85 protein-coding genes and 2 pseudogenes are annotated in these 101,954 nt (G+C 62.1%); 49 read left to right on the top strand and 38 right to left on the bottom strand.

All coding sequences use genetic code 11. The features are described 5' to 3' along the window. Window positions 1-410: pseudogene (locus tag ACEK02_RS10365) on the top strand (glutamine synthetase); the annotation flags it as partial. A 162-nt stretch (window positions 411-572) separates the two neighbouring features. On the opposite strand, the gene argC (ACEK02_RS10370) reads toward ACEK02_RS10365, so the two are convergent. From argC (ACEK02_RS10370) to ACEK02_RS10395, 6 genes are all read right to left on the bottom strand, one after another. Beyond that, a complete protein-coding gene (gene argC / locus ACEK02_RS10370; RefSeq protein WP_371421627.1) occupies window positions 573-1,631 on the bottom strand; it encodes an N-acetyl-gamma-glutamyl-phosphate reductase in 1,059 nt (352 codons plus the stop codon). A gap of 59 nt (window positions 1,632-1,690) precedes the next feature. Then, window positions 1,691-2,665: an N-acetyl-gamma-glutamyl-phosphate reductase gene (argC, locus tag ACEK02_RS10375; protein ID WP_371421628.1), complete on the bottom strand. Its 975-nt coding sequence runs from the start codon at window positions 2,663-2,665 to the stop codon at window positions 1,691-1,693. Continuing rightward, window positions 2,665-3,348 (bottom strand): FMN-binding negative transcriptional regulator, encoded by a 684-nt coding sequence (locus tag ACEK02_RS10380; protein WP_371421629.1) that lies wholly within the window; start codon window positions 3,346-3,348, stop codon window positions 2,665-2,667. The genes argC (ACEK02_RS10375) and ACEK02_RS10380 overlap by 1 nt, the downstream gene beginning before the upstream one ends. 217 nt (window positions 3,349-3,565) lie before the next feature. Next, complete coding sequence (locus tag ACEK02_RS10385) at window positions 3,566-4,555, bottom strand: MBL fold metallo-hydrolase (protein WP_371421630.1); 990 nt, start codon at window positions 4,553-4,555, stop codon at window positions 3,566-3,568. 139 nt (window positions 4,556-4,694) lie between these two features. Beyond that, window positions 4,695-5,684, bottom strand: coding sequence for an MBL fold metallo-hydrolase (locus tag ACEK02_RS10390; protein WP_371421631.1), 990 nt, complete (start codon window positions 5,682-5,684; stop codon window positions 4,695-4,697). A gap of 163 nt (window positions 5,685-5,847) precedes the next feature. After that, window positions 5,848-6,378, bottom strand: coding sequence for a DedA family protein (locus ACEK02_RS10395; protein WP_371421632.1), 531 nt, complete (start codon window positions 6,376-6,378; stop codon window positions 5,848-5,850). A gap of 291 nt (window positions 6,379-6,669) precedes the next feature. Here ACEK02_RS10395 and ACEK02_RS10400 point away from each other — a divergent pair, with 291 nt between their 5' ends. The 5 genes from ACEK02_RS10400 to ACEK02_RS10420 all read left to right on the top strand — a co-directional run bounded on the left by ACEK02_RS10400 (window position 6,670) and on the right by ACEK02_RS10420 (window position 11,107). Further along, window positions 6,670-7,029: a hypothetical protein gene (locus ACEK02_RS10400; RefSeq protein WP_371421707.1), complete on the top strand. Its 360-nt coding sequence runs from the start codon at window positions 6,670-6,672 to the stop codon at window positions 7,027-7,029. A gap of 104 nt (window positions 7,030-7,133) precedes the next feature. Beyond that, window positions 7,134-9,182 (top strand): DNA topoisomerase IV subunit B, encoded by a 2,049-nt coding sequence (gene parE, locus ACEK02_RS10405; protein WP_371421633.1) that lies wholly within the window; start codon window positions 7,134-7,136, stop codon window positions 9,180-9,182. A 78-nt stretch (window positions 9,183-9,260) separates the two neighbouring features. After that, window positions 9,261-9,452, top strand: a complete 192-nt coding sequence (locus ACEK02_RS10410) for a hypothetical protein (RefSeq protein WP_371421634.1) — start codon at window positions 9,261-9,263, stop codon at window positions 9,450-9,452. A 95-nt stretch (window positions 9,453-9,547) separates the two neighbouring features. Continuing rightward, window positions 9,548-10,318, top strand: a complete 771-nt coding sequence (locus ACEK02_RS10415; protein WP_371421635.1) for an SDR family NAD(P)-dependent oxidoreductase — start codon at window positions 9,548-9,550, stop codon at window positions 10,316-10,318. An 18-nt stretch (window positions 10,319-10,336) separates the two neighbouring features. Then, window positions 10,337-11,107, top strand: coding sequence for an SDR family NAD(P)-dependent oxidoreductase (locus ACEK02_RS10420; protein WP_371421636.1), 771 nt, complete (start codon window positions 10,337-10,339; stop codon window positions 11,105-11,107). A 6-nt stretch (window positions 11,108-11,113) separates the two neighbouring features. On the opposite strand, the gene ACEK02_RS10425 is transcribed toward ACEK02_RS10420, so the two are convergent. The 3 genes from ACEK02_RS10425 to ACEK02_RS10435 all read right to left on the bottom strand — a co-directional run bounded on the left by ACEK02_RS10425 (window position 11,114) and on the right by ACEK02_RS10435 (window position 14,317). Further along, window positions 11,114-12,346, bottom strand: coding sequence for an FAD-dependent oxidoreductase (locus ACEK02_RS10425; protein ID WP_371421637.1), 1,233 nt, complete (start codon window positions 12,344-12,346; stop codon window positions 11,114-11,116). A gap of 73 nt (window positions 12,347-12,419) precedes the next feature. Beyond that, window positions 12,420-12,815: a nuclear transport factor 2 family protein gene (locus ACEK02_RS10430; protein WP_371421638.1), complete on the bottom strand. Its 396-nt coding sequence runs from the start codon at window positions 12,813-12,815 to the stop codon at window positions 12,420-12,422. A 2-nt stretch (window positions 12,816-12,817) separates the two neighbouring features. Next, window positions 12,818-14,317: a caspase domain-containing protein gene (locus ACEK02_RS10435; protein ID WP_371421639.1), complete on the bottom strand. Its 1,500-nt coding sequence runs from the start codon at window positions 14,315-14,317 to the stop codon at window positions 12,818-12,820. A 229-nt stretch (window positions 14,318-14,546) separates the two neighbouring features. On the opposite strand from ACEK02_RS10435, the gene ACEK02_RS10440 reads away from it, so the two are divergent. From ACEK02_RS10440 to ACEK02_RS10460, 5 genes are all read left to right on the top strand, one after another. Further along, complete coding sequence (locus ACEK02_RS10440) at window positions 14,547-14,855, top strand: hypothetical protein (protein ID WP_371421640.1); 309 nt, start codon at window positions 14,547-14,549, stop codon at window positions 14,853-14,855. A gap of 370 nt (window positions 14,856-15,225) precedes the next feature. Beyond that, the gene (locus ACEK02_RS10445; RefSeq protein ID WP_371421641.1) at window positions 15,226-15,840 is read left to right on the top strand and encodes a TetR/AcrR family transcriptional regulator; all 615 of its coding nucleotides are present in this window, start codon (window positions 15,226-15,228) and stop codon (window positions 15,838-15,840) included. A gap of 117 nt (window positions 15,841-15,957) precedes the next feature. Beyond that, window positions 15,958-17,334: an MFS transporter gene (locus ACEK02_RS10450; protein ID WP_371421642.1), complete on the top strand. Its 1,377-nt coding sequence runs from the start codon at window positions 15,958-15,960 to the stop codon at window positions 17,332-17,334. A gap of 347 nt (window positions 17,335-17,681) precedes the next feature. Next, the gene (locus ACEK02_RS10455) at window positions 17,682-19,199 is read left to right on the top strand and encodes a DEAD/DEAH box helicase (RefSeq protein ID WP_371421708.1); all 1,518 of its coding nucleotides are present in this window, start codon (window positions 17,682-17,684) and stop codon (window positions 19,197-19,199) included. 123 nt (window positions 19,200-19,322) lie between these two features. Next, window positions 19,323-20,390: a GGDEF domain-containing protein gene (locus ACEK02_RS10460; protein ID WP_371421643.1), complete on the top strand. Its 1,068-nt coding sequence runs from the start codon at window positions 19,323-19,325 to the stop codon at window positions 20,388-20,390. Window positions 20,391-20,519: 129 nt separating this feature from the next. Here ACEK02_RS10460 and ACEK02_RS10465 read toward each other — a convergent pair whose 3' ends face one another. The 8 genes from ACEK02_RS10465 to ACEK02_RS10500 all read right to left on the bottom strand — a co-directional run bounded on the left by ACEK02_RS10465 (window position 20,520) and on the right by ACEK02_RS10500 (window position 28,307). Then, window positions 20,520-20,993, bottom strand: a complete 474-nt coding sequence (locus ACEK02_RS10465; protein ID WP_371421644.1) for a TfoX/Sxy family protein — start codon at window positions 20,991-20,993, stop codon at window positions 20,520-20,522. 198 nt (window positions 20,994-21,191) lie between these two features. Then, window positions 21,192-21,602 carry a HesB/IscA family protein gene (locus tag ACEK02_RS10470; protein ID WP_371421645.1) on the bottom strand — a complete coding sequence of 137 codons (411 nt, stop codon included), beginning with the start codon at window positions 21,600-21,602 and terminating at the stop codon, window positions 21,192-21,194. A gap of 62 nt (window positions 21,603-21,664) precedes the next feature. Further along, window positions 21,665-22,066, bottom strand: a complete 402-nt coding sequence (locus ACEK02_RS10475) for an SUF system Fe-S cluster assembly protein (protein ID WP_371421646.1) — start codon at window positions 22,064-22,066, stop codon at window positions 21,665-21,667. Next, window positions 22,063-23,310 carry a cysteine desulfurase gene (locus ACEK02_RS10480; protein WP_371421647.1) on the bottom strand — a complete coding sequence of 416 codons (1,248 nt, stop codon included), beginning with the start codon at window positions 23,308-23,310 and terminating at the stop codon, window positions 22,063-22,065. The genes ACEK02_RS10475 and ACEK02_RS10480 overlap by 4 nt, the downstream gene beginning before the upstream one ends. Then, window positions 23,307-24,626 (bottom strand): Fe-S cluster assembly protein SufD, encoded by a 1,320-nt coding sequence (sufD, locus tag ACEK02_RS10485; protein ID WP_371421648.1) that lies wholly within the window; start codon window positions 24,624-24,626, stop codon window positions 23,307-23,309. Before sufD ends, ACEK02_RS10480 begins: the two co-directional genes overlap by 4 nt. Before the next feature lie 11 nt (window positions 24,627-24,637). Next, window positions 24,638-25,396: a Fe-S cluster assembly ATPase SufC gene (sufC, locus tag ACEK02_RS10490; protein ID WP_371421649.1), complete on the bottom strand. Its 759-nt coding sequence runs from the start codon at window positions 25,394-25,396 to the stop codon at window positions 24,638-24,640. A gap of 154 nt (window positions 25,397-25,550) precedes the next feature. Then, on the bottom strand, window positions 25,551-27,032 hold the full coding sequence (gene sufB, locus ACEK02_RS10495; protein WP_371421650.1) for a Fe-S cluster assembly protein SufB: 1,482 nt from the start codon (window positions 27,030-27,032) through the stop codon (window positions 25,551-25,553). A 108-nt stretch (window positions 27,033-27,140) separates the two neighbouring features. Continuing rightward, on the bottom strand, window positions 27,141-28,307 hold the full coding sequence (locus tag ACEK02_RS10500) for a cysteine desulfurase family protein (protein ID WP_371421651.1): 1,167 nt from the start codon (window positions 28,305-28,307) through the stop codon (window positions 27,141-27,143). 316 nt (window positions 28,308-28,623) lie between these two features. On the opposite strand from ACEK02_RS10500, the gene ACEK02_RS10505 reads away from it, so the two are divergent. Then, the gene (locus tag ACEK02_RS10505) at window positions 28,624-29,271 is read left to right on the top strand and encodes an alpha/beta hydrolase (RefSeq protein ID WP_068736626.1); all 648 of its coding nucleotides are present in this window, start codon (window positions 28,624-28,626) and stop codon (window positions 29,269-29,271) included. A 95-nt stretch (window positions 29,272-29,366) separates the two neighbouring features. On the opposite strand, the gene ACEK02_RS10510 is transcribed toward ACEK02_RS10505, so the two are convergent. Together ACEK02_RS10510 and ACEK02_RS10515 are read right to left on the bottom strand one after the other, a co-directional pair. Beyond that, the gene (locus ACEK02_RS10510) at window positions 29,367-30,884 is read right to left on the bottom strand and encodes a porin (protein WP_371421652.1); all 1,518 of its coding nucleotides are present in this window, start codon (window positions 30,882-30,884) and stop codon (window positions 29,367-29,369) included. Window positions 30,885-31,195: 311 nt separating this feature from the next. Continuing rightward, entirely contained in the window at window positions 31,196-32,305 is a 1,110-nt protein-coding gene (locus ACEK02_RS10515; protein WP_371421709.1) for an anhydro-N-acetylmuramic acid kinase, read from the bottom strand. A 158-nt stretch (window positions 32,306-32,463) separates the two neighbouring features. Here ACEK02_RS10515 and tyrS point away from each other — a divergent pair, with 158 nt between their 5' ends. The 4 genes from tyrS (at window position 32,464) to ACEK02_RS10535 (ending at window position 37,195) form a co-directional block, all read left to right on the top strand. After that, a complete protein-coding gene (gene tyrS / locus ACEK02_RS10520; RefSeq protein WP_371421653.1) occupies window positions 32,464-33,714 on the top strand; it encodes a tyrosine--tRNA ligase in 1,251 nt (416 codons plus the stop codon). Between the two features lie 85 nt (window positions 33,715-33,799). Then, complete coding sequence (locus tag ACEK02_RS10525) at window positions 33,800-35,017, top strand: MFS transporter (RefSeq protein WP_371421654.1); 1,218 nt, start codon at window positions 33,800-33,802, stop codon at window positions 35,015-35,017. A 122-nt stretch (window positions 35,018-35,139) separates the two neighbouring features. Continuing rightward, window positions 35,140-36,834, top strand: coding sequence for a methyl-accepting chemotaxis protein (locus ACEK02_RS10530; protein WP_371421655.1), 1,695 nt, complete (start codon window positions 35,140-35,142; stop codon window positions 36,832-36,834). Window positions 36,835-36,871: 37 nt separating this feature from the next. Continuing rightward, on the top strand, window positions 36,872-37,195 hold the full coding sequence (locus tag ACEK02_RS10535) for a hypothetical protein (RefSeq protein ID WP_371421656.1): 324 nt from the start codon (window positions 36,872-36,874) through the stop codon (window positions 37,193-37,195). A 45-nt stretch (window positions 37,196-37,240) separates the two neighbouring features. On the opposite strand, the gene ACEK02_RS10540 is transcribed toward ACEK02_RS10535, so the two are convergent. Continuing rightward, window positions 37,241-40,447: a DUF3971 domain-containing protein gene (locus ACEK02_RS10540; RefSeq protein WP_371421657.1), complete on the bottom strand. Its 3,207-nt coding sequence runs from the start codon at window positions 40,445-40,447 to the stop codon at window positions 37,241-37,243. Between ACEK02_RS10540 and ACEK02_RS10545 the strand changes: the two genes are divergently transcribed. The 4 genes from ACEK02_RS10545 (at window position 40,430) to ACEK02_RS10560 (ending at window position 45,834) form a co-directional block, all read left to right on the top strand. Then, entirely contained in the window at window positions 40,430-40,990 is a 561-nt protein-coding gene (locus tag ACEK02_RS10545; protein WP_371421658.1) for a hypothetical protein, read from the top strand. The two genes, ACEK02_RS10540 and ACEK02_RS10545, sit on opposite strands and share 18 nt — an antisense overlap. Window positions 40,991-41,338: 348 nt before the next feature. Then, a complete protein-coding gene (locus tag ACEK02_RS10550) occupies window positions 41,339-42,160 on the top strand; it encodes a peroxiredoxin (RefSeq protein ID WP_371421659.1) in 822 nt (273 codons plus the stop codon). Window positions 42,161-42,250: 90 nt separating this feature from the next. Then, window positions 42,251-43,609: a M23 family metallopeptidase gene (locus ACEK02_RS10555; protein ID WP_371421660.1), complete on the top strand. Its 1,359-nt coding sequence runs from the start codon at window positions 42,251-42,253 to the stop codon at window positions 43,607-43,609. 161 nt (window positions 43,610-43,770) lie between these two features. Beyond that, a complete protein-coding gene (locus tag ACEK02_RS10560) occupies window positions 43,771-45,834 on the top strand; it encodes a carbamoyltransferase C-terminal domain-containing protein (protein ID WP_371421661.1) in 2,064 nt (687 codons plus the stop codon). A 19-nt stretch (window positions 45,835-45,853) separates the two neighbouring features. Here the strand turns inward: ACEK02_RS10560 and ACEK02_RS10565 are convergent, their stop codons facing one another. After that, a complete protein-coding gene (locus ACEK02_RS10565; RefSeq protein WP_371421662.1) occupies window positions 45,854-46,834 on the bottom strand; it encodes a tripartite tricarboxylate transporter substrate binding protein in 981 nt (326 codons plus the stop codon). 199 nt (window positions 46,835-47,033) lie between these two features. Continuing rightward, a complete protein-coding gene (locus tag ACEK02_RS10570) occupies window positions 47,034-47,903 on the bottom strand; it encodes a fumarylacetoacetate hydrolase family protein (protein WP_371421663.1) in 870 nt (289 codons plus the stop codon). On the opposite strand from ACEK02_RS10570, the gene ACEK02_RS10575 reads away from it, so the two are divergent. After that, window positions 47,857-48,747, top strand: coding sequence for a helix-turn-helix domain-containing protein (locus ACEK02_RS10575; protein WP_371421664.1), 891 nt, complete (start codon window positions 47,857-47,859; stop codon window positions 48,745-48,747). The two genes, ACEK02_RS10570 and ACEK02_RS10575, sit on opposite strands and share 47 nt — an antisense overlap. An 84-nt stretch (window positions 48,748-48,831) precedes the next feature. Here the strand turns inward: ACEK02_RS10575 and ACEK02_RS10580 are convergent, their stop codons facing one another. From ACEK02_RS10580 to prfB, 3 genes are all read right to left on the bottom strand, one after another. Further along, window positions 48,832-49,215 (bottom strand): hypothetical protein, encoded by a 384-nt coding sequence (locus tag ACEK02_RS10580; protein ID WP_371421665.1) that lies wholly within the window; start codon window positions 49,213-49,215, stop codon window positions 48,832-48,834. A 163-nt stretch (window positions 49,216-49,378) separates the two neighbouring features. Beyond that, window positions 49,379-50,266, bottom strand: a complete 888-nt coding sequence (locus ACEK02_RS10585) for an NAD(P)-dependent oxidoreductase (protein ID WP_371421666.1) — start codon at window positions 50,264-50,266, stop codon at window positions 49,379-49,381. 3 nt (window positions 50,267-50,269) lie between these two features. Beyond that, a protein-coding gene (gene prfB / locus ACEK02_RS10590; protein ID WP_371421667.1) for a peptide chain release factor 2 occupies window positions 50,270-51,401 on the bottom strand; the annotation gives its coding sequence in 2 pieces (ribosomal slippage) (window positions 50,270-51,331 and window positions 51,333-51,401; 1,131 coding nt in all). Between the two features lie 123 nt (window positions 51,402-51,524). Here prfB and ACEK02_RS10595 point away from each other — a divergent pair. Next, complete coding sequence (locus ACEK02_RS10595) at window positions 51,525-52,511, top strand: MBL fold metallo-hydrolase (RefSeq protein ID WP_371421668.1); 987 nt, start codon at window positions 51,525-51,527, stop codon at window positions 52,509-52,511. 25 nt (window positions 52,512-52,536) lie between these two features. Here ACEK02_RS10595 and ACEK02_RS10600 read toward each other — a convergent pair whose 3' ends face one another. Beyond that, window positions 52,537-55,029: a penicillin-binding protein 1A gene (locus tag ACEK02_RS10600; RefSeq protein ID WP_371421669.1), complete on the bottom strand. Its 2,493-nt coding sequence runs from the start codon at window positions 55,027-55,029 to the stop codon at window positions 52,537-52,539. A gap of 247 nt (window positions 55,030-55,276) precedes the next feature. Then, window positions 55,277-56,575 (bottom strand): N-acetylmuramoyl-L-alanine amidase, encoded by a 1,299-nt coding sequence (locus tag ACEK02_RS10605; RefSeq protein WP_371421670.1) that lies wholly within the window; start codon window positions 56,573-56,575, stop codon window positions 55,277-55,279. Between the two features lie 699 nt (window positions 56,576-57,274). Here ACEK02_RS10605 and ACEK02_RS10610 point away from each other — a divergent pair. After that, window positions 57,275-60,460, top strand: coding sequence for an Rne/Rng family ribonuclease (locus ACEK02_RS10610; RefSeq protein ID WP_371421671.1), 3,186 nt, complete (start codon window positions 57,275-57,277; stop codon window positions 60,458-60,460). Between the two features lie 76 nt (window positions 60,461-60,536). Here the strand turns inward: ACEK02_RS10610 and ACEK02_RS10615 are convergent, their stop codons facing one another. The 3 genes from ACEK02_RS10615 to ACEK02_RS10625 all read right to left on the bottom strand — a co-directional run bounded on the left by ACEK02_RS10615 (window position 60,537) and on the right by ACEK02_RS10625 (window position 63,823). Then, window positions 60,537-61,877 carry a dicarboxylate/amino acid:cation symporter gene (locus tag ACEK02_RS10615; protein WP_371421672.1) on the bottom strand — a complete coding sequence of 447 codons (1,341 nt, stop codon included), beginning with the start codon at window positions 61,875-61,877 and terminating at the stop codon, window positions 60,537-60,539. A 117-nt stretch (window positions 61,878-61,994) separates the two neighbouring features. Beyond that, window positions 61,995-62,648: a biotin transporter BioY gene (locus ACEK02_RS10620; RefSeq protein ID WP_371421673.1), complete on the bottom strand. Its 654-nt coding sequence runs from the start codon at window positions 62,646-62,648 to the stop codon at window positions 61,995-61,997. Beyond that, window positions 62,621-63,823 carry a pyridoxal phosphate-dependent aminotransferase gene (locus ACEK02_RS10625; protein ID WP_371421674.1) on the bottom strand — a complete coding sequence of 401 codons (1,203 nt, stop codon included), beginning with the start codon at window positions 63,821-63,823 and terminating at the stop codon, window positions 62,621-62,623. Before ACEK02_RS10625 ends, ACEK02_RS10620 begins: the two co-directional genes overlap by 28 nt. Before the next feature lie 111 nt (window positions 63,824-63,934). Here ACEK02_RS10625 and ACEK02_RS10630 point away from each other — a divergent pair, with 111 nt between their 5' ends. The 14 genes from ACEK02_RS10630 to upp all read left to right on the top strand — a co-directional run bounded on the left by ACEK02_RS10630 (window position 63,935) and on the right by upp (window position 79,599). Then, the gene (locus ACEK02_RS10630; protein WP_371421675.1) at window positions 63,935-65,350 is read left to right on the top strand and encodes a M48 family metalloprotease; all 1,416 of its coding nucleotides are present in this window, start codon (window positions 63,935-63,937) and stop codon (window positions 65,348-65,350) included. A gap of 403 nt (window positions 65,351-65,753) precedes the next feature. Further along, the gene (locus ACEK02_RS10635) at window positions 65,754-67,013 is read left to right on the top strand and encodes a diguanylate cyclase domain-containing protein (protein ID WP_371421676.1); all 1,260 of its coding nucleotides are present in this window, start codon (window positions 65,754-65,756) and stop codon (window positions 67,011-67,013) included. 134 nt (window positions 67,014-67,147) lie between these two features. Continuing rightward, complete coding sequence (locus ACEK02_RS10640; RefSeq protein ID WP_371421677.1) at window positions 67,148-67,918, top strand: DsbA family protein; 771 nt, start codon at window positions 67,148-67,150, stop codon at window positions 67,916-67,918. Window positions 67,919-68,115: 197 nt separating this feature from the next. Then, window positions 68,116-69,024 (top strand): cation diffusion facilitator family transporter, encoded by a 909-nt coding sequence (locus ACEK02_RS10645; RefSeq protein ID WP_371421678.1) that lies wholly within the window; start codon window positions 68,116-68,118, stop codon window positions 69,022-69,024. Between the two features lie 637 nt (window positions 69,025-69,661). Beyond that, window positions 69,662-70,399, top strand: coding sequence for a DUF1236 domain-containing protein (locus tag ACEK02_RS10650; protein ID WP_371421679.1), 738 nt, complete (start codon window positions 69,662-69,664; stop codon window positions 70,397-70,399). 293 nt (window positions 70,400-70,692) lie between these two features. Next, window positions 70,693-71,148, top strand: a complete 456-nt coding sequence (aroQ, locus tag ACEK02_RS10655; RefSeq protein WP_371421680.1) for a type II 3-dehydroquinate dehydratase — start codon at window positions 70,693-70,695, stop codon at window positions 71,146-71,148. A gap of 51 nt (window positions 71,149-71,199) precedes the next feature. Beyond that, the gene (gene accB / locus ACEK02_RS10660; RefSeq protein WP_371421681.1) at window positions 71,200-71,697 is read left to right on the top strand and encodes an acetyl-CoA carboxylase biotin carboxyl carrier protein; all 498 of its coding nucleotides are present in this window, start codon (window positions 71,200-71,202) and stop codon (window positions 71,695-71,697) included. A gap of 30 nt (window positions 71,698-71,727) precedes the next feature. Then, window positions 71,728-73,080 (top strand): acetyl-CoA carboxylase biotin carboxylase subunit, encoded by a 1,353-nt coding sequence (accC, locus tag ACEK02_RS10665; protein ID WP_371421682.1) that lies wholly within the window; start codon window positions 71,728-71,730, stop codon window positions 73,078-73,080. A gap of 116 nt (window positions 73,081-73,196) precedes the next feature. Beyond that, the gene (locus ACEK02_RS10670; protein WP_371421683.1) at window positions 73,197-74,720 is read left to right on the top strand and encodes a CHASE3 domain-containing protein; all 1,524 of its coding nucleotides are present in this window, start codon (window positions 73,197-73,199) and stop codon (window positions 74,718-74,720) included. Beyond that, complete coding sequence (locus ACEK02_RS10675) at window positions 74,717-75,157, top strand: response regulator (RefSeq protein ID WP_371421684.1); 441 nt, start codon at window positions 74,717-74,719, stop codon at window positions 75,155-75,157. The genes ACEK02_RS10670 and ACEK02_RS10675 overlap by 4 nt, the downstream gene beginning before the upstream one ends. Continuing rightward, the gene (locus tag ACEK02_RS10680; RefSeq protein WP_371421685.1) at window positions 75,154-76,248 is read left to right on the top strand and encodes a response regulator; all 1,095 of its coding nucleotides are present in this window, start codon (window positions 75,154-75,156) and stop codon (window positions 76,246-76,248) included. Before ACEK02_RS10675 ends, ACEK02_RS10680 begins: the two co-directional genes overlap by 4 nt. Before the next feature lie 170 nt (window positions 76,249-76,418). Next, window positions 76,419-77,675 carry a GTP cyclohydrolase II gene (locus ACEK02_RS10685; RefSeq protein ID WP_371421686.1) on the top strand — a complete coding sequence of 419 codons (1,257 nt, stop codon included), beginning with the start codon at window positions 76,419-76,421 and terminating at the stop codon, window positions 77,673-77,675. A 22-nt stretch (window positions 77,676-77,697) separates the two neighbouring features. Next, window positions 77,698-78,930, top strand: a complete 1,233-nt coding sequence (locus ACEK02_RS10690; protein ID WP_371421710.1) for a URC4/urg3 family protein — start codon at window positions 77,698-77,700, stop codon at window positions 78,928-78,930. A 39-nt stretch (window positions 78,931-78,969) separates the two neighbouring features. Next, window positions 78,970-79,599: a uracil phosphoribosyltransferase gene (upp, locus tag ACEK02_RS10695; RefSeq protein ID WP_371421687.1), complete on the top strand. Its 630-nt coding sequence runs from the start codon at window positions 78,970-78,972 to the stop codon at window positions 79,597-79,599. Between the two features lie 65 nt (window positions 79,600-79,664). On the opposite strand, the gene ACEK02_RS10700 is transcribed toward upp, so the two are convergent. Both ACEK02_RS10700 and ACEK02_RS10705 read right to left on the bottom strand, forming a co-directional pair. Next, a complete protein-coding gene (locus ACEK02_RS10700; protein WP_371421688.1) occupies window positions 79,665-81,110 on the bottom strand; it encodes a DASS family sodium-coupled anion symporter in 1,446 nt (481 codons plus the stop codon). 438 nt (window positions 81,111-81,548) lie between these two features. Beyond that, window positions 81,549-82,904, bottom strand: coding sequence for an NAD(P)/FAD-dependent oxidoreductase (locus ACEK02_RS10705; RefSeq protein ID WP_371421689.1), 1,356 nt, complete (start codon window positions 82,902-82,904; stop codon window positions 81,549-81,551). Between the two features lie 289 nt (window positions 82,905-83,193). Between ACEK02_RS10705 and aat the strand changes: the two genes are divergently transcribed. After that, window positions 83,194-83,880, top strand: coding sequence for a leucyl/phenylalanyl-tRNA--protein transferase (gene aat / locus ACEK02_RS10710; RefSeq protein WP_371421690.1), 687 nt, complete (start codon window positions 83,194-83,196; stop codon window positions 83,878-83,880). Between the two features lie 14 nt (window positions 83,881-83,894). Here the strand turns inward: aat and ACEK02_RS10715 are convergent, their stop codons facing one another. Continuing rightward, window positions 83,895-84,830, bottom strand: a complete 936-nt coding sequence (locus ACEK02_RS10715; RefSeq protein ID WP_371421691.1) for a DUF2155 domain-containing protein — start codon at window positions 84,828-84,830, stop codon at window positions 83,895-83,897. A 225-nt stretch (window positions 84,831-85,055) separates the two neighbouring features. Between ACEK02_RS10715 and ACEK02_RS10720 the strand changes: the two genes are divergently transcribed. The 3 genes and pseudogenes from ACEK02_RS10720 to ACEK02_RS10730 all read left to right on the top strand — a co-directional run bounded on the left by ACEK02_RS10720 (window position 85,056) and on the right by ACEK02_RS10730 (window position 87,329). Next, window positions 85,056-85,835: an SDR family NAD(P)-dependent oxidoreductase gene (locus ACEK02_RS10720; RefSeq protein WP_371421692.1), complete on the top strand. Its 780-nt coding sequence runs from the start codon at window positions 85,056-85,058 to the stop codon at window positions 85,833-85,835. A gap of 26 nt (window positions 85,836-85,861) precedes the next feature. Then, window positions 85,862-86,809 carry an alpha/beta hydrolase gene (locus tag ACEK02_RS10725; protein ID WP_371421693.1) on the top strand — a complete coding sequence of 316 codons (948 nt, stop codon included), beginning with the start codon at window positions 85,862-85,864 and terminating at the stop codon, window positions 86,807-86,809. Between the two features lie 28 nt (window positions 86,810-86,837). Continuing rightward, window positions 86,838-87,329, top strand: a pseudogene (locus ACEK02_RS10730) (GFA family protein). Here the strand turns inward: ACEK02_RS10730 and ACEK02_RS10735 are convergent. Continuing rightward, window positions 87,326-88,066, bottom strand: coding sequence for a GntR family transcriptional regulator (locus ACEK02_RS10735; protein WP_371421694.1), 741 nt, complete (start codon window positions 88,064-88,066; stop codon window positions 87,326-87,328). The pseudogene ACEK02_RS10730 and the gene ACEK02_RS10735 sit on opposite strands and share 4 nt — an antisense overlap. A 158-nt stretch (window positions 88,067-88,224) precedes the next feature. On the opposite strand from ACEK02_RS10735, the gene ACEK02_RS10740 reads away from it, so the two are divergent. From ACEK02_RS10740 to aroQ (ACEK02_RS10755), 4 genes are read left to right on the top strand one after another with little or no spacing between them, the layout of a single operon-like run. Next, on the top strand, window positions 88,225-89,244 hold the full coding sequence (locus tag ACEK02_RS10740) for a TRAP transporter substrate-binding protein (protein ID WP_371421695.1): 1,020 nt from the start codon (window positions 88,225-88,227) through the stop codon (window positions 89,242-89,244). Between the two features lie 60 nt (window positions 89,245-89,304). Then, window positions 89,305-89,880, top strand: coding sequence for a TRAP transporter small permease (locus ACEK02_RS10745; protein WP_371421696.1), 576 nt, complete (start codon window positions 89,305-89,307; stop codon window positions 89,878-89,880). Continuing rightward, window positions 89,877-91,157, top strand: coding sequence for a TRAP transporter large permease subunit (locus ACEK02_RS10750; protein WP_371421697.1), 1,281 nt, complete (start codon window positions 89,877-89,879; stop codon window positions 91,155-91,157). Before ACEK02_RS10745 ends, ACEK02_RS10750 begins: the two co-directional genes overlap by 4 nt. A gap of 17 nt (window positions 91,158-91,174) precedes the next feature. Beyond that, window positions 91,175-91,612 carry a type II 3-dehydroquinate dehydratase gene (aroQ, locus tag ACEK02_RS10755; RefSeq protein ID WP_371421698.1) on the top strand — a complete coding sequence of 146 codons (438 nt, stop codon included), beginning with the start codon at window positions 91,175-91,177 and terminating at the stop codon, window positions 91,610-91,612. A 31-nt stretch (window positions 91,613-91,643) separates the two neighbouring features. Here aroQ (ACEK02_RS10755) and aspA read toward each other — a convergent pair whose 3' ends face one another. Then, window positions 91,644-93,059, bottom strand: coding sequence for an aspartate ammonia-lyase (gene aspA, locus ACEK02_RS10760; protein ID WP_371421699.1), 1,416 nt, complete (start codon window positions 93,057-93,059; stop codon window positions 91,644-91,646). Between the two features lie 178 nt (window positions 93,060-93,237). After that, window positions 93,238-94,176, bottom strand: coding sequence for a GlxA family transcriptional regulator (locus ACEK02_RS10765; protein WP_371421700.1), 939 nt, complete (start codon window positions 94,174-94,176; stop codon window positions 93,238-93,240). A gap of 101 nt (window positions 94,177-94,277) precedes the next feature. On the opposite strand from ACEK02_RS10765, the gene ACEK02_RS10770 reads away from it, so the two are divergent. Next, entirely contained in the window at window positions 94,278-94,982 is a 705-nt protein-coding gene (locus ACEK02_RS10770) for a DJ-1/PfpI family protein (protein WP_371421701.1), read from the top strand. A gap of 4 nt (window positions 94,983-94,986) precedes the next feature. On the opposite strand, the gene ACEK02_RS10775 is transcribed toward ACEK02_RS10770, so the two are convergent. After that, on the bottom strand, window positions 94,987-95,397 hold the full coding sequence (locus ACEK02_RS10775) for an NADH:ubiquinone oxidoreductase subunit NDUFA12 (protein WP_371421702.1): 411 nt from the start codon (window positions 95,395-95,397) through the stop codon (window positions 94,987-94,989). 286 nt (window positions 95,398-95,683) lie between these two features. On the opposite strand from ACEK02_RS10775, the gene ACEK02_RS10780 reads away from it, so the two are divergent. Both ACEK02_RS10780 and ACEK02_RS10785 read left to right on the top strand, forming a co-directional pair. Then, on the top strand, window positions 95,684-96,208 hold the full coding sequence (locus tag ACEK02_RS10780; RefSeq protein ID WP_371421703.1) for a BA14K family protein: 525 nt from the start codon (window positions 95,684-95,686) through the stop codon (window positions 96,206-96,208). A gap of 195 nt (window positions 96,209-96,403) precedes the next feature. Continuing rightward, window positions 96,404-97,600 (top strand): GAF domain-containing sensor histidine kinase, encoded by a 1,197-nt coding sequence (locus tag ACEK02_RS10785; protein ID WP_371421704.1) that lies wholly within the window; start codon window positions 96,404-96,406, stop codon window positions 97,598-97,600. Window positions 97,601-97,648: 48 nt separating this feature from the next. Here the strand turns inward: ACEK02_RS10785 and ACEK02_RS10790 are convergent, their stop codons facing one another. Then, window positions 97,649-98,548: a DMT family transporter gene (locus ACEK02_RS10790; RefSeq protein ID WP_371421705.1), complete on the bottom strand. Its 900-nt coding sequence runs from the start codon at window positions 98,546-98,548 to the stop codon at window positions 97,649-97,651. A gap of 774 nt (window positions 98,549-99,322) precedes the next feature. Between ACEK02_RS10790 and ACEK02_RS10795 the strand changes: the two genes are divergently transcribed. After that, on the top strand, window positions 99,323-101,954 hold a 2,632-nt coding region (locus tag ACEK02_RS10795; protein ID WP_371421706.1), incomplete at its 3' end, for a vitamin B12-dependent ribonucleotide reductase.

Consider the following 101,954-nt stretch of genomic DNA (forward strand, 5'->3'; position numbering starts at 1 on the left):
GCATCGACATCGAATTCCACTGCAAGCCGCTCGGCGACACCGACTGGAACGGCTCGGGCATGCACGCCAACTTCTCGACCGAATATATGCGCACGGTCGGCGGCAAGGCCTATTTCGAAGCCCTGATGGCCCAGTTCGACAAGAACCTGATGGACCACATCAACGTTTACGGCCCGGACAACGACAAGCGTCTGACCGGCAAGCACGAAACCGCGCCGTGGAACAAGTTCAGCTACGGCATCGCGGACCGCGGCGCATCGATCCGCGTCCCGCATTCGTTCGTGAAGAACGACTACAAGGGATATCTGGAAGATCGTCGTCCGAACTCGCAGGGCGACCCCTACGCCATCGCTTCGCAGATCCTGAAGACCATCTCGGAAGTCCCGACCGCCAAGTCGGCAGCCGCGTAAGCTTCTGAGCGTCAGTTAAATACGAACGGCCCGAACGCGAGTTCGGGCCGTTTTTTTTTGCGTGCGGCCCGGATTGAGCGGAGCGCAATCCGGCGATATCAATATGGCTGGGACACCGGCCCCCGGGTTACGCTGCGCTTCACCCGGGCTACGAGGACGGAGTTACGGGAACATCGCCGGCTGATCGATGCCCAGCGTCTCGGCAAAGCCCAGCACCAGATTCATGTTCTGCACCGCCTGCCCTGATGCGCCCTTGGTAAGGTTGTCGAGAGTCGAGACGATGATGGCGCGGCCCGGGATACGATCCGCGGCGACGCCTATGAAGGTCATGTTGGAGCCGCGCACATGCCGCGAATGCGGCGTCTTGCCGAATGGCAGGATGTGCACGAACGGCTCCTTCTCATACTGCTTCACCAGGACGTCGTGCATGTCCTGCGCCGTCTTGCCGCGTCGGCCCCGCACATAGATCGTCGACAGGATACCGCGGTTCTGCGGCAGCAGATGCGGCGTGAAGCTCACCACCACGTCCTTGCCGGCGGCCTTGGAAAATTCCTGGTCGAGCTCTGCCATGTGCCGGTGATGACCGACGCCATAGGCGTTGAAGCCTTCCGACACTTCCGAGAACAGCATCTCTTCCTTGGCCGAACGCCCCGCTCCGGTCATGCCGGATTTGGCATCGATGACGATCTCACCGGTTTCGATGGCGCGCGCTTTCAGCAGCGGCACCAATGGAAGGATCGCGCATGATGTGTAGCAGCCGGGATTGGCGATCAGCCGCGCCTTCTTAATGTCGCGCCGATAGATCTCGACGAGGCCGTAGACGGCTTCCTTCTGCAGCTCCAGCGCGTGATGCTCATGGCCGTACCATTTGGCATAGGCGGCGGCGTCCTCGAGCCGGAAGTCGGCAGACAGATCGATCACCTTGGTCTGCGGCGCCTTGGCCAGCAGATCCTGCAGCACCTTCTGCGTGGTCGCATGCGGCAGCGCGCAGAACACCAGATCCAGACCGATGGTTGTCCAATCCACGGAGTCGATGCTCACAAGCGTCGGCAGTTCATAGGGCGCGAATTGCGGGAATACGTCGCCCATCGCCTGCCCGGCGCGCCGGTCGGCTGTCAGCAGCGCGAGTTCGACCTTGGGGTGGCGCAGCAGCAGCCGCACCAGTTCGGCACCGGTGTAACCGGACGCGCCGAGAATGCCGATCTTCTTCTTCGTACTCATCACATCATTCCTTCGAGGGTCGTCGCAAAAGCGGAGCGAGGTCGACGCCCATGCCTATTTCAATCCAGACCGAGCATCAGCCGCATGTTCTGTACCGCCGCACCGGACGCACCCTTGCCGAGATTGTCGAGCCTGGCGACGAGAACCACCTGGCGGTGCCTGTCGCTGGAGAACACGTAGAGTTCGAGCATGTTGGTCTCGTTGAGCGCCTCAGGCTCGATCCGTCCGCGCGTGATCGCCGCGTCGTCCATCGGCATCACCGACACGATGCTGCTCGCGGCGTACCATTTGGCCAGCGCGGCGTGGAAGTCGGCGGCATCAGGCTTGCCGGGCAGAGCATCGAGATGCAGTGGGATCGAGACCAGCATGCCCTGTCGGAAATTGCCGACCGACGGCACGAAGATCGGCCGCCGCGTGAGGTGCGAATAGAGTTGCGTCTCCGGCACGTGCTTGTGCTCGAAGCCGAGGCCATAGAGTTCGAAGGCCGGCGCGGTGCCGTCCTCAAAACTTTCAATCATCGATTTGCCGCCGCCGGAATAGCCGCTCACCGCATTGATGGAGACGGGGTAATCGGCGGGCACCAGTCCGGCATCGATCACCGGCCGCAGCAGCGCGATCGCGCCTGTCGGATAACAGCCCGGATTCGAGACTTTCCGGGCGGCGCGGATCTTGTCCGCCTGATCCGGCGCCAGCTCGGCAAAGCCGTAGGTCCAGTCGGGCGCAACCCGATACGCGGTCGAGGCATCGAGCACCTTAGGGCCTCTGACTCCCATGCTCTCGATCAGCGCGACAGTCTCCTTCGCCGCATCATCCGGCAGACACAGGATGACGAGATCCACTTCCTCCATCAGCGCCAGTTTTGCGGCGGGATCCTTGCGCTTCTCCGCGTCGATGTGTTTGACGGCCACGACGCTCTGACGCGCGAGACGCTCGCGAATGCCGAGCCCGGTCGTTCCTGCAGCTCCATCGACGAATACGGTGGGCGTTGCCGCGAGGCCGTCAGCCGCGCCAGCCTTTGCCTGCATGGTCCTCATCACATCGTTCCTTCGAGACTCGCCATAACATTCAATTGTGACACATCATCCGCGAACAGATGCGGACGCAATTTGCGCATCGCATTTGAAATCTCGAACGCGGCAGGCTCCGGCCGCAGCGCCAGTGCGCTCATGACAGCCAGATGATCGGCATCTGACTTGTGCTGGTTGAGCTTGGAGCTACCTTCCACCTCGTCCACTGTCATCACCACACCGACGATCGCCTTCTTCATCGCCTCAAGCCGCCCCGCCGCCATCTTATCGGAGGTCCAGGGCCTCTTCGGCGCCAGCCGTGTTTCGAACCTTGCGCTCAGCGCGTCAAGATGCGGGCCCAGTTCACCACCCGACAGGATGCGCACCGGTCCGGCGAGGTGGACCGCCTGATAGAGCCACGTCGGCACCTGATCGGGCGATACGTACCAGTCGGCCGACACATAGGCATCAGCGCCCAGGATGGCCATGGCCCATGGCGTCGCGCCGTCTGCGAGCTTGAGCAGCGGATTTTGTCGCGCAAGGTGAAAGGCCAGACGCGGCGTGCCGTCATTGCCGTAGTCGAGGCAGAAAGGCACCGCGGAGGCGATCGGCTTCCTGCCATCGAAGGCGCAGACCGTGCCGAAGCCGCGCGCGGTCGCAAACGCCAGTGCGTCGGTCCGGTCGGTCTGAAATTTGGGCGGCGTATACATGACGGGCTCCTTCCTGAGTGAAGGCCGCCGGATGGGTCGCGCTGCTGTTGGGAGAAAGACTGCCGCGGGCCAGATCCGGCGGCAGTGAGAGATCGAAACGCTTATGCGCGCATATCTCCACCTGCCGCGAGAATGCGGCGGCGGCGGGCGATGATGCTGGTCGCTGTCTTGATCATGGGCGCGGTCATAGGGCCGCGCCCGCGATCCGTCAAGATCGTCAGAGCACCGGGCTCCACGGCGCCGGCACCACGCGGTAGCCGTTGCCGTCCTTTTCGACGAAGCCGTTGGCCGGGAACGGATAGTGGAAGCCCTGCACCCGCATCCTGTCGGCGACCAGCATGTCATAGACCTTGTGCCGGGTGGTCGCCGCCTGCACCGGGTCCTGATCGAACATGATCTGCCAGTCCGGATGAGTGGCGAACAGCGCCGGATGATTGGTGACGTCCGACTGGATGAAGACCTTGTCCGAGCCGGACGACAACACATAGGACGTGTGGCCCGGCGTGTGCCCGATCGAGGCGATGGCCAGCAGCCCCGGCGCGACGTCCTTGCCCCACTCATAGGGCGTGACCTTCTTCTTCAACCCGGCCTCGAACACCCGCCGGTTGTTCTTGAACAGGCCGGTCATGCGATCGCCGGTGGCACGGCTCATCTCGCCGTCGTCCATCCAGAACTTCCACTCCACTGCCGGCACCAGCACTTCGGCATTGGGAAACGCCAGCACGCCATCCGCCGTCAGCAGGCCGTTCACGTGGTCGCCGTGGAAATGCGAGATCACGACCATGTCGATCATCTTGGGATCGAACCCCGCCGCCATCATATTGGTGGCGAACTGGCCGACACTGCCCTTCGTCGCCGCAAAGGCGCCGGGCCCGTTGCCGGTGTCGATCACCACCAGCTTGCCGCCGGTGTTGATCACCAGCGGCGCATAGAAGTTCGTGATCTGGTCTTTCGGCAGAAACGCCTTGGCCAGTGCGGCGTTGATGTCGTCTCGCTTGGCGTTGGGGATATAGGTGTCAGCCAGCGGAAAGGTTGCCGCGCCATCGGATATCGCGTTCACCTGAATGTCGCCGACCTTGTAGCGATAGAAGCTGGGCGCCTGTTTGTCGGCGAGCGGCGCTGCCGCCCTTGCCGGAGCCGAAGAAAGCAGTGGCGTCACTGCGAGCGCGGCGGCGCCGGCCAGTGCATGCCGTCGTGACAGATCCATGAGGTCTTCTCCCATCGCTTTGCGTGGTCGCTGTTGGCGCGACTCCCGTGCAGACTGGCACGGCGCGATGCCGGAGGCGACGGTTTTCGCGGGAGCGGCGGCCTGCGCAGCAGCGCAGGCCAGAATGGTCAGGCTTCGCTTAGATCACCGGGCTCCACGGCGCCGGCACCAGCCGATAACCACTACCATCCTTTTCGACATAGCCATTCGCCGGGAACGGATAGTGGAAGCCCTGAACGCGCATCTTCTCGGCCACCAGCATGTCATAGACCTTACGGCGGGTTGTTTCCGCCTGTGCCGGATCCTGATCGAACATCAGATGCCAGCCGGGATTGGCGACGAACAGGGACGGATGGTTGGTGACGTCGGACTGGATGAACAGCTTGTCGCTGCCGGACGCCAGCACGAACGACGTGTGGCCCGGCGTATGACCAACCGACTCCACGGCGAGAAGGCCCGGCGCGACGTCCTTGCCCCACTCATAGGGCGTGACCTTCTTCTTCAGCCCATCATTGAAGAGTTTCCGGTTGCTGGCGAACAGACCCTTCATGCGGTCATTGGCGGCCTTGGCCATCTCGCCATCGTCGTTCCAGTACTTCCACTCGGCGGCGGGCACCAAAATCTCGGCATTCGGAAAAGCCGGCGTGCCATCGGCGCCAAGAAGCCCGTTCACGTGGTCACCGTGGAAATGCGAGATCACCACCATGTCGACCGCCTTGGCATCGATACCGGCGGCAGCCATGTTGTTTGCGAACTGACCGACATTGCCCTTCGTAGCCGCGAACGCGCCGGGACCATTGCCGGTGTCGATAACGACCAGCTTGCCCCCGGTGTTGATGACCAGCGGCGCAAAGTGGATGGTCATCTTGTCCTTTGGCAGGAAGGCCTTGTCGAGCGCCGCGTTGACTTCATCCTTCTTGGCGTTGAGCACGAAGGTGTCAGCCAGCGGAAAGGTACTGGCGCCGTCGGAGATGACATTCACCTGCGCATCGCCGACCTTGTAGCGATAGAAGCTCGGCGCCTGCTTGTCGGCCAGCGGAGCTGCGGCTTTGGCGGAGCCTGTAGCGAGCAATGGAGATGCGGCAAGCGCGGCAGCTCCGGCAAGGGCGTGACGACGTGACAGGTCCATGGTGCAGTTCTCCGGTTGAAGCAGTGACATGCGCAAGACGGGCGGGTCGGGCGGACGTATCGAGCAGCGCTAGATGACTTCTGCGAGTTGCCACGGCATACGTGGCGCCGCCGCGACATGTCAGCCCATTCAACACCCGCGCACGGCGGTTATTCCCGCCAGACTATTTCAATTTCCAGAGCCATTCGACAGTCATCGACAGGCCGTCGCCGAACAGAAGAAGCGCGCCCGACCAGATAAAGGCCGAGGTGAAGTTGGCGACCTGGAAACGCCAATAAGGCATTTCGAAAATGCCGGCCGCCAGTGGCACAGAGGCCCGCAACGGGCCGAAGAAACGGCCGATATAGATGCTGGGTACGCCCCACCTCTTCACGAAGGCTTCGCCGCGCGGAAGCAGCTCGGGGAATTTGGACAGCGGCCAGATCTGGGCGACCTGATCCTTGTATCTGAAGCCGAACCAGTAAGAGAGCCAGTCGCCAAGCGCCGCACCGATGGCCCCGGCAATCAGCACCGGCCAGAAGCTGATGCCGCTCGCGCCAACGAGCGCGCCGATAGCCACCAGCGCCCCCCAGGCCGGCAGCAGCAAGGAGACGAAGGCGAGCGATTCCCCGAAGGCCAGCAGCAGAACGATCGGTGCCGCCCAGACCTGGTTCTGGCGCACGAATTCGATCAGCCCGTGCATCCAGCCTTCCATATGGAGAGTGTTCCTTTACGGTTCTGGCACCGACCTGATTGGCCGCGAACCGTTTTAATCTTCAAACGCCCGCGACAGGTAATCCGGCCACGCCGATCACATCAAGTCACAACATCTGAGAGCCGACAGCCGCGGTGCGGGTGCCCGCCGGTAGATTTGAACCTTTTCCCGGTTTCTGTGTCCAAGGTCACAGACCGGCTTACCCGATGGCACCTCTGTACCGCCGTTGGGGCTTCCCGCCCGCTGTCAAAATCTGGAACTCGAAGGACTCAGATGATCGGATCGCTGATGATGTGCGTGAGTGCAGTTGTATTGTTGATCGGCATGGTCGCCGGCGTTGTGATGGGCATTCGCCAGGACTTCCTTCTGAGCCCCGCACATGCGCATCTCAACCTCGTCGGCGGCGTGCTGCTGTTCCTGTTCGGGTTGTATTACCGCCTGGTACCCGCAGCCGGACACTCCCAGCTGGCCAGGATCCAAGGCGTCATGCACATCATCGGCGGCATCATGTTCCCGGTCGGCATCGGCATCACCTTGCTCGCCAACCACGCCTATGCGGCCATTCCGATCATCGGCTCACTGATCGTGCTTGCGGCCATGGCCCTGTTCGTCGTGATTGTGCTACGCACCGAGCGCTCCGGCACCGCCTGATCCCCCCGAGGTCGCAGCCACATTGCCAACCCGAACGTGGCATAGTCACAGCAACGATTCGCCGCGCTTCGCGCGGCGCAACCCAAGACAAGACTTTAAGACATATGGCCAAGGCACAGAAATCAAACGCGAAAGCCGATCTTTTCGGCGGCGCCAACGCACCAAAATCCGCTGCCGCACCAAAGGCGCCCGCCCGCTCCGCCACCGCCGAGGACGGCTATACGGCGGCCGACATCGAGGTTCTCGAAGGCCTCGAGCCGGTACGACGTCGCCCGGGCATGTATATCGGCGGTACCGACGAAAAGGCGCTGCATCACCTGTTCGCCGAAGTGATCGACAACTCGATGGACGAGGCGCTGGCTGGCCATGCGACCTTCATCGAGGTGGAACTCACCGCCGACGGTTTCCTCTCGGTGTCCGATAACGGCCGCGGCATTCCGGTCGATCCGCATCCGAAGCACCCGAAGAAATCCGCCCTCGAAGTCATCATGTGCACGCTGCATGCCGGCGGCAAATTCGACTCCAAGGTCTATGAGACCTCGGGCGGTCTGCACGGCGTCGGCGTCTCTGTGGTCAACGCCCTCTCCTCGCTGCTCGAGGTCGAGGTCGCGCGTAACCAGCAGCTCTACAAGATGACGTTCGCCCGCGGCATTCCGCAGGGCAAGCTCGAGGATCTCGGCAAAGTTCATAACCGCCGCGGGACCCGCGTACGCTTCAAGCCGGACACCGACATCTTCGGCGCCAAGGCAGCCTTCAAGCCGCAGCGCCTGTTCAAGATGGCGCGCTCCAAGGCCTATCTGTTTGGTGGCGTGAAGATCCGCTGGAAGTGCGATCCGGAATTGCTCAAGGGCCTCGAGGACACTCCGGCGGAGGACGAATTCCACTTCCCCGGCGGCCTCAAGGACTATCTCGCCGCGGCTATCCACGCCGATACGCTGGTGCATCCGGAAATCTTCTCCGGCAAGTCGGGCCGCAACGGCGCCCATGGCGCGTGCGAATGGGCGGTTGCCTGGACTGCCGACGCCGACGGCTTCATGTCGTCCTATACCAACACGGTGCCGACGCCCGACGGCGGCACCCATGAAGCCGGCATGCGCAGCGCCATGTTGCGCGGGTTGAAGGACCACGCCGAACGCGTTGGCCAGGGCAAGCGCTCCGGCACCATCACTTCGGAAGACGTCATGGTCGGTGCCGCCGTGATGCTCTCGGTGTTCGTGCGCGAGCCGGAGTTCCAAGGCCAGACCAAGGACCGTCTCGCGACCGCTGAAGCCCAGAAGATCGTCGAGCAGGCCATCAAGGATCCGTTCGACCACTGGCTGTCCGGCAATCCCGTCCAAGCCAACAAGCTGCTCGAATTCGTGCTCGAGCGCGCCGACGAGCGCCTGCGTCGCCGTGCCGAGAAGGAAACCTCGCGCAAGACCGCGGTGAAGAAGCTGCGTCTGCCCGGCAAGCTCGCCGACTGCACCAATACCGCGACCGAAGGCTCCGAACTGTTCATCGTCGAGGGTGACTCGGCAGGTGGCTCAGCCAAGCAGGCGCGCGATCGCAAGACCCAGGCCATCCTGCCGCTGCGCGGCAAGATCCTCAACGTCGCCTCGGCGACCAAGGAAAAGCTGACGGCCAACGCGCAGATCAGCGACCTCATGCAGGCGATCGGCGCCGGCACCGGCGCGCATTACCGCGAAGAAGACCTGCGCTATTCGCGCATCATCATCATGACCGATGCCGACGTCGACGGCGCCCACATCGCGTCACTGCTGATCACCTTCTTCTACCGGCAGATGCCAAAGATGATCGATGAAGGGCATCTCTATCTCGCAGTGCCGCCGCTCTATCGCCTCACCCATGGGAGCAAGACCGTCTATGCGCGCGACGACGCGCACAAGGACGCATTGCTGAAGAGCGAATTCAACGCCAATGCCAAGGTCGATGTCGGTCGATTCAAAGGCCTCGGCGAAATGATGCCGGCGCAGCTCAAGGAAACCACCATGGACCCGGCAAAGCGCACCTTGCTGCGCGTGCAGTTGCTGCCGGAAGACCGCGACGGCACTGCTGACTCCGTCGAGCGCCTGATGGGCACCAAGGCCGAAGCCCGGTTTGCGTTCATTTCGGACAAGGCAGAATTCGCCAGCGACGAATTGCTGGACGTTTAAAACTCCCGCAGGCATCGCCTCTACGCGATACCTGCGCGGACGTCGAAACTATCGGCGACGACGCGCGTAGCTATCTACATGCGTGCACCATTCCTCACCCTTGGCATTCTCACCTTCCTGATCGGCACCCTCTGGATCGGCCAGGGCACCGGCCTCGTGCATTGGCCGAGATCCAGCTTCATGATCAGCCAGATGCAGTGGACCTATTACGGCGCTGCTCTCGCCGCGCTTGGCGTCGGCCTGATGGGACTCGGCCTCATGCGGCGGTAACGCCCCTCTTCCATCTTCCCGCCAGTCTTGCGATGATCCGTTCCAGACGCGCCACAGAATGCGTCGGACATCACGAGTCGCGGGGCGGACATCTCTTGACCAGCAATCTCTTTGACCTCACCGGCAAAGTCGCCATCGTCACTGGTGGCAATACCGGCATCGGCCTCGGCATGGCACGCGGGCTGGCGAATGCCGGTGCCACCCTCGCGATCGCCGATCGCAACAGCGATAATGCCGCTCAGGCCAAAGCCGAACTTGAGAAATCCGGACATCCCGTGCTCGCGCTGACGACTGACGTCACCGACGCCAGGTCTGTCGCACAGATGGTCGCCGCGACATTGAGCGCGTTCGGCCGCATCGATATCCTCGTCAACAATGCCGGTATCAGCATCTCCGCTCCGATCGAGGAGATGGCACTGGCGGACTGGCAGAAAGTCATCAACGTCAACATGACGGCACCCTTCATCTGCGCGCAGGCTGTCTATGCGCCGATGAAAACCGCAGGCGGCGGCAAGATCATCAATATCGCCTCGGTGCTGGCCACGCTCGGCGCCGGCCAGGCCGCAAACTACGCCGCCAGCAAAGGTGGCATCCTGCAATTCACCCGCGCGCTGGCGACGGCATGGGCTACGGACAACATCCAGTCCAATGCGATTCTGCCGGGGTGGATCGATACTGATCTGACCAAACGTGCCAAGGAAATCCGGCCCGAACTACATGACCGCATTCTCGGGCGCGTACCGGCGCAACGCTGGGGCACCCCAGATGATCTTGCGGGCGCGGCCGTGTTCCTGGCCAGCGCGGCTTCGGATTTCGTGAACGGAGCTGCCCTCACCGTCGATGGCGGCTTTTCGATTCAAGGCTGATGCAATGAGGACAACACCATGACTACAGGACTGTTCGATCTCTCCGGCAAAGTGGCCATCGTCACCGGCGGCAATGGCGGCATCGGGCTCGGCATGGCGCGGGGTCTGGCGCAGGCGGGTGCGACCATCGCCGTAGTCGGCCGCAATCAGACCAAGTCCAAGGACGCCGTCGCGGAGTTGACCGAGAGCGGCGCGAGGGCCGTCGCCATTGAGGCCGATGTGACCGACAAGACCGCTGTCGACGGCATGATCGCACGCGTGCTGAAAGAACTCGGCCGCATCGATATCCTCGTCAACAATGCCGGCATCAATATCCGCAAGCCGCCACACGAAATCGCACTCGACGAATGGGACAGCGTGATCAAGACCAATCTCACCAGCGCCTTCGTCTGTTCGCAGGCGGCGCATCCGGCGATGAAAGCCGCAGGCGGCGGCAAGGTCATCAATATCGGATCGATGCTGTCGATCTTCGGCGCATCTTTCGCGCCGGCCTATGCCGCCAGCAAAGGCGGGATCGTGCAGTTCACCCGCTCCTGCGCCGTCGCATGGGCGCCGCACAACATCCAGTGCAACGCCATCCTGCCGGGCTGGATCGATACCGAACTGACACAGAATGCACGCCGTGAAGTCGACGGCCTGCATGACAAGGTCCTGGCACGAACGCCCGCCGGCCGCTGGGGCGCATCCAGAGATTTTGCGGGCATTGCCGTATTCCTGTCGTCACGCGCCTCGGATTTTGTCACCGGCACGGCAATCCCCGTGGACGGCGGCTTCTCGGTGCAGGGCTAGTCTGTTTCAGGCCTCAGGCGATTGCACGTGTTCCGGCCGCACACCGATGGCCAGGAAGCGTGCGGTCAGCCCCTGCAACGGTGGAAACGCACTGACCAGTCGCATGATCAGCGGCGGCGTCAGCGGCTCGCGGCCCTTGGCCAATGCCCGGCTGATGATGTTGTTCTGCATCACAACCTGCATGCCCTGTGTTACGCGCATCGGGAATTCGCGACGACGCCGCACCGCGCCGAGGTCGTCCTCGGTCACCGGTCCCTTCGCCAGCTTCGCCGCCAGAAGGTTGGCGGTCGCGACGGCGTCCTGCACCGCGATATTCACACCGACGCCGCCAACAGGGGACATCGCATGCGCGGCGTCGCCGATGCACAGCAGCCCCGGCCGGGTCCAGCGCTTGAGCCGATTGATCGCGACGGTCAGTAGTTTGATGTCGTCCCAGCTCTTCAGGTCTCCGATATGCGCGCTCAGCATCGGCGCCAGACGTGACGTCTCGGCACGGAAAGCCTCAAGGCCACGCGCCTTGATCTCCTCATAGTGTCCCTTCGCAATCACATAAGCACACTGCCAGTAGTCGCCGCGATCGATGGTCACCATCATCTTGCCGGGCTCAAGGCGCGCGAACACGCTCTCCGTCTCCGAACCCTTGGCGACGCGAAACCACAAGATGTCCATCGGCGCTGCGATGTCTTCAACCTCCAGCTTCGCAGCCGGCCGCACGATGGAATGCCGACCATCGCAGGCCACGGTCAGATCGGCACGGATCTGGACCGGCCCCTGCTCGGTCATGGCTTTGACGCCAATCACCTGCTCGCCCGACCAGATGAGATCGATCGCCTCGGTGTTCATCATCACCTTCAGATGCGGATAGCGCTGCCCCTTGTCGCGCAGGAAACTGAGGAAATCCCACTGCGGCATGAAGGCGATGAACGGATATTTCGCGCTGGTGCGGCTGATATCCGCAATGCGCAGCTTATGCGTTCCGAAGAAGCCATCCATTTTCTGGATACGGTCGTGCTTGATCTTGAGGAAGTCGTCGATCAGGCCGAGCTCATCCATCACCTGCAGCGTCGAAGGATGCACGGTGTCACCGCGGAAATCGCGGAAGAAATCGGCATGCTTCTCGAGGACAATCGTATCGATGCCCGCACGGCCAAGCAGATAGCCGAGCATCATCCCGGCAGGGCCGCCACCAACGATACAGCAGCGCGCAGTCAGCGAGTTCTCGTTCGCGCCTGCAGTCATTCGTTTTTCCTCAAGAACAGAATTACAACTTGAGGGAGGCTGCGGGTTTCCGTCAACGGAAAACGCAGTACCTCTAGCTTGCGGGGATCGGCGTGCTCTGGAAAGCCAGCAATTGCCAGCGATCGTCACGACGGATCCAGACGACTGTCGTTCGGCTGTTGAGCTGTCTCAACTGCCCGACGATCATGACCTCACCCGTCATACGGTCCGTCACAAGCGCAGCCTGACCAGCGATGCGGATATCCTGATCCAAGAAATTCAGCTCGTGATAGCGATAGTAATGGTTATCGAGCTTGGCGATATATTCCGCCCTCGTGTCAACTTCGGCGTTCGAATGCGTGTAGGCCAGTTCTTCGGCAAAAAGCTCTTCGAGCTCTGGCACATCCGATCTCAACATCGCCTGCCGGCGGCGTTCTTCGAGCTCTTTGATGTCGGCGATGACTTTGGCTCGCAGGGCGGTGTCGATCATGCTTATCGATTTCCAGAACGTCGAAAGCTCTTGGTTTCCGATACGCTGCCGTCGCGGAAGGTCAATTCGACAGAAACGAACTTCGTGGTCGCAGGGATCTTGATATACGGTTCGGCGCCAGATGGTGTCGCAATCGGGTCGTGCAGATCGCAGGGCGGGAATTTCAGAACCTTGTCCGGCACGGCACTGTCGATACCCACGCGGGCTTCGCGGATGGCACAGCGATATGACATCAGGTGCGTATAATACATCAACGGTGTGTTGTAGCCACCGAAGGCAAGCCAGCTTCCAGCGGTCATATCGAGGATCTTGCGCTGGTCGCGAACCAAGGCGGCTTCCGGATCGAAGCGGATCGGAAACGGGCCCTGCATCTCGCCGTTAGCGTCGATGTAACGCAGATAGATCGTCGCCGCCGCGGCATCGGCATCGAGCTGGATCGCCGGATTCGGCATCCGCTTGCGCGTGCGTGGATCGAGCGTGTCCATGAAGCCGGTCTCGCGGAAGCTGCCCGCCTCGCCCATCCGCCAGGATATGCCCAGCGTCGGATCAGCGATCGAGAACATCACGGTCCAGCCGCCATTGTGGCGCGAGAAGCTGGCGATCGGTGCGTTCACCGCATCGTTGGCGGGCGGCAGTTGCGGAACGTTGACAGGCGGCAGCGCAGCGACCTGCTGCAGCGGTTCGGCCGGCTGCGCATTGGCCGGCTTGGGCGCCGGACCATTGAGAAAGACGTCATCGACCATCTGGTCGAAATACACCGGCACCTGGCGGTGCTTCACGGTCTCCGCCATCTCACTGACGGTCCGCCGGGTGCGCTGCGCGACCTGCACCAGGTTCAGCGATGGCTCCTGCAATTCCTTGATGAAGGCGCGCGTGAAAACGGAATTCGGATCGGTGTCGTTGTTCGACAAGCGATCCAGCGCGGTCTGCCGCGGCCCTGCCGAGAAGATTGAAAATACGCCTTCCGGGAGCGTTGTCATCGGGGCGAGGCCGCCGCTGCCGGCCACTGCGCGAGTGCCAGCGCGCTCGAACGGATTGTTGCGACAGGCATCGAACACCAGAATCGACGTCCGCGCGCCGCGCATCTGCAGGCGCGTCACGATACGGTCGGCAAGGATCGCGGAGTCGCGCACCAGTTCTTCCTGGCCTTCGGTGGCCGCCGGGACGTCCGTCGGCAGCAGGAAATTCTGGCCAGCGATCTCGAAGCCGTGGCCCGCAAAAAAGAAAAAGGCCGTATCGCCTTTTTCAATCGTCGAATCGAAAGCGAGCAACGACTGGCTGAAGGCCTGCCGGGTCTGGTTCTCGGCCACCATGACACTGAAGCCGAGACCCTTGAGGGCGTCGCCCATGCTGCGGGCATCGTTTACAGCCTTCTGCAGCTTCGGCACGTTACGGTAGTCATTATTGCCGATGACCAGCGCCACGCGTTTCGCGGCAAAGGCCGGCGCCGCCGAAAGTGCTGCCGCAGCCAGCGCCGCGAGCAGGATCAAAAACCGTCGCATTGTTCTATCCCCGCCCCGCCAGCGCATTATCCGTATGGTGGCTGGACCGCGTGATTCTCTGCCTTGGTCGAGGCAGAAGGGCGGCCGGTTCAAACCGAGGTCTAGCCGCTACCACCCGTTTTGTCCTGCCTGCTCAGGCAGATCGTCTGCCCGCCGATTACAGCCCCGCTGCCACATTTTCCGCCTTAATCTCCGCTAGCCCGAGCCCAATCAGAGTCTGGAGATCATCGTGAAATCACTCGTCCTCGCAGCCGCGCTGCTGCTTCCCACCATGGCACTTGCGCAGGATGCGGCCCCCGTCACCGCGGTAAAGCCCCCGGCTGCCGCCGCCAAACCGAAGCGCGCACCGGTTGCCGTCAAGCCTGCACAGACCACCCCGGAAGTGCTGGATATCACCCAGATCATCGGGATCCGCCAAGTCGATCCAGCGACATATGAGGTCGATGCCCGTCTACAGAGCGGCAGCGAGGTGCATCTGCGCATGAATGCTTTCGTGATGCAGAATCTCGGGATGCAGCTTGGCACTTACGGCAAATAGGCACCTTGCGGTATTCCTCGCACGCGCGCCGGAATTGGTGGGCTTCCGGACGCCTCGGCGGGCGCTTTCGATCGGGCGTGATGACGTACCGCGCGGCGCGATGTCCTGTGGATAAGGGTTACGCGGCAAATCATCGACATGATTGCCCCGACATGTGCTATGTGACAATTCATGAGGTCCGGAGCCAATCCGGGGGGCAATTGCTAAAGCCGGCCCCTGCTACAGGCAACCACGTTAGGAAGCGCGTCTCAGGAACTTTGCGTTCCTCCGTAGCTTGGCGATCTGAGGACGGGATTTTTTAGACTGTAAGATTTCAGGCAGTTTTTAATCACCCGCCCGAAGCCCGCTACGACTGGATACCTGACGACCAATGGCAAAAAAGATGATTACGCCCGGGCACGAGTTGCTGCTTCGGGTCAACCAGGCTTTCCTCGATCACGGCTATGCCGGTCTGTCGATGGTCGGTCTCGCCAGAGAATGCGGCTTCACGCAGCGCGCGCTCTATTACTATTTCAGCAACAAGGAAGAAGCATTTCGTGCGAGCGTCGCCCATCGCAACGAGGTTGCGATCGCGCAGGCGCTTGAGGCCGGCCAGAAGATCCGGGAAAGCGGCGGCAGCGCACTCGATATCTTTGCGACGATCATCGACCTGAGATACGGCGAAACCCGCCGGATGCTGACCTTCTCGCCGCATACCGTCGAGCTTAATGCGGAAGCCTTTCGGCGCTGCCGCGATCTCATGATCGAGTCCGCCATTGCCTTCCAGGCCGAGTTGGAAAAGCTGATCGTCGATTTCCACTACAGCAAACTGCTGGTCCTGACCGGTCGTTTCACGGCTGCACAGATCGCGCAGGCGCTGGCCGATGGTGGACGGGCAGTCAATCAGGCACTCCCTCCGATCGCGGCGAATGACTTCTCGGCTCGCTATCGACAGACCTGCGAGATGATCCTGTATGGCTGCGCGGCAGTGCCAACGCAGATCTGAAACGCCGCGGTTCGCCGCATATTCGCCCTCTCGACTCATAGAGTTCCATCGACATATGGTCCGCGCGGGCTGCGGATGACGCGTAATGCGTCACCGCTGTGAGATGCGGGGCTTCAGATGAACGACCAGGTGCGGACGCACGGGGCGCCGGCGAGCGCAGCCGTGCCGACTATTGCGACACGCCTGGACGGCCTGCCAGTCTCGCCGCTTCACCTCGGTATCTTTGCGCTCTGTGCCTTCGGCCTGTTCGCAGACATCGCCGAAGTGGCGCTCAGCAATGCTTTTTCCGGCATCTTCCTTGCGCCGCCTTACAGTATTTCGCGCGGCGATTTATCGCTGTTGTTGGCGTCGGTATTTGCCGGCGGCGCCGTTGGGGCACCTGTTTTCGGCTGGATTGCGGATCGCTATGGTCGGCAGATCGCGCTGCAGAGCGCGCTCGCAGTTCTGGCGCTGAGTTCACTCGCCGTCGCCGCCAGTCGCGATGTCGCAACCATGACGGCCTTCCGCTTCATTTCCGGCCTCGCCATCGGCGGCTATCCGCCTCTGACATCGGCCTATCTGTCAGACCTGCTGCCACCGAAGCGCCGCGGCTCGCTGATGATGCTATGCGGCGCGCTCGCCTTTCTCGGTGCACCAGCGATCATCCTGATGATCCGCTGGCTGACGCCCATCGCGCCATGGGGCATCGAAGGCTGGCGTTGGGCTTTGATCTTCGGCAGCGCGTGCTCGACCCTGACGGGCCTACTGTTCTTCCTGGTGCCGGAATCGCCGCGCTGGCTCGCATCGGTCGGACGCGACGCCGAGGCTGATGTCTCGTGCCGTCGCTTCGAAGCGTCCGCGCGTCAGCCATCGCCGCCAGCGATCTCCGCTCCTGAAACGATTGCAACCAAATCCAGCGGCTTCCGAGCGCTCGCCCGCGACCGGATCAGCCTGCGGCGCACAGCGCTTCTTGCCGCGCTCTATGTCCTTGGACCTTGGGCCACGATCGGCTTCCCGCTGCTCAGCGCCGCAGTGATGGTGCAGAAGGGATTCCATGTCAGTGAATCCCTGCTGTTCGCTGGTCTCACAATGTTCGGCCCGTCGATCGGCATCGCGGCGGCAGCGGCTTTCGTCGATCGCATCCCGCGCCGCCTCGCTCTGATCGCCTGCGCCGTGGTGATGATCGCAACCGGACTGACTTTTGCGATCAGCACGGTCCTGACGCCGCTCATCGTCACCGGCATCGTCTTCAATCTCGCCAGCGCGGTCTATAGTGCCGTGCTCAGTCTCTATGCGGTGGAGTTGCTGCCGACACATCTGCGCGCCTCGGCCACCGCCGGCGCCTGGGGCCTCGGCCGCATTGTATCTGCACTGGTACCGATCGCACTCCTGCCGCTACTCGGCAGCCACGGCGCCATTGCGATGTTCACGGTGATCTCGGCCGCGCTCATCGTGAGCGGAACGCTGATCGGTATCGCCGGGCCGCCCGGCCGCGAACGCAAACCGGTCGACTAGATATCCCCGCGACCTCCGCGGGAAGTGCCGCGGGAGACCGTCAAAACGAGCTTTTATGGCCATTTATGCGTAAACATTAAGCGTTTTCGGCCGTTTCAGATGGGGACGGATTGACTTTGGCCGATTCCGGCCTATGTTCCGGCTCGACGCGGCCCGGTATCGAAACGCGATATCTTGAGTAAGCCGCCTGTCAGCGCCCAGCGTCTCCGTGCATGTTTGCGTGCCGCTCCGGGGATAAGCGCTGCAGTATTTTCCGAGAATCCAAGCGGCGGTTTCGACCTGAGGCGTGATTCCGAACGGTGATCATCCGGATACCGGATCAGATCATGCCCCCATACAGAGGCTCAATGTCCTTCTCCAATCTCGGCCTGTCCGACAAGGTTCTCGCCGCAGTCGCGGCCACCGGTTACACCACCCCAACCCCCATTCAGGAACAGGCGATTCCTCATGTGCTGGCGCGCAAAGACGTGCTCGGCATCGCCCAGACCGGCACTGGCAAGACCGCTGCCTTCGTTCTCCCGATGATGACCATGCTGGAAAAGGGCCGAGCCCGCGCCCGCATGCCCCGCACGCTCATTCTCGAACCAACCCGCGAACTGGCCGCACAGGTCAAGGAGCAGTTCGACAAATACGGCGTCGGCCAGAAGCTCAACGTGGCGCTGCTGATCGGCGGAGTCTCGTTCGGTGATCAGGACACCAAGCTCACCCGCGGCGTCGACGTGTTGATCGCCACCCCGGGCCGCCTGCTCGACCATACCGAGCGCGGCGGACTGCTTCTCACCGGCGTCGAATTGCTGGTGATCGACGAAGCCGACCGCATGCTGGACATGGGCTTCATCCCCGACATCGAACGCATCTGCAAGCTGGTGCCGTTTACTCGTCAGACCCTCTTTTTTACGGCGACCATGCCGCCGGAAATTCGCCGCATCACCGAGACCTTCCTGCACAACCCGGTGAAGATCGAAGTCTCCAAACCTGCCTCGACCGCGGTTACTATCACCCAGCAGCAAGTCAACGTCGGCCGCGAGCCGCACGAGAAGCGCGAAGTACTTCGCTCGTTGATCCGCGAAGCCACCGACCTCAAGAACGCAATCATCTTCTGCAACCGCAAGCGTGAAGTCGCGCTGCTCGCCAAGTCGCTGCAGAAGCATGGCTTTGCCGTCGGCGCCCTCCACGGCGACATGGAGCAGTCGGCCCGACTTGCCGCGCTCGATCAATTCCGCAAGGGCGAATTGCCGATCCTGGTGGCCTCCGATGTTGCCGCCCGCGGCCTCGATATTCCCGCCGTCAGCCACGTCTTCAATTTCGACGTCCCGCATCACTCCGACGACTACGTGCACCGCATCGGCCGTACCGGCCGCGCCGGCCGCCTCGGCACCGCCATCTCGCTGGTGGCGCCCGCCGACCAGAAGTCGATGCTGGCCATCGAGAAGCTGATTGGCCAGTCCATTCCCAAGATCGAATCCAGCGTCGCTGTCGTGGAGCCTGTCGAAGGCGAAACCGCCGAGGCGCCGCGCCAGTCGCGCAACCGCACCGGCAATCGCGAAGCCAATGCCGAACATCCGCGCGGCAGCCGCGACGGTCATCGCAAAGATCAGCCCCGTGAAGGTGGACGGGATCGCAAGCCGCGCCGTGAGCGTGGCCCGCGCGGTGAAGGTGGTCGTTCGGAAGGCGGCGAGCGCAGCCCGCAGCCGCAGGCCGCCGAAGCCGCTTTCGCTGCACCGGTGGTCGCCGCTCCTCAGGCGCAGCGCCCGCCGTCGATCGGCCGCGCCGAAGCGCCACGCCCGCGCCGCGAGGACAACGAACCGGCGGATCATTCGCACCTTCCGGCCTTTTTGTTGCGCCCCATCCGAGCACGCGCATAGGTAGTGCCCCGCCAGAAGCGTTTACGTGCCGTTCACTCTCGTCCCCTAATCTGAATGCGATATTTTTAACAAATTTGCATTTCAGAGGACGGCGCATAGCCGCTGTCCACGAGGGCACAGAACGTGACCGGCATCCTGGACGAACAAGAGCGGACTTTGGCCTTTGCCGAAGTCGCGCTGGGCCAAATCAGATCCCTGCGCCAGACGGCGATTCCGCGCAACTATGAGATCTGGTACGTCTACGCGACTGGCTACAATTCGGCGCTCAACAAGGTCATCAATGAGACGCTGGCCCGCAATGGCCGCCTGACCGAAGCCGACCTCGACCAGATTCACGACACTTATCTCTCGCAGATTCGCACCACCGATCGCATCGATCAGGTCGGCGCCCGCGTTATCGGCGAGATCGACGACGTGATGGCGCTCATCACCGATGCGTTGGGCATGACGACGAACTTCAATGCCAGTCTGGATGGTGCCAGTAAGGAATTATCGCGGGCGCACGATCCTGTTGCGGTGAAGGCCGTGATCGAGAGGCTCGTCAAATCCACCCGTGAAGTACACGACACCAACAAGGCGCTGGAAGAGCGGCTACTGTCCTCGAAGAGCGAGGTCTACACGTTGCAACAGAGCCTCGAGGCGATCCGCGCCGAGAGCCTGACCGATCCCCTCACCGCGCTCGGCAACCGCAAGTATTTCGACCGTGCGCTGATGGCGGCAATCGATACCGCGGTGAAGCGCGGCGAACCGTTGTCGCTGCTGATGCTCGACATCGATCACTTCAAGTCCTTCAATGACAATTACGGCCATCTCACCGGCGATCAGGTGCTGCGCCTTGTCGGTCAGTCGCTGAAGCAGACCATCAAGGGGCAGGATATCACCGCGCGCTATGGCGGCGAGGAATTCGCCGTGGTGCTGCCGAACACGCCGCTGCGCCAGGCGCTCACCGTCGCCGATCACATCCGCCGCGCCGTGATGTCAAAGGAACTGAAGAAAAAATCGACTGGCGAGATCCTGGGACGCGTCACGATTTCAGTCGGCGTCTCGATGCTGCAGATCGGCGACGATACGGAATCGCTCATCGGCCGTGCCGATGCTTGTCTCTATGCCGCGAAGCGCAATGGCCGCAACCGCGTCATCTGCGAACTCGATCCGGAATATTCGGCGGAGCTGCAGTTTCAGGTGGCGTGATGCCCCCGCACTCCGTCCTCATGATGAAGAGCGCGTCTCGAAACGCGAACTGACGTGCTGGCGCCTGTGGCCATCCCCAGCGAATGGCTTCACCATTCGCAAGGAGACGCCGCGCAAACGCGCGGCTCCTCAGGACGGGGACCTGCGCTTCTTTGCGACTTTATTCGCTGTCTTGCCCACGACCTTCTTGGCCGCAGTCCTCTTCGCCGCTTTCTTTTTCGCTGCGATCTTGTTCACGACCTTCGCTGTCGTCTTCTTCACCGTCCGCTTCTTGCTGGCCTTTGCCAGCGACGCACGAATCGCTGCGGCATGCGCGCCCCTTGCCCATTCGGTGACTTCATCGGGATCGTCATAGAGCCGCTCCGGCAATCGCCAGTAGGATCCAACCATCCGCAGCTTGCCGCGCATCTCATATTGGAAACATTGCGAGCCCTCGCTCTCGAAGCGAGGGATCGAGTTTTCGTCGGCGCGCAGATAGATCGCACCGCGCAACACCAGCGCGAAGTTGATGCCATCGGCCGATACGCCAAAGCCGGAAAACATCCGGCGGATCGTCACCGGGCCAAAGCCGGCGAAAAGCTCACTGAGGAAATCACGGTCCATGGACGAAGTGTAGGACGGGGCGCGCGATTGCGGAAGCGTCCAATCCGCTCGCTCTCCCTACATCATGGCCGGACTTGATCCGGCCATCCAGCTTGCTTTTTGCAAGGTTGCACAAAGATGGATGCCCGGATCAGGTCCGGGCACAACAGCGCTTCCGCTTGAAGGGTGTTGGGTCTTAAGAGCCCGACGACCGAAGTCTCAGCCGTCGATCTTCGCCGGCGTCAGTTGCACGGACTCGCCGCAGCCGCAGGCCGAGATCTGGTTCGGGTTGTTGAACACAAACTGGGCCTGCATGCGGTCGGTCTTGTAGTCCATTTCGGTGCCGAGCAGGAACAGAACGGCCTTGGGATCGACCAGGATCTTCACGCCCTTGTCCTCGACGATTTCGTCGGTCGGCTTGATGTCGTGGGCATATTCGACAGTGTAGGACTGGCCGGCGCAGCCGCCGTTCTTGATACCCACGCGCAGGCCGACGATTTCTGAATCGGCGCGCTGGGTCAGCTCCTGGATCCGCGTCGCGGCAGCATCGGTCAGCCGCATCACCTGCGGACGGGGTCGCGGCTTCGGCTTGGCAGCCGGTATGGTCGGGTTCGGTGTCATCTCAGTCATGTGTTCAGTCCTGGCGGCCATTCAAGGCCGCAAATCTCGCTTCAACGAACCAGACGCAACCATCACCACATATTCAGGACAAGACGGGCCTCGTCAGTCATCCGGTCCGGCGTCCAGGTCGGTTCCCAGACGATATCGACCTTGACCAGGCCGACGCCCGGCACGCTGGCCACGGCGTTCTCCACCATGGTCGGCAATTCTTCTGCCGCCGGGCAGTTCGGCGTCGTCAGCGTCATCTCGACCTGAACGGAGCGATCGTCCTTGATGTCGACTTTATAGATCAGGCCGAGCTCGTAGATGTCAGCCGGAATTTCCGGGTCGAACACGGTCTTCAGCGCGGCGACGATCTCGGTGCCCAGACGTTCGGTTTCGGCGGGATCGAGCGCCGAGGTGGTCTGCATGTGAGCAGGCTTCTCAGCCTCGGGGGTGGCGTCCGGCGTTTTGGCTTCTGCAATGTCACTCATGCAAACAACTCCCGTGCCTTGATCAGCGCCTGTGCGAGGTGGTCGACCTCCTCGCGGGTATTATACATTCCGAATGATGCACGGCACGTGGCCGTCACATTGAATCGCTCCAGAAGCGGCATCACGCAGTGGGTCCCAGCGCGGACAGCAACGCCCTGCCGGTCGATCACCGTCGCCACGTCATGGGCGTGTGCGCCCTTCAGTTCGAACGAAATCACCGGTCCCTTGTTCTTGGCGGTGCCGATGATGCGCAGCGAATTGATCTCGCGCAGCCGGTCCTGTGCATAGGTCAGGAGGTCGTGCTCATGCGCAGCGATCCGCTCCTTGCCGATCGAATTCACGTAATCGATGGCAGCGCCGAGGCCGATGGCTTCGACGATGGCGGGCGTGCCGGCCTCGAACTTGTGCGGCGGATCCCCATAGGTGACCCACTCCTTCGCCACTTCACGGATCATCTCGCCGCCGCCGGCATAAGGCCGCATCGCGACCAGCTGGTCATATTTGCCATACAGCACGCCGATGCCGGTCGGCCCGTACAGCTTGTGGCCGGTGAAGATGTAGAAGTCGGCGTCGATGTCCTGCACGTCGATCGGCATGTGAACAGCAGCCTGGCTGCCATCGACCACGACGGGAATGCCGCGCGCATGCGCGAGCTTCACGACGTCCTTGACCGGAACCAGCGTGCCCAGCGCATTGGACATCTGGGTGATGGCGACGATCTTGGTGCGGTCGGTCAGCAGCTTCTCGAACTCGTCGATCAGGAAGTTGCCTTCATCATCGACCGGCGCCCATTTGATGACGGCGCCCTGACGCTCGCGCAGGAAGTGCCACGGCACGATATTGGAATGGTGCTCCATGATCGAGAGCACGATCTCGTCACCCGGCTTGATGTTCTCGCCGCCCCACGCCGCCGCGACAGTGTTCAGCGCGTCGGTGGCGTTGCGGGTGAAGATGATTTCTTCCGGGCGCTTCGCATTGAGGAAATGCTGCACCTTGATGCGCGCGCCCTCATAGGCCTCCGTCGCCGCATTGGCGAGGTAATGCAGTCCGCGATGCACATTGGCATATTCGGACTTGTAGGCCTCGGTCATGCGATCGAGCACGGCATAGGGCTTCTGAGCCGACGCCGCGTTGTCGAGATAGACCAGCGGCTTGCCATAGACCTTCATCTCAAGCGCCGGAAAATCCTCGCGGACGCGAGCGACGTCATACGACCCGTTCGAGACCGCGGGATGTAATGTCATGCGCGCGTCTCCAGCCAGCGCTCCGCAGCCGATATCGCCACGTCACGCAGATCGTCATTCACGATCGACTCCAGCGCTTCACCCACGAATGCCTGGATCAGCAGCGCCTGTGCAGCCTTCTCCGGCAGGCCGCGAGCCCGCAGATAGAACAGCAAGCTGTCATCCAGGGCGCCGATGGTCGCACCATGGCCGCACTGTACGTCGTCAGCGAATATCTCGAGCTCGGGCTTGTTGTCGATCTCGGCCTCGTCGGACAGCAGCAGCGCCCGCGACATCATTTTGCCGTCGGTCTTCTGCGCGATCTGATGGACATTGATGCGGCCCTGGAACACCGAATGCGCGCGATCGTCGAGCACAGCGCGGAACAGCTCACGGCTGAGGCAATTCGGAGCCGCATGCTCGATCACGAAGGTGCAGTCGCCATGCTGCTTGTCGCGCAGCAAGTGGACGCTATTGGTCGACAGCTCCGAGTCCACGCCAGCCAGCGTGATGAAGCTCTGGTAGCGGCTGACGCCGCCGCCAGTGGTCAGACTGAAGGTGTTGAACTTGGTGCGTGCACCGACCGTGACAATGGCGGTTGCGATATTCGCGGCATCGCCGGCGTCTTCCATCACGCGCACATGCTGCAGATCGGAATCGTCACCAATCCAGATCACGACAGCGTCATGGGCCTGATAGGACTTCGCGGTCTCTGTCGCGACAAAGCTCTCGACCAGCGTCACACGCGCACGATTGCCGATGCGCACCAGCGACCGCGTGAATGCCGCCACGCCCGGGCGTGTCGCGACATGTACGATGTGCAGAGGCCGGGCCGGAGCGGCATCGTCAGCGATATCGACCAGCATGCCGTCGGTGGCGAAGGCGGCATTCAGTGCGATCATCGGATCTGCGACGCGCGAGCGCAGCAGATCAGCCCGCGTCGCACTGGTGGCGTCGTCGAGCATGGCACTGAGTGCATGCACGGTCACGCCGCCGCCCGACGTCAGATCGGAGAGGCCCGCAGCGAAGACACCGTCCACGATGACGAGCTTCTGCGTATCGCCCGTGCCGAGCGTTTCGACCATCTTGGCAGCCTGTGCCAACGCAGCCTGATCCGGTGCCGGCGCAAGCGGCGCCACATCGCGCAGCAGGTTGCGCAGGTCGGTATATTTCCATTCCTCGATGCGCCGGGTCGGCAGACCCGTGCGCGCGAAATCGTCGAACGCCTGCTGGCGCGTTTCGGCCACCGTGCCGACACCCGGCAACCGGCCGCGCGCAGCGGCGAACGTGCCGTCCAGCACTGCGCCCGTTGTCGTCTTTGCGAGAGCTACATTCATGATTGTCTCACTCAGGCCGCCGCTTCTTCGTACTGCGCGTAACCGGACTCTTCGAGTTCCAGCGCCAATTCCTTGCCGCCGCTCTTCACGACGCGGCCCTTTGACATCACATGCACATGGTCCGGCACGATGTAGTTCAGCAAGCGCTGGTAATGGGTGATCACCACCATGGCGCGATCCGGGCTGCGCAGTGCATTGACGCCGTCTGCCGCGACGCGCAACGCGTCGATGTCGAGACCAGAGTCCATTTCGTCGAGGATGCACAGGCTCGGCTGGAACAGCGCCATCTGCAGCACTTCGTTGCGCTTCTTCTCGCCGCCGGAGAAGCCGACATTGACGCCGCGCTTCAGCATATCCATCGGGATGTTCAGCGAGGCCGCGACTTCGCGGACCTTCCTGAGGAAATCCGGCACCAGATATTCGGATTCGCCGCGCGCCTTGCGCTGTGCGTTCACCGCGGTGCGCAGGAAGTTCATCGTCGTCACGCCGGGAATTTCCACGGGATACTGGAACGCCAGGAACACGCCCTTGGCCGCGCGCTCGTCGGGCTCCATTTCCAGCAGGTCTTCGCCCTTGAACAGGATCTCGCCGCCGGTCACTTCATAACCCGGCTTGCCGGCGATGACATGGCTGAGTGTGGATTTACCCGAACCGTTCGGCCCCATGATGGCATGCACTTCGCCGCCATTCACGGTCATCGTCAGCCCATGAAGAATCTCGCGATCCTCGACACGAACCTGCAGGTCTTTCACTTCAAGCAATGCGGTCATCAGTCTCTATCCTTTGATCATCATCGTCACCCTCGCCTGAACGCGCTTGGGCTCAGGCTGGAGTGCTCGCCAATCGCGACGAGCCTCTAAGGATGGTTTTAATTTTGCCGACATCCTGGAAGCGCCGCAGTGCGGCCAACCGCGATGGCGGGACTTAGCCCACCGATCCCTCAAGCGAGATCGAAATCAGCTTCTGTGCTTCGACTGCGAATTCCATCGGCAACTGCTGCAACACGTCCTTGACGAAGCCGTTCACTACGAGGCCCACGGCCTCTTCCTGCGACAGGCCACGCTGGATGCAATAGAACAGCACGTCTTCGGAGATCTTCGAAGTGGTCGCCTCGTGCTCGAACAGCGTCGAGGCATTCTTCGCCTCGATATACGGCACCGTATGCGCGCCGCACTGATCGCCGATCAGGAGCGAGTCACAGGCCGTGAAGTTGCGTGCGTTCGTTGCCTTGCGATGCGCGGTGACGAGGCCGCGATAGGTGTTCTGCGACTTGCCCGCAGCGATGCCCTTGGAGATGATCCGGCTCGTCGTGTTCTTTCCGAGATGGATCATCTTGGTGCCGCTATCGACCTGCTGATAGCCGTTCGAAATCGCGATCGAATAGAACTCGCCGCGCGAATTGTCGCCGCGCAGGATGCAGCTCGGATATTTCCAGGTGATCGCCGAACCGGTCTCGACCTGGGTCCAGGAGATCTTGGAGTTATCACCGCGGCAGTCGCCGCGTTTGGTGACGAAATTGTAGATGCCGCCCTTGCCCTCGGAATTGCCGGGGTACCAGTTCTGCACCGTCGAATACTTGATCTCGGCGTCGTCCAGCGTGACCAGCTCGACGACAGCCGCATGCAGCTGGTTCTCGTCGCGCTGCGGCGCGGTACAGCCTTCAAGATAGCTGACATACGCGCCCTTGTCGGCGATGATCAACGTGCGCTCAAACTGACCGGTATTGCGCTCATTGATACGGAAATAGGTCGACAGTTCCATCGGGCAGCGAACGCCCGGCGGCACATAGACGAACGACCCGTCCGAGAACACGGCCGAGTTTAGCGTGGCATAGAAATTATCCGAGGTCGGCACGACCGTGCCGAGATACTGCTTCACCAGATCGGGATGCTCGCGGATGGCTTCCGAGATCGGCATGAAGATGACGCCGGCCTGCTTCAGCTCTTTCTGGAATGTGGTCGCGACCGACACCGAGTCGAACACGGCGTCGACTGCAATCCTGCGCTCACCCTCGGGCCGAACGACACCTTCCAGCGCCTCGATCTCTCGGAGGGGAATGCCGAGCTTCTTGTAGGTTTCGAGAATCTCGGGATCAATCTCGTCGATCGAGCCGATGGTCTTCTTCGGCTTCGGTGCCGAATAGTAATAGAGATCCTGGAAGTCGATCTTCGGATACTCGACCCGCGCCCACTTCGGCTCTTCCATGGTCAGCCAACGGCGATACGCCTCAAGACGCCATTCCAGCATCCATGCCGGCTCGTTCTTCTTGGCGGAGATGTAGCGGACGGTGTCTTCGGAGAGACCCTTCGGGGCCTTCTCGGATTCGATGATGGTCTCGAATCCATAACGATATTGATCGACGTCGATCTGGCGAACCCGATCGACGGTCTCTTGTACGGCAGCCATTTTATCCTCCGCTCGCGGTTTCAAGGACCGCGGTGGATCAATCCAGAAACGTGAAACTCAAAGCTTGTCGGGGTTCTTTACGATGTTCCCGCGGGGAAATCACCCCTCTTAGAACCGTTCAAGCTGTGTTTCGTCGCTATGTTTAAGTAGTGTACCCGAGAGCTTTCGCCAAGCCTCCAGGCATCGATCGACATCCGCTTCGGTGGTCGACCAGCCCAGACTGAGACGCACGGCACCCCGGGTCAGTTCCGGCCCGAAACCCATGGCTTCCAGCACGTGGGACGGCTGCACCTTACCAGAGGAACAGGCCGACCCCGACGATACCGCGATACCTTCGAGATCAAATCCAATCACGGCAGTCTCGGCCCGCAAGCCGGGGGCGCCGAACAGGACCGTATTGGGCAAACGCGGCACGTCTTGGGCAAACACAAGTCCGTTGCTGGATTGCCGCAAGCCCGCCTCAAGCCGCTGACGCAGTTTTTCGACCCGTTTCATGTCATCAAGCGACGCCATTGCGGCCATCACAGCGGCGCCGAAGCCGGCGATTCCGGGCACGTTTTCGGTTCCCGCCCGGCGGCCGAGCTCCTGTCCGCCACCGCGGAGCAACGCATCGAGCCCCGCGACGCCACTAGCCAGGATCAGCGCACCGACGCCCTTGGGCCCCCCGATCTTGTGTGCAGAAATCGATAGAAGATCAGCCTGCAATTGACTGATATTAATTGATATCTTACCGAGCGCCTGCACCGCATCGACGTGCAGCAAGCCGCCGGCCTCATGCACGAGGCCGGCAAGCTCAGGAATCGGTTGAAGGGCACCAGTTTCATTATTCGCCAGCATCACGGAAACCAGCGAGGGCTCCTCATCAGCCAAAATCGCCCGCAACTCATCCGGTTTCACGACGCCCTGGCGGTCCACGCCCAGCACCTGGAGATCTCCATCGGCGAAGCGCCCGCCCGCGAGCACCGAGGCGTGCTCCACCGCGGAGACGATCAGCCGCCGTACGGGCACGCCCGGCTTCCGCACCAGCCCGGGGGTCAGCGCCAACACATTGGCTTCGGTTCCGCCCGAGGTGAACACCACGTTCCGCGAATCTGCCCCCACCGCGCCAGCGACCGCCGAACGGGCATCCTCGACCACACGACGGGCCTGACGGCCCTCGGCGTGGACCGATGACGGGTTACCGACGAGATCCCACGCAGCCGCCATCGCCGCCCGCGCCTCGGGGCGCAGCGGAGTGGTTGCATTCCAGTCGAGATAGACCCGGTCTTTGGCCAATTTTTCTTTATCCTGAAGGGCTTGGAGCTTCGATGGCGGAATCGGACCTTATCCGATGCTCATCAACATCACTCTTAGCCCAACTGGCCGCCAAAAGCGCCCATCGAAGCGCATCTCAGAACCGCCGAGGCGTTCAATATGCTTGCTTTTCGCCCCTACGCTCATGGTAGAACGCGGCCTCAACTTCACCCGGCGCCGCCCGCTCTTACCCGACGGCGCCAGATCGCCCTTCCTCGCAGGGTCGCCTCCGAGCCATTCTCGCCGAGCCCTGCGCGAAACCGGCTGATCACGCCAATAACGGGACCTAAGGATCACTATGCCCGAAGTCATTTTCACCGGTCCCGCAGGCCGCATCGAAGGCCGCTATCATCCGGCCAAGCAGAAGAACGCGCCGATCGCGATGGTGCTGCATCCGCATCCGCAATTCGCGGGCACGATGAACCACCAGATCGTCTACCAGTGCTATTACGCCTTCGTGCACCGCGGCTTCTCGGTGTTGCGCTTCAACTTCCGCGGCGTCGGTCGCAGCCAGGGCTCGTTCGACCACGGGACCGGCGAGTTGTCGGACGCAGCGGCAGCGCTCGACTGGGCACAGACCATTAATCCCGAAGCCCGCGCGTGCTGGGTCGCCGGCTTCTCGTTCGGCGCCTGGATCGGCATGCAGCTCCTGATGCGCCGCCCCGAGGTCGAAGGCTTCATCTCGATCGCGCCGCCGGCCAATCTCTATGACTTCTCGTTCCTCGCACCCTGCCCGTCGTCGGGCCTGATCGTGCACGGCGAGAAGGACGCCGTCGTGCCGCCGAAGGACGTCAATACGCTGGTCGAGAAACTGAAGACCCAGAAGGGCATCGTGATCGATCAGCACATCATTCCGGGCGCCAACCACTTCTTCGACAACAAGCTCGAGCCGCTGATGGAGTCGGTCACCGGTTATCTCGACATGCGTCTTGCCAACGTTCGCTGAGGCCTGAGGCCGCGCCGGGTCTCTTCGAGACTCCTAAACAAAAGCCCTCGGCCAGATCTGGCCGAGGGCTTTTTCGTTTCAGGTCCTGATTGGGATCAGAACGAACGCAGGATCTGGACCGAGCCGTTATAGAGGTTCTGATCCTTGATCTGGTAAGCCTGATTAGGCTTGCCGGTGGCCGTGCCCGTATAGGTGCCATCGAGATTCTGATCGAGGCGCGTATATGTGAACTCAGCCGAGAGGGTCAGATTCTTGACCGGGGTCCAGGCGGTACGGGTACCGACCTGCGCTATTCCGAAATCGAAATTGCTGGTCGTGCCGGTGATGCTGCCGGCAGTGGAGCCCGTATTGGACGAACTGCTCGTTCCCAGGCGGCCGCCAGCCGGACCAAACGCCGCTGCCAGCAACGCGTTGCCGGCATCGCCATAGGAAATATGGCTGTAGTTGCCGAACACCGAGGTGCGCCACGCCGCGTTCCAGTAGTGCTCATAGAAGGCACTCACTTCCCATGCGTCGCTCTGCTGGATCGAGCCGCCCGGCGAGTAGACGCCATCGAGCACGTAGCCAAAGCCGACCGTATTACCATCGAACTTGGCAAAACGACCGCCGCCGGAGGTTTCGAGCGATCCGCCGGTGAAGGCGTAACGTGCCGCGCCCTTGGCATAGGATGCTTCGATCTTCAGGCTATCGTTGGCGCCGGTCGGCAGGACCTTGAATTCCACCGCTCCGCTGACCGCAAAACCGTAGGCATCATCGGGATGCCCAGTGAGTTCATTTGCCCCGTAGAAGCCGGCCGTCGACGTGTGCATTGCTGCAGCAAAGTGCAACGAGCCCCACTTCTGATCGAGCCGCAGATTGCCGACGACATCGGGAATGTGATTGCCGCCCGTGGCGTTGCCGAAGAACGTATTCGAATTGTTGCCGTAGAATGCACCAGTGAACGACCCAGCGCCTGGCGCGACGATGAAGTTCGCGGTGTTGTAGAGACCTGCATTGCGATAGGGCGATGCATTCTCAAGCGCGATGGTGCCCGAGAAGCCGTTGCCGAACTCGGCCGTGTAGGCGATCTGCGGAATGCCCGTCGTATTGCTCGAACCGGCGAGGAAGCCGGATGAGATCCAGGGCTTGGTCAGCGCCCATTGCGGATCGAAGTTCGACACAGCCTTGCCGAAGGTGAAGCCGGCAAATTGAATGAACGCAAAGTCCACTTCCGTGAAGCCACCAGCGATGCTCTCGCGGTTCTGCGTGAAATCGAGCTGTATGTTTGCATAGGTACGAACCACACCATATTCCGATGCCGTGCGTGTGTCGGTCGTGATGTTGATGCGCTCGCGGGTCAGGTAATAATCCTTGGTCCAGAGATTATTGCCGCCGGCGCCGCCCTGCCAGAACGGCGCGTCGTACGGACCGCCATTGATGGTCGTATCGAGCCGGATGGCGCCGCCGATCTTGATGCAGGTGTCGGTACCCGGAATGTAGTAAAAGCCGGCACCGTAGATCGAGCAGACCTTTACATATTCGACAGCCTTGGCCTTCACCGGAAGGTCCGCCGCCTGCGCGCTGCTCGCTGCCAGCAACGCTGCCGCTGAGCCAAGTATCATTCGCTTCATCATGGTCACATCGCCTCCAGACCGATCTTATCGGCACGCCGATAGTCTCGGGCGCGCCACTCATGAGGCAGAGTTGTGGAAGATCACATTGCGAAACAATGAGCGCGGTCGATTGTCGCAGCATCATTTTCCGGCTGTGTGCTTTAGGCAACATAATTGGCAAGCTGCGGCATTTCGGTACCGAACTCATCACAGGATTCGGCGATGCCCTCACGCATTCGTGTCCGCGGCGGCAACAAGCATAGACGCCGTCGGTCGCGATCAACTTGATTCGTTGGGTGAGTCGAAAGGTCCAAGTTACGGCAAACTTCGCACTAGCTCGCGAGATAGTCCGCTTTCACGCCACCCGTCATCGGGTTCGGCACACCGGTTGTTGCCGGATAGCTCAACGGCAAGCCCAAGAGCGAACGCACTGCCAGAAATGCAAAAGCCTGCGCCTCCATCGCATCGGTGGACCAGCCCAGCACATCTACGCTCTCGACTGTCGCAGCAGGCAATCGCTGCCGCAGCATATTCAGCATCGTCGGATTGCGTGCGCCCCCGCCAGCAATCACCCAGCTAAGCGGCGGCTTGGGCAATAGCGGCGCAACGCTGGCGATGGTCGCAGCGGTGAACGCCGTTAAGGTCGCTGCGCCGTCCGCCGGCGTAACGTCTTCCAGCACCAGTGCCGCAAAGTGATTACGATCGAGCGATTTTGGCGGTGCTGCCGCAAAGAACGGATCCTGCAATCCCTTCGCGATCCACGCATCATCGACGCGACCCTGCGCCGCCAATGCGCCATCCGCATCGAACGGCTGCCCCGTCGCGCGCAACATGAAGTCATCGAGCAGCGCATTGCCCGGACCGGTGTCGCAGGCAATCAACGCGATATCCGCATCAATGTAAGTCACATTGGACACGCCGCCGATATTGACCACGGCAATGGGTCCGTCGCGATGCAGTCCCTGCGCCAAGGCGCGGTGATAGACCGGCACCAGCGGCGCTCCCTGCCCGCCCGCAGCCACGTCAGCCGCGCGCAGGTCGTGGATCACGGGCAGACCGACCATCCCGGCCAGACTAGCCGCGTCGCCAATCTGTACGGTGAGTCGATCGGCGGGACGATGCAACACGGTCTGTCCGTGAAAGCCGACGATGTCGATGCTGTCACGTGCGATGCCGTGATCAGTCAGAAACGCCTCAATGGCCTCGGCATGGGCCGATGTCACCATCCGCTCCGCCTCGGCCAGACTGCCCGGCCTGATATCCCGCCGGCTCAGTTGCACGGCCTCGGCCAGCGCCTGCCGCAACACGACACGCTCAGCCTCGCTATATGGCCGATACCCCGACGGGCCGAACGACCCGACCCGTTCGCCGTCAGTCTCGATCAGGGCGACATCGACCCCGTCCAGCGAGGTTCCGCTCATTAGGCCGATCGCGGTCAGCATATCAGGCACGCGGCAAAGCCCTCATTTTGGGGTCAAAACTTGTGTCGAAGCGTCCAATCTTATAATGCCACAGGCACTTTGGGGCGGCCAGCACGCGTTCCACCTTGCCGCCAATCCATTGAGACAGCGTAAAATTATCCCAACCGAGCCGTAAACCGATGACCACCTACAAGTCCGATTTTCTCAACGTCCTGCAGAGCCGCGGCCTGATCCATCAGGTCTCCGATGCCGAGGCGCTGGACGCCGCCTGCAGCAAGGGACCGGTCACGGCTTATGTGGGCTATGACGCCACGGCGACCAGTCTGCATATCGGCAACCTGATCTCGGTGACCATGCTGTACTGGTTTCAGCAGACCGGGCATCGCCCGATCACGCTGATGGGTGGCGGCACCTCCATGGTCGGCGACCCGTCGTTCCGGGACGACCAGCGACAATTGCTGACGGTCGAGAAGATCGCGGAGAACATCGAAGGCATCAAGAAGATCTTCGGCAAGATGCTGACCTATGGCGACGGTCCGACCGACGCATTGATGGTCAACAATGCCGATTGGCTGCTGAAGCTGAACTATGTCGAATTCCTGCGCGACGTCGGCCGCCACTTCTCGGTCAACCGCATGCTGTCCTTCGACAGCGTGAAGCTGCGCCTTGACCGCGACCAGTCGCTGTCCTTTCTTGAATTCAACTACATGATCATGCAGGGCTACGACTTCGTCGAGCTCAACCGCCGCTACGGCACGCTGCTGCAGATGGGCGGCTCCGACCAGTGGGGCAACATCATTAATGGTGTCGACCTCAGCCACCGCATGGGCGGCCCGCAGCTCTACGCGCTGACGACACCGCTACTCACCAAATCGTCCGGCGAGAAGATGGGCAAGTCGGCCTCCGGCGCCGTCTGGCTCAATGGCGATCTCTTCAGCCCCTATGACTTCTGGCAGTACTTCCGGAACACCGAAGACGCCGATGTCGGCCGTTTCCTCAAGGTCTTCACGCGCCTGCCGCTCGACGAAATCGCCAAGCTCGCGGCCTTGGGCGGTTCGGAGATCAACGAGGCGAAGAAGATCCTCGCCACCGAAGCGACGGCAGTGGTGCACGGCCGCGATGCAGCAAATGCCGCTGCTGAGACGGCACGCAAGACCTTCGAGGAGGGCGCGCTCGCCGACAGCTTGCCGACCGTCAATATTCCGCAAGCCGAACTTGAAGCAGGCGTCGGCGTCCTCGCGGCCTTCGTCAATGCCGGTTTCGTCGCGTCGAACGGCGAAGCGCGGCGGCAGATCAAGGGCGGCGGCTTGCGCGTCAACGATATTGCGGTCACCGACGAGAAGATGATGTTGACCCCCGCGCTGCTGACGGAAGGCGTCATCAAGCTCTCGCTCGGGAAAAAGCGGCACATCCTGCTCAAGCCTGCATAGCCACATTCGTCTGGCGCACTTGTTCATGCACTGCGAAACGCGCTCCATGGCGTAGCTGTCGTAAACGCCGTGAAGAAGAAGCCAGATGGATTTGAAGACGTCCCAACGCACCGGACTGACTGTTCTCGGTGTCTGTTTCACGTTGTCCGTGCTGGGACGCGGCCTGCAGGAAAGCTTCACTGTCTTTCTGCTCCCGATCTCGCAATCCTTCGGCTGGGACCGCGCCGAGGTCGTCTCGATCTATTCACTCATCGCGCTCTGCGTCGGCCTTGCGGGACCGCTGGTCGGGCGGCTGTTCGACCGCTCGGGTCCGCGTACTGTGTTCCTGACCGGCATCGCCCTGCTTGGTGGCTCGCTGCTCGCGGCAGCCTATGCAGAGAAACTCTGGCAATTTCAGCTCGCACTCGGTCTCTGCCTGGGTTTCGCAATAGCATGTATCGGCAATGTGCCGAACTCGCTGCTGCTCGGACGCTGGTTCGGCAAGCGGCTGCCGACCGCCATGTCCGTCGTGTATTCGGCAACCGGCGCAGGCGTGTTGTTGATGCTTCCTATCGCCCAGTTGCTGATCGATCACTTCGAGTGGCGTGGCGCCTATCGCATCTTCGGCTTTGGCGTCCTGGCGCTGCTGGTGCCCTTGCTGTTTCTGCCGTGGCGCAGGTTCGGCGCAGGCTCACCGCATCTCGAGAAGCCGCAGACCAGCGAGACGCTCATTGACGAGGGCTGGACCCTGATTGGCGCCATGCGTCATCATGCATTCTGGGCCTTGTTCGGGACCTTCTTTTTCACCGCCATCGGCATGTATGCGATCTCGCCGCAGGTCGTCGCCTATCTGATCGATGTCGGTTTCCCGCCGCTGCAGGCGGCAACCGCCTGGGGCTTCAGCGGGGTGGTGCTGCTGTTTGGAATGCTCGGCGTCAGCTGGCTCGACGGCGTGATCGGTCGACGGCCATCCATTCTGTTCAGCTACAGCCTGTCGCTCCTCGGCATCGTCATGCTCTGGCTGCTTCAATGGTATCCGAACTATGCGCTGCTTACTGGCTTCGTCGTCTGTTTCGGCAGCATGATTGGCTCGCGCGGACCGCTTCTGACAGCGACGGCGATGAAGATCTTTCGCGGCAAGCGGGTCGGCACAATTTACGGAACGATCACTTTCGGCAGCGGGCTTGGATCGGCAATTGGGTCATGGACCGGCGGCCTGCTGCATGACTGGACCCAGAGCTATAACTCGTTGCTCGCCTTTGCCTTGATCAGCGTCGTGATCGGCATGATCCCGTTTCTCATCGTCCCAGCATTGCGCCAATAGCGCCCAAACCTCTCGACGCAATAGTTCGCACCCGAACGATCTATCTGAGTTTGTCAACTTTCATGATTGGTAAGTGACTCGCTGGTATTTTGTTGCCAGTTTTGCATGGACCAGAGGTCAATATGAGTTTGCTTAGCCGTTTCACCATCCGCACCAAGCTCACCAGCATGGTGTTGGTGTCCGCAGCGTCGATTTGCGCCGTCATCGCGGTGGCCGCGTCGCTAAGCCAGAAGCGCATGCAGCAGGACCGTATGGAGCAGCTTCACACGGCCACCGACCTGATGCTCGGCATGGCTGAAAGCCTTCAGGAGGAAGTGGCGGCCGGGAAACTGAGCCTCGCCGACGCCCAGATGCAGTTTCGCATGCGCGCGCGCAACATGACGTTCGGTAACAAGCAGGGTTACCTCGTTGCCTACCGCCCCGACGGCGTCATCCTCGTCAATGCCGGCAACCCCAAACTCGAAGACAAGAACACGGGCGCCAAAGACTCCAACGGTGTCCTGATCTCGAAAGCGATCATCGAGGCCGGCAAGCAGAGTGCGACCGGCGGCATGACCTATTATCTCTATCCACGACCAGGCCAGACCGAGCCCACCGCCAAAATGGTCTATGCTCGGCACTTCGCGCCGTGGGACGCCACGCTTAGCTCCGGCCTCTATGTCGATGATCTCGATGCCGACGTTTACGCTTTGCTCGTCCGCCTGGGTTCGCTCGGCGCCGGAGTGCTAGGCGTCATGGCGCTCCTGTCCTTTCTGATCGCCAGCGACATTCTCGGTGCGCTGCGCCGCCTCCAGGCCCGCATGCATGAGATCGCCAATGGCTCGCTCGACCAGAAGGTCGGCGAGACCGATCGCAGCGACGAAATCGGTCGCATGGCGGAAACGCTGGAGATGCTGCGCCAGACGTCGCTGACCGCCCGCTCCCTCGAAGCCGAGCAGGCCAAGCTGAAGCAGATGAGCGAAGCCGAGAAGCGCGACGCGCTGATTGCCCTCGCCGATCGCTTCGACTCCTCGGTCGGGCAGCTGGTTAGCCTGATGGCATCGGGCTCCACCGAGCTTGAGGCCACCGCGCAGTCGATGAGCGGCACAGCCGCTCGCACCAACGATCAGGCAGGCATCGTCAGCGCCGCCGCCTCGCAGGCCAGCACTCGCGTGCAGACGGTTGCCGCCGCCGCCGAAGAATTGTCGTCGTCGATTGCCGAGATCGCGCGTCAGATGGCGCAGTCAGCCAAGATCACCACCCACGCGGTCGATAGCGCCCGCCGCACCGACACCATCGTGCGCGCACTTGCCGATGGCGCACAGCAGATCGAGCACGTGGTCGAACTGATCTCCACCATCGCCGGCCAGACCAATCTGCTGGCGCTGAACGCGACCATCGAAGCCGCCCGGGCCGGCGACGCCGGCCGAGGCTTTGCCGTGGTTGCCACCGAAGTGAAGAGCCTTGCCGGTCAGACCGCCGACGCCACCAAGGAAATCAGCACCCGCATCGCGCAGATCCAGAGTGCGACCAAGGAAGCCGTCGACGCGATCCAGGGCATCACTGCCACCATCGAGGAGGTCAGCGCCATCGCCACCACGATCGGCTCTGCGATCGAGGAACAAGGTGCTGCAACGGCCGAGATCGCCCGCAACGTGACCCAGACGGCTCAGGCCACGCAGGACGTCACCACCAATATTGGAGGCGTCAGCGCTGCCGCGCACGAGACCGGCGACGCTGCCGGCATGGTGCTTAACGCCGCTTCCGGCCTGTCGAAGCAGGCCGAGCAACTGTCCGGCGAAGTCACGACGTTCCTCGCCGGCGTGCGTGCTGCCTGATCTCCAGCAGCACAATCCAACGTAAAGGGCGCGGTCGTTGCTGACCGCGCCCTTTGTCTTTGTAAGTCGACGATGCCGCAATCAGCGCGCGGTAAAACCACCATCCACCGGCAGCGCGACGCCGGTCACGAAGGCAATCGAGAACGAACTCAGAGAGGCGGCCGAGCGCGGCTATCAGCAGAGTTCATCGGAGTATATCGCCGACCTCGCGGGAGTGGCCATGCCCTTGCCGGTGCAACATCGCCGGTTGTCGCTCGTGGTTGCCCGCCCGACGTCGCGCTGCCTGACACGGCGTCCTGAAACGGCGGCCATCATCCAGAAGCTGATACAGAGATTCGCATCCGAACTCGCGTCAAGCTAAGCCCCGCACAATGCGGCGAGCACTGTGCTTGAGCCAGAGACATCGCTAGTTGCTGTTGTTGTTCTGGTTCGGGAATTCGACCGAATTGTTCTGCTTGCCGGTACCGAACTCGAAGATCTTGCGGAAAACGCCCGGCGCCATGGCCGAGATCGGATTGACGCGCAGCACCGGTGCACCGGGCGTACCGACGACTTCGTAAGTGACGCCGATCAGGCCTTCATTGCTGCCACCCCCGAGAAACAGTCCGACGATCGGGATCTGGCCGAACATATTGTTCAGCCCGTACATCGGCACGAAGGTGCCGCTCATACGTACCTGATTGAGCGGGTAGTCGATACTGCCTTCGATGGTCGCACCAACGGTCGGACCTTTGACGACGCCATCCCGAATGGTGAGCTGACCGTTCTGCCGCGTGAATTCGGCACGCAACCGCGAGAAGGCGACGCTGCTTTGCGACGCGTTTTGCCCACCTCCGGCAACGCTGGCCAGTTGCGCCTCGCCCTTGACGTTGAAGTCGCGGATGTTGATCAGGCCTTCCTTGGCGCGGGCGTCCGACGACGGCGGATCCATTGCCAGTGCGAGCTGGCCTCCCGACATCTTGGAATAGGTGTCGGTCGCGCGCAGGAAGGCGCCGGCGTCGTTGGTCTCGATATAGATGACGTCACGGCCGGCGCCCTGGGCGCGTCCGCGCATATCGCCTGTCAGCGGCGTGTCGCGTCCGAGCTTTCCGCTCAGGGAGAATTTCTGGATCGTACCGTTGCGCCGCGAAATCTTGGCATCCACACTGCGAACCGCCTCGCCGTAGTAACCGGCAACGGCCCCGAGCTTCACGTCAATATCGAAGTCGACCGATTTGGTTTTGCTCTTGGGATCCCCATCCTTGCCGGAAATCGCCGATTTCAGGAAGCCGCGCCCGTCGAACACGTCGCCACGCATCGTGACTTTCAATACGCCATCCGGACCACGTTCCGCCTTCAACGACGTCTTGTCGCCTTCGGATGGTGAATAAGTCGGGAAGTTCACACCGACGAGGTCACCGTTCTGATCGACTTCGACGGAGCCCTTGATCGAAGCCCCACCGCCATCGACGACAATGTCTTCCAGACGGGTTGTGTCGCCCTTCTTCACGACGTTGAAGACAGCGCGAGCACTCTTGCCCGGCAGCTTCATCCAGCCCGGCAGGATGTTGTCGAGCTTCAGCGGCGTCAGATCGGCGTCGACCCCGAGCTTGCTGTCACGGTCCCCGGAGCCAATCTTGCCGACAACCTTGATCGGTAGATTGCCGACCACGGCCGGTCCAAGGTCCATACCGAGCCGCGCGCGGCTTGCATCGTCGAGCGTCGCGTTGAGACGCACATCGGCATCGCCATCGGTTGGCTTGCGATAGTCGAGCGATGCCGCCTGCCCGCTGATCTTGACGTCACCCTTGACCTGATAGCCCTGATTGTTCGCTGTGACCTTCAGCGAATTGGCTTCGAGCTTCTGGTTCATCACCAGCTTGTCGGCGGAAAATCCGGTCAGATCCGCAGTGATGTTGTACGTCGTATCGGCCTTGGTCAGTTCGCGCTGGATGGGCATACCCATGGCGACCTGCGCGGTCACGTTGCCCTTGGTGGCCGCCGGGTCGAGCATGTTGCCGGTGACTTCGCTCAGACGGTTGGAGTTGAGCACATCGGCCACCGCCGCCACCGGCCCCTCCAGCTTGAAGCGCACACGGGCTGGCGATGGCTTCGGTGCCATATCCGGAACTTCAAACACGATATCGCTGAGATTGAGCTTGCGTCCGCCCGCCGTCTCGGTGTTTGCCTGACCGACGGTCACGGTCGCGGTCCGTCCCGTGACGCGCGCGCGCAGATCGCCGTCGCGGATCACCGGCATGCCATCCACCGGACGCAGCGCTACGCCATTGGCGAGGATCTTCACCGACAGCCCTTCATCGGGGATCGGCGGCCCGCGCCGTGTCAGGTTCTTGGTCGGGGAATTGACCCCGATCTCGATGCTCTGGAGCTGCCCAGCCTCGATGCGCTCGGTGACCCATTCGCGCACTTCCGGCACAATCAGGATCGGCCACATGCGCTTGAGCGCCGAAGCCGACATCGGCGTTCCAGCAAAGCCGAGGGTCATGCGCGGCTCGCCTGCGTAGTCGATGCTGCCAGTGCCGGCAACGCCGATCTCACCGTTGCTGATATTCGCACGCGTCAGCAGGACCCGGCGGTTGTCGGCATCGAAGAGCAGGCCGATGTCGATGCTGTTGAAGATCAGTGGCGCTTCGCCTGGACCTCCCCCCAATACGATGGTGCCGCCGCTGATGCCTGCCTGCCAAGAGTCGGTCGCGCCATTGGGGGGCTCGACATGAGCAAGTGAAGTGACGCGGTTCTCACCGGACACGAACTTGAACGGCGCCAGCAGCACACGGCGGCCGGCATCCCACTCGACGCTCACCTCCGCCTGATCGATCGGCATCGGATAATCCGGCGTGTCGTTATCGACAATGTTGCCGGCGCCTGCCGTGAGCTTGCCGCGGAAGTAGGTCGGCAAACCATCGCGCCCGATTTCGCCCTTCAATTCGCCTGTCAGCGGCAGGTCGGCACTGTAGGTGAGATCCTTCATGCGCAGCGCGAGCAGGACGTTGCGGGTCGAGACCTTGTCGGCCCGAAGACTGACCGAACGCACGCCATTGGCCGGCGCACCGATGGTGACGCCGAGCGTCCATGGCGCCTTGCCACCTTCGCCCACCGTCATCATGACGCCGCCGCCGCTCGGTCGGCGCAGGGTCAGGCTGATATTATTGAAGTCCCATTTGTTGCCGCGCTGTTGGTCGTCGACCACCAGCTTGCCGTTCTTCAGACCGATCTCGTTGAGGTTCTGTCCGTCGAGGCCCGAAAGGGTCAGGCTGTCGAGCCAATCGAGACCCGCAAGCAAGCCGAAGGATGCTTCTCGCTTGTCGGCAGAAGGCTGCGGAAGCTGGACGACCGGTGGCTGCGGCTGCCGCGGGAAAGTCAGTTCCGGTTGTCTGCCCGGACCGAGCCACGAACCTGGTATGCGCGGCGATGCGACGCCCGTCGCGATCGGGCGAGCGTTCTCGCCGGTCGACACGGTCACCTGCCCATCCGGCGTAATGCGCACGGCAAGCACAACATCGACCAAGTTGAGACTTTCGGCACGCAAGCGCCCCATCATCATGGCAGCAGCGGAAAGCCGGACTTCGGCTTTCGGCGCACTGGCCACGACGGCGTGATCACGATCACGCACGACGATGTCACGAATCCGCACCGCCATCCGGACCCGCCCGGCGCGTTCGATCTGCGTGCCGCCGACTTCGACCGTATTACCCTGCCCGATATTGTCCTGGATCGCCTCGACCAGCCACGGTGTGGCCATGTCGAAATTGATCGGGCCTGCGCCCAGTCGGACCCACAAGGCGCCAAAGCAAACACCACAAATAATCAGCAGGATGCCAAGGACAGCCGCGATCCGCTTGACCCATCGGCCACCGGACAGCCAATCGCGAGCCGCAACGAGCCTGTCGCCGAAACGGTGCCAGTTGCTATTCTTCTTGGACAGCAAGCGGCGCGCACGGTGATGCCCCGCCTCGTCATGCTGATGATCCCAATCGGCATCATCCCATTGCAAGGCCTCGTCATCGGCGCGCGGTCGATACGCTTGTGGCGGCTTATTTCTGGCCATTGCCTCTCGGTGCTGGCGCTGACTGTGAGAATGATCGTCACCGGCCCTTCGCGCATCGACAACCGACGAGCGCCTCTGTGCCGGCATCGCTGCCAATCCCCGGTTTGAATTATAACTCGTCGTCCGGTCGTTGCCGCACCCTTATGGCGCACGGAACGTGTGTTGCGTCGAATCCTTTGTAACCATACTCCGAGGACAGCATATTTGCACCGCAACGTGCCGCCATTCGGCCGCCGGTGTTACCTTGCAATGCCATCACACTGAGCCGCCGAAAGCGACGAAAGGAAGGCGTATGTCCAAGAAATCGCGCAAGAATCTCTCGAAATGGGCGTTCCGTATAGTGGCAGGAAACGCATTGCGCAGGAAAGCCGGAACGACGCCAGAAACTGCGGCCAAGCGTCTCGCCCGGCGCGCCGCCTAATTGATCCGCTGAACGCGAAGAAAGGACCATCATCCATGGCCAAGAAAGCCAGTAAGAAACCCGCAAAAGCCGCAACGAAGAAGGCGACCAAGACGGTCACCAAAACTGCGTCACCGAAGGCGGTGAAGAAGCCGAACAAGGTTGCGGTGAAGGCTCCCGCCAAGAAAGCTGCGACCAAATCAGCCAAGCCAGCGGCGAAAGCCCCGGCCAAAGCGTCGAAGCCACCCGCTGCCAAGTCGAAGCCGCCCGCTGCCAACAAGGCTCCAGCGGCCAAGACCGTTGTGGCGAAGACGATTGCCGTAAAGGCCCTGCCCAAGGCGTCGGCAAAGCCCGCGGCCAAACCCACGGCGGCTCCAAAACCGGCTCCCGAGAAAATCGCACCGGAGTCACCCAGTTTCGCGACCGAGGGCGCCAAGGCACCGGCGTTCAGGCTGCCCCGCGATGGCGGCGCCGAAGTCTCCCTGTCAGACTATGCCGGGCGGAAGCTGGTGATCTTTTTCTACCCGCGCGCCAGCACGCCCGGCTGCACCAAGGAAGCCATCGACTTCACCCGGTTGTCCGCCGAGTTTCAGGCTGCCGGCACTGCCGTGCTTGGCGTCTCGGCCGATCCGCTGAAGGCTCAGGAATCGTTCCGCGACAAGTTTGCTCTGGGTGTCCCGCTGCTCTCCGACGCCACGCAGACGATGCTGAAATCCTATGGCGCCTGGGGCGAAAAATCGATGTACGGCAAATTCTTTGAGGGCGTTCTTCGCACGACGGTGCTGATCGATGCCAACGGCAACGTCGCCAAGATCTGGCGCGGCGTTAAAGTGGACGGACACGCAGACGCGGTACTCGAAGAAGCGCAGCGAATTTGATGGATCCCATTTGCTCAAAATTAACCATGAAGGGCTCAAATCGCCTCCGTTGAGCTAGCCGACGAGTCTCCGGCTGGCACTGGAGTGCTGATGTCGAACCGTCCTACCCAATATGCCGAGTACCCTCAGCACCACGCACATGACCATGGACGGCCACAGGCGCGCCGCGTCGGGCCGGTCAAGGCGCCTCCTCCGAAAGCCAATCAGAGCGACTATACGATTGCCCATCGCGGCAAGCAGGTCCGCATCGGGCCTGTGGTGTTCTGGATCGTCGTCGGCACGGTGACCGTGCTGGGGGCATGGTCTGCGGCCACAGCCACTTACTTCGCATTTCGCGACGACGTGCTGACCAAACTCATCGCACGCCAGGCTGACATGCAATACGCCTACGAAGATCGTATCGCAGAACTGCGCGCCAAGATCGATCGCACCACCAGCCGGCAGATGCTGGATCAGGAGCAGTTCGACCAGAAGCTCGATCAGATTATGCGTCGCCAGACCACGCTGGAATCGCGTGCCACGGCGCTCGGCGCCATGCCCGATCTGTCGGTTACGGGTTCGATCGGCAAGCCGCCTGCCCGTGGAGCCGCGATCGAGCCGACGACATCGATCCCCAAGCCATCGCCAATCAGCGACACGGTGACCTTCGTGGCGCCGCCGGATCGCGAAGCGCGGCTAGAGTCCCGCACCCCTGCTCTCGCAGCCCAGCAACCGAGCCAGTTCGCCAAACTGGGCGGCGTCGACAATGTGATCAGTCGCCTGCAGGCGTCGCTCGATCAGGTCGAGAGCCGCCAGATTGCGACACTCGCCGCGGCTGAAGAATCCATGGACTCCAAGGTTCGTCGCATGCGTGGCGCGATCTCGGATCTCGGGCTCAATATGGCAAAACTCGAATCCGCCACACCGCGCGCGCCTATGGGCGGCCCGTTTGTGCCGGTCAAACTCTCATCAAGCGCGGATCCGTTCGAACGCCAGCTCTATCGCATCCACGTCACCCGCGCGCAGATGGACAAGCTCAATCGGACCATGGCGCTGGTGCCCTATCGCAAGCCCGTCGTCGGCGAAGTCGAATTTACGTCAGGCTTCGGGGTGCGGAGCGATCCGTTCCTCGGCCGCCCTGCGATGCATACAGGTCTCGATTTCCGCGGTGCCACCGGCGACCCGATCCGCGCGACGGCAAACGGGCGTGTGGTCTCTGCAGCCTACGCCGGCGGCTATGGCCGCATGGTCGAGATCGACCATGGCAACGGCTTGTCTACCCGCTACGGCCATATGTCCGCGATCAACGTCAAGGTCGGCGACACCATCAAAATTGGCCAGGTCATCGGTCTGGTCGGCTCGACAGGCCGATCCACCGGACCGCATCTGCATTATGAAACCCGTATCGACGGCGAAGCGGTCGATCCGCAGAAGTTTCTCCGCGCAGGCGTTCGTCTCAACGCCGGCTAGGTGCGGCACGCAGGGCATTGTTGCCCCGCCCTGACTGTGGTTGAAGCGGGTCTCAGTCGATTAGAGGCAACCCGTTGAAATCCCCCCGACGCATCGGCCCCCGTTTCCCCCGCTTCGGCCGGTTCTGTTTCCGCGCCACACGCCGGGTCACGACCTGGGCGATGACGCTGGCAGGTTTTCACGCCAACGACTCCCACTTTACAGTCCGCCGCATCTCGGAGATCCGCGCCAAGCTGGCGCGCGGCGAAACGGTTCTGCTTGCCGGCCTCGGACTGCCTGGCACGCACAATTCCGGAGTGGCGCTGGTCGAAGTCACGCAGGCTCACGGCCCGCGCCTCATCATCAACAACGAAGAAGAGCGCTTCTCCGGCGACAAGCACACCACGCAATATCCGCGGGCAGCACTCGATGCGATGCGCGTCACGCTGCGCGCGATGGGCCGTGACGTCGCTGATATCGATGCATGGCTGACGACCTGGGACTATCCCGATCTGCTGGGCACACTAACGCGAAGCATCGTCGAAGAATTTCCCGACGGGTTGAAGCTGCTGCGCACCAAGAACTCCGTCAGCTTCGACGCACGGCGCCTCGAGCAGATGACGCGCACACCGAAATTGCTCCGCAAGCAATTCGGGTTGCCCACGCGCGTCCGGCTGCTGATGATGCCGCATCATGACAACCACGCTTGGTTCTCATTTGCCGTGTCGCCATTCGATGACAGCAACGAGCCGGTCGCGATCGCGGTGCTCGACGGCACTGGCGACCAGGGCTCGGTATCGACCTATGTGGCGCAAGGCGGCGCCATGCAGAAACTCTACTGCAACAACAGCGTCTTCGACTCCCTTGGGGCCTTCTACAGCGTGATCTCGTCAACCCAAGGCGGCTGGACCTGGCTCTCGAGCGAAGGTCGCTACATGGGCGCCGCTGCCTGGGGCGACATGGATCGCGCCAGCAATCCCTATTACGCACGCCTGCGCGAGGTGCTGCATTTCGGTGCGAATGGCGAGATCCAACTCAACCGCGCCATGGGCAACTGGTACTGCGATCCGTTCGAAGCGCCCTACAAGCAAGCGCTGATCGACATTCTTGGCGAGCCGCTGACGCCGGATCAGCTCTGGAATCCGGACGCAGTGCTGCGCGTCGAGGATATCCAGCACCGGCCGGATACGCAGGATCGCCTCGACAAGGCCGCGGCCACGCAACTGGTCTTCGAGGATGCAATGATCCATGTGGTCGCCGGCCTGCTGAGCAAGACCGGTGCGCATCGGCTGGTCCTCACCGGCGGCGTCGCGCTGAATGCGCTCGGCAATATGCGACTGCTCGAACACTTCGATGAAACGTGGTTCGCACGTGAACAGGGCCGCGACACGCGCCTGCATTTATGGATTCCGCCGACGCCCGGCGATCCCGGCGTCACCATCGGCGCCGCCTGGATGTTTGCCCATCTCATCGGGGCGCCGCGCGGCGCGTCGATGACGCATGCGTTCTATTGCGGCGACGCACCGACGCAGCCTGACATTACCGCGGCACTGCAAGCTGACGACATCAAGTCACAGACCATCGGCAATATCTCAACGCCTGAGGGCCGTGACGCCGTCGCCGACCTGATGGCCTTCATGGTCGCGCAGAACGGCATCATCGCGCTGTATCAAGGCGCAGCGGAGACGGGTCCGCGCGCGCTCGGCCATCGCTCGATCCTCGCCAATCCCTGCGACGCTGGCACGCGGGAACGGCTCAATGAGCGCGTCAAATATCGCGAAGCCATCCGCCCATTGGCGCCGATGGCGACGCTCGACGCGGCCTGTGAGTATTTTGATTTGCTGGATGGGGCGTCCGACGCGAACTACAATGCCTACAATTACATGGTGCTGACGGCGCAATCGAAGCCGCATGCACGGGACAAAATCCCGGCCGTGATCCATGCCGACGGCACCGGACGTATCCAGATCGTTCGCGCCGAAGACGATCCGCTTACGCACGCTTATCTGAAAGCACTCGGACGCCATATCGGCGTCGAGCTCTCGGTGAACACCTCATTCAACGTCGCCGGCCCGATCGCCCAGACGCCGCAGCAGGCCGTCGAGACGCTACGGCGCTCCGCAGGTCTCGACGTTGTGCTAATGGTGGCCAGCAGCGGTCATGTGACCGCTGCCTGGCACGGCGGCGCCCGCGACAGCGGCCGCTTCACGGCATGGCTGTCGGAATGGATGCGCAGCCGCGGCTAGCCCACCCACAGGCGAAGTGTCAGACTTTGCCGATCTTCTTTGCCACTGCCACCAGACGCGCGCTGTCTTTCGCGATGAATTGCGCGAAGTCATCTGCGTCCTGATAGGCAGGCATATTGCCGGCCGCCTCGAATGTCTTCGTGACCTCGGGATCGTTCATCGCCTGCCGCATGCTATCGCGCAGCTTGGTCAGGACCGGTGCCGGCATTCCCTTCGGCGCGAACAGGCCGGCCCAGATGTAAAACTCGACATCGGGGTAACCCAGTTCCTTGAACGTCGGGAGATCCGGAAATGCCGCCAGGCGCTCGCTGCCAAAATTGGCCAGAACACGCAGCGTGCCGGCATCGACGTGCTGCTTCAGCGTTCCCGGTGCCGAGGCCAACGCCTGAATCTGTCCACCCAGCAAGTCACTGATCGCCGGCGTTGCGCCTCTGTAGGGCACATGGAGCAGCTTGAGGCCTGCCGCGATTGCGAACATTTCCATCGAGACGTGAAGCGTACCGAACGGACCGGACGATCCGTAGGAGATCGCGCCCGGGCGCGCTTTCGCGTCAGCGACGAAATCGGCGATCGTCTTCCAGGGCGCGCTGGCCGGCACCGCGAACAGGGTCGGATCTGCCAGCACGCGCGCGATCGGCTGCAATTGATCGACCTCATAGGCGACCGGGCGTTCGTAGATGCGATCAGCTTCCGGCAATACCGCAAGCGACGACAATGTCATTAGCAATGTGTGCCCGTCGGGCTGCGCACGCGCCACCATCGCGTTGCCCAGCGAGCCGCCGGCGCCGCTGCGATTATCGATAATAACAGGCTTGCCGAGTGCCTTCTGCAGCCATGCGGCGATCGGACGTCCGGCGATATCGGCCTGCCCGCCTGCCGGGAACGGCACGATCATACTGATGTTGCGGCTAGGCCAGGCATCCTGGGCGCGCACACTTTGACCGGTCAGAGCGAGCGTCGACAGGCCACCGAGGCCAGCAATGAAGTCACGACGTTTCATACACATGTCTCCCGTTTTGTTCTTTGAGCAACGCATTGGATTCAGTCACACCCAAGGGACGACGCGCAGTCTCGGGAGACAGCGCTTGCGCGCCTCGGAGCTCACTTAAATCTCTAAGTTGTTGAATCGTACAGAATTCGGCGCGGGGCAGACGATGCCCCGCGCTTCATTTTTAGATCGGCAAGTGCTGCGAGTTGCGTTAGCCGACCGGGTTTTCGAGCTTACCTATACCCGTAACCTCGATCGTCACGACATCGCCCTTTTTGAGGAAACGCGGCGGCGTAAAGCCAAGGCCGACGCCAGCCGGCGTTCCGGTCGCGATCAGATCGCCGGGCTCCAGGGTGATCCCTGCCGAGATACACTCGATCAACGTCGGAATGTCGAAGATGAGATCGGTCACCGACGCATCCTGACGGCGTTCGCCGTTGACGGATGTCGTCAGCCGCATTTTCGTCGGATCGGGCATTTCGTCAGCAGTCAGGATCGCCGGGCCCATCGGGCAGAAACCATCGATGCCCTTGCCGATGAACCACTGGCGATGCTTGTGCTGCAGCGTCCGCGCCGTCACGTCATTGATGATCGTGTAACCGAACACATGCGCCAGCGCGTCCTGCTTCTTGATCCCGCGACCGCCGCGGCCGATGATCACCGTCAGCTCGCCTTCATAGTCGGTGCTGTCAGTCGGATCGAGATAGTTCGGAATCGACTTGCCGGGACCGATGACGGTGCTGGACGGCTTGGTGAAGATCACCGGCGCTTCCGGCACGACTTCCTTCGCAGAGGAGTCAAAACCGCTACCCGCAAATTCCTTGGCATGCTCGTGGTAGTTCTTGCCAACGCAAAACACGTTGCGCGCCGGGCGCGGAATGGGCGCAAAGAGTTCTACGCTTGCGACGGGGAGCGGCGCGCCACCAGCAGCGGCAAGCGTGCCCTTCAGGCGATCGAAGTTAGCAATCAGCGTGATCATATCGGGGGCGACGTCGCGCGGCAGCGGCGAGACCTGAGAGAGCGCCTGATCTGCAATGCCGACCGTGGCCCGGCCCTCATGCAGGAAAGTAACAAGGTGCATTCTTCCTCCTGATATATCTGCTTGTCCGGCGAACGGATCGCCGCATCTTCCAAAGACACCATTATCTTCGATAGAAGATTTTGGCAAGCTGGGCATCCCGACCATTTATTCTTTAGAAGACGCGCGCGATCATCTGCCGCAGCAGGATGTGACACGGCGGGCAACCACGCCTAAGATGGAATCACCAGCGGATTACAACGGAGCATCACCCGATATGGCGAAGCCGGCGACACGGAAGGTCGTTCGTGAAGACCCCGTCAGTCGCGCATTCGGCGATCGCGTCCGCATGTTGCGTGAACAGGCCAACCTGACTCTGGAGCAGTTCTCCAAGCAGTCTGGTGTCAGCCGTGCGATGCTGTCGAAGGTCGAGCGTGGCGAGAAAAGCCCGACAATCGGGGTCGCGCGGCGTATCGCGCTTGCTTTGGAGACATCGTTTTCAACGCTCATGGGCGATCACGACGCGCCGCGCCGTGCTTTCGCAGTCGTTCGGAAGGATCAGCGCCAGATCTTTCGCGATTCAAAGACTGGCTTCGAGCGTTTTCTGCTGTCGCCGGTCATGGCCGGCATGGCCGTCGAAGTCGTCCTGCATCACCTGCCCCCGAAAACCTCGACCGGTAAATTGCCCGCCTACCCGCAGGGCACATCCAAACACGTGCTGGCCACGCATGGACGCGTCACTGTGCGCACCAAGGATACGGAGACGGTTCTGGATGAGGGTGACTCGCTGTATTTCGAGGTCGATGTCGAGCACTGGTTCGAGAACAAGACTGCGCGCCGGTGCGAATACTACCTCGTGATTTCGGCTCCGCCGAGTTACGGACGACGTAACGACGGCAAAGGCTAGCACTCATCCGCAAGTTTGAAGCCCCCCGCTCACCTGTGAGCGAGGGACCTGTTTGCTAGCAGCCGACCCTGGTCGGCCACACGATTACTTCTTCAAGCAGAGGCCGACAGTTGGCGTCGTCGTGCACTTGGTGCCATCCGGCGCGCCGCCGCTCGGGCAGACAACGGACACCAGCGTCTCCGTCGCTTCGCAGCTGACCGCACCATCCGCTTGCACCGCGCGGAGGTTGACCGGTGCCGCATCGCCCTTGTCCCCCTTGGCGCCGGGCGTGCCCTGCGGACCTTGCGGCCCCTGTGCACCCGCCTGCCCCTGCGCGCCGGGAATTCCCTGAACGCCTTGCGCACCTTGTGGGCCGGCTGGCCCCTGCGCGCCGGTCTCGCCCTTCGGGCCAGCCGGTCCGGGATCGCGGCCGCAGCCGCCCAGCATCAATGCAACGCCGATCGCAAGAATTGGAATGATCTTCTTCATGCCCCACACCCGTTGAATTCGTGACACCGCGATATGCGGCGTCGGGATAAGCTAGCGCCGGATATTGAGTTCCGGCCTGGGGATGATATCGGGTGGCAGGAAGAACGGAAGCGGCCACGCAGCGACGTTACTGTTTCAAGACGCCGCAGACTTTGGCAAGCGCTTAACTCGGTCTGCCATCTCTCGGTTGCGAGATGAGCTCGATCATTCTGGCTTCGTCATCGTCGGGCGCGAAAGCCTTCGCCTTTTCATAGGCTTCAACAGCCGCCGCGCCGACCAGGGGGCTGGCCTGCAAAAGCTGCTCCGCCAATCTCACCGCATAGGCCGCATCCTTATGGCGCAGTGCAGCGGTGAAGGATGCACCAGAATAATCGCGCGCCACCATCCGCGGCGCGTGTCGCAGTACCTGTGGGCTTGCTGCAACGCCGCTCGCGATGGACTCCAGAACCAGCTTCATGTCCAGCCCGGCATGTTCTGCAATGGCCAGACCTTCAGCGAGTCCGGCGATATGGATCGCGCCCATCAGGTTGTTGATCAGCTTGTAGACCGTGCCCGATCCAACGGGGCCGAAATGCCGGATTGTCGATCCAATCGGCGCCAGGAACGGCCGGGCCTTTTCGAGGTCCGCAGTATCCGCGCCGACCAGCAGCGTGAGTTTGCCGCTGGCAGCCGCGTCCGGCAGGCCGGTGACAGGACAATCGATATAGGTCAGGCCGCGATCCTGCAGCGCTTTCGCAAGGTCGAGCGCGTGCTGGTGCGACACTGTCGAACATTCGATCGCCAGCGCGCCCTGCTTCGCAGTTTGCCCGGCACCATCGGTACTCAACCACACATTTTGGGAAGCTTCGTCATCGGCGACCATGGTGACAATGGCGTCGGCGCCTGCTGCGGCTTCCGCCGGCGACGCCGCCCAGCGCGCACCGCGTGCGATCAGATCTTCTGCTTTCGCCCTGCTGCGATTCCAGACGGCAGTGGTGAAGCCGGCGTCGAGATAACGGCCGGCCATGCCATGCCCCATGCGTCCCAAACCGATGAACGCAACATGGGGCATCTCTTAGTCCACGTCGTCGATGGCGCCCGGCGACGTGCCGAAGGCGCGCTGCGCCAATGTCGCCGCCATGAACTCGTCAAGATCACCGTCGAGCACGCCTGAGGTATCCGAGGTCTGCACGCCGGTGCGCAGGTCCTTCACCATCTGATAGGGCTGCAACACGTAAGAGCGGATCTGGTGACCCCAGCCGATATCGGTCTTGGCGGCCTGATCGGCGGCGGCCTTCTCTTCCCGCTTCTTCAGCTCGATTTCGTAGAGACGCGCACGCAGCATGTCCCAGGCCTGGGCCCTGTTCTTGTGCTGCGAACGGCCGGCCTGGCAGACCACGGCCACGCCGCTTGGAATATGCGTCAGACGCACCGCGGATTCCGTCTTGTTGACGTGCTGACCGCCCGCGCCGCCCGAGCGCATCGTATCGACGCGCACATCGGACTCGTTGATGTCGATCTTGATCGAGTCATCCACGACCGGGAAGATCGCGACGCTGGAGAACGACGTGTGCCGACGGGCGTTTGAGTCGTAAGGCGAGATCCGCACCAGGCGATGCACGCCGCCTTCGGTCTTCAGCCAGCCATAGGCATTGTGACCGGAGATCTGGATCGTCGCCGACTTGATGCCCGCTTCTTCACCCTGGGTCTCTTCGAGATACTCGATCTTGAAGCCGTGCTTTTCGGCCCAGCGCGTGTACATACGCAGCAGCATCGAAGCCCAGTCCTGGCTCTCGGTGCCGCCGGCCCCGGCATGGACTTCGAGATAGGTGTCGAAGCGATCCGCTTCACCGGACAGCAGCGCTTCCAGTTCGCGGCGCGCGACTTCCTTCTTCAGCGCCTTCAGCGCGTTCTCGGCTTCCGTCACGACGCCCTGATCGCCCTCGGCTTCGCCGAGCTCGATCATTTCGATATTGTCGTCAAGTTCGCGCGTGACCTTGCCGATGCCCTGAAGCGAATCCTCAAGCGAGGTGCGCTCCTGCATCAGCCTCTGGGCCTTCTGCGGATCGTTCCAGAGATTGGGGTCTTCGGCGAGAGCGTTCAGCTCTGCAAGTCGTGCCGTGGATGCATCGACGTCAAAGATGCCTCCTCAGCAGCCCGACTGACTGCTTGATCTCTTCTACGAGGCGTTCGATTTCAGCGCGCATGGCGGATTCCGTTGGTTCGTCGCACGTGTACCCGCCGCGCCGGGGATATTCAACCTTCAATCCAGTCTTGTGGAAGGAGCCTGCCTCATACACATTCACCCAAAATATAAACGTGGAGGGAACATGCGCCAGAAGGCACCCATAGGTATTTGCGTTGCGATCGCCGCCGCATTGGCCGGCTCGCAGGCTCATACAGCCGAGATGAAGGTCACTCTGCTCGGAACCGGAACGCCGACTCCGCGGCTGACGAGTTTTAGCGCATCGACCCTTGTAGAAGCCGGCAACCAACGCCTCCTGTTCGACCTCGGACGTGGTGTGACCATTCGGCTCTTCCAGAAGCGAATCCCGCTGGGATCGATCAATGCGCATTTTCTCACACATCTGCATTCCGACCATGTCGTGGGATTGCCCGACATCTGGCTAAGCGGCTGGATCGGCACGCCCTGGGCGTCGCGCAAGGCGCCGTTCACGTTGTTCGGACCAGTGGGAACGACGGCGATGATGGAGAACCTCACCAAGGCTTTCGCCGACGACATCCGCATTCGCAGCGACGACGAACATCTGCCTGCAGCGGGCATTGCGTTTGCCGCCAAGGACATCGCGGCCGGCGTCGCCTACACGGCCGATGGCGTCACCGTCACGGCCTTCGACGTTAATCACGGCGAGAAGATCAAGCCCTCCTTCGGCTATGTCGTCACGTTCGAGGGCAAGAAGGTCGTGCTATCGGGCGACACCAAATATGATGAGCGCGTGGTTGCTGCTGCCAAAGACGCGGATCTCCTGATCCACGAAGTGGCGATCATCGAGCCCGAGCTTGTGAAGGACTATCCGTCCTATCGCGAGATCGAAGCGCATCACACGTCGCCCGAGGAAGCCGGCCGCGTGTTCGATCAGGCCAGGCCAAAGCTCGCCGTCTATTCACATATCGTGTCTGCAACGGTGAAGCCGGTGCAGGATGTTCCGGAAGAGACGCTGCGGCAGCGCACGGAAACGACCTACAAAGGTCCGTTTGTCATCGGCCGCGACCTAACGTCGTTCACGATCGACGACAAGGGCGTCACCGCAGTGCGTGGCGACGGTAGCGCGATCACGCCAAACAATGCTCAATGAGCCCAGCAAAGCACATCGGCGAAACTCAGTAGAGTCCGCCCGTTCCTGGTCGCATGAAACTGCGGTCGGTTTCCGGCGACACCGAGAGCGAACGACCATCCGCATCGGCGACACCGATCACAGAATAATTGTCCGGCGGCGCCGTACCCGGCTTGAAGGCCTCGAGGATGGTGCGGCCGCCATCGCCCGGTCCGGCGCGCATGCCGGACTTGGCGTCCACGCGAATCAACTTGATGCCGGCCGGCACGCGGAACGGCACGGCCGGCTTGTCGGCGAGCGCGAGCTTCATGAAGTCCTTGGCGATCGGCGCAGCCAGCGCACCACCGGTGGCCTTGTGGCCAAGGTTCCTGGGCTTGTCATAGCCGACATAGATGCCGACCACGACGTCGGGTGAAAAGCCGATGAACCACGCATCCTTCTCGTCATTGGTGGTTCCGGTTTTGCCGGCAATCGGCTTGCCGACTTCGCGCAGCGCAGTCGCGGTGCCGCCCTGAACAACACCTTCCATCATCGAGGTGATCTGATAGGCCGTCATCGCATCGAGCACCTGCTCGCGGCGATCGACGAGCTGCGGCTCGGCCTGGTTCTTCCAGCCTTCCGGCGCGTCGCAGCCACGGCACTCGCGCTGGTCATGCTTGAAGATGGTGTGCCCGTAACGGTCCTGAATGCGATCGATCAGCGTCGACTTCACGCGGCGGCCGCCATTGGCGAACATCGAATAGGCCGTCACCATCCGCATGACGGTCGTTTCGCCGGCACCGAGTGCGTAGGACAGATAGTTCGGCAATTCGTCATAGACGCCGAAGCGCTTGGCATATTCGCCGATCAGCGGCATGCCGACGTCCTGCGCCAGTCGCACTGTGACGGTGTTCAGCGAGCGCATCAGCGCATTACGCAGCGTCACCGGGCCGTAATATTTGCCGGTCGAATAGTTTTCCGGACGCCAGACGCCAGCGCCCTGCCCCTGATCGATCTCGATCGGCGCGTCGACCACGACGGTGGACGGCGTGTAGCCATTGTCCATCGCTGCCGAATAGACCAGCGGCTTGAAGGATGAGCCGGGCTGGCGATAGGCCTGCGTGGCGCGATTGAACTGGCTCTGGTCGAACGAGAAGCCGCCAACCATGGCAAGCACACGTCCGGTCAAAGGATCCATCGCAACCATGGCGCCGGACACTTCCGGATACTGCCGCAGCCGGAACTGGCCTTCGACGACGGAACCGTCCTTGTTTGTGAGCGGATCGACATAGATCACGTCACCCGCGGCCAAAACCTGCGACACGGCCGTCGGTGTTTTGCCCTTTGTCGGGCCGGCGGCGGGCTTGGCCCAGCGCACGCCGTCCAGCGTGAGGATACCGGTCTGGCGATCCTTGAGCACGGCACCGCCAAGTTCACGGCCCGGCTGGAAGCCGATCCGCGCCGACTGATCGCTGACATCCAGCACGACCGCAAGCTTCCACGGCGCAATGTCGGACAGCGCCTTCACCTCAGCAAGCTTCACGCCCCAGTCGCCGGAGATATCGATCTTGTTGGTCGCACCGCGCCAACCACGAATCTCGTCGAAATTGATCAGACCATTGGTCATGGTCTTGCGGGCCATCACCTGCAGCTTGGGATCGAGTGTGGTGCGGACCGAGAGACCGCCTTCATAGAGCTTCTTTTCGCCGTAACGCTCAAGAATGTCGCGGCGCACTTCCTCGGCAAAATACTCGCCGGCAAAGATGTGACCTGAACTGTTGCGGCCGGTGACGCTCAGCGTCTCCTTGCGCGCCTTGTCCGCATCGCCCTGCTTGATCCAGCCGTTCTCCAGCAGACGATCAACCACATAGTTGCGGCGTTCAATCGCGCGATCGCGATTCTTGACCGGATGCAGCGACGACGGCGCCTTCGGCAAAGCGGCAAGATACGCTGCCTCGGAGACAGTCAGTTCGTTCACCGATTTGTCGAAATAGACCAGCGACGCTGCGGCAATGCCATAGGCACCGAGGCCGAGATAGATTTCGTTGAGATACAATTCGAGGATCTTGTCCTTCGAATAGGTGCGCTCGATGCGCATCGCCAGCAAGGCTTCCTTGATCTTGCGGGTGAAGGAAACCTCATTGGTCAGAAGGAAGTTCTTCGCAACCTGCTGCGTGATTGTCGATGCACCCTGCGGCCGGCGGTTGGAGCCGAGGTTCTGCGCATACAGCACCATCGCGCGCGCCATGCCCGAATAATCGAGGCCACCATGCTCGTAGAAATTCTTGTCTTCGGCAGCGAGGAACGCGTTGATCACTAGCTTCGGCACGGCCTGGATCGGCAGATAGAGTCGGCGCTCCTTGGAGTATTCGCCAAGCAGTGCACCGTCCGCCGCATGGACGCGCGTCATCACCGGCGGCTCATAATCCTGAAGCTGCGAATAGTCCGGCAAGTCCTTGGAATAATGCCAGATCAAGCCTGCTGCGGCTGCGACGCCCACCAGGAACACCACGGTTCCTGCAGCGAACAAGAACCCCATAAACCGCACCAGCAGACGCATTATCGACGATCCGTTTCAATCGCTGTGCCGCAATATAACATACGGCGGCCCCCATGGGCGCAAAGTCAGCAACAAGTCGCGCGGCAAAAACCAGCAGAGGCGACAGCCCGAAATGGCCATCAGTCTTGACCGATTCTGACGGCCGCACGGAAATTTTTATAGAGCGCCGGCTGTGGCCAAACTAGGGCTTTGATACTGAAAGCTAAGGCTTTGGTACTGAAAGATTTGTCATTTTCAGTTCCGGCCGTCAGTTTCCCGGGCCGGCGGAGACCATTCGCCTGGAGAAAAACCCGTCAATCGCCTTGGCAACCGCGCCGACCGTCTTGGAGCGCCAGTTCTCGGACATCAGCTGCTGGAGATCGTCCTTGTTGGACACGTAACCGAGTTCGATCAGCACCGAGGGCACGTCCGGCGCCTTGAGGACGCGGAAGCCTGCCGATTTGAGAGGATGCTTGTGCATCCGTGCTGTGGTCTTCATTTCGCCGACCACAAGCCGGGCAAAGCGGTTCGAGAAGGTCCGCGTTTCACGCTGCGCCAAGTCTATCAGGATGTCGGCGACGTCGGTCGGCTCTTCCGTCAGATTGACGCCGGCAATAGCGTCCGCCTTGTTTTCCGAGTCTGCCAGCCGCTCCGCCTCGGCGTCAGAGGCCTTGTCTGACAGCGTATAGACGGTCGCGCCCTGCGCATCACCCTCGCCGCGCGGCAGCGCATCGGCATGAATCGAGACGAACAGCGCGGCTGACTGGTTGCGGGCGACCTTCACCCGGTCATCCAGCGGAATGAACGTGTCGTCGGCGCGGGTCATCACGATACGGTATTTGCCGAGCTTCTCCAGACGGTCACGCAGGGCCAGACCGAAACCCAACACGATCCCCTTCTCGCTCTCGCCGCCCGCTTGTGTGCCATTGTCGATGCCGCCATGACCGGGATCGATCACCACCACCGGACGGGTATCCGGAGCCGCGTCCTGCACGGCACTGGCAACCACTTTGGTCGCCACAGGAGATACCGAGGCAGTCGTTCCGACGGTCGGTCGCAGATCCGGGCGATTCTCGACCGCCAGCGTCTGCACGAATGTGGTGCGATCGACCGATTCGAGTTCGATCACCATGCGCGCCGGCTGCCCGTTCGCGGGATCAAGCGCGTAGGAACTCTTGATCTTGGCCGGCCCGGTCAGGTCAAACACCATGCGCGACCCGCCCGGCATCACCAGACCGTAGCGGAACGCCTTGATCAGGCCACGGGATACCGTCCCGGCGCCGGGATCGAGATGGAAGCTGACCTGGGGAAGATCGATAACCACCCGATAAGGATCGGCCAGCGCGAAAGCCCGCAGCGGAATTTTCCTGTCGAGATCGAGGATGAAACGGGTCTGCTTCTCGTCGCCAGCGATCCGCACGTCAGAGGCGACCGGGAACGCACCTTCCACTTCCGCGCGCAACGTCTCGCCGGCAGCCTGGGTGGAGCTCGGGTACCAAAACAGCCCAAAACCGGCACTGAAGAGCACCGTGGCCAGCCTGACGATGTGGTTTGCGCGGCTCGTCAACGAATCCACTGCCTCCGGAGCAGCCCCTCATTAACCCAATAGGATTGCAGGGTTAACCGGAGCTTAAGTCTGGGATATCGAATAAGCCCGAGTGTTGCAGCCTTGTGACGCTTCCCTTGCATGCGACCCCCATTCCTCGTATGTACGAAGAGCTGACGGTTTAACTCCCGGTTGTGTCGCGTTCAGCCTCCCGGTGCAGCGCTCTTTCCCCCGACTATCTCTCGGTGGATCCAGCGTTTTCCGGCCTCCCATCTACAACCAGCGCAGCGCGCGGTTGCCCAGGGTGGCGGTCCTAGCCCAGGCGGTGTCCGGTCCCAGGTCCTTTCTCGCTCCCGGGGCGGCTTTAGACACTTCATGACCGATTATTCCGGCCTTACGGGCGGAGTATGCGACAGCCGGTGACCGCGTTCTGCGGCGCGCCGGACGTCAGCAAAAGGCGGCGCCTTTGCCGCCAAGATGTTCAGACGGGCCGACGCTTGATGCGCCAGACTGTGATGCCGACCGAGACCCAGGTGGGAACTATGCCGATGCGAAGCAGAAGCTTCGCGCGTCGCCCCGCACTGACCTCGCGATCGGCACGGCGTTCAGGACTGTGTTTCGGCCTTCCCCTCACCCCCGAATCAGGTGGACCGTTGCGTCACCCGGCCGCGCGATACGCGCTTGCCGCCACGCGCGCCGTCCGCCTCCATGAGCCCCCAAATGCCAAACAAAATGTTGATCGATGCGACCCACCCGGAAGAGACCCGGGTTGTCGTGGTTCGCGGCAATCGCGTCGAAGAGTTTGATTTCGAGACTGCGCAGCGCAAGCAGCTCCGCGGCAACATCTACCTCGCCAAGGTCACGCGCGTCGAACCGTCGTTACAGGCCGCCTTCATCGAATACGGTGGCAACCGCCACGGCTTTCTCGCTTTCAGCGAAATTCATCCGGACTACTACCAGATCCCGGTCGCCGACCGTCAGGCGCTGATCGAGGCGGATGAACGCGCCCATCGCGAAGCTGAGGAAGAGACCGACAACCGCTCCAACCGCAAGCGCTCGCGTCATCGCAACTCGCGCCGCCGCGACCGTGGCGAACGGGTGCAGAGCGATGTCGTCGATACGACCGCGATCGATCCGTCGCAGGCCGAACAGCCGCGCGATCCGGCCTTCGAGGTCCACGGCCATCCTCATGATCACGCCCATGATGACGGGCACCACGCCGCCGATCACGACCATCATGAACATGACGGTCACGAGCATAGCCATGAGCATGAGCATGCCGAAGGCGATCACGCGCACGATCATGACCACCATGACCATGCGCCTACGCCCCTCGCGTCCGAGAGCGTCGCAGCGACGGCTCCCGAGGTCGTGGCGTCAGAAGCCGTTTCATCCGAGCCCGTGATCGAACAACCGGTTTCGGCAGGCTTCTCGCCCGCTCCGGTGGAAGCCGTTGTCGAAACGCCGGCGCCGGTCGCCGCCGTCGCGCAAGACAGTCATGCGCATGACGATCACACTCATGACGAACAGCTCGACGCCGCGCACGCCGAGGAAAATGCGGCGCATGCCGAAGATGTTCACCACGACGAACATCCCGAAAATGAACACACCGCTGCTGCTGACAGCGACGAACACGACGACGAGGACGACGAGGAAGAAGCCGAAGAGGATCAGGTCGAATCCGTCGGCGGTGATGACGTTCTCGAGGAAGTTCCCGAACGCGCTTTCCGTCCGCGTCGCCAGTACAAGATCCAGGAAGTCATCAAGCGCCGCCAGGTCATGTTGGTGCAGGTCGTCAAGGAAGAGCGCGGCAACAAGGGCGCTGCACTGACCACCTATCTGTCGCTCGCCGGTCGTTACGCCGTGTTGATGCCGAATACCGCCCGTGGCGGCGGCATCTCCCGCAAGATCACCTCGGCCCAGGATCGGTCGCGGCTCAAGGAAGTGGTGTCTGACCTCGACGTGCCGGAAGGCATGGGGATCATCCTGCGCACCGCCGGTGCTTCGCGCACCAAGCCGGAAATCAAGCGCGACTTCGAATACCTGATCCGGATGTGGGAAACCGTCCGCGACATGACGCTGAAGTCGCAGGCACCGACCCTCGTTTATGAGGAAGGCTCCCTGATCAAGCGCTCGCTGCGCGACCTCTACAACAAGGAAATCGACGAAATCCAGGTCGCTGGCGAAGCCGGCTATCAGGAAGCACGCGACTTCATGCACATGCTGATGCCGAGCAATGTCCGCGCGGTGAAGCTGTATCGCGACGGCCAGCCGCTGTTCTCGCGCATGGGTGTCGAGAGCCAGCTTGACGCGATGTTCTCGCCGACCGTGCAGCTTCGTTCCGGTGGCTACATCGTCATCAACCAGACCGAAGCACTGGTCTCGATCGACGTGAACTCGGGCCGTTCGACCCGCGAGCACCACATCGAAGATACCGCGCTGAAGACCAATCTCGAAGCCGCCGAGGAAGTCGCGCGTCAGCTCCGCCTGCGCGATCTTGCCGGCCTGATCGTCATCGACTTCATCGACATGGACGAGAAGCGCAACAACCGCGCTGTCGAACGCAAGATGAGCGACTGCCTGCGCCAGGATCGCGCGCGCATCCAGGTCGGCCGCATCTCGCATTTCGGCCTGCTCGAAATGTCGCGCCAGCGCATCCGCGCCAGCGTGCTGGAAAGCTCCACGGATATCTGCCCGCATTGCGGCGGCAGCGGTCACGTGCGTTCGGTCTCGTCGGTGGCCCTGCAGTTGCTGCGCGGCCTCGAAGAAATCCTGATGAAGGGCGCCACCCATAATCTCATCGTGCGTACCCGCACCGATGTCGCGCTTTATGTGCTCAACCACAAGCGCGGCCATCTGCGCGATCTCGAAAACAGCTTCAAGGTGACCCTCGCCGTCATCGCCGATCCGAATGTCAGCGGTCAGCAGTCCTTCGTGATCGACCGCGGCGAGCAGGTCCATACGCTGGAAGCCGCCAAGGCGCTTCTGGCGGCCCAGGTCGCTGCCTTCCCGCCGCCGCTGGAAGAAGAGCCGTTCGACGATGAATACCTGTTCGAGACGGAAGCCGAAATCGAAACCGAGGAGACCGAAGGTCTCACGGATGACGAGACCTCGGGCGAAAGCGCTGCCGGCGAAGGCGATAGCGACGGCCGCAAGCGCAAGCGCCGTCGGCGCCGTCGCGGTCGTGCCGGCGAAGCCCGCGAAGGCGGCGCCCCCGCTCGCGAGAACGGCGAGTTCCAGAATGCCGCTGAAGGCGCGGCCGAGGGTAACGTCGAAACCGTTGGCGACGACAGCGAAGGTGAAGACGACGAGGCCGACGATCAGCCTCGTGAGTCCCGTGCCGATCAGCCGGCCGATGGCGAGCGACGTCCGCGTCGCCGTGGTCGTCGCGGCGGTCGTCGTCGGCGTGGTGGTAACGACGAAGGCCTGGCCGGATCGATCTCCGATGAGCTCGGACCGACGCAGACCCCGGAAGCCAGCGACGCCGTGGCCGATCTCGAAGGTCAGGACACCCTCCACGACGCGCAGCCGCATCAGCACGCAGCTCCGGACGCAGTGACGTCCTATGTGGCGCCGCAGCCAGAGATCGAACAGAGCCGTCACGATGCCGTGCCGATGTTCGCTCCGGCAGCGCCCGAGCCGACGCCGGTTGCACCTGCCCCGGTCGCGGTTCAGGAAGCCGCCCCCCAGGACGACGACAGGGCTGCAGCCCGTCGCCGTTCGACGGTCCGCGAGAAGGTCAACTTCGGAACGACGTCCGCAGAACCACAGCCCGCGGCAGCGCCTGTTGCGGCAGCACCGGAGCCGACGCCCGCTCCGGCTCCGGCCCCTGCTGCACCAGCTCCCGCAGCCGAGGCCCAGCCCCGCAAGGCTGGCTGGTGGTCGCGCGTCCTCGGCAACGACTAAGCACTTTCAACGCACCAACGAAAAAGCCGCCCGGGAAACCGGGCGGCTTTTTTACATCCGTTATGGGTCTGAAGGATCAGCCCGTGGTGATCGCCGTTTCGACATCCGACGGATCGATGGTCTTGTTGAGATTGGCATGCATCGTGTCGTGATCGAGCTCGCCTTCCCACCACGACACGAACACCGCAGCGATGCCGTTGCCGGTGATGTTGGTCAGCGCGCGAACCTCGCTCATGAACTTGTCGATCGAGAACACGATCGCCATGCCGGGCACCAGACGCGGATCAACCACCGACAGCGTGGCCGCCAGCGTGATGAAGCCGGCGCCGGTGACGCCCGAAGCGCCCTTCGAGGTCAGCATTGCCACGATCAGAATCGTGATCTGCTGGCCGAACGACAGATCCACACCGAGCGCCTGCGCAATGAACAGTGTCGCAAGCGTCATGTAGATGTTGGTGCCGTCGAGATTGAACGAGTAACCGGTCGGCACCACGAGACCGACGACCGACTTCGAGCAACCCAGACGCTGCAATTTCTCCATCAACTGCGGAAGCGCGCTTTCGGACGAGCTGGTGCCGAGCACGATCAGAAGCTCATCCTTGATATAGGCGATGAACTTGAAGATGTTGAAGCCGACGATGCGCGCAATGATGCCGAGCACGACCACAATGAATAGCGCCGCGGTCGCATAGAACAGGACGATCAGGCTCAGCAGATTGGTGAGCGCCGCCGGGCCGAACTTGCCGATTGTATAGGCCATCGCGCCGAATGCGCCGACCGGGGCCGCCTTCATGACGATGGCAATCACGCCGAACACCGCATGCGAGGTGTCATCGATGATGTCACGCAGCTTGTGGCCGCGCTCGCCGAGCGCCATCACGGCAAAACCGAACAGGATCGCGAACAGCAGCACCTGCAGGATATCGCCCTTGGCGAAGGCGCCAACGACACTGTCGGGGATGATGTTGAGTACGAAGTCGACCGACTTCGTGGCTTCCGCCTGCTTGACGTAATTGGCGACAGCGCCAGCGCTGCCTTCGGTCTTGGTCACCAGACCATGTCCGACCTGGAACAGGTTGCCCATCACAAGGCCGAGAATCAGCGCAAAGGTTGAGACGATCTCGAAATAGACTAACGCCTTGATGCCGACACGGCCAACCTTCTTGGCGTCCTGGATGTGGGCAATGCCCGACACAACGGTGCAGAAGATGATCGGCGCGATCACCATCTTGATCAGCTTGATGAAGCCGTCGCCAAGCGCCTTGATCCATTCATTGGTGGCGAACTGAGGCTCCAGCCATCCCACCAGCACACCGATCACGATGGCGATCAGCACCTGAATATAGAGAACCTTGTACCAGGGCTTTTTGACGGGAGCAGCCGCTCCCGGCCCCGCCGTTATCGTTACCGCAGACATTCCGCTTCAACTCCCTGAGCGTCTTACTGCCGCGGTCATTAGTCACATGGGCGGCCTCTTGCAACCCGCCACACGGAATTACTTATGCGACTAACGAATTAATATCGCGCGTAGCGTTCAGCGACGCCGACGATCAACCATTCCGCGAAGGACAGGCACAAGGATCGCGCCCAAGGTGTTCTTCACCAGTGCCCCCGCCAGGAACGGCATCACGCCGACCAGCCACGCTTTCTCGGCGCCGAGCTTCATGCCGTAAGCCAGCCACGCAAAGCCCATTGCCATGATCACGATGTGGCCGATGGCCATCGCCACGAACATGCGGACCATCGAGCGATCCCATCCGCGTTCGCTGAACCAGCCGGCAATGAACGAAGCAATGACGAAGCCGGACAGGAAGCCGGCCGTGGGCCCTGTGAGCGGCTTGAGACCGCCAACGGGCCCGGCGAACACCGGCAATCCCAATGCACCGACGGCAAGATAGGCGATGATCGTCAACGCGCCGAGGCGCCAGCCATAGACGGCGCCGATCATCAGAACGACCAGCGTCTGCAGGGTCATAGGCACATAGGCCAGTGGCAGGTTGAGCTTCGCCGAAACCGCCAACAGCGCGACGCCAAACGCCGCCAGCACTACGGCGCGGCGCGCGACGGCAAAGCCTTTGCGGCGGGGCGGCCACCACACGTCGGCGATCGAGACATGACGCGGAGGCCGGACGGATGAATCAGCCGACACGATCGGCTCGCTCACTTCGGGCCACCCTGCCCGAGCCATTTGCTGATCCGCGCCACCGCTTCATGCATGTCTTCGGTCGAACTCGCATAGGAGAAGCGAATATAGGACTTGCCGTGGATCGGATCGAAGTCGCTGCCGGGCGTTGCGGCGACATGCGCCTGTTCCAGCATCTGCTTGGCGAAATCGAAGCTGTCAGTGGTGAATTTCGACACGTCTGCATAGAGATAGAAGGCGCCGTCGGCCGGCAGGAAGTCCGTGAGGCCGGCTTGCGGCAATCCTGCGGTCAGGATGCGGCGGTTCTCCTGATAGCCATGCTTGATGTCTTCCATCTGCGCATGGCCGTCGAACGCGGCTTCGGCCGCGATCTGCGACAGCGTCGGCACCGAGATCGACAAGTTCTGCTGCAGCCGTTCCATAGACCGCACCAACGGTTGCGGCACCACCATCCAGCCAACGCGCCAGCCGGTCATGCAGAAGTATTTCGAGAACGAATTAATGACGAGCGCGTTCGGCGACAGCTCGGCTGCGGTCACTGCCGGGAATGCGTAATCGAGGCCGTGATAGATCTCATCGGAGATGAAGCGGATGCCCGCGTCATCGGCCGCGTGGATCAGGCTGGTCAGCGCTTCGCGCGACATCATGGTGCCGGTGGGATTGGCCGGGCTAGCGACCAGCACGCCCTTCAGCGGTTTTTCGCGATGCGCGGCGAGCAGATCCTCGGCGGTCAAGGCATGGCGCTTGTCGGCATGGGTCTCGATCAGCACCGGCTCGCAGCCCAGCGCGGTGAGGATGTGCCGATACGGCGGATAGCCCGGCACGGTGACGGCGACGCGGTCGCCGGGCTCGAACAGGGCCAGGAAGGACAGGATGAACGCGCCGGAGGAGCCGGTGGTCACCACGATCCGTTGCGGATCGACATCGCAGCCATAGACGTCGCGGTAATGCCTGGAGATCCGCGCACGCAGCGACGGGGTGCCAAGCGCGGCGGTATATTCGATCCGCCCGTGCACCAGTGCGGCCTGCGCTGCCTCAAGGGCCACCTTGGGCGCGGCCGCCGCTGGCTGCCCGACTTCCATGTGAATCACATGCCCGCCCGCCGCCTCGATCCGCGCCGCGGCGGCCATCACGTCCATCACCATGAACGCGGGAACATCGCTGCGTCCGGACGCCGCAAGAAGGCTGTGTGCCCGGGTATTGAGGATCGTATCTGACATGGAAATCTGCTATCTGCGCGGCGTCATGCACGTTACGGCATGGGAGCAACGCCGCGCTCCCGCCGCAATATTTGACTTGTTAGGGCTTATATCGAATCCGAACCTCGGCCAATGATGAAAGACCTGCAGCTGCAGCCTAAAAGGGCTGCATCTCGATTATTCTCGAAGCTGACCACGCTGCTGACCGCGGCGGCCCTGACGCTGACGCCAATGGCGGCTCATGCGCAGCAAGGCGACGCCCCGCGCCTGCTGCGCGACGCCGAGATCGAACAGCTGCTGCGTGACTATACGCGCCCGATCCTGCGTGCCGCAGGCCTCGAAAAGCAGAACATCCAGGTCGTCATCATCAACAACGCCAGCTTCAACGCGTTTGTCGCTGACGGTCGCCGCATCTTCGTCAATCACGGCGCTCTGATGCAGTCGCAAACGCCGAACCAGCTGATCGGCGTGCTCGCCCATGAGACCGGTCATCTCGCCGGCGGCCATCTGTCGAAACTGCGCGAGCGCATGGCGCAGGCGCAAACCCAAATGGTCGTGGCCATGCTGCTCGGCCTCGGCGCCATGGCGGCCGGCGCGCGCGGCGGCAACTCCAATGGCGCCGCTGGAAATATCGGTGCCGCAGCGGTCGCCGCTCCGCAGGCGATGATGATGAACACCATGCTGTCCTATCAACGCCAGCAGGAAGAGAATGCCGATCGCGCCGGTGTCAAATTCCTGAACCAGACCGGCCAGTCGTCCAAGGGCATGTACGAGACGTTCCAGCGCTTCGGCGCCGACAGCCTGTTCGCAGCGCGCGGAAGCGACCCATATATGATGTCGCATCCGATGCCGCGGGAGCGCGTCGCCGCCCTCGAGGAGCTTGCGAAGTCGAGTCCCTATTGGGACAAGAAGGACGATCCGGCGCTCATTCTGCGTCACGAGCTGATGCGCGCCAAGACCGCCGGTTTCATGGAGCAGCGCGACACGGTGTTACGGCGTTATCCGCCATCCGACACCAGCCTGCCCGCGCAATATGCCCGCGCCATCGCCACCTATCGCCATGGCGATCTGCGCGTGGCCATCGAGCAGATCGATGCGCTGATCAAGGCACAGCCCAACAATCCATATTTCTACGAGCTGCGCGGCCAGGCGCTGCTGGAAGGCGGCAAACCCAACGAGGCGATCGCGCCGCTGCGCCGTGCGGTGCAGCTTTCCAACAACGCGCCGCTGATCGAAATGATGCTCGGCCAGGCGCTCGTCGCTTCCGACAACAAAGCCTATACCGACGAGGCGATCCGCATCCTGCGTGCTGCGGTGGCACGCGAGAACGAAGCCCCCGTCGGCTATATGCAGCTCGCAATGGCCTATGGCCGCAAGGGCGACTACGCGGAAGCCGACCTCGCCTCGGCCCAGGCCGCCTTCCTGCGCGGCGACAACAAGACCGCCCGCGATCTGGCGTCACGTGCGAAGGCACGCTTCGCGGTGGGTACGCCCGGCTGGGTGAAGGCGGACGATATTATTGCGGCGAAGATGCCGGGCAAGAACTAGCGCGACACCATCTGCAATCTTCTGCAACAAATGGCGTCCGATCCGTAATCTTTCGAAATGGTGCTGACAATTTGTCTCCGTACGCAGTGTTCCTGACGATTTGGGGACATCTCTATGCGCGCCAACGCCATCAACTGCCGAGTTGACCGAACAACCGCCTCCCGGGCGGACCGCCGGCAGATCGATACAGCGGCCTCGCCGAAGCCCTGCCGTCCACGGCCGATATGATCTTCATCATTTTACAACCACCCCAAGCTTCTGGCCGCCAGCAGTCAGGTTCCGTTAACGGAACTGGCTGCATTTAATGAAAATGGATGCGCTCATCGCGTCCGGCGGGGAGACCAATGCAGTCATCGGATCACGAAACCGCCCCCGGCGTCCCACGCATGCGGAACCCGCGGCAATGAGCACGATGACCATCTTCTGGTTCACGCTCGCCAACTTCCTGTCGTCAGGCCTCGTCTGGGCCTATGTCGCGCGCTGCTATCCGAACTTCGTCCCGGCCCGCTACTGGAGCGCCGCTTCACTGAGCGCGTCGGCCGGCTCTGCTCTCGGCCTGCTGTTTCCCGATCCCGTCGGCCTGCTGTTCGCCGCACAGATGACGGTTCTCGCTTTCTGTCTGTCAGAGGTCGGTATCCGCCGCTTTTACGACAGACCGACATCCTGGATCGCCACCGCTCTGGTGATTGCCGGGAGCCTGGCCGGCTTCCTGCTCTCCAGACTGGTCGTCGACAAATATGCGATGCGCGTTGTCGTCTACTCGCTGAGCCAGGGCATTCCCGTGGCGCTGACGCTGCCACTGCTGCTGTCGCGAGATCATCGATACAGCAATCACGGCACACGGATGGCGGGCTATCTCTCGATTCTCCTGCTTGTTGCTTTCACCTGCCGCGCGATCGCCGCGCTGCTTCATCTGGGCGGCGGCGAGCCGACCATGGTGACAGTCGATGCGGTACAGGCCGGCTTCATGCTGGTGGCGGCATTCCTTGCCATGACATGGAATTACGCACTGCTGATGATGGCGATCGACCGCCTGCGCGGCGACGCTGCCGCATTGGCGCTGATCGACGATCTGACCGGCGTCGGCAATCGCCGCCGCCTGTTGCAGCGGATGGATGAGGAATGTGCGATGGCACGGCGAACCGCACGGCCATACGCACTGCTGGCGATCGACCTCGACGGCTTCAAGGCGATCAATGATGGCTTCGGTCACAGCGCCGGCGATGACTGCCTGCGGCAATTCGCCCAAGCGGCGCAGGATCAGTTGCGCCTCGGCGATACGCTGGCCCGATGCGGCGGCGACGAGTTCTGCATCGTGCTGCCCGATACCGATCTGCAGCAGGCCGGCGAGATCGCGCGGCGCGTGCTGGCGGCCTGCCCGCGACAATTTGACAATGCCGGACGCACAGCGAGGACTCTATCCGCCTCCATCGGCGTCGCGCAGTGGTCCCCCGACCTCATCGCCTCCCCCGAACGATTGATGGCGGCTGCCGATCACGCGCTATATCAGGCCAAGCACAGCGGCAAGAACCGGGTTGTACTCTATGAGCCTGCACCTCCGCTGGTACCGGTCTTCGATGACGTCAACGGAGGCGCCTCGTTGCCGGTATCGTATGTCCTGGCTGCAATGATCGGACCGGACCACCGGCATTCCGGCTTCTGAGACCTGCGGCACCATGATGAATTGCACGTGATACCCTTCACAAATAACGCGTATTTCGCCGTCAAGCTGCTAAGCAGCTTCCCGAATTGACCCGTGGCTTTCTGACTCGGCCTTTTCCAAAGGATAATTTGCCCATGCCTTCGTTCCGTTTTCTCGCCTCCGCCGCTGTGGCCCTCGCGCTCTGCGGCGCACCTGCGATTGCATCGGCGCAGACGTTCAATGACTCCCAGCGCGGCGAGATCCAGAAGATCATCAAGGACTACCTGATCACCCATCCGGAAATCCTCGAAGAGGTCTCTGCCGAACTGACCAAGCGCCAGGCGCAGGCCGAGGCCGAGAAGCATCAGGCTGCCATCGCTGCGAATGCCAACACGATCTTCAATTCGCCGCGCGGTGTCGTCATCGGCAACAAGGACGGCGACGTCACCTTCGTCGAGTTCTTCGATTACAATTGCGGCTACTGCAAGCGCGCCATGGACGACATGGTCGGCATCATGAAGAACGATCCGAAGCTCAAGGTCGTGCTGAAGGAATTCCCCGTGCTCGGACCCGGCTCGGTCGAGGCCGCCCAGGTCGCGGTCGCGGTGCGCATGCAGGACCCGACCGGCAAGAAGTATCTCGACTTCCACCAGAAGCTGCTCGGCGGACGCGGTCAGGCCGACAAGGCCCGCGCCATGGCCGCCGCAAAGGAAGCCGGTCTCGATGTCGCCAAGCTGGAAAAGGACATGGCCAGCCCGGAAGTGCGCGCCACTATCGAAGAGAATTTCAAGCTCGCAGAATCCATGGGCATGAACGGTACGCCGAGCTACGTCATCGGCAAGCAGGTGATCATCGGTGCCGTCGGCGCGGACGCGCTGAAGGAGAAGATCAATCAGGCGCGCTGCGGCAAGGCTATCTGTTCGTAAGTCCTGATACAGACCGGGTCGTTTCACATCTTTGCCTGCTTTAAGGCAACCACCTCGGAATTATGACAAACCGGCTGCACTGCAGCCGGTTTTTTATTTATCTATCGGTAGCGATCAAAGCGGCTGGACACCATCTGTGACAAAGTAACTTATCCCCAACGGTATAAGGATGCGGCGGATACCCGCCTAAGCTCCCAATGTTGACCGATACCAAGCAGGAGCAGCGGCTCCTGAAGATTTCGATTTACGTCACGCTTCTCATTTCATTTGCAAGCATCGCCTTCGGGCTCGCCATCAGTTCGCGTGCCATCGCCTTCGATGGCTTTTACACGTTGATTGATGCAGCCATGACTGGTGTTGCATTGCTGACTGCGCGACTGATCAGCAGAGGCGAGGACGACCGCTTCCAGTATGGCTACTGGCATCTTGAACCGATCCTCGCGCTGATCAACGGCACGGTGCTCAGCTTCGCCTGCGCCTACGCTTTCATCGACGGCCTTAACGGTCTGATCACAGGCGGGCGCGCCATCGAATTCGGCCCTGGCGCCATCTTCGCCGCGGTAGCGGGCGCCATCAGCTTCGGCATGAGCATCTATATCCGCCGCTCGGCCGGCGAACACGGCTCGCAACTGCTCGACATCGATTCTCGAGCCTGGCTGATGGGCGGCGTACTCAGTCTGGCGGTCTGCATCAGCTTCTTGCTCGGAGCAGTGATGGCGAAGACTCCAGCGGCGGCCTATGCGCCGCTGGTTGATCCGCTGATCCTGCTGGTGGTTGCGATCTGCCTGCTGCCGTTTCCGCTCTCGACAATCTGGAATGCCGGCCGCGACATCCTGCAGGTCGCGCCAAGCGATCTCGACGAGGAGGTTCGCGAGCTCGCGCAATCGATCGCACACAAGCACGGCTTCAGCGACTTCAGCTCGCATGTGATGCGCTCGGGCCGCCAGCAATTCATCGAGATCGGGCTGGTGGCGCCGTCAGGCGAGATCAGCAAGACGTTCGCCGAACTCGACGCCATACGCGCCGAGATTGCCCTGGCCATGGGCGGTCTTAGCCCCGGCTATTGGCTCACGGTGGACTTCACCGCCGACAAGCGTTGGGTGTAAGTCACGCCCGCGCCTTGCGCCGCGCCAGGCCTCGATCAGGCGGCCGACATTGGTGATCGCGCAAAGCGAGAGCCGCCACGGTCGCCGCCCCCAATGCTCCCATCCAAGCGCAGGTCCTACCGACAAGGCTATGAGCGCCAGAGTCCCGCCGCTCCAAGTCTTCATCGAAGCACAGCTCCGCGGACTCCGACTGACATGACCCGACGTTAGTCGTCGCGCCCGCCCTGTCCATATCAAACGCATAGTAAGGAGGCCGGCTGCGTGACAGCCGACCTCCTTCACACTGAATCAATATTATAGCCAGAGTTACGCGACGCCTTGGAGTATCGCCTCGCCGTGATCTGCTCGCGGACTAAAGCGCGGCAGCTCGTTGGCTGTATTTTCCAGCGCGCCAGCGACAAAATCGGACACCGCACTCATCGCATTTTCCTTATCCGATGGCGCAACGCATATGCCGCCATTTCGTTCCGGCTGCAACCTTCTTCATTCCATTTCGACTGAAGTCTACACCGCGAACATCAAGCCCTGACGCGCGTGAGATATGCTCATAACAGAAGCGACGGAACTATACTTTCTCAGGAACAACCCTCCATCATTGTCGTTTGTACGGCGGGCAATGCAATGTGAGGAGAACAAGATGAACAATCGTTTATTGATGAGCGTCGCCGCTGCTGCACTGATAGCAGGTTCGGGTTTCGTTAATGCGCAAAGTCCAGGTGGCACAGGATCTGCCGGTTCGGGCGCCGGCATGAGCCGGGAGGCGCCGGCGGGTGGCGCTGCTGCGCGTAGCGGCGCAACGAGTGCGCCCGCAGGAGGTGCATCCGACCGCGCTGCGCCAATGGAGCGCAACGCCCCCGTCAATAAGGACGAGGCGACTGACACGACCAACAAGTCGGAGCAAAAGCCGGCGGTGAAGTCGACGCAGTCCGACGACAAGATGCAGCGTGACGACAAGCGTGCGACCGACTCGACCCGTGGCAACGAGAAGGCCGGCAAGGACATGAAGGCAGATACCAAGGCCGTCGACTCCAAGTCTGGCGACACGAAGGCGGGTGCCGACACTAGGTCGACATCGACCGAGACCAAGTCGACCGCCACCACCGGTCAGGCCGGCGCCGGCGCCAAGCTCACCACCGAGCAACGCACCAAAGTCACGAGCATCATCAAGCAGCAGAACGTCCAGCCGGCGACCAATGTAAACTTCTCGATCTCGGTTGGTACCCGCGTGCCGCGCGAGGTTCGCTTCCATCCGCTCCCGGCTGAGATCGTCACCATCTATCCGGACTGGCGTGGCTACGAGTTCTTCCTGGTTCGCAACGAGATCATCGTGGTGAACCCGCGAACACTCGAGATCGTTGCGGTCCTCGATGCCTAACGCGGCGCATCTCATGTGACATCCGGGCGGGCTCGAAAAGGGTCCGCCCGTTTGCTATCCGGCACACTCCGTTCCTGTCGCGAACCGGCATTATTGCCGGAAATGGCGCCAGCGGCTTTAACCTTGGTTAATAAGCACTTTCCAGAGGTTCCACCGGGCTTTTTACGAATTGGGTGAGGTATTTGGCTGGGGGAACCGGAGGCCTAGAGGCTTCCCCTTAGCGGTTTCGTTACCTATAACCCCCGCAGAACGGCGCCCGCGCGCGCCCATTGCTGATATGCCCGGGATGTCCGATGGCCAACACCATCTACGTACTCAACGGCCCTAACCTGAATCTGCTCGGAACCCGCGAGCCGGAGACCTATGGCCACGCGACCCTGGCCGATGTCGAAAAGCTTTGCGCAGCCGCCGCCGCACAATATGGCCTGACCGCAGATTGCCGGCAGTCCAACAGCGAAAGCGAGCTGATCGGCTACATCCATGAGGCCCGCGAGAAACACGTGGTCGGCATCGTGATCAATGGTGGCGCTTACTCGCACACCTCGATCGCCTTGCACGACGCCATCGTCGGCGTGCGCATTCCCACCGTGGAAGTGCATGTCAGCAACGTCTACACCCGCGAAAGCTTCCGCCACCATTCCTTCATCGCCAAGGCAGCCTTTGCCAGCCTGTGCGGCTTCGGCATCGAAGGCTATCGCCTTGCCATCAGCGGCCTCGCCGCAAAAATCGGCGCCAACGCCGTCGCGTGACGCGCCAGCTTCGCTCTTTATTCGTCTTTCACTTCAGACATTGGATTGCCCATGGCCCGCAAGCCTGACGACACACAGACCGCAACGCCAAAAGCCAGCAACGACAGCGGCATGATCCGCGAACTGGCGCTGCTGCTGGATGAAACCAACCTCACCGAGATCGAGGTCGAGCGCGCCGGTCTGCGCGTGCGCGTCGCGCGTAACATCAGCGTGGCTGCCGCCGTGCCTGCCTACGCGCCGGCGCCTGCCGCCGCCCCCGCGCCGGTCGCCGTGGCGCCTGCCGCCGCCGCACCGGCCGCCGACATGGCCAAGCACCCGGGCGCTGTGCCCTCGCCGATGGTCGGCACCGTCTATCGCGCGCCAGAGCCCGGCAAGCCCGCTTTCATCGAAGTCGGCACCAAGGTTGCTGCCGGACAGACACTGGTCATCATCGAAGCGATGAAGACGATGAATCAGATCCCGGCGCCGCGTGCTGGCACAGTGACACAGATCCTGATCGAAGACGGTTCGCCGGTCGAATACGGCGAAGCGCTCGTCATCATCGAGTAATTTAGAACTTATCTCTGACTCCGGAACGCCATGTTCGAGAAAATCCTGATCGCCAACCGCGGCGAGATCGCATTGCGCATCCTGCGGGCCTGCAAGGAGCTCGGCATCGCGACCGTGGCCGTGCATTCGACCGCGGACGCCGACGCCATGCATGTGCGCCTCGCCGACGAAAGCGTCTGCATCGGCCCGCCCGCGTCGAAAGACAGCTATCTCAACGTCCCGTCGCTACTCGCCGCCTGCGAGATCACCGGCGCAGATGCGGTGCATCCCGGCTATGGCTTCCTGTCGGAGAATGCGCGCTTCGCGGAAATCCTCGCCGACCATAATTTGAAATTCATCGGCCCCAAGGCCGAGCATATCCGCCTGATGGGCGACAAGATCGAAGCCAAGAAGACCGCCAAGCGCCTCGGAATCCCCGTGGTACCCGGCTCCGACGGCGGTGTCGGCCCTGACGACGACGCCATTGCGATCGCCAGGAAAATCGGCTTTCCGGTACTGGTGAAAGCTGCTGCTGGCGGTGGTGGCCGCGGCATGAAGGTCGCGCAGACCGAAGCCGATCTGCTGATGGCCCTGTCCACGGCCTCGAACGAGGCCAAGGCCGCGTTCGGCGATGCCTCCGTCTATCTCGAGAAGTATCTGACCAAGCCGCGCCACATCGAAATCCAGGTGCTGGGCGATGGCCGTGGCGGTGCGCTGCATCTCGGTGAACGCGACTGCTCGCTGCAGCGCCGGCATCAAAAGGTCTGGGAAGAAGGTCCCTCGCCGATCCTGTCACCGGAAGCGCGCGCCAAGATCGGCGGCATCTGCGCCAAGGCGATGCAGGACATGCAGTATCTTGGCGTCGGCACCATCGAATTCCTCTACGAGGATGGCGAGTTCTATTTCATCGAGATGAACACCCGCATCCAGGTCGAACATCCCGTCACCGAGATGATCACCGACATCGATCTGGTGCTGGAGCAGATCCGCATTGCAGCCGGTGGCGACCTGCCGTGTACACAGGACGAAGTGAACATCATCGGGCACTCCATCGAGTGCCGCATCAATGCCGAGAATCCGGAGACGTTCCGGCCCTCGCCCGGCACCATAACCCAGTACCACCCGCCGGGCGGCCTCGGCGTCCGGATCGATTCTGCGGTCTATCAGGGCTACAAAATTCCGCCTTATTACGACTCGTTGGTCGGCAAGCTGATCGTCCACGGCAAGAACCGTCCGGAATGCCTGATGCGCCTGCGCCGGGCACTGGACGAGATCGTGGTGGAAGGCGTCGAGACGACGCTCCCGCTGTTCCGGGCGCTGGCCCGGGAAGGCGATATCATCGAGGGCGATTACCACATTCACTGGCTGGAACAGTATTTGGCCGGCAAGGCGGCCAAGGCCTGACATTATTTCGGTTCGGGCTGGAACCAATTGCCCGAACTGGCGTTTTTTCCGCTGCTGGGGACCGTCCGGCGCGGGGGCCGTGTTGAAATTCAATCTGCAAGTGATGCGAGTGTTACGTGACTGCTGACGCCGCCCGCAGGCGAGCGCTTTGGCAAATCCTGCTGCTGTTGGCGGGGTTGCTCGTCCTTGCCGCGATCAGCGCCGCCTCTGTCATCCTGGTGAATCAGGCACGCGACGATTCCAGATGGGTGGTGCACACCGTCGAAGTCCAGAACCAGATATCGAACCTGCTGCTGGAAATCCGCCGCGCCGAAAGCGCCACGCGGGCCTATCTGCTCTCCACCGGTCCGCAGTTTCTGTCCGAATACGAAACCTCGACGCCGGCCATCCTGCCGGCCGTCGACAGATTGGTGGCCCTCGCCAACGACAATCCGGCCCAGATCGCCAACACGGTCAAACTGCGTGCAGCCGTCGAGCAGCGACTGGCGGAATTCGCCAAGGGTATCGACCGCATCAAGAACAACGACATCCAGTCGAGCATCGACATCCTGCGTCGCGGCGGCGCCAATCAGGCCGTTCAGGACATCGCCAACATCACCAGCGCCATGCGCGCCGAGGAAGGCCGCCTGTTCGTCGAACGCACCCGGACGGCCGACCAGAGCCAGCAATGGGCCTCGTTAGTCACCGTGGCCGGCTCCGGCCTGGTGGTACTCTTGGCGGCGCTGTCGATCTTCCTCGTGCGCCGCTCGTCAAACGCCCGCGATGAGGCCGAGGCTAGGCTGCGCGACAGCAACATCGACCTCGAAGCCGCCGTTGAGGAGCGCACCGCCGACTTGCGCGAGGCCAACGACGAGCTGCAGCGCTTCTCCTATATCGTCAGCCACGACCTGCGCTCGCCGCTGGTCAACATCATGGGCTTCACCAGCGAACTCGAGGAGCTGCGGGGCGACATCTTCCGCCGCATTGCGACGCTGGCCAATGAAGAGCCCGTCGTGCCCGATGTGAACGGCGAATTGCCGGAGCCGGCGCTGCCCGAACAGGACAAGCAACTCTCCGCCGACTTCACCGAAGCGCTCGGCTTCATCAAGTCATCGATAGGCAAGATGGACCGTTTGATCAGTGCCATCCTCAACCTGACCCGCGAGGGCCGGCGCGAGTTCAAGCCGGTCAAGATCGAAACCCGCGAACTGATAGAAGGCATTGCCGCCACCGTGGCGCATCAGGCGGCCGAGACCGAAACGCAGATCCGGATCGAGCCATTGCCAAGCATCGAGAGTGATCGCCTTGCGATGGAACAGATCTTCGGCAACCTGATCGACAATGCGCTGAAATATCTGAAGCCCGGCGTCCCCGGCGACATTCTCGTCAAGGGCCGCACCAAGATGGGCTTTGCGATCTTCGAGATCATCGACAACGGCCGCGGTATCGATCCCAAGGATCATCAGCGCATCTTTGATCTTTTTCGCCGCGCGGGTACACAGGACAAGCCCGGCCAGGGCATCGGACTGGCCCATGTGCGCGCTTTGGTTCGACGGATGGGCGGCACCATGTCGGTGTCATCGGAACTGGGCAACGGCAGCAACTTCACCGTCACGCTGCCGGCCAGATGGACGGGGCATAACCGGGATAAACAAACATGAGTAAGCCAGTCACCATCATTATGATCGAGGACGACGAGGGTCACGCCCGTCTGATCGAGCGCAATATCAGGCGCTCGGGTGTCAATAATGAGATCATCCCGTTCACCAACGGTACAGACGCCGTCAACTATCTGTTCGGCAAGGATAGCAGTGGCCTCGATCACAAGGGTGAAGCCTTGCTGATCCTGCTCGATCTCAACCTGCCCGACATGACCGGGATCGATATTCTGAAGCGTGTCAAAGAGAACGAATTTCTCAAATGCGCGCCCGTCGTGGTCCTCACCACCACCGACGACGCGCAGGAAATCAAACGCTGCTACGAACTGGGCTGTAACGTCTACATCACCAAGCCCGTCAACTACGAGAGCTTCGCCAACGCGATCCGCCAACTCGGTCTGTTTTTCTCCGTCATTCAGGTTCCGCAAGCGTCCACATGACATCTGCCACGACGCCAACGCTGCTGTATATCGACGACGACGCAGGTCTTGCGCGGCTGGTGTCGCGCGGCCTGACGCGGCAGGGCTTTGGCGTTGAGCATTGCGATAACGGCGAAGCCGGCATTGAGCGGATCAAGCAGGGTGGCATCGACGTCATCGCGCTCGATCAGTACATGCCGGGTCTCGACGGACTGGAAACGTTGGAGCAGATTCAGATGCTGCCCTCGCCGCCGCCCGTGGTGTTCGTCACAGCGTCGCAGGACAGCAAGATCGCCGTTACTGCGCTCAAGGCGGGTGCCGCCGACTATCTGGTGAAGGATACCCAGGGCGACTTCCTGCCGCTGCTGCATGTGGCCTGCACGACCGCGATCAAGCAGGCCCTGATATCGAAGGCCCGCGACGACGCAGAAGCCGAAGTCCACGCGTCACGCGACCGCTATGCAGCACTTGCGGCCGAGCGCGAAGTGTTGCTGCGCGAAGTCAATCACCGCGTCGGCAACTCGCTGCAGATCATCGCCTCACTGCTGCATCTGCAGGCCAACTCAACCAACGAAGATCACGTCAAGGTGGCGCTGACCAATGCCATGGGCCGCGTCGCCGCCGTGGCGCAGGTCCATCGCCGGCTGTACACGTCGCATGACCTCAACAGCGTGCTGCTCAATCAGTATCTCGAAGCCCTGCTGGAAGATCTTCGCAGGTCCGCCGAAGGCAACCGGATGTCGCGCCTGACGCTGAAAGCCGAGACCGTCGAGATCGATCCTGACCGCGCCGTTGCCATCGGCATCATCGTCAACGAGCTGGTGATGAACGCGGTGAAATACGCCTATCCCGATGGCGCCGGCCCGATCCACGTCGTGCTCACCGCACAAGGCAAAGACCTGGAACTGTCGATCACCGATGACGGCGTCGGTCTCAATGTTAAGGTCGATCCCCGCTCCACCGGTATGGGCCAGCGCATCGTCAACGCCATGGCCAACAAGCTCGACGCCTCCGTCGAGCGCGACCCCGACCATACCGGCACCCGCATCGTGCTACGGTTCAGTGCCGTCGCCAAACCAGCGGCCAAACCGCCTGTCAGCGCCGCGGGCTAGCCGCCTGCGCAGCGGCCGCGCCTTAAACACTTCCAACCTGCACGAACGCCCCGGCTACCACGTCTTTCGCCCTGTTGCATTTGTTCGGGAGATAGTTATAGTTAGTTGCTTCCTTAGCAATAAGGCCCGTCTTTCCAGGCGGGCCGTTGCCATTTTAGGAGGCCTTTGCGATGAGCCGTTCCAACCGGATCGATCATATTCGCCTGACGTCGCATCCTGCGCCGGGCGCCAAGCATAACTTCCCGATCCAGTGGGGCGCATCCACCGCACGCGAACGCGGGCCGATCATCGGCACCGTCTCCCGCCCCCAGGACCGCAATGTCATCGGCACCCATGGCGGATCCTACTCGGTCTATCGCGCGCTTGCCGTCTCGTCCGGCGCGCTCGATCCGCTGAAACGCCCCGATCTCACAAACACCCATCCGGCAGCAACCGTCGGCCCATTCGGCCAGTGGATGGAGCCGGAAAAAATCGTGTCGCTGGATCCCTGGGGCCATCTCGTTGCAGAGAGCTTTGCACCCGAAATTGCCGAAGGGATCGATATTCGCCCCAGCATTGCCATCACCAAGGCGCGCCTCGATCTGCCAGAGCTACAGGCCGCCATCGCCGGCGGGCGCCTCAGGCACGACGGCAACGTCGTTCACGCCAATGGCAGCGTCTCGGTCGTCAAGATCGCCATCGATCCGGTGTGGTACCTGCCCGGCCTCGCGAGGCGTTTTGATACCAGCGAGAACAATCTGCGCCGCCAGTTGTTCGAACAAACCGCCGGCATGTTTCCCGAACTCGTCACGCGGCCTGACCTGCAGGTGTTCCTGCCGCCGATCGGCGGGACCACCGCCTATCTGTTCGGCGATGTCAGCAGGCTGCCGGATCACACGACGAAGGTCACTTGCCGCGTTCACGACGAGTGCAACGGCTCCGACGTGTTCGGCTCCGATATCTGCACCTGCCGTCCTTATCTCATTCACGGGATAGAAGAATGCGCGCGCGCCGGCCAATCCGGAGGACTCGGCATCATCATCTACAATCGCAAGGAAGGCCGTGCGCTCGGCGAAGTCACCAAGTTTCTGGTCTATAACGCGCGCAAACGTCAGGAAGGCGGCGATGCCGCTGCGCAATATTTCGAACGCACGGAATGCGTTGCCGGCGTGCAGGATGCGCGCTTCCAGCAATTGATGCCGGACGTGGTGCACTGGCTTGGCCTCAAGCGCATTGATCGCTTCATTTCCATGAGCGACATGAAGCATGATGCGCTGACCAGCCAGGGCGTCGAGATCGTGGAACGCGTGCCGATCCCAGACGACATGATCCCGGCCGACGCGCATGTGGAAATCGCCGCCAAGAAGGCCGCCGGCTACTTCACGCCGGAGCCGGTCACGCCGCAGGATCTGATCGACTCAGTCGGCCGCGGGCTCGAGAAATATTGAGATATCAGCTGTGAATTCCCATATCCCGGAAAGTTCGACTGTCCTCTCCTTGCTGTCAGCCCACGCGGTGCGCGAACGCGCGCAGCGCATGCTGGCGCGTGGCCTCGACGACAAACTGCCGAACTTCCGCATCGATCTCACACAGATGGATGATGTGATCAATCTGGTGCTGGAGACGACGCGGGCGTCCTATCCGTCGCTCGATGTGCCGTTCCATTCGCGTTGGCGCCACTTCGTCAATGCCGGCGACGATCGCTGGGCTCATCTCGCAGATCGCACCAAATGGACCGACCGCGCCGCCCGCGGACGTGCCGAATTCGATCTCGCCATTACCAGCGTGTTCCTCGATGCGGGCGCTGGCCCGACCTGGCGCTACACCGATCCGCAAACCGGTGCGGCCATCGGACGCTCTGAAGGCCTCGGTCTCGCCAGCCTCGCAATGTTTGCCAGCGGCGCATTTTCCGCCGACCCAGCAGAGCCGCTACGCGCCGATGCCAGCAAGCTTGCGCAGCTCGACGTCAGCGATCTCAAGCGCGGCATGCAGGTCTCCGAGACCAATCCGATGGTTGGCATCGATGGCCGCGCCGACCTGCTGCGCCGGCTGGGCACACTTGTGGCATCGAGGCCGGATGTGTTCGGCACCGGGGATACGCCGCGCCCGGGCGGCTTGTTCGATCGCCTGACGTCGCTCGCCGACGGCGACCGCCTACCCGCGCCCGTCATCTTGTCCGAACTGCTCCAGCAACTCGGCCCGATCTGGCCCTCACGGCTGACAGTGGGCGGCATTGCGCTTGGCGATTGCTGGAAACATCCCGCAATGACCACGGCTGACGCCACTTCCGGACTCGTGCCGCTGCACAAACTGTCGCAGTGGCTGGCCTATTCGCTGATCGAACCGCTGCAGACTGGAGGCATCCACGTCACCGACATCGACGGCCTCACGGGATTGGCCGAATATCGCAATGGCGGCCTGTTTGTCGACGGCGGCGTTTTGAAATTCCGCGATCCCGCCGACGCTGCGCGTCAACATGACGTATCCTCGCCGCTGGTGGTGGAATGGCGGGCACTGACCGTGGCGCTGCTTGACCGCGTCGCCGACGGCCTGCGACAAAGACTGAAGCTCGACGCGACGTCACTTCCGCTGGCGAAAGTGCTCGAAGGCGGCACCTGGGCTGCCGGTCGGATACTGGCGCGCGAGCGTCGCGAGGATCATTCGCCGCCCGTGAAGGTCATCAGCGACGGCACGGTTTTCTAGTTCAAAGACGTTTTTACACTCTCGCAACGGATGAGGTTCATGGACGGCGTCACGATCGTTAATCACCCGCTGGTGCAGCACAAGCTGACGCTGATCCGCGACAAGAACCGCTCGACCAAGGGCTTTCGCGAGCTCCTCAACGAAATCGGCATGCTGCTCTGTTACGAGGTGACGCGCGACCTGCCGCTCACAGATGTCGAGATCGAGACACCGATCATGAAGATGACCGGCAAGGAAATCGCCGGCAAGAAACTGGTATTTGCACCGATCCTGCGCGCCGGGCTCTCCTTCGTCGAAGGTATGATCGGCCTCGTGCCCTCCGCGCGCATCGCGCATATCGGGCTTTACCGTGATCCCGAGACTTTCGTCGCGGTGGAATACTTCTTCAAGGCACCGACCAATCTCGATGAGCGCCTCGTGATCGTGATCGATCCGATGCTGGCGACCGCGAATACGGCGGTCGCCGCCATCGACCGCATCAAGGAACGCGGCGCCAAGGACATCCGCTTCGTCTGCCTGCTGGCGGCACCGGAAGGCATCGAACGCCTGCGCGGCTATCATCCGGACGTACCAATCTGGACCGCGGCCATCGACGACCGGCTGAACGATCACGCCTATATTGTGCCAGGCCTCGGCGACGCTGGCGACCGCGCTTACGGCACCAGGTAACGAGGCGCGAGCTCCCAACGGCCGATCTTACGGACGTGTCGGCCCGCTCGGTTATCCGAGCGGGTTCAATTGATCATCAGCAGCCAGGGCATCACGACCAGCAGTAAGCCGGCGAAATAGATCAGCCCGAAGATCAGACCGAACTTCCAGAAGTCGGCCTTGCCGATATAACCGCTACCAAAATACATCGGCGCCGGTCCGGTGGCATAGGGCGAGATCACCCCCATCAGGCCGAGCGAATAGATGCAGAGCAATGTCAGAGTCGACATCGGGATTCCGGGAATGCTCGATCCCACCGCCAGCACGACGGGCAGCATCGCGGCCGCGTGCGCCGTAATGCTCGAGAAAAAATAGTGGATCCAGAAGAAGATCGAGACGAGCAGGATCATCGCGATGGTCGGGCTGAACGTGGCGAGCGGAGCCGCCAGGCCGGCGGCGGCCCATTTGATGAAGCCGATGTCGTTGAGGCCGGATGACAGCGTCAGCAGCGATGTGAAGTAGAAAAACACCTCCCATGCTGCCTTCTCGGCGATGATGTCGGAAAACGTGATCACGCCGGTGACGAGCATCAGCGAGATCACAACGAACACCACCATCGTTGCATTGATGAAGTTCGAACCGACTCCAGGCAGCGAGATGTCGGGATTGGATCCGGTGATCCACAGGAACATCGCAAGCACGACCAGTCCGGCCATGATCCATTCGTTACGCGACAACGCGCCCATCGACGCAAGCTCACCCCCGCTCCACGCGACGATCTCCGGGCTGTTCTTCACCTCCGGCCGGCAAATCATATAGCTCAGCAACGGCACCAGCAGAATGAGCGGCACGCCGAGCGGCGCGAAGCCGATGAACCACTGCGACCAGCCGACGTCCACGCTCACGATCTTCTTGGCGATGCTCAATGCAGCCGCATTGGGCGCAAGCGCAGTGAGGAACATCGAGCTCGTCACCGCGGTCGCCGCGAAGGCGGTCCACATCACGTAGGTTCCGATCCTGCCGGCTGTCGGACCCGGCTCCGACCCGTAGATCTTCGGGATGTTGCTGACAATCGGATAGACCGTGCCGCCGCTGCGCGCGGTGTTCGATGGCGTCGCCGGCGCGAGAACCAGATCGGACAGCGCAACCGCGTAACCCAGTCCCACCGTGTTGCGCCCGAGACCGCGAACCAGCAGCAATGCCAGACGCCTGCCAAGACCGCTCTTGCGATAGCCGATCGAGAATACGAAGGCGCCGACGATCAGCCACACCGTGCTTTCGGAGAATCCGCTCAGCATCCAGCGTAGCGACTTGTTGGGATCATGTTCGACATATCCCATCACGCCCGCAAAGGTCAGACCGATCAGACCGACCGCGCCAACAGGCATGGATTCCAGGATAAGGCCGGTAATCACCGCAGCGAAAACGGCGAAATAATGCCACTGATTGGCGACCAGTCCTGCCGGAATCGGGATGACGTACAGCACCAGCCAGACAGCGAGAGGTGCAATCTTCTTCCAGCTCAGCGACACAGTTTTTCCCCCGGCGAACCGACCTGCTAAACCCGCGACAATACCTCCGGCAACGTAACACCAGTTGTTGCCCGGCGAGCAACCGCCAACACGATCTGCGCCGCATGTATCACCATCTTAGAGCGCGCCTCTCTTGCCTTTCGCATCCGCAACAAAGGTCGCGCTGGCATGCAGCCGGGTCACGCACGGCGTTGCGCCGCCAGCCCCGAACGCGACATGGAGCAGCAGGAAATGCTCGTCTATCGGATGGCATTCTTCACCGCATGGGGGAGCAGGCCGACGACAGGTCATAAGCCAAGCTGCCGCTGCCGATCGCCGGCGCATTGCGTTCGCCTAGCTCGCCGGTGGGTAAAGTCAGGCAACGCTCTCATACCGGATCAGCCGCCGCCTACGCTTGGCGGCATCCATGGCATCTATTTTTGCCAAACCGCCCGAGATTCAGCACGCCGACCTGACGCGCTTCTCCTCGCCGCCATGCGACGGAACGGATTGGCTATCGACCACCGCACGCCCCTGCGTGATCAGCCGCGCGCCGCGCTGGTCGAGCGTGTGGATCCATAGCCAGTTAATCGCGACGGCGAGACGATTGCGCAGCCCGATCAGGAAGTAGATGTGGGCGATGCCCCAGATCCACCACGCCAGCGCACCGCGTAATCTCAAGCGACCGAAATCGATCACCGCAAGTTTCTTGCCGATCTGCGCGAGACTGCCATCGTGCGAATAGCGAAACGGCACGGGCGTCTCGCCGCGCAGACGCTGCTTGATCGCTGACGCGACATAGCGCCCTTCCTGCTTTGCCGCAGGCGCGATGCCGGGCACCGGATTGCCGTCAGGCGCGGCGATCGTCACGGTATCTCCGACAGCGAAAATATCGGGGTGACCCGGCACGGTGAGATTTGGATTGACCTGCAGCCGCCCCGCCCGATCGGCGGCAACACCCAGCCACTCTGCGGCCGGCGATGCGCGCACGCCTGCGGCCCAGATGATCGTCTTGGCGCCGAGTGTCTTGTCGCCATAGATCACGCCGTCGATATTGCAGTCCGACACCGCATATCCGAGTACGACTTCGACACCGAGCTTTTCCAGCGAGCGCTGCGCATAGGCTGACAGGTCTTCCGGAAATCCGGCGAGAACACGTCTCCCCGCTTCGATCAGCACCACACGCGTCTCGCGCGTATTGATATTGCGAAAATCTTCCGGCAGCGTCACCCGCGCGAGCTCCGCGATGGTGCCGGCGAGTTCGACACCTGTCGGGCCGGCGCCAATGATCACGAAGGTCAGCAGCGCCGCACGCTTCACGGGATCGCTCTCGCGCTCGGCGCGCTCAAAGGCCGTGAGAATACGACGGCGCAGCGTGGTCGCATCTTCCAGCGTCTTCAGGCCCGGCGCGAACGGCTCCCATTCATCATGGCCGAAATAGGCATGACCGGCGCCGGTAGCCAGCACCAGCGTGTCATAGGGCAGCGTCTGCCCGTCATCGAGTTGCACACGGCGCGCAGCCGTATCGACACCGGTCACTGTACCAAGCAATGTCGTCACATCCTTGCGTCCGCGCAGCAGATAGCGGATCGGCCAGGCGATTTCAGATGTCGCCAGCGACGCGGTCGCAACCTGATAGAGCAGCGGCTGAAACAGGTGATGATTGCGGCGATCGACAATTGTGATGCTGACATCAGCACCGGTCAGCCGATACACAGTCTCCAGCCCGCCGAAGCCGGCGCCGACAATGACGACGCGATGAGGTGTTGTCGCTCTGGTCGATGCCTTGCCGTCGATTGTCACGATATTCGTCATGGTGAACAGGCTCCCTGCCTGCATCCTGATAGCTAAGCCCGTCGTCCGAGCAATCAAGCAACAATCCGGGCGCGTCAGGCCGGTTGTCGAGCGGTTCCAGATTTGAACAGCCCGCGTTGGCGTCAGTGTGCCCTGCGCGACCAGAGCCTATCCAATAAGTAAGCCAAATATCGGGCATAAGCATTGCTTGGTTCGTGGTCCCGATCCTCCGATGCCACCTCAATCCGCTCGGCGCCTGTTGACCGCCAAGACCGTCGCCCGCGCGGCCTCCGCCTGCTATGCTGGGGGCATGAGCTCACGCGACTCCGCATCCTCCGAGGTTACGCCAGAACTGCTGTTGCGCGCCTATGCCTGCGGCATCTTCCCGATGTCGGAAAGCGCCGACGATCCCGGCTTGTTCTGGGTCGAGCCCGAACGGCGCGGCATCATTCCGCTGGACGGCTTCCGTATCAGTTCGCGCCTCGCCCGCACCGTACGCTCCGACGTTTTCACCGTGACCGTCAACACCGCCTTTAAACGTGTGATGGCCGAATGTGCCGCGCCAAAGCCCGGCCGCGAAGACACCTGGATCAACACGCGCATTCGCGATCTCTATGGCGAACTGCATGAGATGGGCCATGCCCACAGCGTCGAGGTCTGGCAGGACGATACGTTGGTCGGCGGGCTCTATGGCGTCTCACTTGGTCGCGCCTTCTTCGGCGAGAGCATGTTTCATCATGCGCGCGACGCCTCGAAAGTCGCGCTGGTGCATCTCGTCGCGCGGCTGATCGCCGGCGGCTTCAAACTGCTCGATACGCAATATGTCACCGATCACCTGCTGACGTTCGGCGCGCAGGAAGTGCCGCGTGCGCGTTACCGCAAGCTGCTCGACGCATCCCTCGACGGCGTCGCGGAGTTCGACAGACTGCCGACGGATTTCCCGCTCAAGGGCACGACGGTGCTGGACATTATCGCGGGACGGAACGACGCCTCTTAAGACGCGCCGTAGTGTTACTGCCGGAAGGCGGGGAAGCCCGGCGGCGGCTGCAGGGGCTGCTGCTGGGCGCGCGGCTGCTGCTTCGGCTGGACGCGTTTCTGGGCCGGCGGCGGGGGCCGCGGCGCATCGGGCTGCGTGGTTGCAACCGTCGCTTCCGGGCCTTTGCAGTCGGTCAGCCAGATATCGTAGATCGGGTGCTCGACGCCGTGCAGGCCGGGGCTGGCGGCAAACATCCAGCCGGAGAAGATTCGCTTCACTTCGCCCTGCAGCGTGATTTCGTCGACCTCGACGAAGGCGTCGGTATTGGCGGCTTCGGTGGCCGGACGCGTGTAGCAGGCATCGGTCTTCACACGGAGCGCACCGAATTGCACGGTCTCACCAATGTCGGCATCGAAATTGATGATGCGGCCGGTGATCTTGTCGAGGCCCGAGAAGCTCGCTTTCTTGTTGACGATCTTCTGCGCCGGCGGCTCGGTCACCACCTCATCGCCGGGCTGCAGCGTGGCAGGGGTCGGCGGCGCCACCTTGGGCGGCTGGCGGCCGTTGGGAGCAGCAGCGGGCGCGTTGGCCACGCCGGGCTGTGGCGCGGGCTGACTGGGCGATACGCCCAAGGACGGTGGCAGGTCGGATTGCCGCGTTCCGGGCTGGTTCTGCGGAATGACGGTGGTGTTGCTCCCGGGCGGCGGTGCCAGCGGCTGCGACTGCACAGCGCCGGGCGGCGGCGCGCCCATGCCAGGACGCGTCGGCAGCAGGCGGCCCTGCGGCAGCTCCGGCACCTCCTCCTCGTCGTCCATGGGCGGCGGCGGTTGCTGGCCACGCGGCACGCTGCCCGGCGGGCGCGGCGGCGGATCGCCGAACAGCGGACCGAACTGCGCCTGCACAGGTGCAGGCGACAGTGAGGTGGCGGCCAGGAGGGCCGCAAATCCGGCAATCGTCAGGGTTCGCAACATGCGGCGCGGCTCAATCGAGAATCAGGCTCGCGACATTGTAGGAGAATGGCCGCGTAATCGCCTCCGGTTAACACGCCGAATGCGGCGGCGAAAGGGCGCCCTGCTCCACATACCGCCCGGCTGGTCAGGTCACCCTCCGCGTGAAATAGTCCACATCAGGCAGGCGCATGACGCGCGACCGGCCATTAATCCGGAACAAACCGGAGCATGGGGAGAACGCTCTATATGACTGACGGAATCCGTCTGGACGGCAGAATCGCCGTCGTCACCGGCGCAGCCGGCGTGATCGGCACCGAGACCATCAAATTGCTGGCGGCGCGTGGTGCCAGGATCGTCGCCGTGGACCGCGATGCGGCCGCGCTCCAGCGCGCGGTCGCGCACCTCCCCGCCTCTGCCGAGGCATTGGCACTCACGGCAGATGTGACGAGCGAGGAAGACGTCATCGGCTATGTCGCCGCCACGGTGAAGCGTTTCGGAACCATCGATATCTTCTACAACAATGCCGGCATCGAAGGCACGATCGCGCCCATCGTGAAAGCCTCCCTCGCCGACTTCCGCAAGGTGCTCGACGTCAATGTGGTCGGCGTGTTTCTCGGCATGAAGCATGTGCTGCCGGTGATGCTGAAGGCCAACAAGGGTTCGATCATCAACACGGCGTCCATTGCCGGCATCATCGGCTCCGCAGAGATCGCAGTCTACAGCGCCAGTAAACACGCGGTGATCGGCCTTACCAAGAGCGCGGCGCAGGAATGCACCGGCACCGATGTGCGCGTGAACTGCGTCTGCCCCGGCCTGATCGACAGCCGCATGCTGTCCGCCATCGTGGACGCACGGGTCGGCCGCGGCATGCCTGCGCCCGTCGAGAAGGTCGTGGACCGCGTGCCGCAGCGCCGGCTTGGTCTTGCCCGGGAAGTCGCGCCGATCGTCGCCTTCCTCGCCTCGGATGATGCAAGCTACGTCACCGGCTCCGCCTATACCGTCGATGGCGGTCGCACCTCCGCCTGAACATCCAAAAACCAAGAGCAGATCACATGCCTGTTGTTCTCGATCCCGATGCCGCCGCCGTGCTGAATGTGTTCCGCGATGCCGGCCGCCCACCCTACGAAACAATCTCGCCGCAGGAAGCGCGCGAGTGGTATTTGAAAGCGCGACCAGTCGCCAACCCCGAACCGCCGGAACTGGCGTCGGTGCAATCCATGACGGTGCCCGGCCCGGCCGGCGCCATTCCGGTGCGCGCCTACACGCCGAAAGTGCTCCGTAAAACCGACGGCTTGTCGCCGTGCCTGGTGTTCTTCCACGGCGGCGGCTGGGTGATCGGCGATCTCGACAGCCACGATGTGGTGTGTCGCATTATCGCCCATGAAGGCGAGATGATCGTGATCTCGGTCGACTATCGCCTCGCGCCGGAGAACAAGTTTCCCGCCGCCATCGACGACGCCATCGCCGCAACACGATGGATTTCCGACAATGCCGTACAGCTCAATGTGGATGCAAAGCAGATCAGCGTCGGCGGCGACAGCGCCGGAGGTAATCTCGCCGCCATCGTCGCTATCGACGCGCGGGACAATCGCGGACCGAAACTCGCCGGCCAGTTGCTGATCTATCCTGCCACCGACTTCCGCATGACCCATCCCTCGCACAGCGAACCGGAGACGAGTTGCCTGCTGACGCACAATGTCATCCGCTGGTTCGCCGATCACTATCTCACGGGCAAGGCCGACGTCGACAATTGGCGCGCCTCGCCTGCCCGCATGGACAACCTCGCGGGCCTGCCGCCGGCCTATGTCATGACCGCCGGCGCCGATCCGCTGCGCGACGAAGGCGATGAATATGCCAAGCGCCTGTCCGACGCGGGCGTGGCCGTGGAATACAAAACCTATCCCGGCCAATTCCATGGCTTCATCACCATGGGCAAGATTCTGCCCAAAGCGAACACGGCGCTGCACGAGATGGGAGAATGGCTGAAAGGATTGGGCTAGCGCTGACGCCGTCCCGGGAGCGATCACGATGAAGAAGCCGGAGAGGATCGCACCCGGTGGTCCGGTCAGGGGCCGCTGCCTGTGCGGTACGGTCCAATTCGAAATCGATTTTCCGGCACGCTGGGCGTGACACGATCATTCCCGTGCCACGCGACAGGCACATGGCGCCGCCTATGCCACCTATGTCGGTAGTTGGTGCAAACGTTTCCGTGTCATGGAAGGACAGGCGGAGATCACGCGCTTTGAAGACAAGGCATCGGGCACCACGCGAAGCTTCTGCAAACGATGCGGCACACCGCTGTTCTACGAACGCGCTCGCTCGCCGCACATGGTCAACATTGCCCGCGCGTTGTTCGTCAGCCGCACTGGCCGGCAGCCACTTTATCATATCGGCATAGAGGAATTGCAGGAGTGGACCTACACCGGCGAGCCGCTGGTTCCGCTCAAGGGTTTTCCAGGCGTCGTCTGGGAGCGCTCGCGCAAAAGGAAGAAGCGGATCGCGAACGACGAACCATTTTAGGTCCTCGGTTTTTTACGCCGCTGGGCAATTTGCTGCCGCAACGGCGCATGCGCCGGTCTCAGCCAATCCGAATTGCTCAGGGCATGCTTCACGCAATCATGGATGTGGGTGTGCAGCAGCTTGCGTGCCTTGGCGGAATCCCGCGCCAGCGCAGCGTTCCTCAGTTCGCGGTGCTCGACCGCAGCGACTTCGCCGCGGAACACCACCGCCAGCATCTGATAGCGCAGATATTTGTCGTAAGCCGCCGACAGTGCGTCGAGCAGCACCTGCGATCCGCAGGCTGCGATCAGCGCGCGGTGAAACTGCCAGTCGCACTGTTTCCAGGCCTCGGTCTTCGACTTATCGCCGGCGAGCATTGCCTTTTCCATGGCGGACAGCTTGTGATACGCGGAAACGACCAGCGCCTCCCAGTCGAGATCGCCTAACTTGAACGACTGCTCGATGGCATGGCCCTCGAGCAGTTCGCGCAATTCCGCAATCTGCTGGAATTCCGTAGCCGAAATCGACGTCACCTCGAAACCGCGCTGGCCTTCGGCGACGACGAAGCCTTCCGAGCACAGCCGGTTCAGCGTCTCGCGCAGCGTCGAGACGCTGGTGCCATAGGCGACACTCATCTTCTCCAGCTTCAGCTTCTGGCCGGGCTCGAGATTGCCAAAAATGACGTCGTTGCGGATGCGCCGATAGGCGCTGTCGCCGACGGTCTCTCCGGCCCGGTCCGCAATGGGGATATCCAGCATGAGCAATCCTGATGGCATGATCTGGCCGCCACCTTACATCACCCCGGCAGCCAGACACAAACCATCATAGATATTGCAAAATATCAGTTGATTTTTATTTTACCATATAAGACGGTTGCGCCCAAGAACGGAAAAATACCATTCTGGGGAGAAGCAACATGACCGTCCATTCGACATCTACCGTCTGGCTCGCCGCCGTCGCCACCACCCTCGCCGTCGCCTGCGGCCCGGCATCCGCGCAGGTGCAGGAACGCACCATTCGCTGGGGTCACCTCAACAACACCGATCATCCCGTCAGCAAGGGCGTGCAGAAGTTCACCGAACTCGTTGCCGCGAAGAGCGGCGGCAAGATGAAGGTGCGCGAATATCCCGCCAACCAACTCGGCTCAGAGATGCAGCAGCAGTCGGCACTGCGCGCCGGCACGCAGGAAATGCAGTCGCCAGCCACCACGTCGCTGGTGGGCATCGTCAAGGACTACGGGCTGATCGATTTCCCGTTCATCGTCTCGACGCCGAAGCAGGCCGACGCGCTGCTGGATGGCCCGCTTGGCTCGGCCCTGCTCGCCAAGCTCCCGGAGAGGGGTCTGATCGGTCTCGGCTACTGGGATCTCGGCTTCCGCAATGTCACCAACAGCCGGCGCCCGATCACCAAGGGCGAGGATCTCGACGGCATCAAGATCCGCGTGATCCCGAACCCGGTCTATCTGGAGACCTTCAAGGCGTTCAATGCCAACCCGGTGCCGATGAGCTTCTCCGAACTCTACACCGCGTTGGAAACCCGCACGGTCGACGGTCAGGAGAATCCGTTCTCAGTGATCCTCTCGAACAAGTTCTATGAGGTGCAAAAGTATCTCAGCGTCACCAACCACACCTATTCGACCAACATCATCCTGGTCAGCAAGGTGTTCTGGGACAAGTTGTCCAAGGACGAGCAGAAGATACTGCAGGACGCCGCTAACGAGGCCCGTGACTATCAACGCAAGATCAGCCGCGATGCAGCAGCGGCTTCCGTCGGCGAGCTGAAGGCCAAGGGCATGGAGGTCAACGAGATCGCACCGGCCGAACTCGCCAAGATGCGCGACAAGACCAAACCGATCGCCGCCAAATTCTCCGCCGACTACGACCCGGAGATCGTCAAGCTGTTCAACAGCGAACTTGATCGCGTCCACAAGGATTGAGCTTCGCACCGCCTGATGCCGCCGCGCGACGATTACCGCGCCCACTCGCGAAAGCTGCTAATGCCCGCTCCTTCTGCCTCTGCGACACACAGGATCGTCGACGCCTACTACTGGTCACTCAAGCTCGTCATGGCCGTCCTTCTGGCGGCCATGGTGGTTCTGGTGTTCGGCAATGTCCTGCTGCGCTACGTCTTCAACTCCGGCATCGCCATCTCCGAGGAACTGTCGCGCTGGCTGTTCGTCTGGACGGTGTTTCTCGGAGCCATCGTTGGCCTCCGTGAACACGCTCATCTCGGCGTCGACAGTTTCGTGAAGATGCTGTCGCCGATGGGGCGCAAGATCTGCTACGCGCTCAGCCATGCGCTGATGCTATATGCTTCTGTGCTGCTCACCGAGGGCTCATGGAAACAAACGGTGCTGAACTGGGACACGACGGCGCCGGCCTCCGGCCTCTCCGTTGGTCTGTTCTATGCCGCCGGTCTCGTCTTCGGCGCCGCCTCGATCCCGATCCTGCTGCATGACCTCTATCGCCTGTTGAGCGGCCAGCTCGCCACATCGGAGCTGATCGCCATCAGCGAGTCCGAGGAACAGGTCCCCGCGACGTCGACCGCCGCCAACGGGAATGACCGCCAATGACCATCGGCATCTTCACTTTCTCGCTGCTGGGCGCCATGGCCATCGGTATGCCGATCGCATTTGCCCTGATCATCTGCGGCGTCGCGCTGATGACCTATCTGGATATCTTCGACTCCCAGATCATCGCGCAGAACGTCATCAATGGCGTTGATTCCTTCCCGCTAATGGCGGTGCCATTTTTCATCTTGGCTGGCGAGATCATGAACACCGGCGGCCTCGCTCGCCGCATCCTGAACTTCGCCATCGCCCTCGTCGGCCATCTGCGCGGCGGGCTCGGCTATGTCGCCATTCTGACGTCCTGCATTCTCGCATCACTGTCCGGGTCTGCGGTTGCCGACGCCGCCGCGCTCGGCGCGCTGCTGGTGCCGATGATGGCTGCGGCAGGGCATAACCGCGCCTCCGCAGCCGGTCTCGTCGCCGCCGGCGGAATCATCGCGCCGGTGATCCCGCCCTCGATCGGCTTCATCATCTTCGGCGTTGCCGCCGGCGTCTCCATCTCGAAGCTGTTTCTCGCCGGCGTGGTGCCGGGTCTGATGCTCGGCGGCAGTCTGTGCTGCGCCTGGTGGTGGGTTGCGCGCAATGAGAACTCGGTGAGCCCGCCGCGACAGAGCCTGGCGCACATCTTTCGCGCGTTGATCGATGGCTTCTGGGCCTTGATGCTGCCGATGATCATCGTTTTCGGCTTGCGCTTCGGCATCTTCACGCCGACCGAAGCGGCCGTCGTCGTCGCGGTCTATTCCTTCATTGTCGCCACCTTCGTCTATCGGGAGCTGACTTTCCCGCAACTGGTCAAGATCCTGATCAGCTCCGCACAGATCACCGCCGTGGTGATGTTCCTTGTCGCCGCGGCGCTGGTGTCGTCCTGGCTGATCACGGTCGCCGAAATTTCCGGCCAGATCGTCGAGCTCGCCCGTCCCTTCATGGGCAACCAGACGCTCCTGATGATCGTGCTGATGATCATTGTGGTCATCGTCGGCACTGCGCTCGACATGACGCCCACCATCCTGATCCTGACGCCGGTGCTGATGCCGATCGTCCGCGAGGCCGGCATCGACCCGGTCTATTTCGGCGTGCTGTTCATCATCAACAACGCGATCGGACTGATCACGCCACCCGTCGGCGTGGTGCTCAACGTAGTGTGCGGCGTGGCGAAGGTGAGCATGGACGAGATCATGCGCGGCGTCTGGCCGTTCATGATCGCGCAACTGGTGGTGCTGGCGCTGCTGACGCTGTTCCCGTCGCTGGTGATGGTGCCGGCAAAATGGCTCGGCGGCTAGCGGAAGGAAGTGAGACAATGAAACGCGTGATGATACTGAACGGTCCCAATCTCAACCTGCTCGGCGTGCGGGAGCCGCATATTTACGGGACCACCACGCTCGACGAGATCAAGGCCAGTTGCGAAGAACAGGCCAGCAAGCTGAAACTGACGCTGTCGTTTCACCAGTCCAACCATGAAGGTGTGCTGGTCGATCTGATCCAGTCAGCCCGTCAGGATGCCGACGCGATCATCATTAATCCGGCCGGCTATTCCTTCACATCGATCGCCATGCTCGACGCCATGAAAGCCTTCGAGGGTCCGATCGTGGAGCTGCACATTTCCAACATCCACGCTCGCGACAAGTATCACCGCCACTCGGTCCTCTCGCAGGCCGCCACCGCCGTGATCTGCGGGCTTGGACCCTATGGCTACGTGGCGGCGATGCTAGCAATCGCGCAGATGCCCGCGCGCTGATCCGCGCCTTGCCGAGGCCGGACTGCCGCCTTCACTCGCGGGTCGGCATACTTTGCGGCCGGGTCAGCACCTCGGGCTGGAGAATGGCGGCAAGGGTCTCTTGCGGCAGCAGGCCTTTTTCCAGCACCAGATCGTAGACGCTGCGGCCGGTCTCATGGGCCTCGACCGCAATGGCGGTGGCATTGGCGTAGCCGATATAGGGATTGAGCGCGGTGATGAGGCCGATTGAATTCTCGACATAGGCACGGAGACGTTCGCGGTTCGCCGTGATGCCCGCGACACAACGCTTCTCCAGCGTCAGGCAGGCCTCCCGCATATGGCTGACGCTCTTGAACAGGCTGTGCGCAATGATCGGCTCGAACGCGTTGAGCTGAAGCTGGCCGGCCTCGGCGGCGAAGGTCACCGTGAGATCGTTGCCGATCACCTCGAAAGCGACCTGGTTTACGACCTCGGGAATGACCGGGTTCACCTTGCCCGGCATGATCGAGGAGCCAGCCTGAACCGCCGGCAGATTGATCTCATTGAGACCCGCGCGCGGGCCGCTCGACAGCAGCCGGAGGTCGTTGCAGATCTTGGAAATCTTGACGGCTACCCGCTTGAGCACGCCTGACAGCTGAACGAACGCACCGCAGTCCTGCGTGGCCTCGATCAGGTTTGCGGCCGTGACGAGCGGCATGCCGGTGATGGTAGCGAGATGCTGGCAGATCAACGGTGCATAATCTGGATGCGACGCGATGCCGGTGCCGATGGCAGTCGCGCCCATATTGATCTCGCAGATCAGCAACGCTGCCTCGCGCAAGCGATCCTCATCCTCGCCGATCATGACGCCGTAAGTGCTGAACTCCTGACCGAGCGTCATGGGCACCGCATCCTGCAACTGGGTGCGGCCCATTTTCAGAACATCCTTGAACTCGTCCGCCTTGCGCTCGAATCCCTTTCGCAGAACGGCCATCGCGTCGATCAGGTGAAATACGCCGTGATAGGTCGCGATCTTCAACGCCGTGGGATACACGTCGTTGGTGCTCTGGCTCATATTGACCTGCTCGTTCGGATGCAGATACCCGTAGTCGCCTTTGCCATGACCGAGAATTTCCAGGGCGCGATTGGCGATCACCTCATTCGCATTCATGTTGGTAGACGTCCCGGCACCGCCCTGGATGACGTCCACAACAAATTGCTCGTGCAAACGGCCGGCGCGAATGTCCTCGCAGGCAGCAATGATTGCAGCCCCACGCGTCTTGTCGAGCAATCCGAGGTCCATGTTCGAAAGCGCCGCCGCCTGTTTGATCGCGGCGAGCGCACTGATGAGTTCGGGATAGATGGAAATCGGAATGCCGGTGATCGGAAAATTTTCGACGGCCCTGAGTGTATGAACGCCGTAATAGGCGTCGGCCGGAACATCGCGGTTGCCCAACAGGTCGTGCTCGCTGCGCGTATCGCTGATCATGTCAGATTTTCCTAAGGTTTCACCGTGAACAGGCGTCTTGGAAAGCGATGAACTCGTCTGGCTTCCTGGTCCTCTATCGTATCAGGCGTAGTTTCGACGTATAGCATCTCAATACGCATGTTGCTGGCTATATCGTATCCGCCCTTGTCCAGTTTATGGTGATCGCGCCGCGCGTACTTTAGCCCGCCCGCGCCGCCCTGCGCAGCGCCTGCGGCGGCTGGCCGAAACTGCGTATGAAGGCGCGGCGCATCCGTTCCGGATCGCGGAAGCCCGCCGACTGCGCGATCAGCTCGATCGCTTCGCTGCTGCCCTGCACGCGCTGCCTGGCAACCTCGACGCGGAGCCGCTCGATGGCCTTCGACGGTGTCGCGCCGGTCTCGGCGATGAAGGCGCGCGTAAAGTGCCGTGCGCTCATGCCGGCATGTTCGGCGAGCCGCTCCACGGTGAGCGCCTGATCGAGATGTTCGCGCGCCCAGCTCAGGAGTGGCGCGAAGCGACCGGTCGGCGCTTTCAGCTCCAGCAGCGACGAGAATTGCGACTGACCGCCGCCGCGACGGTGGTACAGCACAAGCTGTCGCGCTGCGGCCTGCGCCACCGCTTCGCCGTGATCCTCGATGATCATCGCCAGCGCAAGATCGATACCGGCACTGATGCCTGCAGAGCTCCAGATATTGCCGTCACGCGCAAAGATCCGGTCAGGCGCGAGTTTGATCTGCGGATAGCTGGCGAGAAAATGCTGCGTGTGTCGCCAATGCGTCGTCGCGTGGCGGCCGTCGAGAATACCCGCTTCGGCCAGAACATAGGCCCCGGAACAAACGCTGGCGACTCGGCAGCCGCGTTGTGCGGCCTTGCGGACAAAGGCCAGTATGCGCGGACATGAGGCCGCTGCACGTACACCCTGTCCGCCGGCCACGATCAATGTCTCAAGCCCGGCAATCGAACGCAAGCCGCGCGCCAGCAACGCCACGCCCGACGAACTTGCTATCTCGCCGGGTTCAGCCGCGATCACCTTGATCGACGCCGGCGCGCCCGCGAGGCGGCCCGCGATCTCGAAGGCTGCAATCGGCCCGGCCGCATCGAGCAATTGGAAATTCGGGAAAACCAGAATGCCGATCATTAAATCAACCCGATGTCCGATATTGAGGGAATTATGCCATTTTGGACATGAAGCCATCATGGCAGACTGATCCCGTCAAGTCTGCACATCAGGAGATCGTCATGACCGCGCCCATCCAGATCGGCTTCGTCCTGTTTCCGAATGTCACGCAGCTCGATTTCACCGGCCCGCTCCAGGTGCTCTCGCGCGTCCCGGGCGCAAAGGTGCATCTGCTCTGGAAGCGTATCGAGCCGATCACAACCGACACCGTGCTGACCTTTCTGCCGACCGCCACATTTGGCGAGTGCCCACAGCTCGATGTGATCTGCGTGCCTGGCGGCGCGGGCGCCGACGAAGCGATGCATGATGAGGAGACGCTGACATTCCTGCGCAAGCAGGCGCCTGGCGCGCACTATGTGACATCGGTCTGCACGGGTTCGCTGGTACTCGGCGCCGCCGGCCTGCTCACTGGTTACCGCGCAGCCACCCACTGGTCAGCGCGGCCTTTCCTGTCGCATTTCGGCGCCATTCCGGATGCATCGCGCGTCTGCATCGACCGCAATCGCGTCACCGGCGGTGGCGTCACCGCGGGCATCGACTTCGCGCTAACGCTGACTTCGATCATGCTGGATCGCAAAACCGCCGAAACGATTCAACTGGCGATCGAATACAATCCGGCGCCGCCATTCAATGCGGGTTCACCCGAGACAGCACCGCCGGAGGTGGTGGCCTATCTGACCGCAAAAGCCGACGGCTGGAAACAGCGCGAAGCCAAGGTCGAACGCGCCGCAGAGCGGCTCGCACAACCAGTCGTCCAGAACGGATGAGTCGTTACGAACCGGGCGTCCAGGCCTGGTAATCGCCGGTCGCTTTGGGGCGACGGCCGCTGGCCAGAGTCGAACCAGGCGGACGATAGGCTGCCGGCGTACCGGTCAGGTTCGGCTGGTGCGGCTTCTGCCATTCGCGCGGTACATAATTCTCTTCGGTCGGCGGCACATCGACAGTGTGATGGATCCAGCCGTGCCAGCCATTCGGGATCTTGCTGGCTTCGGCATAGCCGTTGTAAATCACCCAGCGGCGCTCGAAACCCAGCGTCGGATCGATCTTGCCGCCCTTGGTGCGGTAATATTTGTTGCCTTGCTCGTCGGTACCGACCAGTTCGCCGAATCGCGACGTCCACAGGTTCGTCCCGAAGGTCGTCCCGCTCCACCACGTGAAGAATTTCAGCAGAAACTGTTTCATATTTTGAACCGTTCGAAGGTTTTGTCGGGCTGTTGATGCCATCCGGGCCGCCAAATGTCCAGTTATCGCCGCGACTGATCGCCGCCTGCAACTGATCGTGACAGCCCTCCTATCGGCGTTCCCCGGGCCCTACCTCCAGACCTCCGACTGTCGCAGAATCGGCCCAATCCATTCATGCCGCATACAGCTCCGGACAGCCATTCTGTCATTGCGCAATAACCGCGCGGCGGCAGGGAACGGCAATCCCTTCAGGGGGTTGAACATGCATCCCATACAGGAGCAGACGATGACGAATTTGAAGATTTTGAGCGTCGCAGCAGCGGTCGCTGTCGCACTCCCCGCCTTCGCAGCGACACCGAGCTTCGCGCAAAACACCAAGGTCGTGGGCGTTGGCCCCGGCGGTCAAGCGCGCACCATCGGCACCTTCTCGGGCGGCGGTGCCCGCTTCAGTGGCGGAGGCGGCGGCTGGCATGGCGGCGGTCAGCGCTTTGGTGGTGGCGGTGGCTGGAATCACGGCGGCGGCTGGCGCGGTGGTGGCTGGCGTGGCGGCGGGTTTGGCCCGGGCTTCGCAGCCGGCGCCATTATCGGCAGCGGTCTGGCCGCCAGCAGCTATTACGGGAACTCCTACGGCTATTACGGCGGCAGTCCGTATTACGGCAGCAGCTATTACGACGACGCCCCGGATGTCGTCGAAGTCGCTCCCGACACCGGCGGCGGCGATGTCGATTACTGCATCCGCACCTACAAGTCGTACAATGTGCGCACGGGCACCTATCTCGGCTATGACGGTCTGCGCCACGCCTGCCCGTAACATGACGATTTGAGCACGACGCAAAGGACGGTGCCTCGCGGCATCGTCCTTTGTCATTTCTGGTTTGCGCCCGCCGTCTCAGGGTCTAAGAACGGGGATGCAGCGCGCGCGAGACTTTCGGGGAACTCGCGCGTAGTGTTGGTGGACTTATCGAACCGTTCGATGGGTCGACGGCGTCGGGTGTGAGCAGGTTCAGTGGACGCGTCAGACAAGCCAAAGATCGCCAGGCTCCATCCCAACGAAGCCGAGCGCCTCAAGGCGCTGCGCTCCTACGGTATTCTCGACACCGCCCTTGAGCCATCCTTCGACGACATCACCAAGATCGCCAGCTATGTCTGCCAGACGCCGATTTCGATCATCAGCCTGGTCGATGAAGACAGGCAGTGGTTCAAGTCGGAGGTCGGCCTCGGCATACGGCAGACATCCATGGACCGGTCGATCTGCGCACACGCGATTCTGGAGCACAGTTTTCTCGAAGTCGAGGACGTCACCAAGGACGCCCGCTTCGACTGTAACCCGCTGGTGACCGGCGATCCGCATGTGCGCTTCTATGCCGGCGCGCTGCTGCGCACGCCGGACGGCCTGCCGCTCGGCACGGTCTGCGTGCTCGACCACAAGCCGCGCATCCTCTCGACCGAACAGCGCGACGTGCTCGCCGCCCTCGCCCGTCAGGTCATGTCGCAGATGGAATTCCGCCGCGCGCTGCATCTGTCGGATCGGCTCCAGCGCAATATCAGCCGATTGATGGCAGTTGCCGGTCACGACCTCAAACAGCCGCTGCAGGTCATGATCATGGCCATTGACCGCATCCGGAACAAGCTGACCGACGAGAAGGATCGCGAACGGCTCGGCTATGCCATCGATGCCGGCATGAGGATGGCGGAGGAACTCGATCGCCTCGCCGAGACATCGGTGCTGGATGCAGGTTTCGGCACGCCCAGCCTCCGCGCCTTCCCGATCTCGGACGTATTTGAGTCGATCCTCGCCAATTGGAGCCTGCACGCCGAAGCCAAGGGCCTCGAACTGGTCGTGGTGCCGAGCAAGGCCCATGTGGTCAGCGATCCCGGCATGCTCCGCGCCATCCTCGGCAATCTCGTCGGCAACGCCATCAAATACACAGATCACGGCCGCGTGCTGGTCGGCTGCCGCAAGCACGGCCATGCATTGACCATCGAGGTGCTGGATTCCGGCGCCGGCATCGCCACCGAGCAACTCACTTCGATCTTCGATGCCTTCCACCAGATCAACCCGGCCAGCGAAGGCCTCGGTCTCGGCCTTTCTATCGTAAGGCGCACAGCCGAAGCACTTGGTCATGAGATCGAGGCGAAGTCGGATCTCGCCCATGGGTCGCACTTCACCGTCAAGGTGCCGCTGGCCGCGAATACGCGCTGACGCTCACTCGCTTGCGCTGGGCGCCTGACGCGTGGATGGCGCGGCAGCCTACCCCTTTGTCGCCAGCGCAACGCCCGCGAGGGTAAAGGCCAGGGCGGCGACCTGCACGAGGCCTAGCGGCTCGTGCAGCACAATGGCTGAGCCGACCACGCCGATGACCGGCACGGCCATGGTGCCGATCGCGGCCACGGATGCGGGCAGAAGCCGGAGCGCGGCAAACCAGCAGAGATAGGTCACGCAGAACACCATCACCGCCATATAGGCCAGCAGCGACCAGCCCAGCGATGTCAGGGCCTCAAAACGCGCGCTTTCGAAAGTCACGCCCAGCAACAGCACCGGCGCGCAGCCTATGCCGATCTGCCAGGCCGTCGATGTCAGCAACGGCAGCGACAGCGGGTATTTCTTGGCGAGCACCGTCCCGAAGGCGAAGCCCAGCGCGCCGGTCAACGCCATGATCAGGCCAGGAAGCTTGGTCGCATTGGCGGAGATGCCGCCGCCGGACATCAGGGCGGCGATCCCGGCAAAGGCCATCAGCATCGCGATGAGCCGCTGCAGCGACAATCGCTCGCCAAGCACCAGCCAGGCCAGCACGGACGCCCAGATCGGCATCGTATAGGCGATCACCGCGGCCTCTCCGGCCGGCAGCCACAACAGCGCCAGACCCATCAGCGCCATCCAGCCGAACACATTGAGCCCGGCCAGCAGCACCAGCCGCCCCCATTGCGCGCGCGGCACAACCAGACTCTCACCCCGGGCCACTGCAAGGCCAGCGAGCAGCAAGGCACCTACCATACCGGTACCACCGCGGGACGTTAGCGGGGGCCACTCGGTGAGTAGCAATTTCATCACCGGCCAGTTCAGGCCCCAGCCGATCGAGGTGATGGCGAGAAGGAGCAGACCGAGAGGAGCGATTCGCGAGCGCGAACCGGGAGGCTTGGGGATTGTCATGGGGGAACCGAGCGAGGAATCGGCGCAACCGTGCGCGCAATTGGAGGGGCTGACCACTGCCGGTGGCGGGAACCTGTCCTGCGGTCATCTGCGCGCCCTGAGTCCGCCAAACGCAATCCCTGGATGACAAAATAAAGTTGGGCTGTGAACAGTGGGTGCAGGTCGGTTTTCAGACAGTTTGAGAAATATTTTTGGCTTTCGATTCCGTGAGGACTCACCGATACTTGGCACCAATCAAGGCGCGGCACGACCCCTTGGTTATCCACCCTTTCCACCATATTTAGTATTTGATTCAGGAACCCCGACTACTCCTTGACGGGTGAGATCGGTTTGGCCTAGTTTTCGAACTGTTCGGCGCGGGTCGTTTTTTGTCCCGCCGGACGCTCCCAAACGGGTTCCAGATTGACCGCTCCGTCCTCCAGTCGAGGCTACGGGATCGGGGATTTGCGTCCTGGAATCCGGCCCGGAAAGTCGGCGTTTGGAGCACTAAAAAACGGGCCGGAAACCGGCTCAAACGACGCGTAGAGGCGTTAGGATCTGGCGACCCGCAAGCGTGCGGAAGCCCGATCCAGGGAAGCATGAACCCGGCAATTCCGGGTGGCCCTCAACCGGCCAGTACATGCTCCACAGAGACAAACAGGACCGGGTTCACCCGGCCGAGCTGCGGCAAACTTAAGGCACCCATGGCGCAATCCTGGGGACAACTTGAGACCGCAAACTGAAATCGCCGGCGCCACCAGATGGGGTGTCGGGCTAAGACGGGGCACGACCACGATGCAGATCCAACGCCGCTACACCACCGAAGGACAGTCGCCCTATGCCGGGATCGACTTCCGCCACACCACGTCCGAGATCCGGAATCCGGATGGCTCCGTGGTATTCAAGCTTGAGAATGTCGAGGTCCCCGAGTCGTGGTCGCAGGTCGCCTCCGATGTGCTCGCCCAGAAATATTTCCGCAAGGCAGGAGTCGCGGCCAAGCTGAAGAAGGTCGAGGAAGAGACCGTGCCGTCGTGGCTGTGGCGCTCGGTGCCCGACACCGAAGCCCTCGCCTCGCTGCCCGAGAAAGAACGCTTCGTCTCTGAGCTCTCGTCCAAGCAGGTGTTCGACCGCCTCGCCGGCTGCTGGACCTATTGGGGCTGGAAGGGCGGCTACTTCACCTCTGAGGCCGACGCCCACGCTTTCCATGACGAGCTGCGCTTCATGCTCGCCAAGCAGATGGTCGCGCCGAATTCGCCGCAGTGGTTCAACACCGGACTTCATTGGGCCTACGGCGTCGATGGTCCCGGCCAGGGCCACTATTACGTGGACTGGAAGACCGGCAAGCTGACCAAGTCGAAATCGGCTTACGAACATCCGCAGCCGCATGCCTGCTTCATCCAGGGCGTCGAGGACGATCTGGTCAACGAAGGCGGCATCATGGACCTGTGGGTGCGTGAAGCGCGCCTGTTCAAGTATGGCTCGGGCACCGGCTCCAACTTCTCGCGCCTGCGCGGCGAAGGCGAGAAGCTGTCGGGCGGCGGACGCTCATCCGGTCTGATGTCCTTCCTGAAGATCGGCGACCGTGCCGCGGGCGCCATCAAGTCGGGCGGCACCACGCGCCGCGCGGCCAAGATGGTGGTGGTCGATGCCGACCATCCGGATATCGAGACCTATATCGACTGGAAGGTGAAGGAAGAGCAGAAGGTTGCTGCCCTCGTCACTGGTTCGAAGATGAACCAGAAGCACCTCAAGGCGATCCTCAAGGCCTGCGTGAATTGCGAAGGCTCCGGCGACGACTGCTTCGATCCCGAGAAGAACCCGGCGCTGCGCCGCGAGATCAAGCTCGCCCGCCGCTCGCTGGTCAATGACAACGTCATCAAGCGCGTCATCCAGTACGCCCGTCAGGGCTACAAGGAGATCGACTTCCCGATCTACGACACCGACTGGGATTCCGAGGCCTATCTCACCGTTGCCGGCCAGAACTCCAACAACTCCGTCTCGCTGAAGGACGATTTCCTGCGCGCCGTCGAGACCGATGGCACCTGGGACCTGATCGCCCGCCGCGACGGCAAGGTGATGAAGACCATCAAGGCCCGCGATCTCTGGGAAAAAATCGGCTACGCCGCCTGGGCGTCTGCCGATCCCGGCCTGCACTTCAACACCACCATGAACGACTGGCACACCTGCAAATCGTCGGGCGATATCCGCGCATCCAATCCGTGCTCGGAATACATGTTCCTGGACGACACGGCGTGCAACCTCGCCTCGGCCAACCTGCTGACCTTCTACGACACCACGGCCAACACCTTCGACATCCACGCCTACGAGCATCTCTGCCGTCTGTGGACTGTGGTGCTCGAAATCTCGGTGATGATGGCGCAGTTTCCGTCGAAGCCGATCGCCGAACTCTCCTACGAGTTCCGCACCCTCGGCCTCGGCTACGCCAATATCGGCGGTCTGCTGATGACCATGGGTCTGTCTTATGACTCCAAGGAAGGCCGCGCGCTGTGCGGCGCCCTCACCGCTGTCATGACCGGCGTCAGCTACGCCACCTCGGCCGAGATGGCCAAGGAGCTCGGTCCGTTCCCCGGCTACAAGAAGAACGCAGCGCATATGCTGCGCGTCATCCGCAACCATCGCCGTGCCGCCCACGGCGAAACCCGCGGCTATGAAGGCCTCGCCGTTGCGCCTGTGGCGCTCGACCATGCCTCCTGCCCGCAGGCCGACATTGTCGCGCGTGCCAAGGTGGCATGGGATCTCGCCCTCGAACTCGGCGAACTCCACGGCTACCGCAACGCCCAGACCACCGTCGTCGCGCCGACCGGCACCATCGGCCTGGTCATGGATTGCGACACCACCGGCATCGAGCCTGACTTTGCGCTGGTGAAATTCAAGAAGCTCGCCGGCGGCGGCTACTGGAAGATCATCAACCGCGCCGTCCCGGCAGCACTGCGCGTGCTCGGTTATCGCGAAAGCGAAATCGCCGAGATCGAGGCCTATGCCGTCGGACACGGCTCGCTCTCCAACGCGCCGGGCATCAATGCCTCCACGCTGAAAGCCAAGGGCTTCACCGACGAAGCACTGAAGAAGGTCGAGGCAGCATTGCCGACCGCCTTCGACATCAAGTTCGCCTTCAATAAATGGACTTTTGGCGAGGACTTCCTGCGCGACACCCTCAAGATCGAAGCAGAGGCTATTGCAGCCCCCGGCTTCGACCTGCTCGCCGCGCTCGGCTTCACCAAGCGCGAGATCGAAGCCGCCAACGTGCACATCTGCGGCGCGATGACGGTGGAAGGTGCTCCGCACCTGAAGGCCGAGCACTACAGCGTGTTCGATTGCGCCAATCCCTGCGGCAAGATCGGCAAGCGCTATCTCTCGGTGGAAAGCCACATCCGCATGATGGCGGCGTCGCAGCCCTTCATCTCGG

This window comes from Tardiphaga sp. (assembly GCF_041424195.1).
Classification (GTDB): domain Bacteria; phylum Pseudomonadota; class Alphaproteobacteria; order Rhizobiales; family Xanthobacteraceae; genus Tardiphaga.

Bases quoted from the DNA above. Each gene is read 5' to 3' on its own strand.
- argC (WP_371421627.1), bottom strand. From the start codon at position 1,631: ATGAGTACGAAGAAGAAGATCGGCATTCTCGGCGCGTCCGGTTACACC.
- argC (WP_371421628.1), bottom strand. From the start codon at position 2,665: ATGAGGACCATGCAGGCAAAGGCTGGCGCGGCTGACGGCCTCGCGGCA.
- ACEK02_RS10380 (WP_371421629.1), bottom strand. From the start codon at position 3,348: ATGTATACGCCGCCCAAATTTCAGACCGACCGGACCGACGCACTGGCG.
- ACEK02_RS10385 (WP_371421630.1), bottom strand. From the start codon at position 4,555: ATGGATCTGTCACGACGGCATGCACTGGCCGGCGCCGCCGCGCTCGCA.
- ACEK02_RS10390 (WP_371421631.1), bottom strand. From the start codon at position 5,684: ATGGACCTGTCACGTCGTCACGCCCTTGCCGGAGCTGCCGCGCTTGCC.
- ACEK02_RS10395 (WP_371421632.1), bottom strand. From the start codon at position 6,378: ATGGAAGGCTGGATGCACGGGCTGATCGAATTCGTGCGCCAGAACCAG.
- ACEK02_RS10400 (WP_371421707.1), top strand. From the start codon at position 6,670: ATGTGCGTGAGTGCAGTTGTATTGTTGATCGGCATGGTCGCCGGCGTT.
- parE (WP_371421633.1), top strand. From the start codon at position 7,134: ATGGCCAAGGCACAGAAATCAAACGCGAAAGCCGATCTTTTCGGCGGC.
- ACEK02_RS10410 (WP_371421634.1), top strand. From the start codon at position 9,261: ATGCGTGCACCATTCCTCACCCTTGGCATTCTCACCTTCCTGATCGGC.
- ACEK02_RS10420 (WP_371421636.1), top strand. From the start codon at position 10,337: ATGACTACAGGACTGTTCGATCTCTCCGGCAAAGTGGCCATCGTCACC.
- ACEK02_RS10425 (WP_371421637.1), bottom strand. From the start codon at position 12,346: ATGACTGCAGGCGCGAACGAGAACTCGCTGACTGCGCGCTGCTGTATC.
- ACEK02_RS10430 (WP_371421638.1), bottom strand. From the start codon at position 12,815: ATGATCGACACCGCCCTGCGAGCCAAAGTCATCGCCGACATCAAAGAG.
- ACEK02_RS10435 (WP_371421639.1), bottom strand. From the start codon at position 14,317: ATGCGACGGTTTTTGATCCTGCTCGCGGCGCTGGCTGCGGCAGCACTT.
- ACEK02_RS10445 (WP_371421641.1), top strand. From the start codon at position 15,226: ATGGCAAAAAAGATGATTACGCCCGGGCACGAGTTGCTGCTTCGGGTC.
- ACEK02_RS10450 (WP_371421642.1), top strand. From the start codon at position 15,958: ATGAACGACCAGGTGCGGACGCACGGGGCGCCGGCGAGCGCAGCCGTG.
- ACEK02_RS10455 (WP_371421708.1), top strand. From the start codon at position 17,682: ATGTCCTTCTCCAATCTCGGCCTGTCCGACAAGGTTCTCGCCGCAGTC.
- ACEK02_RS10465 (WP_371421644.1), bottom strand. From the start codon at position 20,993: ATGGACCGTGATTTCCTCAGTGAGCTTTTCGCCGGCTTTGGCCCGGTG.
- ACEK02_RS10470 (WP_371421645.1), bottom strand. From the start codon at position 21,602: ATGACTGAGATGACACCGAACCCGACCATACCGGCTGCCAAGCCGAAG.
- ACEK02_RS10475 (WP_371421646.1), bottom strand. From the start codon at position 22,066: ATGAGTGACATTGCAGAAGCCAAAACGCCGGACGCCACCCCCGAGGCT.
- ACEK02_RS10480 (WP_371421647.1), bottom strand. From the start codon at position 23,310: ATGACATTACATCCCGCGGTCTCGAACGGGTCGTATGACGTCGCTCGC.
- sufD (WP_371421648.1), bottom strand. From the start codon at position 24,626: ATGAATGTAGCTCTCGCAAAGACGACAACGGGCGCAGTGCTGGACGGC.
- sufC (WP_371421649.1), bottom strand. From the start codon at position 25,396: ATGACCGCATTGCTTGAAGTGAAAGACCTGCAGGTTCGTGTCGAGGAT.
- sufB (WP_371421650.1), bottom strand. From the start codon at position 27,032: ATGGCTGCCGTACAAGAGACCGTCGATCGGGTTCGCCAGATCGACGTC.
- ACEK02_RS10505 (WP_068736626.1), top strand. From the start codon at position 28,624: ATGCCCGAAGTCATTTTCACCGGTCCCGCAGGCCGCATCGAAGGCCGC.
- ACEK02_RS10510 (WP_371421652.1), bottom strand. From the start codon at position 30,884: ATGATGAAGCGAATGATACTTGGCTCAGCGGCAGCGTTGCTGGCAGCG.
- ACEK02_RS10515 (WP_371421709.1), bottom strand. From the start codon at position 32,305: ATGCTGACCGCGATCGGCCTAATGAGCGGAACCTCGCTGGACGGGGTC.
- tyrS (WP_371421653.1), top strand. From the start codon at position 32,464: ATGACCACCTACAAGTCCGATTTTCTCAACGTCCTGCAGAGCCGCGGC.
- ACEK02_RS10525 (WP_371421654.1), top strand. From the start codon at position 33,800: ATGGATTTGAAGACGTCCCAACGCACCGGACTGACTGTTCTCGGTGTC.
- ACEK02_RS10530 (WP_371421655.1), top strand. From the start codon at position 35,140: ATGAGTTTGCTTAGCCGTTTCACCATCCGCACCAAGCTCACCAGCATG.
- ACEK02_RS10550 (WP_371421659.1), top strand. From the start codon at position 41,339: ATGGCCAAGAAAGCCAGTAAGAAACCCGCAAAAGCCGCAACGAAGAAG.
- ACEK02_RS10555 (WP_371421660.1), top strand. From the start codon at position 42,251: ATGTCGAACCGTCCTACCCAATATGCCGAGTACCCTCAGCACCACGCA.
- ACEK02_RS10560 (WP_371421661.1), top strand. From the start codon at position 43,771: ATGACGCTGGCAGGTTTTCACGCCAACGACTCCCACTTTACAGTCCGC.
- ACEK02_RS10565 (WP_371421662.1), bottom strand. From the start codon at position 46,834: ATGAAACGTCGTGACTTCATTGCTGGCCTCGGTGGCCTGTCGACGCTC.
- ACEK02_RS10575 (WP_371421664.1), top strand. From the start codon at position 47,857: ATGCCGACCGTGGCCCGGCCCTCATGCAGGAAAGTAACAAGGTGCATT.
- ACEK02_RS10570 (WP_371421663.1), bottom strand. From the start codon at position 47,903: ATGCACCTTGTTACTTTCCTGCATGAGGGCCGGGCCACGGTCGGCATT.
- ACEK02_RS10580 (WP_371421665.1), bottom strand. From the start codon at position 49,215: ATGAAGAAGATCATTCCAATTCTTGCGATCGGCGTTGCATTGATGCTG.
- ACEK02_RS10585 (WP_371421666.1), bottom strand. From the start codon at position 50,266: ATGCCCCATGTTGCGTTCATCGGTTTGGGACGCATGGGGCATGGCATG.
- ACEK02_RS10595 (WP_371421668.1), top strand. From the start codon at position 51,525: ATGCGCCAGAAGGCACCCATAGGTATTTGCGTTGCGATCGCCGCCGCA.
- ACEK02_RS10600 (WP_371421669.1), bottom strand. From the start codon at position 55,029: ATGCGTCTGCTGGTGCGGTTTATGGGGTTCTTGTTCGCTGCAGGAACC.
- ACEK02_RS10610 (WP_371421671.1), top strand. From the start codon at position 57,275: ATGCCAAACAAAATGTTGATCGATGCGACCCACCCGGAAGAGACCCGG.
- ACEK02_RS10615 (WP_371421672.1), bottom strand. From the start codon at position 61,877: ATGTCTGCGGTAACGATAACGGCGGGGCCGGGAGCGGCTGCTCCCGTC.
- ACEK02_RS10620 (WP_371421673.1), bottom strand. From the start codon at position 62,648: ATGGCTCGGGCAGGGTGGCCCGAAGTGAGCGAGCCGATCGTGTCGGCT.
- ACEK02_RS10625 (WP_371421674.1), bottom strand. From the start codon at position 63,823: ATGTCAGATACGATCCTCAATACCCGGGCACACAGCCTTCTTGCGGCG.
- ACEK02_RS10630 (WP_371421675.1), top strand. From the start codon at position 63,935: ATGATGAAAGACCTGCAGCTGCAGCCTAAAAGGGCTGCATCTCGATTA.
- ACEK02_RS10635 (WP_371421676.1), top strand. From the start codon at position 65,754: ATGAGCACGATGACCATCTTCTGGTTCACGCTCGCCAACTTCCTGTCG.
- ACEK02_RS10640 (WP_371421677.1), top strand. From the start codon at position 67,148: ATGCCTTCGTTCCGTTTTCTCGCCTCCGCCGCTGTGGCCCTCGCGCTC.
- ACEK02_RS10645 (WP_371421678.1), top strand. From the start codon at position 68,116: ATGTTGACCGATACCAAGCAGGAGCAGCGGCTCCTGAAGATTTCGATT.
- ACEK02_RS10650 (WP_371421679.1), top strand. From the start codon at position 69,662: ATGAACAATCGTTTATTGATGAGCGTCGCCGCTGCTGCACTGATAGCA.
- aroQ (WP_371421680.1), top strand. From the start codon at position 70,693: ATGGCCAACACCATCTACGTACTCAACGGCCCTAACCTGAATCTGCTC.
- accB (WP_371421681.1), top strand. From the start codon at position 71,200: ATGGCCCGCAAGCCTGACGACACACAGACCGCAACGCCAAAAGCCAGC.
- accC (WP_371421682.1), top strand. From the start codon at position 71,728: ATGTTCGAGAAAATCCTGATCGCCAACCGCGGCGAGATCGCATTGCGC.
- ACEK02_RS10675 (WP_371421684.1), top strand. From the start codon at position 74,717: ATGAGTAAGCCAGTCACCATCATTATGATCGAGGACGACGAGGGTCAC.
- ACEK02_RS10680 (WP_371421685.1), top strand. From the start codon at position 75,154: ATGACATCTGCCACGACGCCAACGCTGCTGTATATCGACGACGACGCA.
- ACEK02_RS10685 (WP_371421686.1), top strand. From the start codon at position 76,419: ATGAGCCGTTCCAACCGGATCGATCATATTCGCCTGACGTCGCATCCT.
- upp (WP_371421687.1), top strand. From the start codon at position 78,970: ATGGACGGCGTCACGATCGTTAATCACCCGCTGGTGCAGCACAAGCTG.
- ACEK02_RS10705 (WP_371421689.1), bottom strand. From the start codon at position 82,904: ATGACGAATATCGTGACAATCGACGGCAAGGCATCGACCAGAGCGACA.
- aat (WP_371421690.1), top strand. From the start codon at position 83,194: ATGAGCTCACGCGACTCCGCATCCTCCGAGGTTACGCCAGAACTGCTG.
- ACEK02_RS10715 (WP_371421691.1), bottom strand. From the start codon at position 84,830: ATGTTGCGAACCCTGACGATTGCCGGATTTGCGGCCCTCCTGGCCGCC.
- ACEK02_RS10720 (WP_371421692.1), top strand. From the start codon at position 85,056: ATGACTGACGGAATCCGTCTGGACGGCAGAATCGCCGTCGTCACCGGC.
- ACEK02_RS10725 (WP_371421693.1), top strand. From the start codon at position 85,862: ATGCCTGTTGTTCTCGATCCCGATGCCGCCGCCGTGCTGAATGTGTTC.
- ACEK02_RS10735 (WP_371421694.1), bottom strand. From the start codon at position 88,066: ATGCTGGATATCCCCATTGCGGACCGGGCCGGAGAGACCGTCGGCGAC.
- ACEK02_RS10740 (WP_371421695.1), top strand. From the start codon at position 88,225: ATGACCGTCCATTCGACATCTACCGTCTGGCTCGCCGCCGTCGCCACC.
- ACEK02_RS10745 (WP_371421696.1), top strand. From the start codon at position 89,305: ATGCCCGCTCCTTCTGCCTCTGCGACACACAGGATCGTCGACGCCTAC.
- ACEK02_RS10750 (WP_371421697.1), top strand. From the start codon at position 89,877: ATGACCATCGGCATCTTCACTTTCTCGCTGCTGGGCGCCATGGCCATC.
- aroQ (WP_371421698.1), top strand. From the start codon at position 91,175: ATGAAACGCGTGATGATACTGAACGGTCCCAATCTCAACCTGCTCGGC.
- aspA (WP_371421699.1), bottom strand. From the start codon at position 93,059: ATGATCAGCGATACGCGCAGCGAGCACGACCTGTTGGGCAACCGCGAT.
- ACEK02_RS10765 (WP_371421700.1), bottom strand. From the start codon at position 94,176: ATGATCGGCATTCTGGTTTTCCCGAATTTCCAATTGCTCGATGCGGCC.
- ACEK02_RS10770 (WP_371421701.1), top strand. From the start codon at position 94,278: ATGACCGCGCCCATCCAGATCGGCTTCGTCCTGTTTCCGAATGTCACG.
- ACEK02_RS10775 (WP_371421702.1), bottom strand. From the start codon at position 95,397: ATGAAACAGTTTCTGCTGAAATTCTTCACGTGGTGGAGCGGGACGACC.
- ACEK02_RS10780 (WP_371421703.1), top strand. From the start codon at position 95,684: ATGACGAATTTGAAGATTTTGAGCGTCGCAGCAGCGGTCGCTGTCGCA.
- ACEK02_RS10790 (WP_371421705.1), bottom strand. From the start codon at position 98,548: ATGACAATCCCCAAGCCTCCCGGTTCGCGCTCGCGAATCGCTCCTCTC.